This is a genomic window from Sphingomonas sp. Leaf343 (genome assembly GCF_001423765.1).
Lineage (GTDB): Bacteria > Pseudomonadota > Alphaproteobacteria > Sphingomonadales > Sphingomonadaceae > Sphingomonas.
On the sequence record NZ_LMPG01000011.1, the window covers coordinates 1 to 108687 of the forward strand.

Consider the following 108687-nt stretch of genomic DNA (forward strand, 5'->3'; position numbering starts at 1 on the left):
GGCGACCACCTCAACAACCCGTCCGGGCCGCCGCTGCGGTGAAACCCATCTAGGACAACACCCCATGCCCGTCAAACCCTTTCTGTCAGAAATGTGCAATTTTTGTCCGGAAAGCTGGAAAACGGCGGGGTTCACCGCTTGTGAGGGGCTTAACGCTAGGGTTTCGGGATGACCCTATCCCCCGTTCCCGGCCCGGAATCACCCGAATCGCTGCGGACACAGGTCCGGCGTGCCGTGATCTGGCGCTCCGGAAGCCAGATCGTCGCGCAGATGATCCAATGGGCGTCGACCTTTCTCGTCATCCGGCTGCTCGACCCGCGCGATTACGGCCTGTTCGCGATGGCGCAGGTGGTGCTGGTCCTCCTGAACATGCTCAACGGCTTCGGCCTCGCCAGTGGACTGATCCAGGCGGCGGACGTCACCGAGCGGCAGATACGACAGCTGTTCGGGATGTTGATCGCGCTGAATGTTGGACTTGCGGCACTCCAGCTACTCCTGGCCCCCGTCGCGGCGGCCTATTACCGGCAGCCGATCATCGCCGACATGCTGCGCGTGCAGGCTCTGCTTTACCTGACGACACCCTTCGTCGCGCTGCCCTTCGCATTGCTGAGCCGCCGGATGGATTTCCGGCATCAGGCACGGGCCAACATCTGCGCCTCGATCGCCGCGGCCGCCGCCGCGCTCGCTGGAGCACTTGCCGGATGGGGCGTTTGGACGCTCGTGATCGCGCCGCTGATCCTGTTCGGCGTGCGCGGCGCGATGATGACGTGGAGCGCGCGGTCGCTGGTGTGGCCGAGTTTCGACTTTCGTGGTGCGGGGCATCTCGCCCGCTACGGAGGTATCGTCGCGGCCGGGCAATTGTTCTGGTTCGGACAGAGTCAGGCCGACGTGTTCATCGCCGGGCGGCTGTTCTCGCCTCACACGCTGGGGATCTACACGACCGGCCTGTTCCTCGCGCAGATCTTCGTATCCAAGGTAGTGCCGCCGCTCAACGAAGTCGCCTTCTCCGCTTACGCGCGAATCCAGCACGATCCCGAAGCGGTCGCGGCCGCGTTCGTGCGCTCGGTCAAAGTCGTGATGGCCGCCGCCTTTCCCTTCTATCTCGGGCTGGCCGTGACGGCCGAGCCGCTGGTGCTGACGGCGCTGGGACCGAAGTGGGCGGAAACCGCGCCGGTCGTCCGACTGCTCGCGCTCGCCATGCCGTTCATGACATTGCAGGTACTCTACACCCCGGCATGCGACGCATTGGGACGGCCGGGGATCGGCGTCAGCAATGGCGCGATCGGTGCGGTCGTGCTAGCGATCGGTTTCCTGATCGGCGCGCATTGGGGGCCGGGCGGGCTCGCGACGGCATGGATCTGCGCCTATCCAGTCTACCTCGGGATCAGCTCGTGGCGCGCGCTGCCGGTGATCGGCGCGAGCGGGCACGCGATCCTGTCGGCCGTCGCGCCCGTGCTGATCGCGGCACTGGCCATGGCGGCAGCGGTGCTGCTGCTCGATCAAGCGCTGCTACTCCTGTCGCCGCTGCCGCGACTCGCGATCCTCGTGGTCGCGGGCGCGGGGATCTATGGCGGCTGGCTGGCGCTGTTCGCGCGCGCGACCATGTCGGAACTGATCGCGACGGTGCGGCGGACCGGTTAGGCCGTCTGGATATAGTCGCGCATCGCAGCGGCATCCGCCTCGATCCGGTCGATCCGGTATTTGACGAGATCGCCGATCGACACGAAGCCGACCAGCGTATCGCCATCGAGCACCGGCAGATGCCGGATACGCCGATGGGTCATCAATGACAGCGCGGCGATCACCGCATCGTCCTTCGCGACCGTCACCGGCGGCGCGGTCATAGCCGCCGACACCGGTCCGTCGAGCGCCGCCGCCCCGCCGTCCTTCAGCATGCGGATCACGTCGCGCTCGGAAAAGATGCCGACGACGCGCCCGCCCTGCATTACCGGCACCGCGCCGATCCGCCGCTCGCCGAGCAGCGCCACCGCGTCGGCGACGCTCGCATCGGGTGCGATCGTGACCACCTCATGGTGCACGGATTTCAGGATCGCCGCGATCGTCATCCTTGCCTCACCTCATGTCACCGGATCTCGTCGCCCGGATATTGAGGAAATCACGTTTCACGCCCAATGGAAAGCACATGGATCACGGATCGCACCGCCCGATGGCCAACCCGCCAAATCAGCCGCTCGCCGGCCAGCCGCCCAGCGGACTGACCGACCACGACTATGCACGATTCGCGTGGGCGCGGTTCCGGTCGCTGCTGGCGTGGATGACGCTGGCCGCGGCGACGATCGCAGCGGCGGCGATCGTGCTGCTGGCCTATCTGCAGGGGCCGCTCCACCTCGTCACGATGTTCGCGATTCTGGGCGGCGTCGGCGGATCGGTGATGCTGGCGGGCGCGCTGATGGGGCTGACCTTCCTCAGTTCCGGCAGCGGCCATGACGAGGATGTCGAACGGATCGACTGAGGATGGGCGCGCCGCAACGAAAAAGGCCGGCGTCCTTGGGGGACACCGGCCTCTTCAAACCACGGGATAGAACGATCAGTCGGTCGCGGCATCCGCCACGACGGCGCGCGCGCGACGACGGCGCGGCCGCGGCTCATCCCCGTCCGCCTCGTTGGCGGGCGCGGCCGAGATGCCGAGCGATGGCGGCAGGCGATCGGCGTCGACGCCATTGCCTTCCGTCCTGCTTTCCGGAGCCGCCTCGATCGACGCGTCGCGCCGGGGGCGACCACGGCGACGCGGAGCGACCAGGGGCGCATCCGCCTCCAGCACCGCTTCGGCACGCGCCTCCAGGTTTTCGCCGGGCGCAGGCGGGTCGGCACGTCGCTGACCTGCAACCTCGGTTTCGACCTCCGCCTGTTGCGGGGTATCGCGCTCCCAGCGGCGCGGCTGGCGCTCCTGCCGTTCGCCGTCGGAGCGGGTGTCCTGACGACGCGGCTGGCGCTCGGCGCGCGGAGCCTCCTCGCCAGCGTCGTCGCCCTGATTGTCCCAACGGCGCGGCTGACGATCACCGTCTTCGCGGTAATCCTGCTGCTGGCGATCCTGCTGCTGGCGATCTTGTTGTGGACGCCCCTCTTGCTGACGGCCCTCCTGCTGACGACCGTCACGACGCGGCGGCCGCTCGCTGCGCTCGCCACGAGGTTCGGCGTAGCGCTGCTCGTTGCCACGCTGGTCGTTGCGGTCCCCATTGTTGCGGTCGCCGCCATTGCGGTCGTTGCCGCGATCGCCGCCATTGCGGCCGCCGTCCTGCTGCTCGCCGGCACGGATCGGCTCACCCTCGTCGCCATAATCGTCGTCGTTGCCGTCGATGTCGAAATCGGGCTGCTGGCGGCGCGGCTGCTGATCCTCGAATCGGCCACGCTGGTCGCTGAGGACGCGGAAATAATGGTCGGCGAACTGCAGATAATATTCGGTGTTCACGCGGTCGCCCTGCCGCTGCGAATCCGCAGCCAGGTTCTTGTACTTCTCGTACAGCTGGTTCGCGTTGCCGCGTGCGCGATTGTCGATACGGTTGCCGTTGTCGGGACGACCCTGGCCGCCGGAACGCTGGCCACCACCGCTATTGCCACCACCGCTGGCATTGCCACCACGGCCGCGACGGCGACCGGCCTGCCGATTATTGATCAAGCTGTTCGTCCCTAATCCAGAAGAGATACGTATCCGCTGTGCCTTCGCGTCCGATCCGGAGCGCGACGGGACCGTAACCGGCCCGTAACGTCGCCCAGCGTAGCGGCGACCTGTGCCTTCAGGGTGCGGGCGTTGCCGCGATCTCGAACCGCCTGTCGTCCGGCGACCGTGTCGCCCAGCGATAACAGTTGGAGAACGTGTGCCCGACCCGCTCATAGCGGGCGACGCCCCTGCCCTACAAGCGAAATATGGGTGATGCAGGATAGCGGTCAAGTCGTCGGCAGCACGCCCGACAACACGCGGGGCCGCCCGCCCAGATCGCAGTGCTCCGTCACGACGAATCCCCGATCGCGCAGCAGGTCGCCGACCGCCTGCGCCTGCGTCCATCCGATCTCCAGCAGCACCGCGCCGCCGGGCGCAAGCAACCGCCGCAGCTCGGGCGCGAGGCGGCGGTAATCGTCCAGCCCGTCCGGCCCGGCGAACAACGCCTCCGCCGGCTCGAAGGCGGCAACCTCCGGCGGCAGATCTTCACCGGTCGCGATATAGGGGGGGTTGGCGACGATGCAGTCGAACGGACCGGTGATCGCGGTCGTCCAGTCGCCCTGAACGAAGGCCGCGCGCCGGCCGAACGCCGTCGCGTTGATCCGCGCCCACGCCAGCGCCTCCGCCGACCGGTCCACGCCCAGCCCCCGCGCATCCCGCCATTCGTCGAGCAAAGCCAGCAACAGCGTCCCCGGCCCCGCGCCGAGATCGAGCAAGGTCGCCGGTGGCCGCCCCGCGAAATGCGCCACCGCCGCGGCGATCAGCGTCTCGCTGTCCGCGCGCGGCACCAGCGCCCCCGGCCCGACCGTCAGATCGAGTGTCCAGAAGCCGCGCGTGCCGGTGATATAGGCGACCGGCTCCTGCCGCTCGCGACGGGCGGCGAGATCCGCGAAAGCGGGTGGTACCGGGCGATCAAGGTCGAGCAGCAGCGTCGACCGCTCTATCCCCAGTGCGTGCGCAAGCAGCAGTTCGGCGTCGAGGCGAGGTGTCGCGGAGAAACCGAAGCGCGCGGCGGCGGCGTTGAGGGCAGCGGCGCAACGCGCTCCCGACGCAAGGGGGTCAGCCGACACCGACCGTCACCCCGTCCTTGCGGGCGCAGCGAAGCCATCCAGGTCCACGCTTGCGGCTCTGGACCGCCGCGTCGCTTTGCTCCTCGCGATGACGGGGGGATGGAAGCACGTCGCCCGCCCCCCAAAGTCGTCATCCACGCCGCGCGCCATCAGCCGTCCAGCGAGGCCAGCCGCTCCGCCTCGTCCTCGGCGATCAGCGCGCCGATCAGCTCGCCCATCTCGCCCTCCAGTATCTCGGGCAGGCGGTGGAGCGTCAGGTTGATGCGGTGATCGGTCACACGCCCCTGCGGGAAATTATAGGTGCGGATCCGCTCCGACCGGTCGCCCGACCCGACCATCGCGCGCCGTGTACCCGATCGCTCGTTCGCCAGCCGCTCGCGCTCCGCCTCGTACAGGCGGGTCCGCAAAACCTTGAGCGCCTTGGCCTTGTTCTTGTGTTGCGACTTCTCGTCCTGCTGGATGACGACGAGCCCGGTCGGAAGGTGGGTGATGCGGACCGCCGAGTCGGTCGTGTTGACCGACTGGCCGCCGGGGCCGGACGAGCGGTAGACGTCGATGCGCAGGTCCTTCGCCTCGTCGATCTGTACGTCGACCTCCTCCGCCTCCGGCAGCACCGCGACGGTGGCGGCGGAGGTGTGGATGCGGCCGCCGCTCTCGGTCGCGGGCACGCGCTGCACGCGGTGGACGCCGGATTCGAACTTCAACCTGGCGAACACGCCCTGCCCGCTGACGGAGGCGACGACTTCCTTGAAGCCCCCCGCATCGGACGACGAGCCGGAGATCATCTCCACGCGCCAGCCCTGCCCCTCGGCATAGCGTTGATACATGCGGAACAGGTCGCCCGCGAACAGCGCCGCCTCGTCGCCGCCGGTACCGGCGCGCACTTCGAGCATCGCCGAGCGTTCGTCGGCGGCATCGCGCGGCAGCAGGGCGAGCGCGAGGCGGTGATGCGCCGCCTCCAGCGCGATCTTGTTGTCGCGCAGTTCCTCCGCCGCCATCTGGCGCAGTTCCTCGTCGGCGGTATCCTCGGCCATATAGGCGAGGCTTTCCGCCTCCTGCCGCAGCCGCCGCACCTCGCCCGCCGCCTGCGCGACCGGCTCCAGCTCGGCATATTCCTTCGACACCGCCACGAAGCGATCTCCGGGCAGGTCGCCGGTCGCCATCTGCGCCGCGAGTTCGTCGCGCCGCGCCTCGATCTGGCGGATGCGGTCGGGGGAGATGGGGGTCATTCAGATGCGTCCTGTGACGTCCAGATGCCGTCTCGCCATTCGGAGATCATCTCTTCGAGAACGGTTTCGGACTCGACATCGTCGTCAGTCACGCCCCGCGTGTAGAGCGTCGCAGCATGGATGAATGCATCTACATCCGTCCCTGACAGTTCGAATTGCTGTCCGGTTCCCAGGATTTTCGCTGCAATCGTCGCGTGACCGTCCGGGTCACGCGCAACCAGCGCCGCCAGCGCCGATCCCTGAGAGTTGGCTTTTGCCAGGCGTTTCTTGACGTTGCCGCGATACGCCATGTCCGCAGACGCATGCGCACGACGCAGGTCGCATAAGAGCGATAACGCGTCCGGCTCAGCCTCTATGCTCACCGGGATGACAACGACCGCCGTACGCTGCTCGGCGCGCTCTTCGATCAGCATCGCCAGCCGCTCGACCCCCGCCGCCCAGCCGACACCCGGCGTCTCCGGCCCACCGAGCGAGCCGATCAGCCCGTCATAGCGCCCGCCGGCCAGCACCGTGCCCTGCGCGCCCAAGCGATCGGTCACGAACTCGAACGCGGTGTGGCGGTAATAATCGAGGCCGCGCACCAGTCGGGGGTTGCGCGTCCACGCGACGCCGGCGGCGTCCAGCCCCGCCGTCACCGCATCGAAGAACGCGCGCGCGTCCGGTGTCAGGAACGCGTCGATGTCGGGCGAGCTGTCCGCCGCGGGCCGGTCCTTCGGGTCCTTCGAATCGAGGATGCGCAGCGGGTTCTTCGCCAGCCGCATGAGGCTGTCCTCCGACAGGTCCCCGCGATGCGCCTCGAAATGCGCGATCAGCGCCGCCCGCCACGCGTCGCGCGTCTCCGCGTCGCCCAGCGTGTTGAGCTGGAGGGTCACGCCCTCGATTCCGAGTTCGCGCAGCAGCTGGTCGGCGAGCACCAGCAACTCCACATCCGCCGCCGGCTCGGCCGCGCCGATCACCTCCGCATCGATCTGGTGGAACTGGCGGTAGCGGCCCTTTTGCGGGCGCTCGTACCGGAAGACGGGCCCGGACGTGGCGAGCTTCAGCGGCGCATATTGCTGCCACCCCTCGGTCAGGAACGCCCGCGCCAAACCGGCGGTGAACTCCGGCCGCAGCGTCAGCAGGTCGCCGCCGCGGTCGGGAAAGGTATACATCTCCTTCGACACGACATCGGTCGTCTCGCCGATCGAGCGCGAGAAGACCTCCGTCGCCTCGAAGATCGGGATGTCGACGCGCTGGAAGCAATAGAGTGCGCGCACCTTCTCGAAGGTCGACAGCACGTGCGCGAACCGCCGCTGCTCCTCGCCGAAGATGTCCTGCGTGCCGCGCACGCGCCTGGGGGTTTCGATACGGGCCATAGAAGCGCGGCTATCTAGGCGAGGCCGCGGCCAAGCGCTAGCGTTGCCGGCATGAGCGACACACCGTGGTGGGGCCTTGGCCAAAGAGTGGCGCCGCCACGCTTCGTGCTGTTCGCCGTCGTATTCGCGGCGGCGCTGGCGGTCGGCATCCCCGAATGGGGGCGCGGACGCGGGATCATGGCCGCGTTCGACATCGCCGCGACCGTGTTCCTGGTCGCCATTGCGACGCTGTTCCGCCGCGGCGAGGCGGAGCGGATGCGCGCCGCCGCACGCGCCAACGACGCCAATCGCGCGGTGCTGCTGGGCTTTACCGGCGTGACGATGGCCGTCATCCTCGTGGCCGTTGCGGGCGAACTGAAGGGCCGCAACGACAGCGGCTCGATCGTGCTGGTGATCGCGACGCTGGTGTTGGCGTGGCTGTTCTCCAACACCGTCTACGCGCTCCATTACGCACATCTGTTCTACATCGACGATCCCCTCGGCCGCGATGCCGGCGGGCTGGACTTTCCCGGCACGGATACGCCCGATTACTGGGACTTCCTGTATTTCAGCTTCACACTGGGCATGACGTTCCAAACCAGCGACGTGGAGATCGGCTCGGGTCGCATCCGCCGCGTCGTGCTGGGGCAGAGTCTGGCGGCGTTCGTGTTCAATCTCGGCGTGGTGGCGTTCACGATCAACGTGCTGGGGGGCGGGTAGCCCCTGTTCCTCCCCTGCAAGGCGAGCAATGAGGCCCCTTAAGCGACTGGACTTCTGTCCTTTCCGATCATTACACTGGTGCCTTCCAATCTTTCGCCCATCGTTCGAAAAGGCTGTCCATGCTCCGATACGCCGCCGCCGCGCTCCTGCTCTCCTCCGCCGCCGCTGTCGCGCAGGTGCCCGCCGGCAATTCCGCGCCGCAGCCGGTGCCGTTCGTCGACACCGTCCCCGTCGCGCAGGACGTCGCCTATCCGGGCACGATCCGCCTCGACGTGGACGCAACCGACAACGAGCGCGGCATCTTCCGCGTCAGGGAGACGATTCCCGTCGCGAAGTCGGGCCACATGGTCCTGCTGTTCCCGAAATGGCTGCCGGGCGCGCATTCGCCGCGTGGCGAGATCGAGAAGCTGGCCGGCCTCGTGATCCGCAGCGGCGGGCGCATCCTGCCGTGGCGGCGTGACCCCGTCGACGTGTTCGCCTTCCACATCGACGTGCCGGCGGGTGCGAAGACGCTGGATGCGGAGTTCCAGTTCCTGTCCGCGACCAAGGCCGATCAGGGTCGCGTCGTCGCCACGCCGACCATGATCTCGCTCCAGCCCAACTCCGTCAGCCTCTATCCGGCCGGCTATTTCACCCGCCGCATCCCCGTCCAGATGACGGTGAAGTTCCCTGCCGGCTGGACCGCCGCCGGTGCGATTCCGGCCAAGGCCGCGCAATCCGCCGCCGCCGCGACCTACACCTACGACACCGCGAATTACGAGGTGCTGGTCGATTCGCCGATCCTCGCGGGCAAGTACGGGAAGACGTGGCCCCTGTCCGACCGGGTCGACCTGAATGTCTTCGCCGACACCCCCGACCAGCTCGCCGCCAAGCCCGAGCAGATCGACGCGCACAAGCGCCTCGTCGAACAGGCGGTGAAGACCTTCGGCGCGCAGCATTACGACAAATACGAATTCCTGCTGTCGATCACCGACCAGCTCGGCGGCATCGGGCTGGAGCATCACCGCAGTTCCGAAAACGGCGTCGGCCCCGGCTATTTCATCGACTGGGAGAACAGCGTCACCCGCCGCAACCTCCTCCCGCATGAATTCACGCATAGCTGGGACGGCAAGTTCCGCCGCGGCGCGGACCTGTGGACGCCCGATTACCGCACGCCGATGCAGGGATCGCTGCTGTGGGTGTACGAAGGCCAGACGCAGTTCTGGGGCTATGTCCTGCAGGCGCGTTCCGGCATCGTGTCGAAGCAGGACACGCTGGATGCCTATGCGACGATCCTCGCGGCCTACGACAACACGCCGGGTCGCCAGTGGCGGCCGCTGGTGGATACGACCAACGATCCCGTCATCTCCGCGCGCCGGCCCAAGGGCTGGACGAGCTGGCAGCGGTCGGAGGATTATTACAACGAGGGGCTGCTGGTGTGGATGGAGGTCGATTCGATGCTCCGCAAGCAATCGGGCGGCACGAAGTCGATCGACGATTTCGCGAAGGCGTTCTTCGGCATCCGCGACGGCGACTGGGGCGAGGTGACCTATACGTTCGACGATGTCGCGCAGACGCTGAACACGATCCAGCCCTATGACTGGGCGGGATTCCTGCGCACCCGCCTGACCGAGACGGGCAAGCCCGCGCCGCTCGGCGGCTTCGTCGCGAACGGCTATACCCTGGTCTATACCGACACGCCGACGTCGTATTTCACGAAAGCGGAAAAGGCGCGCGGCACCGACGTGTCCGCCTCGCTCGGCCTCGTCGTGAACAAGGACGGCGTCGTCACCTCGTCGATCTGGGGCAAGCCCGCCTATACCGCCGACATCGACGTCGGCACGGAGATCGAGGGGATTGGCGGCATGGCCTATAGCGGCGACCGGCTGAAGGCCGCGATCCTGGCCGCGAAGGGCACGAAGGAGCCGATCCGCCTGCTCGTCAAGAATGGCGATCGTCTTCGCGACCTGGTTATCGACTATCACGACGGCCCCCGCTATCCGCGCCTGCAGAAAACGGGCACGGGAGAGACGGGACTGGACCGTCTGCTGACGGCGCGTTGAACCGCATCACGTAAACGGGGGACTGCTATGCGTATCGACCTGATCCCGGTGGGCAAAAGCCCGCCGGACGACCTGAACGTCATCATCGAGGTGCCGACCGGCGGCGAGCCGGTGAAGTACGAGTTCGACAAGGCGTCGGGCGCGCTGTTCGTCGACCGCATCCTGCACACGCCGATGCGCTATCCGGCGAATTACGGCTTCGTGCCGCACACGCTTTCGCCGGATGGCGATCCGCTCGACGCGCTGGTCATCGCCCGCTCGCCGTTCATTCCCGGCTGCGTCGTCCGCGCGCGTCCGATCGCGGTGCTGAACCTGGAAGACGAGGCCGGCGGCGACGAGAAGCTCGTCTGCGTCCCCGTCGACGAGGTGTTCCCCTATTACTCCAACGTCGGCGGCCGCGCCGACGTGCCGGAGATCGTGTTCGAGCAGATCGAGCACTTCTTCACCCACTATAAGGATCTCGAAAAGAAGAAGTGGGTCCGCATCGGCGTCTGGGGCGATGCGGACGAAGCCAAGCGCATCACGATCGAGGCGATCGCCCGCTACGACGAGGCCAAGGCCAAGGGCGAGGAACCGCACGACCACGACGTCCCCGGCCGCGATTGACCTTCGGCCTGCGGTCCGGCGATGGGCGAGTATGACGGCATCCGCGTGCGCGCCGACCTGCTCGGCCTGTACGAGACGCCCATCCTGCACGGGCACCTCGCCGACTCGCAGGCGCTGACTGCCGCGCTGGCGGCGGCGATCCGGGCGAAGCGCGCGGCCGATTCCGGCATCGCGCGGTCCAATGTCGGTGGCTGGCACTCGGCCACCGACATGCTCGGCACCGGTGGAACGGGGTGGGGCGGCCCCGCTGCCGCGACGCTCGCGGACACGGCGGTGAAGATGTGCAAGCGCCTGTCGTGGTTCGACGGGCGCGATGCCGCGTCGTACGAATGGACGGTGCGGATGTGGGCGAACGTGTCGCCCGCCGGCGCGCTGAACATGAGCCACGCGCATCCCGGCGTGCTTTGGGCCGCAGTGTTCTACGTCGATATGGGTACGCCCCCCGCGGAGGGAGAGGCCGGCGGCGAACTGTTCTTCGAAGACCCCCGCGCCCCCGTCCCCTATATGCGCCTGCCCGGCTTCCGCCTCGTCGGCACGGACGGCCAGCCGCAACCGATCGAACGCCGCGTCGTCACCCGGGCCGGCGACCTCGTCGTCTTCCCCGCCTGGACCCGCCACGGTGTCCGCCCGCATCTCGGGACCGGCGACCGGATCTCGGTGGCAATGAACATCGACGTGAAATCCTAGGACTATCCGGAGGGGCTTGGCTTCTCCCGGAATGCGGCCGGTGCCGCCATGCGTGCAGGCATAGCGGGCGAAGCGTGGCTCACCCGGGCTCCGCCAGCCTGCGCAACGCTTCGCCGTCGACGCGCTGCACGGTCCACTCGTCCTGCCCCACCGCGCCCATCGCGCGGTAAAAGGCGATCGCGTCCGCGTTCCAGTCCAGCACCGACCATTCGAAGCGGGCGCAATCGCGCTCCACCGCCAGCGCCGCCAGATGCCGCAACAGCGCCTTGCCGAAGCCGCGCCCGCGTGCGGCGGGGGTCACGTACAGATCCTCCAGATACAGGCCGCGCTTGCCCTGCCACGTGGAGAAATTGTGGAAGAACAGCGCAAAGCCGAGCGGCTCGCCATCTTCGGCGATCACCGCCTCCGCGGCGGGTCGATCACCGAAGAGGGCGTCGTGCAGCATCGGCCCGGTCGCCAGCACGGCATCCGGCTCGCGCTCGAACACCGCCAGTTCGCGCACGAAGCGCAGGATGGTGGCGACGTCGGCGGGTTGGGCGGGCCGGATCACGGCACCACCTGCATCTGCGCGGCGATGTCCCTCGACCGGGCGGCGTACAGGCACGCGGCGACGATCACGCCCGCCCCCGCGATCGTCCACAGCGACAGGCGTTCCCCGAACACTGCATAGCCGAGCAGCGCGGCATACAGGAACGATGTGTACTCGGTGGTCGCAAGATAGCCCGTCTCCCCATGGGCATAGGCCCAGCCCAGCAGGAACAGCGACGCCGTCGCCAGCGCCGCGCCGATCGCCAGCTTGGGCCATTCGCCCGCATCCGGCCATATCGCCAGCCACGGCGCGGCGCAGAGCAGGATCAGGCCAATGATCCCCGACTGGAAGAACGCGATCTCCCCCGGCCCCGCGGCCTGCGACTGCAATCGTGCGACGATCAGGTTCACCGCGTACAGCACCGCCGATGCGATCACCGCCACCGATCCGGCCAGCGCCTCCTCGCCCAGCCGCATCTGCGACTGCCCGGCCAGCACGACCAGTACGCCGCCGAGCGCCGCGGCGGAGCCGATCGCGACCTGCAGGCCGACGCGTTCCTTGAGCACGACCGCGCCCAGCAGCAGCGCAAGGATCGGCGCGACGTAGGTCAGCGTGATCGCCTGCGCCATCGGCACGCGCGCCAGTCCCCAGAAGAACAGCACCGCCATCACCGCCGTGACGCAGGCGCGCAGCACGTGTAGCCGGAACCCCCGTGCGCTGGGCCGCGGCGCACCGCCGACGCGCCAGACCGCCGCGCCCAGCCCGGCCGAGATCAGCGTGCGCCACAGCAGCGCGTTGTAGACGCCGATCGCCAGCACCAGCGACTTCATGAACGCGTCCATGATCGAGAACAGCCCGATCCCCGCCGCCGCCACGGCAAAGGCGAGCGCGGGGGTAACGGTGCGGGATGCGGTCACCGGATTTGCCGTATCTCAATTGCAAGACCCAACGTCGACCACTTTGTATCGGCGGTCAGCAGCGAAAGATTTTTCTGAAGCGCCAGGGCAAGGCAAATCCGATCAGCCAACGACACGTCGTCGTAGCGTGTCCGTAGCCGCAAGGACGCGGCCAGGATCGCCTGCTGCTCGTCGAACGGTGTAACGACGAGGCCCAAGTCATCCAGCAACGCTTTGCAAGCCGCAACGTCGATGCCCTGGTCACTCATCTTCGCAAGCGTCTCAGAGAAGTTGACCGCGCTGAACAACGCGCCATGCAAATACGGGATGGCGACCTCTGCGCCTTTTTCCTGCTGAAGCACCGCCATCACGGCGGATGCGTCGACAACATGCGTCACGCGCCCGGGCGATCCCTGGACCACCTGCCATGATCGACGTTCTCGCGCGCCGCCTCCGCACGACGGTCGGCTATCAACTCGTCTGCGATGCTATTCTGGTCGCCGGGCGGCAGCATTGCCCGAAAACGCGCCTGCACATCACGGACGACCTGCTCGTAGTTCTTCAATACAAGCTTGCCATCCTCCCGGGCGATCGTCAGCACCGTGCCCGGACGCAGCCCGAGTTCCTCCGCCAGTTCTTCCGGCAGGACCAACTGTCCTTCAGCAGTGACACGGGCTTGATAGGTCACGGACGACGCTCCGCTGATAAGGCTAACACAGGACCTATGCCGCCGCCAGCGCCCGCGCCTCGTCCGCGGCGTCGATCTCCGCCGCCTTGGCCTCCACCAGCCGCACGATATGCTCGATCATGTCGGCGTCCTGGACGTGGTGATCGGTGACGCCCGACAGATACACCATGTGCTTGCCGTTGCCGCCGCCGGTGATGCCGATATCGGTCTCGCGCGCCTCGCCCGGTCCGTTGACGACGCAGCCGAGCACCGACAGCGACATCGGCGTGCGGATATGCGTCAACCGCTCCTCCAGCGCCTGTACGGTGCGGATCACGTCGAACCCCTGCCGCGCGCAGCTGGGGCAGGACACGACGCGGACGCCGCGGTTGCGGATGCCCAGCGCCTTCAGGATCTCGAAGCCGACGCGGACCTCCTCCTCGGGTTCCGCCGACAGCGACACGCGGATCGTGTCGCCGATGCCGTACCAGAGCAAGGATCCCATCCCGATCGACGATTTGACGGTGCCGCCGATCAGGCCGCCCGCCTCGGTGATGCCGAGATGCAGCGGGCAATCCACGACCTCCGCCAGCTGCTGGTACGCCGCGACCGCCAGGAACAGGTCGGACGCCTTCACCGCGACCTTGAACTCGTGGAAATCGTGGTCCTGCAACAGCTTGATGTGGTCCATCGCCGATTCGACCAGCGCATCGGGGCACGGCTCGCCATATTTCTCCAGCAGGTGCCGCTCCAGCGACCCGCCATTGACGCCGATCCGGATCGCGCAGCCATTCGCCTTCGCCGCGTTGACGACCTCCTTCACCCGCGCGGCCGAGCCGATATTGCCGGGATTGATCCGCAGGCACGCGACGCCCGCGTCCGCCGCCTCCAGCGCGCGCTTGTAGTGGAAGTGGATGTCGGCGACGATCGGCACCCGCGATGCGCGGACGATCTGCTTCAGCGCCGCGGTGCTTTCCACATCGGGGGCGGAGACGCGGATGATGTCGACGCCCGCATCCTCGCACCGGCGGATCTGGTCGATCGTCGCGACGGGATCGCTGGTCGGCGTATTGGTCATCGTCTGCACGGTGACGGGCGCGCCGCCGCCGACAGGGACGGTGCCGACCATGATCTGGCGGCTCTGACGGCGGACGATGTCACGCCAGGGTCTGATGGACATGGGGCTCTTATACAGCGCGCGGGTTGCGGTTCAAAGACCAGGGTGTACGGCAGCGCCAATGACCGAAACGCCAGCGATCAGGCGGCATTATGAGCCAACCGCCATCCGGCGGCATTATGGGATGGACTGGCTGAGGATCGGCGCGTTCGCAATCCTGATCCTCTACCATATCGGCATGGTCTTCGTGCCGTGGAACTTCCACGCCAAGTCGCACCATGTCGAACGCTGGGCGACGGTGCCGATGCTTGCGGTCAACGCGTGGCGGCTGACCTTGCTGTTCGTCGTATCGGGTTACGCCAGCCGCGCGCTGCTGGCGCGGTCGCACGGGCTGGGCCGATTCGTGCGCGACCGGAGCTGGCGGCTGCTGGTGCCGCTGGCGCTAGGCGTCGCCGTGGTGGTGCCGCCGCAGGCTTGGGTGGAGCTGGTGCTGCGCTATGGCTATCCGGCCGGCTATCTGCATTTCTGGGGGCATGATTATTTCACCTTCCGGCGACTCGGTCAGGTGACGGTGCCGACGTGGAACCATCTGTGGTTCGTCGGCTACCTGTGGCTCTACACCGCCCTGCTGGCGATCGGCGTCGCCGCGATCCGCATCCGGAGGGCGCAGCACGGCTTCGACTGGCTGTTCGGCAGCGCGCTGGGCGGTGTAGGGGTGATCGTCGTCCCGCTGGCGTGGTCGACCGCGATCCACGCGCGCTGGTTCCAGATGGTGGGGGAGACTCACGCACTGGTCGGCGACTGGATCGCGCACCTTTCGTATTTCCCTGCCTTCCTGTTCGGCTTCGCGCTCGCCCGATCGCCCGCGACGATGCGCGCGATCGGGCGGTGGTGGCCGGCGGGTGCGGTGCTGGCGATCGCCGGATACGCCTATGTCGTGGGGATCGAGCGGGGCTGGATCGGCCCATGGGGGCCGGCATTGTTCGCGCGCTACGGCGTTGCGCATGCGGCGCAGCAATGGGGCGCGATCGTCGCCCTGATCGGCATCGCCGAGCGCTGGTTCAACCGCGATGCGCCGATCCGCGCGACCCTGACGGAGGCGGTCTTTCCCTTCTACCTTGTCCATCAGACGATCATCGTCGTCGTCGCCTACGTGCTGTGGAACGCGGCTTTGACCGCGGGACAGGAGTTCGCGGTGCTGGTCGCCGCGACCGTCGCGGGTTGCACCGCCTTCTACTATGGGGGCCGCGCGGTGCCGTGGCTCAGGCCGCTGATCGGACTTCGGAGACAATCATGACGTGGACGCTGATGGTGCATGGCGGCGCGGGCCGGATCGACCGCGACGCGCTGACGTCCGCCATGGACGCAGGCGCGCGCGCCGGTCTGGCGCAGGCGCTCGACGCCGGGGCCGCGCTGCTGGCCGCCGGCGGCGAGGCGCTGGACGCGGTGCAGGCGGCGGTCGAGGTGCTGGAGGACGACCCGCATTTCAATGCCGGGCGCGGCGCGGTCCTGACCTTCGACGGCCAGATCGAGCACGACGCCGCGATCATGGACGGACGCAACCGCAATGCCGGCGCGATCGCCGGGATCGCCGGCACCCGCCACCCCGTCGCGCTCGCCCGCGCGGTGATGGAGCATAGTCCGCACGTCTTCCTCGCCGGCAGGGGGGCGAACGTCTTCTCCCGCGAACAGGGTTTGGAGCAGATCGACCCCGACTGGTTCGTGCTGCCCGAACGCCGCGCGCAATTGGCGAAGATGAAGGCGGACAGCGACTGGTTCGACGTCGACATGAAATACGGCACCGTCGGCGCGGTCGCCCGCGATGCGGCGGGCCATGTCGCGGCGGCGACCTCCACCGGCGGCGTCACCGGCAAGCGCTGGGGCCGGATCGGCGACACGCCGGTGATCGGTGCGGGCACCTTCGCCGACGACCGGGCGTGCGCGGTATCGTGCACCGGTTCCGGCGAGTTCTTCCTGCGCGAGTCCGTCGCGCGCGAGATCGCGGCGCGGATGCGGCTGGCCGGCGAAACCCCGGCACAGGCAGCCGCGACCGTGCTGGCGGGCGTACGCGCGATGGGCGGCACCGGCGGCGTCATCGTCTGCCCCACGAGCGGCGATCCGATCTGGCATTTCAATACCTTGGGCATGTATCGGGGCACTGTCAGCGCGACGACGAGGGAGGTCGCGATCTACGGAGACGAGGGATGAAGCGTATCGTCGCGGCGCTGTTGCTGCCGTTCCTGCTGCTCGCGCAGCCCGCCGCGGCGTTCTGGGAATATGGCCATCAGACGGTCGCCTCGATAGCCTATGCCAACGTCACGCCGCGCACCCGCGCCGCGATCGGCCGCATCCTCCTGGCCCAGGCGCAGCTCGGCACCCCCGGATGCCCCGCCCGCACCATTCAGGAAGCGAGCGTCTGGCCCGATTGCGTCAAGCCGCTGAAGGACGCCGCCGGCCAATCGCGGTTCGGCTATGCCTATAGCTGGCACTATCAGAACGTGAACATCTGCCAGCCCTTCACGCTGAAGCCCGCGTGCACTGACGGCGACTGCGTCTCGACCCAGATCGACCGGCAGGCCGCGATGCTTGCCAACCGGCGCGCTCCTGCGAAGGACCGGGCGATGGCGCTCGCCTTCCTCGCCCATTTCGTCGGCGACCTGCACCAGCCGCTGCATGCGGGTGACAAGTCGGACAAGGGCGGTAACGATGCCAGGGCCGCGTACGGCATCTATGCGCCGACGCGGCTGAACCTGCATTCGGTCTGGGACGGCCTGCTGGCGGAGCGCGCGATCTCCTCGCCGCCGCCCCTCGTCCGCCGCTATTCCGCCGCCGACCGCGCACGGCTCGGCGCGGGCACCGTCACCGACTGGAGCCGCGAAAGCTGGCAGGTCGCCCACACCGCCTACGAAGTCGCCATGCACGGCGACCCGTGCCGGCCGACGCCGGCGCGCGTGACGCTGACCGACGCGAACGTGGAAAAGCTGGTGCCGGTGATGCGCAACGAGGTCGTGAAGGGCGGACTGCGGCTGGCGAAGATGCTGGACCGTGCGCTGGGCTAAGACGTCACGCCGGGACGGGCCCGGCATGACGGCAGGCCGCTACCGCCCCACCGCCTTCGCGACCGCGTCCACAACGCCCGGCGCGACCGGCAGGGACGGATCGGCATAGGCTGACAGGTTCGGGGCACGGCCCTCGCCGACCGTCTTCAACACGTGGTTCACTCCGGGCACGATCGCCAGCGTCGCCTGCGGGTCGGCCTTCGCCAGTGCCCGCGCGTCGTCCACCGACACCTGCAGATCGCGGTCGCCCTGCACGATCAGCACGGGCAGCATGATCCGCGCCGCCAGCGTCACCGGGTCCTGCGCGAAGGCATCGATCAGGAATCCCTGCACCGCCGCCGGGAACAGCCCGGCGAGCGGTGGCGGCAGCGTCGCCGGGTCGACGCGCCGGCCCGCCTCCAGCGAGTCGATCGCGCCGAGCGCTGCCGACAGGATCGGTGCGTTGGCCGGATTGGCCCGCAACTGCTCGCGCATCACCGCGCCGAGCGGCCGCCCGGGCGCGGCGATCAGGATCACGCCGCACAGTCCGCGCGGGTCCTGCGCTGCCCTCAGCGCGACCAGCCCGCCCTCGCTATGCCCCAGCAGCCACGCGCATAGTGCACCCGTCCGCCGCGCCGCCTCCGCGGCCCAGCCCTTCGCGTCCGCGGCATAGTCGGCGATCGTCACCGCATTCGCGTCCGTAACCGCGCGACCGCTCCCGAACATGCCGCGCTTGTCGATCCGCAGCGTGGAGACACCGCGCTCCGCCAGCGCCTCCGCCAGCAGGCGATAGGAGGCCGCGGTCACGCCCATCGGGTTGTTGCCGTCGCGATCGGTCGGCCCGGAGCCGGAGATCACCACCACGACCGGCGCGCCTTTTCCGGCGTCCAGCAACGTCCCCGCCAGCGGCCCCTGCGGCCCCGGGATCGTCACCGCACTCGCGACCGCCGCCGTCTTCACCGCAGCCGCCATCATCGTCATCCAGATCATCGCCCTGCTCCCCTCATGTTGTCGACCTCGGCCATGCAAACACCGCGAAGACGGCGCTGCTGCCCAGCAGAAACACCGTCCAGACCGCCACCATCCACGCCGGCGGCGCACCGTCGCGCGCGAACACCAGCCAGGTCGGGATTGTCACCACGATCAGGAAGACGATCGTCGCCAGCCATCCCGCCCCGGTCACCGGCCGGAACGACAATCCGCTTCGCACGAACCACGCCCGCTCATTCGCCATCGTCATCCCCCTTCGGCGGTCGCCCGCGTCGCGCCGGTTGCGGCGCGTCCAGCTTCACCCCCCGCCGCGCCAGCGCCTCGCGCAGCAGGCATTCCACTTCCGCATTGACGCTGCGCAAATCGCCCGTCGCCGCCCGCTCGATCGCCGCGTATAAGGCGGGATCGAGACGCAGCGGAAAGGCTTTGCGCGGCGGGACGGTCATCGTCGGACCAGCATTACTGGTAGAGCGATCCGGTATTGACGACCGGCTGCGTGTCGCGTTCGCCGCACAGCACGACCATCAGGTTTGACACCATCGCCGCACGGCGTTCGTCGTCCAGTTCGACGACGTTCTTCGCCGACAGCTGCGCCAGGGCCAGTTCGACCATGCCGACTGCGCCCTCGACCAGCGTCGTCCGCGCCGCGACCACCGCCTGCGCCTGTTGCCGGCGGAGCATCGCCCCCGCGATCTCCTGCGCATAGGCGAGGTGCGTGAAGCCGCATTCGTCGACGGAGATTCCCGCCACGACCAGCCGCGCGATCAGTTCGTGGCGCAGTTCAGCGCCGACCTGATCGTGGTTGCCGCGCAGCGTCACCTCCTGATGCTCGTAATCGTCATAGGGGTAGCGCGATCCGATCGTCCGCACCGCCGCCTCAATCTGCACGTTCACGAACGCCTTGTAATCGTCGACGTCGAACAGCGCCTGCGCCGTATCGACGACGCGCCACACCACCTGCGCGGCCATCTCGATCGGGTTGCCGCGCAGGTCGTTGACCTTGATCCGTTCGGAGATGACGTTGTTGGACCGTACGGAGATCTGCCGCCGGATCAGCCACGGCAACACCCAGCGCAGGCCAGCCTTGCGATCGGTACCGCGATAGTCGCCGAACAGGGTGATCGCGGCCGCCTGATTGGGTTGCAGCATGTAGAAGCCGCAGGCGATGAAGACGGCGGCGATCATGCACAGGATCGGCAGCCATGACATCGTCGGGCCCCAGCGCTCCGTCGCCAGTTCCACGATCGACGCAATCCCGCCGATCAGCGCCAGCACCCCTGCGGCGAGCATCGCCAGCCCGTTCGTGCTGGCGGCCGGCCGCTCCGCAGACCGCGTGAGTATCCCCTGTTCCATCCGTCCCTCCTTTATTATGATATCACTTTAATATCGAATCAGGAGGTGATGCAAGGGGGCGTCGGCGAATTTCGATCAGCAAGAGGAGAAAGCCATGCGGCGACCCGGAGCCGCGCGCGCTGGACGGGATTGCTCCGCTGCGCCCGCAATGGCGGGCGGACGGAGGATAATCCGCGCGCAAAAAAAGGCGCTGTTATATTTCGCGTACCCACGGAGAAGCCGCTATGGCTGAGCCAGCGGGTGATTCGGTTCGGGCGTTGGTGTCTGGCTTTCCCCGCAAGCGTAGGGAGCGCCAGCTCATTGCTATGTTACAGATGTTTGTTGATGACAGCGGCATAAATCAGCCACCGATCTACTGCTTAGCTGGTTGGATCGCTACCGCGAGTCAATGGGCCTTGTTTTCAGACGACTGGCAGGCAGTTTTAGACGAAGAACCTAAGCTTGATTACTTCCATGCGGTAGAATGGAAACGCTTAGGGGATGCTTTTCGCGGATGGCAACGCAGCGATGCGGACGCCAAACTAGAAAAGTTAATAGCTACTATCTCAAAGCATAAGCTGATTATGTCGTCATCTATCATGCTTCATGAACACTATATTGAAGTATTCGGTGACACCAAAGATGTGCGGAGGAGATTCCCTCCGTACCAGATGCTTTTGAACCATCTTGTCATTCAGACCGCCGACTGGCTTAGATCGAAAGGTAGAACTGATAAGCTAGACATAATCTTTGACTCTCAAATGAGTCACGACAAGATCGTTTTAGGGTTTTGGGATGACCTAGTAGCAAACACCTTTGATGATATCGGTGCAACTTTATCAAACTCTCCTATATTCAGGAACGACAAAGATGTGGTTGGCCTTCAAGCGGCTGACCTTTTGGCGTGGACCATTCGTCGCTCGAACGTGAATCATATGAAGGGATTACCGATTCCGCACGACTTATGGAAACACAGAAAGAAAGACGCTGGAACCGCGGGCGTGGTACATATCATTAATAAGCTAGTGATGGTGAATATGCATCTGACCAGTTTTTACCAAGCTATGGTTCAAGCTGGTATATATCCGCCACAAGTCATGAGGTATGATCGGAAGCTTTTGGCTCCTTCAAACTGGAGTCGACCAGAGCCTGGAAACGATCATCTGCCTCTGTGGCAATGAGTTCTCCAGCGTCGATTAGTCTTTGCACCTCGCGCCTGAACTTCTCGCTCTGCTCCTCGGGCGTCATCCCGGCTTTCTTCTTCGGCATGGCTATCACCCTCCGATACGAGTCGTTTCATAGGTGAGCCGCTTGCCAACGACACCGCGCAGCATTTCGTCGGTGCGGTCGGCGTCGTTGAAGCCGGTCGCGATGCGGTTGGTGTAGCGGAACTCGAACTCCGCAACGTAGCGGTGAAGGTGCTTCTTGGCGCAATGCTGATACGTGCCCTTCATGCCGCGCTTGAAGATCGAAAACGCGCCTTCGATGGTGTTGGTATGGATCAACGGGTTCGCATAATCGACATACTGTCCCGCGCTATGGCGGGTGAAGCTGTGCGAGGCGAAATGCTTGTCCAGATGGCGATAATAACCCGCTTCATCGGTCATCACGTGCGCTTCCTGCGCGATGTTGTCGGTCAGGATCGGGGTGAGGTCCGCAGCCTTGAGGCTGTCCACCACCATCGAACGCTGGCGACCAGTGGAGCGGTCAATGAGCGACAACACCTTGTGCTTGTGCGCGAAGCCCCGGCCCTTCTTCTCGCCTTCCGGCTTGATGCTGCGATCATGGCCGATGAAGGTTTCGTCCACCTCGACAATGCCGCCGTCCGAACCGAACGGGGTGAGGTCGCCAGAGCGCATAGCTTCGCGGATGCGATGCGACATGAACCAAGCAGTCTTGAGGGTAACGCCGAGGATGCGGTGAAGCTGGTTGCTCGACATGCCCTTCTTGCTGCCGGCGATCAGATACATCGCCTGAAGCCAGATATGCATGGCAACGTGGGAAGCCTCGAAGATGGTCCCGATCTTCACGGTGAAGGGCTTACGGCACTGGTAGCACTTGTAGGCGCCTATGCGGGTGCTCTTGCCCTGCATCTTGCTGATGCGCTCGACGCCGCCGCAATGCGGACAAGTCGGACCCTGCGGCCAAATTCGCTTCTCGACGAAGGCGTAAGCGGCTTCCTCGTTGTGGAAGTGCGGGGCGGAAAGGGCGGACGACATGGGCTTAACTCCTTGCCTCATTCCTGCGCTCGCCCATTGGGTACGTCAAGTATGATATCGCCCAAAAAAAGCCCTCCCCCGCCGCCGGCGAAGGAGGGTCCTTCAACTTGGCAAGCTCGTCCTAAAATCAGCTCAGAACGATCGTCACCGCGCGGCGATTGGCGGCGTAGGCGGCCTCGTCGGACCCGGTTTCGGCGGGGCGTTCGCTGCCATAGCTGATGACGCTCATCCGCGACGGCGACACGCCCTTGGCGGCCAGATAGTTCTTCGCCGAGTTCGCGCGGCGGTCGCCGAGCGCGAGGTTGTACTCGCGCGTGCCGCGCTCGTCGCAATGTCCTTCGATCGTGATGCGGACGTTGGGATAGCGGTTCAGCCATTCCGCCTGGCTGTCGAGGATCGCGCGCGCCTGCGGGTCGATGTCATACTGGTCGAGGCCGAAATTGACCGTGTTCGACGTGACGGAGCGGGTGAAGTCGGCGTTCGAACCCGGCACCACCTCGTTGCCGGTCTGGCCGGTCTGGCCGGTCGGCGCGGTGTCGACAGGACCGGTAACAGGCGCGGGTGGCAGCACTTCCGGCCGCTTCTTGGAACAGGCGGCCAGCGCCAGCGTGGCGGTGGCGAGAATCAGCGTGGTCTTCAGCTTCATGGTCATACTCCCGGTATGTCAGAACCAAATGTCGTCAGGGGCGCAAGGGCCCCCAGGCGGGGTCGGAGCCGCCGAGCGGCGTCGGAATGCGGCGTTCGTTGACGCCGGTCAGGTCGACCGACCACAATTGCCCCGATCCGCCCGAGCCGCGGCCCGAGCGATAGAAATTGATGACGCGGCCGTTCGGCGACCAGCTCGGCCCCTCGTCCGACCAGCTGTCGGTCAGCAGCTTCTCGCCGCCACCCGACGGCGACATGATGCCGATGCGGAAATTGCCCGCCAGCTTGGTGAAGGCGATCAGGTCGCCGCGCGGGCTCCAGACCGGCGTCGCATAGCGCCCACCGCCGAAGCTGATCCGCTGCTGGTTCGAACCGTCCGCGTTCATGACGTAGATCTGCTGCCCGCCCGAACGATCGCTCTCGAACACGATCCTCGACCCATCGGGCGAATAGCTGCCGCCGGTGTCGATCCCAGGCGACGTCGTCAACCGCTGCGGCGTGCCCCCTTGCGACGACACGCGGTAGATGTCGGTGTTGCCGCCCTGCGCCATCGAGAACAGGATGTAGCGGCCATCGGGCGAGAAGCGCGGCGCGAAGGTGGTCGCCACGTTCTGCACCACCAGCCGCTGCTTGCCCGACCCGATATCGTAGACATAGATCGCCGGGATCTTGCCGACATAGCTCATATACACGATCGACTGCTGGTTCGGTGCGAAGCGCGGGGTCAGCACGATCGACTGGCCGTTGGTCAGGAAGCGGTGGTTGGCCCCGTCCTGATCCATGATCGCCAGCCGCTTCACGCGCTTGTCCTTAGGCCCCGTCTCCGAGACATAGACGACGCGGCTGTCGAAATACGGCCCCTCGCCGGTCAGCCGCGCATAGATCGTGTCCGCGCATTTGTGCGCCGCGCGCCGCCAGTCGGCCGGCGGCACGACGAAGCCCTGCCGCGTCAGCTCCGTCTTCGCGGCGACGTCGTACAGGTAACAGCCGACCGTCAGATTGCCGTCGCCGTTGGCGCGGACGAAGCCCTGCACCAGCGACTGCGCGCCCGTCCCGCTCCAGTAATCGAACACCGGTGCGGTCACTTCCGGAAACGCCACCGCACGCAGGCGATTGGCGGGCAAGGGCGTGAACAGCCCGGAATTGCGCAGGTCGGTGGCGATGATGTCCGCCAGCTGCCGGCCCAGCACGTCGGTCGATCCGGCGGGCGTCGCGACGACCGACTGGGTCGGCATCACCGGGATCGCGATCGGCATCGGCGCGGAGATGCCGCCTTCGACATCCACGACCAGTCCGCCGCCGTCCTGCTGCTGCGCGGCCGGGGCAGCGGAGGGAGCCGGCGGAGCCTCCTGCGCCACGACGGGCGCAGCGGTGGAGAGGGCGAGCAGGGTCAGAAAACGGCGCATCATCATCCTCATCCGGGCAATTTGTAGCGGAGCGTGAAATTGCTCCAGCCATTCTGGACGTCATACAGGTCCGCAGGCAACCCGCGCAAAGGCGCGCAGCCGACGAAGCTGGCGATGGCGAGATCGTCGACGCGGTCGACATAGCGGCTGTTCTCGTCGTCGACGCCGCTATGGCCGACCACGCGGGGCCGCGCCGCAAGGCTGCCGTCGCGGTTCAGCTTCAGGTTGATCGTCACGCGGATGCGCGACGCGCCGGGACCGGGGTTGACCTGACGATTGGCGCAGGGCTGCACCTGCCGCTGGATCGCGGAGCCGATATCCGCCGCCGCCTGCGCGCCCATCTTGGCGGCCGGCGCCGCCTCGGCCTTGCTGGTGGAGGGACGGTCGGACAGCCCCTTCAGGAAATCGTCGCCCAGCCGGGACCCGCGCGGCTTCGATGCGGTCGCGGTCGGTGAATTGCCGCTCCCGCGCGCCACGGTCGTCGGCTTCGCCGCACTCGCCGCCGCCTTTGTCGCGGTCTTCGCGGGCGCAGGCTTGGCGGCTGGCGCGGACGGCTTCGCCGGCGTCGTCTTCGCTAGCGCAGCCTTTTCCGGCGCGGGCGTCGGCTTCTTCGGCTGCGGCCTGGGGGCGGGTGCCGGCTTCGGAGCGGGCGCGGGTTTCGGCTTCGCGACCGGCTCCGGCGCGGGCCTGGGCGGAGCCGGCTTCGGCGCAGGCGCGGGTGGCGCGGGATCGGGCTTCGGCGCGGGCGGAGCCTCCAACGGTTCCGGCGGCGCGGCGTCTTCCGGTGGACCTTCCTCGGGCGCGACCGACTGCGCCGGCTCGACGTTCGGGGTCGGCGACAGCGCCTCCTTGCCGACCTCCTCGACCAGCGACACGGTGATCGGCTGCTGCTTCAGCGTCTCGGGATTGGGGGTCGCGAGGAACCCGACCGAGAGCAGCCCGAAGAGCACGGCATGCCCCCCGAGCGCGACGCCCAGCCCGATCTTCTCGCTCCGCTCCATCAGCGCGCGCCACCCTCGACGGTAACAAGCGACACGCGGTTCAGCCCCGCGCGGTTCAATTCGCCCATCACCCGCATCACACGCCCGTAATCCAGCCCCTTGTCGGCGCGCAGATACACTTGCGGCGGCTCCTTGCCCCCGCCCGGACCCATCGGCGACGATGCGGCGATCGCCTCCAGCCGCGCGGGCAAGGCTGCCTCGATCAGTTCGGTCTCGCCGACATACAGCTTGCCCGCCTCGTCGAGCGAGATCTGCACCGGCTCCTGATCCTGATCGAGCGCCTTGGCGCGCGCATCGGGCAGGTTCACCGGCACGCCCGCCGTCAGCAGCGGCGCGGTGACCATGAAGATGATGAGCAGCACCAGCATCACGTCGACCAGCGGCGTGACGTTGATCTCCGCCATCGGCGCGCGCCGGCCCTTGCGACCGGACGGCAGGTTCATCGCCATCTCAGCGCCCCCCGCTCAACGGCTGGTATCGAGCTGCCGCGACAGCGTCGTGTGGAACCCGTCGGCGAAGCGGTTCAGCGCCGCCTCGATCCGGTTCACGCCGTGGCTGAAGCGATTGTACGCGATCACCGCCGGGATCGCCGCGAACAGGCCGATCGCGGTCGCGAACAGCGCCTCCGCGATCCCCGGCGCCACGACGGCGAGCGACGAATTCTGCGCCGACGCGATGCCGGTAAACGACCGCATGATGCCCCAGACGGTGCCGAACAGCCCGACGAACGGCGCGACCGAGCCGACCGTGGCGAGGATGTTCAGCCGGTCCGACAGCCGGTCGATCTCCGACGCCGCCGCCGCGCCCATCGCCGTCGCCAGCCGCTCGCGCGTGCCGCCCTTGTCGATCTGGCCGCCCGCGGTCGAATGCCGCCACTCGCGCACGCCCGCCGCGAACACGCGCGCGGACGGCAGGTCGCGCTCCGCCTCCGCCTTGTGGAACGCGTCGATGTCGTCCGCCTTCCAGAAATCGCGCTCGAACTTCGTCATCTCCTTGCGCGTCCGCTTCAGCCGCACCGAAAAGCCGATGATGATCGCCCAGGTCCAGACGCTGGCGGCGAGCAGGCCGCCCATCACGAACTTCACCACCCAGTCCGCCTGGAGGAACAGCGCGACGGGCGACATCGTCGCGGCGTCCATGTTGAAGACGGGATTCATTCTTGCCCCTCGATCAGTCGGCGAAATATATTGGTCCACGCGGCCGGCTGGCGTAGCGGGCGGCCGTTGCCGGCGACCAATGCCGCCGTCACCACCGCGTCCGCCAGCACTTCCTGCTCGCGCCTGACCGTTTGATGAATGACGACGCGCGCGGTGGTCGTCGCGGTCACCCGGCTGGCGACGATCAGCGCATCGTCCAGCCGTGCGGGCGCGCGGTAGCGGATGTGCAGGTCGGCGATCGCATAGGCCCCGCCGCCGCCCTCGAACGTCGCGCGCTGATCGATCCCGGCCAGCCGCAGCATGTCCGACCGCGCACGCTCCATATAGCGCAGATAATTGGCGTGGTAGACGACGCCCGACAGGTCGGTATCCTCGAAATACACGCGCAGGGGCAGGCGATGCTCCACGCCCGCGAAACGCCCCTCCGTCGGCTGGTCCACGCCGGTCATGCGCGACCCGTTAACCCAACGGTTCGTCGGACGGAACCCTGTTCGCCTTCGACAAGCGACGGTAGAACCGGCGGAAAGCACAGGAGAGCGATCATATGGCCGACCGACCCACCATTGGCGTCACCCCCTTCCTCACCATCCGCGGCCGCCGCGGTCAGGAGGCGCTGGACTTCTACGCCCGCGCGTTCGGCGGCGAGGTCGTGGAGCGCAACGTCGCGGAGGATGGCCAGCGGCTGATGCAGGCGGGGCTGAGGATCAACGGCGGCTTCGTCATGCTGTCGGACGAATTCCCCGAATGGCGCGGCGCGGCGGAGCCCGAGCCGCAGGGGGTGACGCTCCACCTCCAGGTCGACGACGCCAACCGCTGGACCGACCGCGCGGCGAAGGCCGGCGCGACCGTGACGATGCCGGTCGCCGACCAGTTCTGGGGCGACCGCTACGGCCAGGTCACCGACCCATTCGGCCACCGCTGGTCGATCGGTTCGCCGATCAAGTGAGCAAGCTCTCCCCTCCCCTTCAGGGGAGGGGCCGGGGGTGGGGCGCTTCCGCAAGCGGGCCGCTCGTTGAGAGGCCCCACCCCAACCCTCCCCTGAAGGGGAGGGAGTAGTTCGGCACTGCGTCGCGGGCTCCACCCGCCGACGTTCGTGCCGAGTTCGTCACCCAGCCCGCCGCTCCAGCGCCGCCGCCGCCTCGTCCATCAGTTCGGCGATGATCGCGGCGGTCGGCTCCTCGCGCTTGACCATGCCGACCGACTGGCCCGCCATGACCGAGCCATGCTCGACATCGCCGTCGATCACCGCGCGGCGCAGCGCGCCCGCCCAGTAATGCTCGATCTGCAACTGCGCCTCCGCCATCGCGACACCGCCTTCGTCCAGCGACAGCGCGACCTCCCGCTGCTTCGCGGTGAACAGCTCGCCGCCGGCATTCTTCAGCGCGCGTACCGGGATGACCGGCAGGCGCGGATCGATCTGCACCGATGCCACCGCATCGCGCGCCGACGCGCGCAGAAACGCCTTCTTGAAATTCGGATGCGCGATCGATTCGGTCGCGCAGACGAACTTGGTGCCTAGCTGCACGCCCGCCGCGCCCATCTCCAGATAGCCGGCGATCGCTTCGCCCCGACCGATCCCGCCCGCGACGAACACCGGCAGTTCGGCGGCGATCTCCGGCAGCATCTCCTGCGCCAGCACGCTGGTCGACACCGGCCCGATATGGCCGCCCGCCTCCATCCCCTCGATCACCAGCGCGTCGACGCCCGACCGGATCAGCTTCTTCGCAAGACTCAGCGCCGGCGCGAAGCAGATCACCTTCGCCCCCGTCGCCTTGATCGCCTCCAGCGAACCCTTGGGCGGCAATCCGCCCGCCAGCACGACATGGCCGACCCCATGCCGGCCACAGACCTCGATCAGCGCCATCAGGTCGGGATGCATCGTAATCAGGTTCACGCCGAACGGCCTGTCGGTCAGCGCCCTGGTCGCGGTGATCTCCCGGTCGAGCAGATCGACCGTCATCGCCCCGCACGCGATCACCCCGAACCCGCCCGCATTGGAGATCGCGGCGACGAGGTTACGCTCGCTGACCCACGACATCGCGCCACCCAGAATGGCGACCTCGCTGCCCAGAAAATCGGCCCCGCGCTGCATCAGGCGGGCGAGACGGGGCGAGGCAGCGGTCAGATCGTTCATCCCGCCTCCCTAGAACGCCCCGCCGCGGGAATGAAGGGGCGTTGGGTTGGGCGCTGGACTTGGCGAACTCCTCCCTTACGCAGCGTTGCTGGCGCAGGGGCGTACCAAACTAAGCAGGATTACTCCGGTAGCTTGGAGCAGACGTCGCGAACCGGATGGATTTGCCACGGTTCGGCTATCATCCGTCCGCGCCAGGTATCCTTTTATCTTCTTAAGTTTCTCTCTGGCAGGCCGCAGCATCGAAAAGGAAATTATGTCGGCCATCGAGCATCCGCGGCGTATGGTCCCGCCACCATGCTGCGGCGCTGGGGCTGCGATCGGCCAGCCGCTCCACCGCAGTCTTCGCGTTCACCGCATATCCCCGCACCTTGACGCTCTTCCCGGAGACCACCGCCCACATTTGAGCAAGCCAGCCGTCCGGCGCGGAGAGTACGCCCAGACCGCGCCACTCGCGCTCGCGCTGCGAGGCAAGCGGCAGCGACACACCAATCCACTCATCCCTGACCCAGTCAGGAGCCTCGCCCAGCGGGCGACGCACAATCTTGATGTCCATCAGAACATGCTGTCACGACTACGCTACGTCCGCAATCGGGAAGGTGTGATGGCCGTTGGACTGCCTGTCCTACACGCCAACGACCCTGTACAATCCCGCGCGACCGCTCTTTGACATCGCCGCGCCCACCAAAGATCGCCCGCCCGCGACATCCCGCGAAACGGCGCGTCGGACTAGCCCTGGCCTAATCTTCCGCGGCCGGGATCAGCCCGCGACCTCCGCGTCGAGGCCGTAGGCGGTGTGGAGCACGCGCACCGCGAGTTCGGTATAATCCTCTTCGATCAGCACGCTGACCTTGATCTCCGACGTCGTGATCGCCTGGATGTTGATCCCGCGCTCGCCCAGCGTGGTGAACATCGTCGACGCTACGCCCGCGTGGCTCTTCATGCCGACGCCGACGACACTGATCTTCGCGACACGGGTGTCGTGGACCAGCTTGTCGTACCCGATCGCGGGCTTCGCCTGTCCGAGCACGTCGAGGCTGCGGGCCAGATCGGCGGCCGGCACCGTGAACGTCACGTCGGTCGATCCGGTCGAATGCGCGACGTTCTGGACGATCATGTCGACGTTGATGCCCGCCTCCGCCAGCGGTGCGAAGATCGCCGCGACCGAGCCGGGGCGGTCGGGCACGCTGGCCAGCGTGATCTTCGCCTCGTTCTTGTCGTGCGCGATGCCGGTGATGAGCTGGCGTTCCACGTCGTCGATCTCCTCTTCCCCCACGATCATCGTGCCGGGCAGCGTGTCCGCCATCGGAGCATCGTCGCCGGTGAACGACGACAGCACCTGGACGCGGACGTTTTCCTTCATCGCCAGCCCGACGGATCGGGTCTGGAGTACCTTCGCGCCGACGCTGGCGAGTTCCAGCATCTCCTCATAGGTCACGCGCGCCAGCTTGCGCGCGCGCGGCACGATGCGCGGGTCGGTGGTGTAGACGCCATCGACATCGGTATAGATGTCGCACCGCTCCGCCTTCATCGCCGCCGCGACCGCGACCGCCGACGTGTCGGAGCCGCCCCGGCCCAGCGTCGTCACCCGCCCGCTGTCGGCGACACCCTGGAATCCGGGGATCACCGCGACCTCGCCGGCGGAGAGGCTGGCGTCGAGCGCGTCGGTATCGATTGTGCCGATCCGCGCGCGGGCGTGGGCGTCCGAGGTGTGAATCGGCAATTGCCAACCCAGCCACGACCGCGCCGGCACGCCGATCGCCTGCAACGCGATCGCCAGCAGGCCGCTGGTGATCTGCTCCCCCGCCGACACCACCACGTCGTATTCGCGCGGATCGTAGAGCGGCGACGCCTCCCGGCAGAAACCGACCAGCCGGTCCGTCTCGCCCGCCATCGCGGACACGACCACGGCGACCTGGTTGCCAGCGGCGACCTCCCGCTTCACGCGCGCGGCGACGCTGCGGATGCGCTCGCTTCCCGCCATCGACGTGCCGCCGAACTTCATCACGATGCGCGCCATCGGCGGGGGCAAACTCCTTTGTGGGAAAGCGGCGGCCCTGATAGGAACAGGGCATGAGTGAAGCAAGCAGCACGATCGTCGCGTCGGAAGCCGCGCATTTCGGCAAAATGGCGGCGGACTGGTGGGACCCGAAGGGCTCGTCGGCGATGCTCCACCGGCTGAACCCGGTGCGGCTGGGCTATATCCGCGGCGCGATCGATCGCCATTGGGACGGCGACGACACCAGCTTCTCGCCGCTGGCGGGCAGGACCGCGCTCGACGTCGGATGTGGGGCGGGGCTGCTGTCCGAACCGCTCGCCCGGCTGGGTGCGGCAGTGACGGGGCTGGACGCCGCGCCGGAGAATATCGCGGCAGCACAGGCGCATGCGGCGCTGACCGGACTAAAGATCGACTATCGCGCGGGCAGTGTCGAGCGGCTGGCCGGCGAGCGGTTCGACCTCGTCGTGTCGCTGGAAGTTATCGAGCATGTCGCCTCCCCCGCCGAGTTCGTACGTGGGCTTGCGGGCGCGCTGGCGCCCGGCGGGCTGATGATCCTGTCGACGCCGAACCGCACGCCGTTGTCGCGCCTGACGCTGGTGGGCCTCGCCGAACAGACCGGCATGATCCCGCGCGGGACGCACGACTGGGATAAATTCCTGACACCGGACGAGCTGACGACCCTGCTCGCCAGCGAGGGCCTGATCGTCAGCGACGTTCGCGGCGTCGCCCTGTCCCCGACGCGCGGGTTCGTGCTGAGCGATTCGGTGCAGCTGGACTATATCCTCACCGCGACCCGCGCCTGAAGCGGGACGGCGCCGGCGGTCAGGCGGCGGTGTCTCCGGCGGCATCATCGCCGTCCCCGTCGCGCTCCTCCTCACGCTCGGCGCTGCGTTCCAGCGCCGACTTCATCATCGCCGTGAACGGATCGGCCAGCGCCAGACCGAGGATGCCGAACAGCGCACTCGCCATGATCTGCATGCCCAGCGTCAGGGCCGGCGGCAGGTCCACCGTCTTTTTCGCGACGATCGGCAGCAGCACGTACCCGTCGAACGTCTGCACGATCAGATACGTCCCGATCGCCCAGAACCCGACATCGCTGCCCGCCGAAAAGCCCACCGCGATCATCAGCGCGCCGCTGATGAAGGCGCCGATATTGGGAATGAACGCCAGCAACCCGGTCAGGATGCCGAGGATCATCGCCATCGGCACCCCGCCCAGCATCAGCGCGAACCATGTCAGCACGCCCTCTGCGATCATCCCCAGAATGCGTCCGAACAGCAGCCGGCGCAGCGTCCGGCCCATGCGCTGCAACACGACCGAGAACTCGGCCCGATTGGCACGGGGCACCAGCCATTCCAGCCCACGCTGATAGACGCCGGGGTCCATCGCCACGAACAGGCCGATGACGAGGATCATGAACATCGTCGTCAGCGCACCGATCGCGGTGCCCACCCACGACGTGATCCGCCCGACCGATCCCAGCGCCTGCTTCGCGATGCCGTTGACGTCCGACGCACCCGGCATCAGCCCCTGCTCGCCGAGCCAGCCCGAAAAGCGGTTCGCCTGCACCTCCAGCGTAGAGCGCAACTGCGTGACCTGCGCCGTCACCTGCACGCCCGTCAGGTAGAAGGTGCCGAGCAGGAACGCGATGACCAGCACGACGACGATCAGCAGCCGCCATCCCCGCCCGATCGGCAATATCTTCCCCAGCAGCCGGACACCGCCGTCGAACAGGGCGGCCACGACCAGCCCGGCGAAGATGATGAGCAACGGCTGGATCAGCAGCACCGCGACCGCGATCGCGCAGATCAGGCCAATCCACACGCCGGCTCGCTTCAGTTCGATACGGATGAAGTCGTCGCGCAGCTCCAGCGGCGCGGCATTCCGGACCTTCGTCGGCTTGGGGTCCGGGTGGTCGGCCATTACCGGGCGGCGGGGCCGGTCGCGGGGTGGAGCGACGATCCCGCCCGGCCGCCGCGTAGCGATCCCGCCCAGGTCAACGGGTTGAGCGTCGCATCGCCGTCCAGACTGAACGTCACGAACTCCGCGCGGCCACCCAGATTCTCGTACGGCACCGGTCCGCCCAATCCCAGATCGGCGAGCGGGAACCGGCTGTCCGCCGAACGATCGCGATTGTCGCCCATCAGGAATACGCGGCCCTGCGGGATCTTGATCGGTCCGAAATTGTCGCCGGGGCTGAACCCCAGTTCGATCGTGTCGTAATGGCGGCCGTTCGGCAGCGTTTCGGTCACGGTCGGCAAGCGGCAGACCCCGCTGCCGTCAGGCAGCGTCTCGCGCGCGCCGGGGTAATCCGATTCGCGGCACGGGCTGTTGGTGTCGACGGGGATCAGCGTGTCGTGCACCGCCCCGCGCCTGACCGGAGTACCGTTCAGGATTACCACGCCGCCGCGCACCTCCAGCGTGTCGCCCGGCAGGCCGATGACCCGCTTGATATAGTCGTTGCGCGTTCCCGGCGGCGTCACGATCACCACGTCGCCCCGCGTCGGCAGCGATCCCAGCAGACGGCCCTTCGTGAACGGCAATTGCGCGCTCCAGCTATCGACCGGCTCGCGCAGGACCAGACCCTTGAAGATCGCGACCGGATTCGGGATCGTCGGCGACACGAACGACCAGCCATAGGCGAACTTCGTCACGACCAGCCGGTCGCCGACCCGCAATCCCGGCAGCATCGATTCGGATGGAATATAGAAGGGCTTGGCGACGAAGCTGTGGAATCCCAGCACGATCACGATCAGCCAGAAGATGCCCTTGACCTCGCTCCACCAGTCGGTGCCCGGCTTCCGGGCGAGCGGGGTCTTCGTACCTTCGTCGGTCTGGTTCAGCACCGTCGCCTCGTTCAACGTCGCTTCCTTCATTCGCTCGCGTCCCGCCGGGGAATGGCCTCGATCACGACGAAGGCCTGCGCCCAGGGGTGATCGTCGGTCAGGGTCAGATGCACCCGTGCGGCCATGCCATGCGGGACCAGCGCGTCAAGTGCCGCCTGAGCGCCACCGGACAGGGCCAGCGCCGGCGCGCCCGATGGTGCGTTGACGACGCCGATATCCCTCATGAAGACACCGCGCCTGAAGCCCGTCCCGACGGCCTTGGAAAACGCCTCCTTGGCCGCGAAGCGCTTGGCCAGCGTGCCGGCCTTGGTGAACGGCCGCCGCGCCGCCTTTGCTCGCTCGACATCGGTGAACACCCGCGCCTCGAACCGCTCGCCGAACCGCTCGATCGACTGGGCGATCCGCTCGATATTGCACAGGTCGGATCCTAGACCGACGATCATCGGACGATCCCGGCACGAACAGGCCGATCCCTACCCACGCGCCGCGTCCATCGCGTCGCGCATCCGCCGTACCGCCTCGTCCAGCCCGACGAACAGCGCCTCGCCGACGAGGAAATGGCCGATATTCAATTCCCGCACCTGCGGAATGGCCGCGATCGGTCCGACATTGTCGAACGTCAGTCCATGTCCGGCATGGACCTCGATCCCGTTCTTCGCCGCCAGCGCCGCCGCATCGGACAGCCGCCGCACCTCCTCCGTCCGCGCTTCCCCGTCCAGTTCGGCATAGCGGCCGGTGTGCAGCTCCACGACGGGGGCGCCCAGACGGATCGCCGCCTCGATCTGTCGCGCATCGGGTTCGATGAACAGCGACACGCGGATATTCGCGCCATTCAGTTCGCTGACGAGATGCTGGAGGTGGTTGTGCTGCCCCGCCGCGTCCAGCCCGCCTTCGGTCGTCCGCTCTTCGCGTTTTTCCGGTACGATGCAGGCCGCATGCGGCCGGTGACGCAGCGCGATGGCGAGCATCTCGTCGGTGGCCGCCATTTCGAGGTTGAGCGGGATCGTCAGTTCCGCAGCGAGCCGGGCGATATCGTCGTCGGTGATGTGCCGCCGATCCTCCCGCAGATGCGCGGTGATGCCATCGGCACCCGCGTCCGCCGCCAGCAGCGCCGCGCGCACCGGATCGGGATAGCCCGCTCCGCGCGCGTTCCGCACCGTCGCGACATGGTCGATATTGACGCCCAGACGCAGGATGCCGGTCATGCGCAGGCCGCCGCAGAGAGGATCGCATAGCTGGGGCCCCGGCCCTGCCAGATCTCCCCGAACTCATAATCCGCGCGATTGGTCACAAGCGCGATGACGATCCCCTTGTCCGGCATGATGACGTTGCGGACCTGAAACCGCCCGATGCCGCCACGGCGCTCGACGATCCGGACCGGCGCAGGGCAACCCTGCAACGGCGCACTGAACGTCCACTGGCCCAGCGCCATATATCCCAGTTTCGGATCGCCCGCCCACATCGCATCCCGCGCAGGCTCGCTGAGCAACTGACCCGACAGCAACGCGCGGTCGAACCCGGCCATGTCGGCAGCGGTCCCGACCAGCCCGCCCGCCGCGCCGTAGCGCATCAGCATCGCCCGCTCGGCGGCGTCCGGTCCACCCGGCCACGTCTCGTCCACCGTCGCCGACTGTGGCGTCACGAAATGCGCCGCCAGCCCCAGCGGCCCGGCGATCCGCTGCTGGAACAGGTCCGGCAACGTCAGCTTCGCCGTCCGCTCCAGCAGCGCACCGACGACGATGTAATCGCAATTGTTATACCGCCACTGGCCCCCCGCCGCCGCACGGCCTTTCAGGCACCAGCCCAGACCAGTCTCGCCACCGGTATAGAAGGCCGGGTCGCCATTCGCATCCTTGGGGCTGTCGTCCGGGTTGCGCAGACCCGCGCGATGCTGGAGCAATTGCCGCAGCGTCGGCGCATTCGCTCCCAGCACCGGCAAATACCGATTCGCCGGAACGTCGAGCGCCAGCCGCCCGGCATCGACTTCCTGCATCGCCAGCGTCGCCACGACCTGCTTGGTCACCGACGCCCATGGCCAGACCGACTCGTAGGTGAACGCTCCGGGCTGACCCTTCGCCGGCTGGCCAACGCCACCGCCCGCGATCCTGCGCGGACCCTGATATACGGAATATACGCCCGCGAAGCCGCTGGCATCCAGAGCCGCCTCGATCCGCAGGCGCGCCGCCGCATCGGCACGGGCCAGGGCCTGAGCCTGCTGCTCGCCCTGCGCCGTCACCGGGCTTGCCAGCATCAGCGCGACCAAGGTCAGCAATGCCCTCATGCCGCAGCCCGGCTCCCGGGCTTGATCGGCGGGATCGCCATCAGTTCGGGCGGCAACGCGTCGGGCGAATAGGTCGGGACCTCCAGCCGGATCAACGGATAGAACGGGATGCCGAGATCGGCGGTACCGTTCGATCGATCGACCAGCGCCGCGGCGGCGATCGCCTCGCCGCCTGCCGCCGCGATCGCGGCGATGGCCTCGCGCGAGCTGAGGCCGGTCGTCACGACATCCTCCATCATCAACACTTTCTGACCGGGTTCCAGGCGGAAGCCGCGGCGCAGGCCGAAGGTTCCGTCCGGCCGTTCGAGGAACATCGCCTCGACGCCCAGCGCCCGGCCCATCTCGTGCCCCGCGATCACGCCGCCCATCGCCGGCGACACGACCGCGGCGATCTGCGCCCGCACGCCCTCGGGGATACGCGCCGCCAGCGCCTCCGCCAGCCGCGCACCCCGCCGCGGGTCCATCAGCACCCGCGCACATTGCAGGTAACGCGAGCTGCGCAGCCCCGACGACAGGATGAAATGCCCCTCCAGCAGCGCGTCGGCCGCGCGGAATTCGGCGAGGACATCGTCGTCGGTCATGAAGGCTCTTTTCCAGGCTGGGGATGGTCCACCGGAGATAGGCGGCACCCCGGCGATAGGCAATGTAAAGCACTCCACCATGAATTCCGCCGGGAAATTACGCGCTGTGCCGCTTGAGGCGGATCACCCCCCGGCGTATAGGCCATGCCCAAACGGGCCGCTTGTGCCCGGATTCCGCCGCTTCCCGGGCATCCGGGACGGTCCAGAACGTGACACCCGCCGCGTGGCGGGTCATCGACCAACGGGGTAACGACAGACGATGGGCATCATGGGGTTCAAGCAGATCGCGATGGCGGCGGGGCTCGCGCTCACCGGCCTTGGGGCGGGCCTCGGCTCCGTCGCCGCGCACGCGGCCCCGACGCCGCAGGTGGCGAACGCGCCCGCGCCGGCACCGCAGGGTGCGGCCGCGCCGGCAGGCGTGTCGAACACCGCGCCGACCACCGCCGCCGCGACCCCGCCGGCCGCACCGGCAAGCCCGCTGCTCGCGGTCGACGGTGCTCCCGGCGCGCTGCCGGAGGCAGGGATCGGCCAGCCGACGAACGGTCTGTTCGGCCTTCAGCCGCAGGTCACGCGCAACGGCGAATTCGCGCACTGGATGCACAATGCCATCCTGTTCCCGGTCATCACGATCATCTCGCTGTTCGTGCTCGCGCTGCTGATCTGGGTGATGATCCGCTATCGCGCCAGTCGGAACCCGATTCCGTCCAAGACCTCGCACAACACCGCGATCGAGATCATCTGGACGCTGTTGCCGGTTGCGATCCTGGTCCTGATCGCGCTGCCGTCGATCGGCCTGCTCCAGGCGCAGTTCAAGCCGGCTCCGGCGGGTGCCGTGACGCTGAAGGCGATCGGCAACCAATGGTACTGGACGTATCAGTATCCGGACAATGGCGGCTTCGAAGTCACCGCCAACATGCTGAAGGAAAAGAGCGAAGTCACCGCCGGCCAGCGTTTCCGCACCGACGCCGACGGCCCCCGACTGCTCGCCGCCGACAACCGCATCGTCCTGCCGGTCGGCGTGCCGATCCGCCTCATCACGACCGCGAACGACGTGATCCACAGCTGGGCGGTGCCCGCCTTCTGGATCAAGCTCGACGCGATTCCGGGCCGCCTGAACGAGACGAGCTTCACGATCGATCGTCCGGGTCTCTATTTCGGCCAGTGTTCGGAGCTTTGCGGCGCGCGTCATGCGTATATGCCGATCGCGGTCGAGGCGGTTCCGCCGGCGCAGTTCGCCGCCTGGGTCCGCGCCAAGGGCGGCACGATGCCCGGAAGCAAGGCCCCTTCGTCGGCGGTAATCCCGCAGCCCGGCGCCCCCGGTTCCGCTGCCGAGAAGGCCGCGACCGACGCCACGGACGCGGCGACCGGCCCCACCGAAAACGCCACCGTCGCGGCCCCGACCGCGCCGCAGGGCGCGACCAACAACCCCGCCACCGGCAACGCTGGACAGTAAGATGACAGACACCGCCCTCCACCCGTCCGGCCCCCTCGGTTCGGGGTTCGTCGCTCACGACGCGCACGAGCATCATCACGATGCCGATCACAAGCCGGGCTTCTTCGCCCGGTGGTTCATGTCCACCAACCACAAGGATATCGGTACGCTGTACCTGATCTTCGCGATCGTCGCGGGGATCATCGGCGGCTCGATCTCGGGTCTGATGCGCGCCGAGCTGGCGCATCCCGGCATCCAGTATCTCGGAAGCTGGGCATCGCTGCTTCATGGCGGGCCGCAGAGCCTCGACCAGTCGCTCCACCTGTGGAACGTGCTCATCACCGCGCACGGCCTCATCATGGTGTTCTTCATGGTCATGCCGGCGATGGTCGGCGGGTTCGGCAACTGGTTCGTGCCGATCATGATCGGTGCGCCGGACATGGCGTTCCCGCGGATGAACAATATCAGCTTCTGGCTGCTGATCCCGTCGTTCACGCTGCTATTGGCGTCGCCCTTCTTCGGCGGCGCGGGCAATGGCTGGACGCTGTACGCACCGCTGTCGACCTATGGCGAGCCCGGACCGTCGACGGACATGGCGATCCTGTCGCTCCATCTCGCGGGTGCGTCGTCGATTCTCGGCGCGATCAACTTCATCACCACGATCTTCAACATGCGCGCGCCGGGCATGACCCTGCACAAGATGCCGCTGTTCGTGTGGTCGATGCTGGTCACCGCGTTCCTGCTGCTGTTGGCCCTCCCGGTCCTCGCCGCCGCGATCACGATGCTGCTGACCGACCGTAATTTCGGCACGACCTTCTTCGACCCCGCCGGTGGCGGCGATCCGGTGCTGTACCAGCATCTGTTCTGGTTCTTCGGCCACCCCGAAGTGTACATCATGATCCTGCCGGGCTTCGGCATCGTTAGCCAGATCATCGCCACGTTCAGCCGCAAGCCGGTCTTCGGCTATCTCGGCATGGCCTATGCCATGGTCGCGATCGGCGTCGTCGGCTTCGTCGTGTGGGCGCACCACATGTTCACCACCGGCCTGTCGGTGAACACCAAGATGTACTTCACCGCCGCGACGATGGTGATCGCAGTTCCGACCGGCATCAAGATCTTCTCGTGGATCGCGACGATGTGGGGCGGCTCGATGCGCTTCCCGACCCCGATGGTCTGGGCGATCGGCTTCATCTTCATGTTCACCGTCGGCGGCGTGACCGGCGTCGTGCTCGCCAATGGCGGCATCGACGATTACATGCAGGACACCTACTACGTCGTCGCCCACTTCCACTACGTGTTGTCGCTGGGTGCGGTGTTCTCGCTGTTCGCGGGCTTCTACTACTGGTTCCCGAAGATGTCGGGCCGTATGTACAGCGAGCTGCTCGGCCAGCTGCACTTCTGGGTGTTCTTCGTCGGCGTGAACGTGATGTTCTTCCCGATGCACTTCCTGGGTCTGCAGGGCATGCCGCGCCGCTATCCCGATTACCCGGACGCCTATGCGCACTGGAACACGGTCGCTTCGGTCGGCTACATGATCATGGCCGCGGGCATGGCGATCTTCTTCGTCAACCTGATCTGGTCGATGCTGGCGGGCAAGAAGGCTCCCGACAATCCCTGGGGCGAAGGCGCGACGACGCTGGAATGGACGCTGTCCAGCCCGCCGCCGTTCCACCAGTTCGAGACGCTGCCTGTGATCGACTCGGGCAAGGATCACTGATCCACCCGGCACGGACGGAGATACGAGAGGGCCTCGGAGGAAACTCCGGGGCCCTTTTCCATGCCGTTGGTTAACAGATCGGCCCGGAATCTTTATTGGCGTTTTACGCGGCTTTAACGCCGTTTCGCGTAGCTCGTACCTGTTAGCCGCGACCGGGACCTGAGTCCCTCCGGCATCACACGGGACGATCCGAATGTTGGACACGGCTACGCCGGCGCCGTTCGCGCCGGACCCTATCGGTGCGTCCGTCGATTGCGGCGTCGCATCCGCCATGACGGCTCCGGCGCGGCTCGCGACGATCGCGCCGGCGGCGCTCGGGCTCGCTGCCTGTGGTAGCGGCGGCAGCACCGACGGGGCTACCGGCAGCGGAACGACGAGCGGCGGAACTGCGGGCGGAAGCACCACCGGCGGCAGCACCGGCGGCGGTGGGACGACCAGCGGCGGCGGGAGCACTGCCGGCGGTTCGACTGGCGGTGGGACGACCAGCGGCGGCGGGAGCACTGCCGGCGGTTCGACTGGCGGTGGGTCGACCGGCGGTGGGTCGACTGACGGCGGCGCGGCGAGCGGCGGCGGAGCGGCGGGCGGCGCCGTCGCCGGCGGCGGCATCATCGGCGGTGGCATAATCACTGGTGGCGGCGGCACCGATGGCGGCGGCGGCACCGGTGGTACGCCTGCGCCCACGCCCGACGAACCGGTTCCCGTCGTCCCCGCCACGATCACGACGGTCCAGGCCAGCCGCTTTCTGGCGCAGGCGACCATGGGCACCACCCGGACGCAGATCGATGCGGTGGTCGCGCGCCGCTACGAGGGCTGGATCGACGACCAGTTCGCGATGCCCCGCGCCATCAGCCACTTCGACTGGCTCATCGCGAACGGGTACGGCGTCGAAGCCAACGTCTTCAACGAGGCCGGGTTCGACGCCACCGTCTGGCGTCAGCTGATCGTCGAACCCGACCAGTTGCGGCAGAGGGTCGGTATGGCGCTGCTCGATCTGCTCGTCGTCGCGATCGACAACCTGCATTTCCGGCAGTTCGCGACGGCGGCCTATATCGACGTCCTGCTCGACAACGCGTTCGGCAACTACCGCGACATACTGGGCGCGATCACGACGAACTCGGCGATGGGGTCGTACCTGACCTTCATGAACAATCGCAAGGCGAACCCCCGGACGGGGGCGCAACCGGACGAGAACTATGCACGGGAGCTGATGCAGCTGTTCGCGCTCGGGCCGTATCAGCTCAACATGGATGGATCGCCCAAGCTTGCCGGCGGGCAGCCGATCGAGACCTATGGTCAGCTCGACGTCACGCAGCTCGCCCGCGTGTTCACCGGTCTGGTGCCCGCCCTCAGCGACGTGAAGAACCCGGAATATCATCGCAAGCCGATGGTGATGAACAGTGCCTATCACGAAACGGGATCATCGACCGTGCTGGGTGTCACCATCGCCGGCAGCGACGGCATGGCGGCGATCAAGCAGGCGATCGACACGATCTTCGCGCATCCGAACGTGCCGCCCTTCATCGGCCGCCAGTTGATCCAGCGGCTGGTCACCTCGAACCCCAGCCCCGGCTATATCGGGCGGGTCGCATCGGTGTTCGCAGATAACGGGTCGGGCGTCCGCGGCGACATGAAGTCCGTCATCAAGGCCATCCTGCTCGATTCGGAAGCCCGGTCGGACGCAGCGCTGTCCAGCGCGACCGCGGGCAAACTGCGCGAACCGGTGATGCGGATGACCGCCTGGGCACGCGCGTGCAACGTCAATTCCCCGTCCAACGCATGGGCGATCGGCGATACCTCCAACCCTGCGATCCGGCTGGGTCAGGCGATGGGACGCAGCCCGACCGTCTTCAATTTCTTCCGGCCCGGCTACACGCCCGCGGGAACGCCGATCGCCGCCGCCGGACTGGTCGCGCCGGAGTTCCAGATCACCAACGAACAGTCGGTCGTCGGCTACGTCAACTATATGTACGGCCTCGTCTCCAACGGCGTGGGCGACGTGCGCGCCGACTATACCGCGCTGCGGTCGATCGCGAGCGACAGCGCCACTCTGGTCGCGGAAATCAACCTCGTGCTCGCCGCCGGACAGCTGACCGAGACGACGCTGACGGCGATTCGCAAGGCCGTCGACAGCATCCCGGCCACCGCGACCAACGCCGAAACCAACCGCGTCGGCATCGCCCTGATGCTGACCCTTGCCTCCCCCGAATTCATGGTGCTGAAATGAGCCGCTTCGATCACGATACGTCGCGTCGCGCCTTCCTGCGTCGCAGCGCAACCCTGGGCATGGCGGGCGTCGCCGCGCCCTTCGTCACCAGCCTCGCCGCGATCGGCGAGGCTGCAGCGGCGACCACCAGCGATTACAAGGCGCTGGTGTGTGTGTTCCTGCACGGCGGCATGGATTATGCCAACACGCTCGTCCCCTATGACGAGCCGAGCCATGCCGCCTACCTTGCGGCACGGTCGAACATCGCACTGACGCGCGATACGCTGGCGGCCAGCGTGCTGTCGCCCAGCGTGTCGCTGGATGGTGGCCGCCAGTATGCCCTTGGCAGGAACATGGGCGGGCTTGGCCAGCTGTTCGCATCGGGCAAGGCCGCGGCGGTGCTCAACGTCGGCACGCTGGTCCAGCCGACCACGCGCGCCCAGTATTTCGCGAACAGCGTCAAGCTGCCGCCGAAGCTGTTCAGCCACAACGACCAGCAAAGCTATTTCCAGGCGTCCAGTCCCGAAGGCGCGACCTCCGGCTGGGGTGGCCGGATGGGCGATCTGTTCCAGTCGGGCAATGGTGCAGCGACACTGACCTGCATCAATACCAGCGGCAACGCGGTCTACCTGACCGGCCAGTCGGCCTTGCAATATACCGTCGGTACCGGCGGACCGATCGCGCTGCTCAACAACGCGACGACGATGTACGGCTCCTCGACCGCGGCGGCGACGTTGCGCAGCCTGATGAGCGGCAACGCATCCGGCATGCTGGCCAGCGAACATGCCAAGATCTCGAAGCGCGCGCTCGACACCTATTCGCAGGTGGCCTCGGCGCTGGCCAGCGCACCGGCCGCCGGCTTCAACCTGTTCCCGACCGGCAACAGCCTCGCCGACCAGTTGAAGATGGTTGCGCGCCTGATCTCCGTGTCGCAGACTCTGGGCGCGCGGCGGCAGGTGTTCTTCGTCAGCCTGGGCGGGTTCGACATGCACGACAATCTGGTCACGCAGTTGCCGACGCAGATGGGCCGCGTATCGGATGCGCTGAAGGCGTTCTACGATACCACCGCCGCTCTCGGGGTGGCCGATCAGGTGACCAGCTTCACCGCCTCCGACTTCGGCCGGACCCTTCAGTCGAATGACGACGGATCGGATCATGGCTGGGGCAGCCATCATTATGTCGTCGGCGGCGCGGTCAAGGGTCAGCGCTTCTACGGCACCCCGCCCCAGGTCGGCCACAACACGCCGGACGATCTCGGGCAGGGCCGGCTGGTGCCGACGATCTCCGTCGATCAATATGCCGCCACGCTGGCAAGCTGGTTCGGCGTGGGAACGAGCGATCTGCGCACCGTGCTGCCGAACATCGGCAACTACAATCCGTCCACCTGGAACCTCGGCTTCGTCTGACCCCCCGCTCCGGCGGGAACAGGATCGTCAGTGGCGGAGGAACACCGCCAGCGACAGCACGTGGTTCATCCGCGTGCGTCCCCCGGTCTGGTTGATCGCCTGATTGAGGTAGCCCGCCTCGATCGTCGAACGCCCCTTCAACGGCACCTCGACACCGGCGAAGGTCCGGAGCTGGTCGAAACCCCCGCGCGCACCCCAGTCGGTGTCGTTCAGCGCCACGAAGGCCTCGATCGATCCGAGCGCGCGGACGCCCTTGCCCGATTCGGCGAAGGCGTATTCGCCGCGGATCATCTCGCGCAGGCGATGGCCGGTATCCCGCCCGTCCGATCGCCAGCGTTGTTCCAGCCGGGTCCGCGACTGGATCTCGCCGCGGCGTGACGGCGGCAGCGTCCATCCGATCTGCTGGAAGCTCCGTTCCTCGTTGCGGTCCTTTCCGCCCTCGATCGGCGACACGACATGGGCATAGCCCTGATAGACCGTGACCTGCGGACTGATCCGCCACCCGATCGCGGGCCGCAGCAGGAGCTGGTCGAGGCGCGACACCCCGTCCCCGCTGCGCGGCTGCACCTCCGCGAAATAGACCAATGGCCCGGATATCCGGCCCATGACGGTGGCGTTGGCCCACAGCTGCTGGTCGTTGGTGGTCTGCCCCGGCGCCGGGGTCGCGACGATCAGCAGCGTCGCGAGGAGAAGAATGGCTCGCATGATGACGCCAATGTCACTTTTGTAGCCGCCTGTCAGCGGCGCTTTCTTCCCGGCGTGGTGAAGCGTATAGGCTGGCCGTTCCCATGACCACCGCCACCCCCCTGCTGCCGCCCGCCGACTGGCGCGATTTCCTGGCATTGACGAAACCCCGGGTGATGACGCTCGTCGTGTTCACCGGCCTGTGCGGCATGCTGGCCGCACCGGTCGGCATCCATCCGGTGATCGGCTTCACCGCGATCCTGTGCATCGCGCTCGGTGCTGGCGCAGCGGGCGCGCTGAACCAGTGGTACGAGGCGGACATCGACGCGGTCATGCGCCGCACGCAGAAGCGGCCCCTGCCCGCCGGCCGCATGGATCGTCAGGCGGCGCTGCATTTCGGCGTCGGACTGTCGGCCTTTTCGGTGATCCTGATGGGACTGGCGGTGAATATCGCCGCCGCCGCGATCCTGACCGTGTCGATCCTGTTCTACGTCCTGATCTATACCGTGTGGCTGAAGCGGCGGACGCCGCAGAACATCGTCATCGGCGGTGCGGCCGGTGCGTTTCCGCCGCTGATCGGCTGGGCCGCGGCGACGGGTCAGGTCGCGCTGCTGCCCGTGCTGCTGTTCATGCTGGTCTTCCTGTGGACGCCGCCGCATTTCTGGGCGCTCGCGCTGTTCGTGAAGACCGATTACGCCAACGCCGGCGTGCCGATGCTGCCCGTCGTGGCGGGCGAGCGCGCGACGCGGGTGCAGATCGGCCTCTACACCATCCCGATGGCGGTTGCGGCGATCGCCCCGTGGCCACTGGGGCTGACCGGCCCCATCTACGGCGTGGCATCGATCGTGCTGACCGGCATCTTCGCGCTGCTGGCGGTGCTGGTCGCGACCCGTCGTCAGGTCGAGGGCGATGCGATGAAGCCGGAAAAGCGGCTGTTCAGCTATTCGATCCTCTATCTCTTTGTGATCTTCGGCGCGCTCGTCGCCGATCGGTGGGTGCTGGCATGACTCCGGAAGAACAAGACCTGATCCGCAAGCGGCAGAAGAGCCGCGCGCTCGTCATGGCGTTGCTGCTCGGCGCGCTGGTACTGCTGACCTTCGCGATCTCGATCGCCAAGATCCAGATGGGCATGGGAGCATCGCATTGAGCGACCTTGCCGCAAAAGGCCGTACCACGCGCACCGCGGTGCTAGCGGTACTGGGCATCTGTTTCATGACCGGCCTCGCCTGGGCCAGCATCCCGCTCTACCGCATGTTCTGCCAGGTCACCGGGCTGAACGGCACGACGCAACGCGGGCAACAAGCCCCCGGCGCGACCGAGCGGATGGTACGCGTCGACTTCGATGCCAATGTCAGCCCGAAGCTGCCGTGGAAGTTCCGTCCGGAGAACACGTCCGACACGGTCGCGGTCGGCGCGCGCGACATGGCGTTCTTCACCGCGACGAACACCTCGAACAAGCCGATTACCGGCACCGCGACGTTCAACGTCACGCCGGCACAGGCGGGCAAGTATTTCACCAAGATCCAGTGCTTCTGCTTCACGCAGCAGACGCTGAAACCGGGTGAGACGGCGCGCATGCCGGTCATCTTCTACGTCGATCCGAAGATGCTCAAGGACCCCGACGCGGCGGACATCGAAACGATCACGCTGTCGTACACGTTTTACCCGGTGGATTCGCAGGCTCCCACCAGCTAGAGCGGACCGGAAAAGCCAACAGGGAAGCGACGATGGCCGGCGCCAAGAACCACGACTACCACATCCTGCCACCCAGCATCATGCCCTTCTACACGTCGATGGCGGCGCTGGTGATGGCGGCGGGCGGCATCATGTACATGCATGACTATGCCGGCGGCGGCTGGATCTTCCTGATCGGCTTCGCGGCGGTGCTGTTCGGCATGTATAGCTGGTGGGCGCAGGTGATCCGCGAGGCGCATGCCGGCGATCATACGCCCGTCGTGCAGCTGCATTTCCGCTATGGCATGATCCTGTTCATCGCCTCCGAGGTAATGTTCTTCGTCGGCTGGTTCTGGGCGTTCTTCGACTTCTCGCTCTTTCCGACCGCGATGAGCATCGTCGACGGACAGGTCGAACGCGCCGCAGAGGGCGCCGCCGCGGTCGCCGCGACGTGGCCGCCCAAGGGCTTGGAAGTCATCAACGCGTTCGAGCTGCCGCTGCTCAATACGCTGATCCTGCTGGCATCGGGCACGACCGTGACCTGGGCGCATCACGCGCTGATCCACAACCAGCGCGGCGGCGAGAAGCGCGGCCTCTGGGGTGCGCTGGGCGTCGGCGACCGTGACGGCGTGCTGAAGGGCCTGTGGCTGACGGTGCTGCTGGGCGCGCTGTTCACGTCGATCCAGGCGTACGAGTACATGCACGCGCCGTTCCCGTTCAAGGGCATCAACTACGGCGCGGCCTTCTTCATGGCGACCGGGTTCCACGGGTTCCACGTGCTGGTCGGCACGATCTTCCTGCTCGTCTGCCTGATCCGCGCGTACAAGGGCGACTTCACGCCGAAGCAGCATTTCGGCTTCGAGGCAGCTGCCTGGTACTGGCACTTCGTCGACGTGGTGTGGCTGTTCCTGTTCGTCACCGTCTATGTCTGGGGTGGCTGGGGCGCACCGGTCCACGGCGGGTGATCCGGTTACGGGCGCAGGCAGCGCGATGAGCGATCCTGCGCCCGGTCTACCCGAATCTGGGTTACCCGGGTCGGGTGATCCTGCTCCGGCTCATCCCGCACCGACGCTGGTGCAGGCTGGCCTGAAGGGTCTCTGCCCCCGCTGTGGCTCCTCCGGCCTCTATGCCGGCCTCCTCCGTTTCGTCGAACGCTGCCCGCGCTGTGGGCTCGATATCGGGTCGTTCAACGTCGGCGACGGTCCGGCTGCCTTCCTGACGCTCATCCTCGGCGCGCTGGTCGTTGGGTTGGCGATCTGGCTGCAACTCGCCGTGAATCCGCCGTGGTGGGTCCACGTCCTGGTCTGGATTCCGTTCATGATCGCGACGACGATCGGATCGCTCCGCATCGCCAAGGCGATGCTGCTGGCGGCCGAGTACCGGAACGCCGCGCAGGAAGGACGGGTCAGGGAATGAGGCGGTTTCCCGTTGTCGCCACCACCGTCGTCGTCCTCGCCATCGCGGCGATGATCGCGCTGGGCCTGTGGCAATTGCTCGACCGCCGGCCACAGAAGCTCGCCTTCCTCCAGCAACTCGCGGGCAACCCGACGAAACCGCCGGTCCCCTTCCCGGCCGTGCCCGACGACTCGCTGCTGTTCCGCCGCACGTCCGCTACCTGCATGCCGCCGGTCACGGTGAAGCTGGCGGGGGCCGGCGCATCGGGCTTCCGCGCCCTCGCCACCTGTGGATCGGGGCTGATCGTGCAGCTCGGCACGATGCGCGATCCCAAGGCGAAGCCCGTCTGGGGCGGGGGGCAGGTCGCGGGCTATATCAGCCACGCGCCCGATGGCCGCTCGCTGATCGGGTCTTTGTTCGATCACCGGCCGCAGGCGATGATGCTGGTCGCGGGCACCCCGCCGGAGGGTCTGCAACCCAACGCAGCGCCCGATCTCGACTCGGTCCCGAACAACCATCTGGCTTACGGTGTGCAGTGGTTCTTCTTCGCCGCGGTCGCCGCGATCATCTATGTACTGGCGATGCGGCGACGGACCCGTTAGTCGGGGCCGCCATGCGTTACGTCAGCACGCGCGGTTCCGCGCCCGTCCTCGATTTCCGCGGCGCGACGCTCGCGGGCCTTGCCAGCGACGGCGGACTGTATGTCCCCGAAGCATGGCCGACCCTGACGGCGGCGGAGATCGCGGACCTCGCCGGCCTGTCCTATGCACAGACCGCCGCCCGCATCATGACGCCGTTCATCGGCGACTCGCTGACGCCGGAAGACCTGCTCGCGCTCTGCGAAACGGCTTACGGACGGTTCAGCCACGCCGCGGTGACGCCGCTGGTGCAGCTCGGCCATGACCAGTGGCTGCTGGAACTGTTCCACGGCCCCACGCTGGCGTTCAAGGACGTCGCGCTCCAGCTGCTCGGCCTGTTGTTCGAGCGGTTCCTGACCGGCACCGACCAACGGCTGACGATCATCGGCGCGACCAGTGGGGACACCGGATCGGCGGCGATCAACGCGGTGGCCGGGCGCGCCGGCATCGATATCTTCATGCTCCACCCGGTCGGCCGCGTGTCCGACGTGCAGCGTCGTCAGATGACGACCGTCCTGTCGCCCAACGTCCACAATATCGCGATTGAGGGTGATTTCGATCAGGCGCAGGCGCTGGTGAAGGCGATGTTCGCCGATCCGGCGCTGTCGGGTCGCTTCACCCTTTCGGCGGTGAATTCGATCAACTGGGCGCGGCTGATGGCGCAGGTCGTCTATTATTTTTACGCCGCCGTCCGGCTTGGCGCGCCGGAGCGGGCGGTCGCCTTCTCCGTCCCGACCGGCAATTTCGGCGACGTGTTCGCGGGCTATGTCGCTGCGCGCATGGGCTTGCCGGTCGCGAAGCTGGTCGTCGCGACCAATGTCAACGACATCCTCCACCGCGCGCTGTCGGCGGGCGATTACTCCAAGGGGACAGTAAAGCAGACCGCCACGCCCTCGATGGACATCCAGGTGTCGTCGAATTTCGAGCGGCTGTTGTTCGATCTGGGCGACCGCGAGGGCGCGGCCCTGACCGCGCAGATGCGCGGCTTCGATACCAGCGGCAGCCTGCGCCTGACCAACGCCCAGCGGGAGGGCGCATCCAAGCTGTTCACCAGCGCGCGCGTCGACGGCGACGACATGGCGCTCGCAATGCGGCGTATGCATGACCGCACGGGCCATGTCATCGATCCGCACACGGCGATCGCGATCGCCGCCGCACAGCGTCTGGACGTCGACGCACCCGTCGTAACGCTGGCCACCGCGCACCCCGCCAAGTTCGGCGACGCGGTCGAGCGGGCTACCGGCGTTCGGCCCGCGCTGCCCGGCCGCGTCGGCGACCTGTTCGAGCGCGAGGAGCGCTGCGTCACCCTGCCCGCGACCCTCGCCGCGATCGGTGGCTATGTCGCGGAGCATGCCACGCCGACGCCCGCATGAAGCTCGACACGCTGATCGGAGAGCCCTGGGCCGATTACGGCCTGATCGATTCGGGTCATGGCAAGAAGCTGGAACGCTATGGCCGCTTCCGCTTCGTCCGGCCGGAACCGCAGGCGATGTGGGCCCCCGCCGGAAACGACTGGCGCGCGGCGGCCGAATTCGTGCCCGGTTCCGACGAGGATGGCGGCGGCCGCTGGACCTTCGCCGAACCCGTCCCGCGCGATGGCTGGAAGCTGCGCTGGGACAATGTGTCCTTCACCGCGCAGACGACGCCGTTCCGGCATCTCGGTTTCTTCCCGGACATGGCCCCGGTGTGGAACTGGATGCGGGAGCGGACCGTCGGACTAAACGCGCCGGAGTGCATGAACCTGTTCGGCTATACCGGGGTCGGCACGCTGGCGATGGCCGCGAACGGCGCGAAGATGGTGCATGTGGATGCGTCGAAGAAGTCGGTCGAGGCGGCGCGCGGCAATGCCACGCTGTCCGGGCTGAACGATGCACCGGTCCGCTGGCTGATCGACGACGCCGCCAAGTTCGTCGCACGCGAGGTGCGCCGCGGGCGGCGTTATGACGGCATCCTGCTCGACCCCCCGAAATACGGCCGTGGGCCGGAGGGCGAGATCTGGCGGCTGGAGGAGGACCTGCCGCGCCTGATCGCCGACTGCCGGCGCCTGCTGGACGAGAATTCGCGGTTTCTGTTCCTCACCGTCTACGCGGTGCGGATGTCGGCTCTCGCGATCGGCGAAATGCTGGCACAAGTATTCAGGGACCTGCCAGGGACGGTGGAGGCGGGCGAACTCGGCGTCCGGGAGGAAGCGCGCGGCCTGATTCTGCCGACCGCGATCTGGGCGCGCTGGAGCCGGTAGTTCGGGATCGTCAGCGGGGTAAGGGCGGGACCATGGCTGGATGCCGCCACGGTGCCGGTGGCGGCGCTGGTCGTATCTGAACGACCTGTTGCGCGATCTGCGACTTGGGGTTCAACGCGGGATGCCCCTGCTTCCGGCGCATTCCTGAACGAGTCAGCATCATAGCCACAGCGACGTAGTCGCTAGCCGGACCGGCCTTCATGAAGAAGCTCCAGAGCCGCCTATCCGCATCGTTGGCGGCGTGCAGCCCTCCCGACCAGCTCAGGAAAGACTTTTGTGGGCTAAGCGCTGGACGCATTACGTTGTCGCAGTCCGTTGCGGTTGACGAAGGCGATGCCGCTCGACACTCGTCTTCCGTCGACCCGGGGCCTGCCGACGCGCCCTCTGCTCACCCGTCAGCCAGTACGGGTCACTCCTCTATGGTTTCCTTACGGAGACTGGATCAGATCGCGCATCAAACGTCGCTGGATTCTGAGTCCGGGTAAAACCGGATCGGAGAAGTGGCCCACCGACCTTTGATTTTGCTGCCGTCGTTCGGGCCGGCCGGGGTGAGGTGAACCTCCGGTCGAGAAGGGCAACCATAGCAGCTTCGGCCCAGACCCAAAAAAGAAAACCCGCCAATCAGTAGCTTAAGACCATGTTCGCGCTATCAACATAGTTTTACCAGTAAAAGCTCTCGACATTGTGCATGTCAGGTATATCAATACCCCGTATCGTATACCGTATTTACGTCACGTCGTCTTCGGTAATCGCTTTGGCAAATTCGCTTCTGCGAAGGTGCGGAGTGGTGATCCCGATAACTGGCAAAGGCGATGGATACTGATCGAACAGTGCAAGGGGGGAAGCTATGCAAACGTCAATAAAGCGGCGACATGGTCGAAACAGTTATCACAGGGCACTTTGGTCCGGATCCGCGTCGCTCATCGTGCTGCTCGGTAGCTTTATACCTGCCAATGCTATGGCACAATGCGTCCTCTCCGAATCTACGCTGACCTGTACGAAGAGCGGAAATCCTTATCCGGACGGGATAACCCTCGAACAGGATGGCGATGGGCAGGTCGTTCTGGAAGATGGCGTGTCTGTGGAGCCAAGCCCGGGGGTGACGGGCGTATCGATAGCTTCCGGCGGAGACACCACATTATCGAGAACAGGCCCCGCCCGCGTGGCAGCGAGCGGTGATGGCGCCGTGTCGGTCGACGTGCGTAGCGGCAGGGACGCCACGATCGGTATCGACGAACTGTTCACCGACGGGGCCGATGCCCCTGCGCTCAGCGTCGTCGCAGGGCGACGCGCCACGATCCAGGTCGGCTCGATCCTGACGGGTGGTGATCGCTCGGCAGGCATGATTGTCGACGCGGCGTCCAGCATCTCCCTGACGGCGGGGGCGATAACTACGTCCGGCAAAGACGCTGCGGGAATCGTGGCAACGAGCCGGGGAGGGGACATCACCATGTCCCTCGGATCGGTTTCCGTCGCCGCGGTCAGCACGGGAGTAAGCGCCACCAGCTATGGCGGCGGGGTCAGCGTTTCGGTGGCCGGAACGACACGGGACGGTGGCCTTGTCGATGGCGGGATCGTCGCGACCAGCGGCATCGCTCTGGACCTGTCGGCTTTATCGTCGACCATCGAAGTCACGGGTCCGGACGCGACGCAGTTGATTACGTTTCCGGTCACCGGCGCCCCCGAGAAAGCCGGGATCGTCATGGTGACCGTCGACCGGGCCGCGACCGTGTCGTCGATCGACGACACGGCCATAGCGATCGTCGCCGAGAAGGCATCGACGCTGACCAGCAACGGTGCCGTCACGCGGGAAGGCTGGTGGGGAAACCGGGTCATTGGGGTCCAGGGTGGGGCGACGACCATCGTCAACAACGGGACCATGACCGGCGTCATCCGCCTCACCGAGAACGGCGATACCTTCACCAACAACGGCACCTTCACGACAGCCGGCTTCAACGCTTTCGACGATAACGAGACATTTGTCGGCGCCACGCCGAACAGGGGCACCGACACCTTCGTCAATACCGGCACCATTCGCGTACAACCTGACGTGGATTTCACACAGTATCCGGTCTTCACGGGCGTGGAGGTGTTCCGGAATTCCGGCCTGATAGACCTGCGTTCAGGCACCGCAGGCGACATCGCGTTCTTCGGGCGGTCGATCGTCGAGGTCGGTCAGGGTCAGGCGCCGATCCTGGGTCGGTATATCGGCAGCGGCAACGCCAGCATCGCCCTCGACCTGCAATTCGAGGACAATGGCGCGTTTGTCGACACGGTCCGATTTGGCCAGCTTCCCGGTGACGTGGGCGCAAACCCGCTCGTGGTGTCCGGAACGACCAAGGTCATCTTGAACCCGCTCGGCAATCGGGCTCCGAAGCTGCTGATCGGTTTGCCAGTGATCTTCGTGCCCAGCGGCAGCACCGGCACGTTCGAACTGGCGCAGCCAATGTCGATGGGCGGCCTGCAATACGCCCTCCTGTACGATCCGCGGCAAACTGCATGGGCCCTGTATGCCGCGCCCGATGCAGCAGTGCTGCGTCAGATCAAGGTCCCTACGAACGTGCAGGCGCTTTCGACCCGCGCCAGCGACGCCGTGTCCGCGCATCTCCGCGAACAGCGTGACCAACGCTGGAGCGAAATGGAGCCACGATCCGGCATGTGGCTTCAGGTCGTTGGCGACAGCACCACGCGCAACGAGAGCTATTCGGCGACGGTCAACCGCATTGCGATGACCGGGGTCGACCTGTCGCAGCGTCAATCGATTATCGGAGTTCAGGCAGGCATCGGTACCGCCGGACCTGACGCCGGTGAAACCGGTATGATCTTCGGCGCCACGGCAGGTTATCTGCAATCCACCGCCCGGTTTCGTGCCACGCGGGATAAACTCAAGATCGATGCCGTCGGCTTGGGCGGGTACGCCAGCCTTCTGGCGGGACCGGTCTTTCTGACCGCGTCCGCCAGCTATGCGCGCCACTCGATCGACGACGCACTGGACGAGGTCGGTACCAACGGGATGGTTCGCGCGGACAGCTATGGAGTTCGCGCAGAGGGAGGCATTCGGTTCGGCAACGACACGTTCTTCGTCGAGCCGAGCGCATCGATTACCTACACTGTCACCTCCGTCGATCGCGTGAACCTGTCTTTCGGCCAGATCGCATTCGACGATCTGATCAGCAACAGGGGAACGGCGGGCGCACGCGCAGGCGGACGCCTGCCGCTGGGAGAACGCGAACTCGTCTTCTATGCGGGTGGTGAAGCCATCCATGAATTTGCGGGCGACGATCAAGCCCGACTGGCCAGCGGCGAACTCGAAGTGACGTTGCCCAGCTACCGACCGGGCAATTACGGCCGCGCAACGCTTGGCATCAACGTGACCTCCGAAACGCGAATGACCGCATTCGCCGAAGGGCACGGTGTTTTCGGCAAGGGATACAGCGGCGGCGGCGGTCGGGTGGGCATCCGCATCGCGCTGTAATCCGAAAGCGGCGCATCAGACCCGCATCCGGGCAGCGGCATCTCGATCAGTATCTGAACACATGGGGGGGCATATGAACCGGGTTCAACTCGCGGCTGGCGTCGCGACTATTGCATTCATGACGGGGATTCCGTCGACGGCGGCTATTGCACAGACTGCCGGCGCCACCAGCGCATCGATGAAGGCTGACAAGGCCACCGCGCGGAAACAGGCCGCGGCCGATCGGCGGAAGGCGCGTCGGCAGAGGCGCGAAGTGCGGGCGTCGCAATCGGCGGCGCGTGCCGCGGCCCGGAACTCGGGCGTTAACGAAACCGGCGAGCCTGCGAACGATATCGTCGTTACCGGTACGCGTATCGCGGGCAATTATGGCAGGACCGGCGCGCCGGTACAGACGGTCGGGCGTAGCGAGCTCCAACGTCGCGGCCTTGCGCATCTGGAAGAAGCATTGAACTCGCTTCCTGCGGTGCAACCCGGTCTGGGCAACCAGACGAGGAATACCAACAACGATCCTGCGTCGTTCGGTCGCAGCCCGATCAATCTCCGCAATCTCGGATCATCTCGCACGTTGGTGCTGGTGAATGGCCAGCGTGCCACGAATGACACCAACAACATTCCTGCCGCAATGCTGGAACGGGTGGAGGTACTGACCGGCGGCGCCTCGGCCGTCTACGGCTCGGATGCGGTCGGCGGCGTCGTCAACTATATCCTCAAACGGAATTACACAGGCATTACCCTGGATGGCGAAGGCTCGTTTTTCCAGCATCGAAACGACAGCACCGAAATGCAATCCCTGATCGCCGCCAACCGCCTGAACCTTCCACCGCGCAACTTTATTGGCGGTCCGCAAGGTTTCGTAAATGGATCGACCGGATTTAACTTCGACGGCAATCGCGGCAACATAACGGCGCATGCCGGATATCGGATCACAACCGACCTCGCCAGCAACAAATTCGATACCACCGCGTGCGCGCTGGCGAACGGGCCGTCGGACAGTGCACTGCCCGGGACATTCAACGATCGCTCGCAGCGCTTCTGCGTCAATCCAGGGACCTACAATCCGTATGGAGTATTTGGCATACTCGCCAAGGACCCGAAACAACCCGGCGGCCCGACCGACGGCGGCAATTTCAGTAATGCGATCGACGGATCCAAGCGCTTTCGCATCGCGACCAACACCGACGACATCCTGACCCAAAGTCAGGACTTCATTTACCGGTCGGACAAACGCTTCGATTGGGGCGTCAATGGCCGCTACATGATAGAGGAGGGTACGCAAACCGAGATCAATGCGACCTACTCGCACTCTCGTTTTGCAACGAGCAGCCGAACCCGCAATTTTGATGCTGCCTATGCGACCGAAGTCGACATCAATTGCGACAATCCTTATCTTAGCAATCAACAGGCGACTTCCCTCTGCGGGACGAAAGCCGGCGATCCCAATACTTCCGGAAAGTTCGGCTTCGTGGCGTATTGGCCAAGCGATGTTGACCGGGTTTATGATTTTACGCTGAAGGAGGGCCGTATGACGGTCCAACTCAAGGGTAAGCTGACGAACGATATTCGATACGAAACCAACATAATACGGACGGATCGGACCGATCACTCGGTATTCAACTCGTTTTTCTCGGCACGCCGTCTGGCCAACGGACTGCGCGCACGTACCATCAACGGTCAGGTCGTTTGCCTGACGCCCGTGCCCGCCGAGGTGACTGACGATGTCGGTTTGAACCAGCGCAATCTGGCCGACGATAAAGCGTGCCAGCCCCTCGATATCTTCAGCACCAACGGGCCGAACGAAGCAGGATTTGATTACCTTACCCAAAATCCCGGGTCGTTTGAGGGTCATACCGTCGAGGCGATCGTCAACGGGACGATCTCCGGGGCTCTCGGTGCTTATGGCATCCGCTCACCACTCGCCAAAAATCCGGTGGGCTTCTCCGTCAATGTCGAAGCTCGACATGCGCAATTTGCGCAGGTTTCAAGCGGGGCGGTGTACGGCTTGCCGATCGACACGGATTTCCGCGAAATCGACGTATCTGGAGAAATCGCCGTCCCGCTCATCCAGGATGTGCCCTTCATCCAATATTTGCAGGCCAGCGGCGCCTATCGCCGGATGGATTTCCGCGGCGCTACCGGCAGCAATTGGCGCGCTGGCGTAGATTATCGCGTATCGGATCAATTCGCGCTTCGCGGCAGTTACAGCACGTCCTATCGCGTCGATCCCTATCAGACGCTGTCCCCCAACATCATCGATACGGGACAAGGGTTTGCACGATTACTCGATCTTTGTTCGCCACCGGGCGGAACAAGACCGGTCGTCCGCCGCCTGACTGCCGCCCAATGCCTCGCGTTCGGCGTATCCGCGCCGCAATATGCGGCCTTGACCAATCGTACGGATTGCAACGAGGCGGGCTTCTGTCCGGGCAACATCCTTTTCGGCGGGAACAGAAATCTCAAGCCTGAGCAAGGCGCCTCTATAACCGTGGGAATGACGATCACCCCAAAGATAATCCCGAACTTTGTCTTCAATGTGGATTATTACCGCAACAAGATTACCCAGTTTATCAGCTATGTTGATCCGTACATCTCCTTTATACAGTGTCAGGCGGGCATCAGCTTTTACTGCACCCGGTATAAGCGGGATGCGACATCCGGCCGGATCGATGCTCCTGGATCGTATGCCGATGGCACGCCAGCCAACTTCGGTTCTCAAATCAATTCGGGGATCGACTTCAACTCCGATTACCGCTTGATAACGAGCGATCTCTTGAAGCATAATCTTGGTGAAATTGCCCTGAACTTCAGCGGCAACCTTCGACTCAAGAATGAGCAACAAAAGGTGCCGGGTACGCCATCGTTCGATTGCACGGGCTATTTCGGCTATGGTGGAAAAGAGAACTGCGGCTCCGCGGCGAACCCGCGGTGGCGTCATACGGTCCGGGTAGTCTGGGCGCTGCCATGGAGCAATTTGGCGCTGAACGCCTTATGGCGCTACACAGGTGCAGTCCGATATGCGGGTTTGCAGTCCAACCCGATCCTGAGCACGCCGCCAACCATAGACGACATCATCATTTCACCGAAAGAAGCTCACCTGCCGTCTTCGAGTTTCTTCGATGTAGGCGCGACATTGAAAGTCAGCAAGTCGGCTAGCATGCGCCTGACCATTAATAACATACTGGATACGTCGCCCTATTTGATGGTTAACAACCATGGCGGGTGGTATAATACGCAGCCTCTGATGTACGATGTATTCGGACGAAGAATCACCATCGGTATCAACGCCAATTTCTGATATAGAGATATTCAGACTATCACGTGGATATGATGGCATGTTTTGATCGCCGGCCAATTTAATGGTGGGCAGGACAGGTTCCCTGACCGATATTGTTGGATAGGGAACCTGTCAGAAGATCCTTTCAAGATTCGGTGCGCGGTGCCGAATATCTTTTCGGGAGGCTGCCCCTGAAACCGGGCTACGCCGGGCCGTCTGTCGCGCTCAACCTCCCGGCCGGCACTCAGTCACGGCTTGCCCGGACCTACTTTGACCATATTAGCGAAGTCAGTCGATCTACCTGATGGCAGAGGCTTGACCCGAAGGCTCTTCGCCGCTCAAATTCGGCCGACCGTGCTGCTGCCGATTCCGTGGGCGCCAGGATAGGGTGTCCTGGGACCGGAGGTTGTGAACGCAACGAATGTGTGCTCACAGCCGAGACGCCCAACCAAAGATGGACGCTGACGTCATCTACGTCTGGACCATTGAAGGATGGCTGCCGGGTTCATCATCGACCTGTTCTCATGCCGCGCCGCCAGCCGGTCAACGTCGTGTCCATCGGACCGGCAGTAGCGCAGGATCACCATCGCCAACGTCATGCCCTCTAGCTCCCGACCCGATGTCAGCGCTACGTTTCGCTATATCCCGGCTTGCTCCACGCCTTCGCATCCGGCTTCGTGACCAACATCCAGCTTTGTGCGGGATACCCCTGCCGACAAACCCGTGCGGATCGGCGGGTAGGTCGGTTCGATGTCGTCGCCACCTCGAACCCCTTGCTTCAAAGTTGCTGCAAGAGCGGCGGGAAAGGCTGGTACCGGGGCTCCGTCTCATGAGCACCAAATGCAAAAAGCCCCGGGATCCAAAAGGATACCGAGGCTTTTTTGAATGGTGGGCGTGGCAAGGATTGAACTTGCGACCCCTGCGATGTCAACGAAGGCGACAGCGCGGATTTCCGCGGTTTTCAAGCCTCCACCGCCTCCGTTGACCTCGCTGAAACCAGCGAAAAACCGTGCGTGATCTCGGCGAACGCCGAAGTCGCGCCGAAGCTCACCACCGACATCTAGGCGCTTCGCACGCCAACGCCATCACGCAAGCGCGCGGCTGAAAACACCGATTCAGCCGGCGCCTTCGTGCGCCCTTCGACTTCCCATCCGGGAGCCGACAAGATGTCGCAAAATTCCACGCCTTCCGCCGCGCAGACCGCGCGCGAGGCACGTCAGCTGACCAATGCCTTCACCGCCAAGCTCACTCAGAAGAGCCGTGGCCCTGACCCCCATGTTCGCCGCGACAGCTACGACGTCGACGACGATCGCGCGAAGGTCTGGCGCAAGATCGAGGACGGATCGAGGCATGCGGGGCTCGCATGGGCCGACGCGCTGATCCAGACGGCCGAAGAGTTCGACGTCGTGCACAAGAAGCATGGCGCGCGCGGGCCGCTCCAGGCGAACGGAATACGCGTGCTTCGGTCAATCGTCCGCAGGGCTCTCGACTTCGCGACCGGTCGATCCGAGCCAGAGCTGCTGACGATCATGAAATGGACTGGGCTATCCAAAAACGCGGTAGTCGGAGCGCTTGCGCGGCTACGCGAGCACGGCTTCCTCGACTGGGTGCGGCGGACCATCCGCGTCGGAGAGAAGGGGCAGCCCGGGCCACAACGCAAGCAGACGTCGAATGCTTATTGGTTCGGCTTCGGCCGCATGCAGAACAAGCACAGGGGCGTGTGGCAGCGCTTCCGGCAGCTGCTGGCGAAGAAGCTCGCGAATAAGCCTCCTAGCGGCGCCACCCCTCCCAAACTCCTGACAGCCGGCTCCACGCCCATCCGTGTGGCTTCTGGCGAGCTCGGCGCTGTGCTCGCGTCCCTCGGCGCCAAGATCGAGAGCGCGAGTTCATGAAGCGCTCTGTATCCCTCCTAAGGGGTTTAAGATGATGAGGAAGCGAGATCGCTAAGGCGATCTCGGACAGTTTGTTGCTCCCCCATGCCGAACACTCACGGCACATTCACCCGACAGCCAAGTCTCGGCTGTCGGAACGTGGCGGCTTGCGCCGCCCCGGGCTGCCTAGGGGGGAGGAGCACGAAGCGTGCCGTTTCAACAGCAGCGGCGTGCGCGCGCAAACGTCGTCAATCGGGCGCGCGGAACGCGTCATCTTCTGCTGACCAGCGCGGGTCGTAAGAGACGTAAAGGCTGCCAAGGCCGGACGTCATCAGGTCGCGCATTGCTTGGAAGCAGGATGTAATTTCCGGCGCCCACGCATCCGGCTTTTCTGACGCCGTCTTGAGCAGCGTGTCTAAGCCCGCCGCGACCTGCTCGAGCTGTCCGAGCCGCTCACCGTCGATAATGTACAGGATATCTGAGGGTGGAGGTTCGTTCGGCTTGTCCATCCTGATCACGCTCACGCAAAAAGTCCCGGCCGAATCCGGGATAACGCAAGTAGCATCACTCAGCCGATCTAGTCAGTTGCTCAGGTGCGCCGCCCATGCATCGAATAGGCGACGAAGCCGCACCTGGTGCTCGCTCCGATCGTATGCCGCTTTGACCTTGTCTTTTGCCGCGTGCGCCAGCGCTCGCTCAATTAGATCGCCGTCAAAGTCCCCGCGCTCGTTCATCACCGTCGAGAACGTCGCCCGCCAGCCGTGCGGAACATGCCGGCCGGCGAAGCCCGCGCGATCGTACAACGCGCCGATCGCCGCCTCGCCGATCGGCCGGCCGCCATCGCGGCCGGGGAAGATCAGCGGATCATGCAAGTTCGCATCCTCCCAATGCATATTTGCATCCCCAGAATGCATAATCGCGCGCGCTGCGCGCAGCAGCTCCACCGCGGCGGGCGCGAGCGGCACGACGTGGTCGTTCTTCTCGTCGGCCTTCTTCGCCACCTTCAGCTTCATGCGGCTGGCCGGCACGCGCCACACCGGCGCTGAGCCGTCCAGATCCTCGATCTCCGACCAGCGCGCGCCGCGAACCGCCGCCAGGCGCACGGCCGTCAGCGCGAGGAACCGCGACGCGAGCTTGATCGATGCCGACGCGTCGACGCGATCGGCCGCGGCGAGCAGCTCGCGCGCGCCGGCGACATCGAGGAGCGCCGGCTGATGCCGTGCCGGCGCCGGCGGCGTCAGCGCGCGGGCGACGATCGCTGCGGGATCATGGTCGGCAATGCCTTCGGCGATCGCGAAGGTGAATACGGCCGAGATCCGCTGCCGGACCCGCCGGGCTGTCTCCAGCCTGCCGCGCTCCTCCACTGAACGCAGGGCGTTCAGCACCACCGGCGTCGTGATGGCGCCGATCGGCATCGCGCCGATCGCCGGGAAGACATCTCGCTCAAGGCTGGCGAGCACGTCGGCCGCGTGAACGGCTGTCCAGCGCGGCAGCATATGCGCGTGCCAGCGGCGGGATACATACTCGAAAGCAAGAACTTTCGCGTCGATTTCGCCTCGCGCCTGGCGCGGATCTTCGCCGCGGCCGAGCTGCTCGCGCGCCTGAGCACACCGAGCCCGGGCGGCATCGAGCGATATCTCCGGCCAGCTGCCGACCGTCAGCAACTGCTCGCGGCCGTCGATGCGAAAACGCAAACGCCACGACTTCAGTGCCGTCGGCGCGACGTAGAGATGCAAGCCGCCTTGGTCGGCGAGCTTGTAAGCGGCCACGCGCGGCCGCGCGGCTTTCACCGCGGCGTTGGTCAGCATAAACGACGCTCCACTTTATTTATCTGGGGACGGGTATGCGAGTCGTGATTGATACCAACAGACTCGAAAGCTCGGAGCTGCGGCGGTTTTTGGCGGCCAGTGCTGTCAATAAAGCAGTCTTGCCTGAACACACTCTCACAGAGATGTTTAAACCGAAATCGCTAGACGCGATTTATGCGAATCACTCTGTTATTATCGATTTCCCGACTCAGATCATCGTGCTTCAAGGCAACAGAAAGTTGCGGAAAGTCGACGCACGCGCGCCGGGGGTTGCAAACAGGTTTATCGATCGGAAGATGACCAAAGGGTTTCCGATCTACTGCAAACTCCTACGGATCGCGATGGCCGGGGATGCCGAGATCCAAGGCCAAATCCAGGAGCGTCACGCCTGGGCGCTGGAACGCGCGTCGGTCATGAGTGAGGTTATCGACGATCAATCCGAAGCATTGCGTGGCATTCGTTCGGAGTTCGATCCGGATGACCTGCGCCAATTAGCCGCAGGATTGCCGACGTCCTACCGTTTCAAAGCTCTAATTTTGGGAGGCGCAACTGCGTTGGCGACCACCTTGGCGCAGCAGCTCTCGGATGGCGTTCGGTTGTCAAAGCCTCCGCATCGATACAATAGTTTTATATGGCGATATTCATTATGTCATCTGGTGCAGCTAATCAGCTTATTAGCCCGAGGCGGCACACGCAGGCGGCGTGACAAGGCGGTCAACGACCACTTCGACAATGTCTTCGCGACCTTTGGGACGTACTACAATGGTTTGATGACCATGGACCGTGACTCCCTGTCGACCTATGCAGTTGCACGCACGATCCTAGACGGTCTCGGAGCTCGGCTCGCGCCGGATTATCTTGAGACTGGCTATGACATAGCGCTTCTTGATCGCGAAACATGCGCGGCAAACGCAGACTAGTTCACCGCGGCTGAGATGGTAGCCGCGACTGCGCACCTTGGCGAAAACTTGACGGCCTTATACCGCCGTCGACCGCCCGCGTTATTCGGAGGCAAGCAGCTATCCAGCGGACGGCCGGCGCTAAACCATTCAGCTGCAACGCTAAGGGCGCATGACTTTATTCCAATCGACTGCGTAGCCGGCCGCTTCGAGCTCCTTCCCGAGGCTCTGTTTCCATCCGTTGCCGTCATCCATTTGCTCCCAAACAACACCGGCAAAATCGCTTGGTATTTCCAAGTCACCGCGCTTTAGAGCGCAAACGCGGTTCCGCCCAAGTCGGCCGATGAAATAGCCGAGCTCCAACATGACGTTCTGACGCGCACGCGGCTGTAGGTCGCCCCCCATGGCACGTCCTTCATCGTCAGGTGTCAACAGGACGATGGCGAAGCCGACACCGGCCTCTGCCTCAATTTTCTCGATGACGGTACGACCTTGGCTTGCACGCTCATGCAGGATGATCGCCTCAAAACCAAGGCGCTCCATAAAGCGGGCGACGGCTTGTTGAGCCTCGCCATCGTGGCCGTGGACTACGAACACCTTCCGGTCGAAATCAGCAGGAGCTGATTCTGCAGCAACGCCCGCGGTACCCGTTTCCTCTAGGCGCTCGTTCAAGGAAGTAAGAGCCTCCTCGAGCAGCGCGATCGACCGAGCTTTTGCGCCTTGAAGGGCTTGCTGCACCTCTTGGGTGCTCGCCCGCCGATTCATTAAGACCGGGCCGGTGTTGAACGAACAAGCAGCATGGTAGCGATTATAGTCGGGTGTGCCCAAGCCGAAGGTTCGCTGCAGTCCCTCTTCTACTGACACCCGGATTCGCTCTACTTCTGGGTCACCAAACTGCTCGCTTATGCGCTCGGGTGCAAATGCACGAACCTGCTCCAGCCTTTTCGCCAATCGTATGATGCCTGCTTTCAGGTCCGCAGCGGTCATATCTTTGGGCTCCGGCCGATTTACCGTGGTTGGTTTTCTCGCCACTTATAGCCCCTCTGCACTTGGTCTGAGAGCAGCAGGCTAGCTCGCGATTGGGTGAGACACCATTCCCCGCAGATGCACTCGTCACAATGAGCCAGCCAGCACCTCGCCCTTTGCATCTCGAAACTGACTAGCGCGGCGGATATGCCATCCGCCGCGCCGACGTATTTCTGCGGGTTTCGGATGGCGAGATACCCGCAGAACGTGCAGCCGATACCCGCTCAGGAACCGCCGGTGATGATGAGTTCGGTAACGCGCTGCGCGCCGGCCGTTGCCGACGCAAGCGTCCAGGTCGTCTCGATCTCCATGATCTCGAAGCGGGCGAAGGTCTCCCGCACGAATGGCGTGGCGTTGATCGAGATCATGAAGCGGCCGCGGATGCCGGCGAGCTGCTCGGCCATCGCTACGTAGTCGGCGCGGCTGAAGCTGACGCCGTATCCCTCCGTCTCGTCGTATGGCGGATCGAGGTAGAACAGCGCCCCCGGGCTATCGTAGCGGCGGATGCAGTCGGACCAGGGCAGCTGCTCGATCGTGACCGGCGCCAGCCGATCGCGCAGCGCCTTCAGCTCCGCGCGGAGGCGCGGCAGCTGGATCCGCGACGACTGGTCGCGCCGGACGCCGAAGGTGCGCCCCTCGACCCGTCCGCCGAACGCCAGGCGCTGGAGGTACAAAAAGCGGACGGCACGCTCGATGTCGGTCAGCGCCGACGGATCAAGAGCGCGCTGACGTTCGAACTCCGATCGGCTGGCAGGCAGCCAGCGGAATTCGTCGACGAACGGCTCATAGTGTCGGCGCACGACGCGGAAGAGATTGGCGACGTCGGCCGACAGGTCGTTGATGACCTCGACAGGAAGCGCCGGCGCTCCCTGCCGATCAGCTGGGCCCGCGCATCGATGACGGCCTGCGCATCGGCGACGCTGTCGAAAAAACCTTCCGCCGGCTGCACCGTCCCGTCGATCGCGCCCGGGTACCGCGCCGCGATCGCCGCGTCGGACCACGTCGCCACCACGGCATCGCGCGATGCGGCCGCGATATCGGCATAGGCGGCGGGCATCAGGCGGCGCTCCGCAGGCTGCCACCGATGAAGGTGTCGGCGGGAAGCGCGCGGCCGGCCTCCGCCATGCGCGCCAGCAGCGCGCGGACGTCGGCCAGCGTGTTCGACACGTCCGACATGATCTCGTTCCCGGTCTGGACGTTGGCCGCGGTCCGCGCGGCGCTGTCGGCCGTCGCCCTAGCGAACGGGCTTTCGACCGATCCGGCGATCGGCGCGGCATTGTCGATCGTCGCGATCGCCTTGGCGGTGGACGCCTGGACGGCGTCGAAGGCGTCGAAGAACCCTTGCGTCGATCCTTGACGAGCGCTGGCAGAGCGCCATGAAGGCCATCCGAGATTCCATGCGCGTCATCGGGACGCGCAGCTACATGCGCTACTACGATCGGCCGGCGCCGGACGCTGGCTGGCGCGGCATCTCGTTGGACATCGCTTCGGCGTGAGCCGCTGGTGCATCCTCCGGACGGACGGCAGCAAGACGTTGCCGCTTATGCGCTCGCTGAGCGCAGCGGGTTTCGTCGTCTGGACGCCCGCGCGTACCATCCGGAAGGTCACCCGGCCGGGCACACGCCATGAGCAGCGATCCGAGCTTGATGTGCCGATCCTGCCTACGTTCGTCTTCGCCCGCGAGCGCGACCTGCCGATGCTGGCGGACGTCACGCAGCTGTCGATCAGCCCACACCCGGGGTTCTCGATCTTCCGCTATGGGGGCCGCATTCCGCTCGTCGGGGATGCAGAGGTGGCCGGGCTCCGCGAGGAGGAAGCACGTGCCGCTGCCATCATGCAGGCCATGCGCGATGCCGAAAGCAGGGAGGAAGCCGAGCGGATCCGTATCGATGCGATCAAGTCGGAGACCGCTCGCCGGCGAGCCCTGATGGAGCTGGAGCAGGCACGTCGCGCAGAGCAGCGCGCCAAGCCCCTGATCATCGGCGTCGACGATGAGGTCGCCGTCGAGAAGATGCCGGCACTGGTCGGTATTCCTGGCATCGTGAAGTCGATCGTCGGGCCGCACGCCTTCGTGCAGTTCGGCAATCGTACATGGAAAATTGAGGGTTGGCGGCTATCGCCATACCTCGACGAACAACAAGCGGCCTGACGGCCACCGCCGCTCAAGCGGCTTCAGGGAAAGACGATCTGGGGCTTTGACCCTTGCGCGCCCTTCATAGCTTCCCCGCGGTGCGCCGCGGAGGAAGTCGTAAGCATGTCCAGATCCGGAGGTGGCAATGGCCGCACCCAAGGCCCGCCCGCTGGCGGTGGACACCTCCGGGTTTCATTTCGGTCGATCCGTACAAGGATGCCCAGGCTGATCTGGCGAACCTGCGAATGGGCAAGGTGACGCTGTCTCAGCTCGTCGAGGAGCGCGGGTACGACTATCTCGAGTTCCTCGCTCAATTTGCGGAGGACCTCGCGAACGCAGAGGCGGCGCTGGGCGCCGGAGTGATGTTCGACGGCGACCCCCGCAAGGCGCTGAACACGGCCACGCCCGCCAAGAGCGATCAGGCGAAGGCCGACAACGACACCGCCGGCGCTGACGCCGCGGCCTGACACCGGAGAGACCGATGGACCCCGAGAACACCGCCCCCGCGGCCGATGAGACGCGCGCGCTGCCGATCGTCACCCGCGAACTGACGATCCGCGCCGACACGTTCAACGAGGCAGATAACACCGTGGAAGTGGTCTGGACCACTGGCGCACGTGGCACCCGGATGGACTGGCGTCGCTGGGAACTGATCGAGGAAGAACTCTCGACCGACCCCAAGCATGTCCGGCTCGACCGGATCAACAGCGGCGGGCCGGTCCTGAATTCCCATCGCAGCTACGATCTCTCTTCGCAGCTCGGCGTGGTGGTGGATGGTTCGGCACGACTGGCGAACGGCGAGGGCACAGCCACGCTGCGGTTCTCGCGCCGCGAGGAAGTCGCACCGATCATCCAGGACATCCGCGACAAGGTCATCCGGAACGTGTCGGTCGGCTACCGCGTGCACGAATACGAGGTGACCGAGCGCGAGGGCGAACGGCCGATCTACCGTGCGATCGACTGGGAGCCCTACGAAATCAGCTTCGTGACGATGCCGTTCGACGCCGGCGCGCAGACCCGAAGCCTCGAATCCGCGCAGGGCGGCAACCCCTGCATCTTCCGCCGAGCATTGCCGGCATCCACCCAGGAGACCAGAATGGACCCCGAGGACCAGGCCGCCAATACGTCGGCCGACACGACGACCCGTACCGAAACCCCGGCCGGTCAGACCACGATTGACCAGGCACCGCAGCAGCAGCGCACGGGTTCGATCGCGATCGCCGACATTCGCCGCGCCGCCACCAACGCCGGCCTCGACACCGACGCCACCTTCGAGCTGATCGGCGAGCATGAGGCGACGCCCTTCACGCGCGATGCGTTGATGGCGAACATCGGCCGCCGGTTCGCCGAGCGCGACAGCAGCGCACCGACGATCAACCGCGTCTCGGCAACGGTCGGCACCGGCGTGACGCTCTCCCGAGCCATGTCCGATGCCGTCTTCCACCGCATGGCCGGTGGCGAGATCAGCCCGGACGCCCGCCAGTTCCGCGGCATGGGCATGCTCCGGATGGCCGAAGAGCTGCTCGGTTCGTCCGGCGTCTCGACGCGCGGCATGGTGCCGAATGAGATCGCCGAACGCGCGCTCCACACCACGTCGGACTTCCCGGCGCTGATGTCGAACGCGATGAACCGCCGCTTGCGCGCCGCGTATGCCGAACATCAGCCGACCTATCGCCTCTGGGCCCGCCGCGCGCCGAACGCGCCCAACTTCAAGGCGATCGACGTCGTGCAGATGTCGGCGATGCCCGACCTCCTCAAGGTCAACGAAGCGGGCGAGTTCCGTTACGGCACGGCATCGGATGGGAAGGTCAGCTACGCCCTGCTCACCTATGGCCGCATCATCGCGCTGTCGCGCCAGCTCTCGACGCGGAGCAGCATGAACAACCCGGTGGAACTGATCTGGCCTTCCTTGTCGACCGCGAACACCCGGTCGACCAGCGCGCGGATCTCGACGCGGCTGTCGGCCGACCACTCCCGCAGGCATAGGTCGATCAGGCTCTTCGCGACCTGCAGCTCGGGGCCGAAGTCCAGCTGGTCCGCCACGGCAAGCTGAACCTTCTCGCAGCCGTCATATGCCGGCAGTGTGATGTTGCCCTTCTTGCCGCCGATCGTCGCGTCATACTCCTGCGCCAGAAGCGCCTGCAGCTGAAAGACTTCGTCGAAGCTCTCCTGCTTGAACGCTGCAATCTGCGCCGAAAGCGCGCGCGCCTTGACCAGCCGGGTGCGCACCAGCTCGTCGATCAGCAGATCCATCGGCTTTACGGCCGCGATCGGGACGAGGCTGCCCTTGGCATCTCGCAGGTACCATGCGCCGGCGACGTCAATCGCGGCCGGATGCGGCTTGTCGCTCATGCCGCGATCGCCAGTGCAAGAACTTGGCGGCTCATCCCCGCCAGCTGGTCGGCTACCTGGCCGAGATCGACCGCGCCGAGCAGGGAGCGGAGCTGATCCTTCTCTACGGCGACGCGATCGCCGGGTGCTGCATCGATGAGGGCATGCAGGTGACGCTTGTCCATGGCCATACGATCGCCGGGAGCCGCGTCGATCAATTCCCGCATGCTCTTCGTGTCGACCGCCATTGGAACCCCGCTCATTGTAGATCGGGAGGTAGCTCGATCAGCGGCAGGATTGGCAGCTGCAGAAAGCTGCAGGGGTCGGGCGGCATAAGCGGGGCCAGGGGGGCGGCGTGCGCCCATCCACCCTGCCCCAACGCCTTGTCGATCAACGCCAGGCACGCGGCCAGGTCCAGAATGACAATACCGCGGTGCGAACCCACGTCGCGGCCAATCACGCGCAGCTTGACCAGCTGATCGACATACTGTCGCGCGCGACCACCACCCACGGGTGGGTTCATGTTGCGACCGATTTCGTCGTAGCTCGGGCTCGCGCCCCGCCGCAGCCGCTGAATGATGTAGGCCAAGGCTTCTACCCGGCGCGGCGGTGCGTTCGGCCTCAGCACTCCCTGCATGATGTTCATGGCGTTATCCCCCAAGGGGAGAACATAGCCTGAACCGTGGAGCGAATGCTATTCGTCAGCTATTCTGCCACGGTTCGTCGCCGCGCGGGCCGGATCTGGATCAGCATATTCGGCCGGGTTGTACTCTGGATACGCGCCGGACCGCCGCAGCTGGCGCAAGATGCCGTTGAAGGCCGCCGATACACCCTGCGTCCTGTTGAGCTCCGTCTCCTCGCCCGCCGCTTCCCAGAAGCTCGCCAGCGGCCATCGCTCCGGACAGTGCGCGAGGAGGCACCGCAGCGCGAGCCTGACCGCTACCGTGTCGACGCGGCCGAGCCTGGCTTCGCCTTTCGCGCTGAGGAGAATTTCAACTGCCAGATCGACAATGATTCGAGCGTGCGGACGCATGCCGGCATTGGAACGAAGTGCGAACAAACATCAAGCGCGCGGTGCGATCGGCGCGACCGCGGCGGATACTCCATCCGCCATGGTGGGGCGCAGGCGCAATTTTCAGCCAGGGAGAGGGCCGCTATCTACTCGCAATACCCACGGGGTACCCGCAGGTCATACGTCTGCAATCGCCCAGATCCGGACGCTCAGGTCGGCAATCCGTGTCCCCGACGCAGCCGATCCTTCAGTGCGATCCTTCCCATTTCTCCATCTCCAAAGGGCGATTTCGGGAAAGCGGATGCCCCGAACGCCTGTAGGCTCCATCGGCAAGGGGCTTTCCCACGGTTCTACCCCGCAGATACCCGCTGACCGTCGCGGCGGTCGGCCACTTGCCGATGTTCGGCAACTTTCGCATGGAAGAGCGATGAGCCAGGCGAGAAAGGGAGAAGGCACCCAGTTGCCCTCGCGGCGTGACCGTGTCGCTCTCGCCACCGCGGCTTATCTCCCGATCTTTCTCTTTCTAGCCGCAGTGATTGCCGCTGTACTGTTGATCCCAGGCGAGATGGTGCAGGTTGGGCGCCGCCGCGGCCCATACATCCTTGTGCCAGCCTTACCCGTGCAGATCGGAGTTCTGGCCGGTGCGGTGCCGCTGGCCAGCGTGGTGTTGGCGAGGATGGTCCGCGGCGCCTACTCGCTATGGACGACGAGGCATGCAGAGCCAGGCGGCTTTGTTTTGGCGCCTGGCGAACTCATCGCTTGGCGCGGCAAGCAGGGATTGCGCGGCATCGACCGAACCCGCCTGGTCATGGCACTCCTGACTTGCATCGGGCCGGCCCTGTATGTCTGGTGGCTGGTACACGTTTGGACAGGAGCCGAACCGCTTGTTCTGAAGCTCTTCTGGAGCTTCTTCGCCACAGTGGCACTCAGCGCCACTGTGGCGCCGCTCATGTCGAAGCCCGGTCGCACCTTCGTCAACGATGTACTCGGCGAAATGGTCGTAACGGATCGACGCATCGCGTGGTGCAGCGGGCGTGGCAATCAGTACAGGGAGATCCTCGGGGCCGAGATTAGAGACGCCGCTCTCGTTGAAGGCGATGGACAACGCGGCTGGATTGTCCTCACCCACGTTCGCCGCGCCCAGGTCTCGGAGGTCGACCTGTTCGGTGTACCCGACCCGGCAGAGGCTTTGGTGGCAATCAGGCGCTTCGTGTCGTCGACGTAAGCCATCGGCTAGAAAGGCGAATTGTGGTCGAGATACGCTCCGCCTCGCTCGCCTTTGCTCCTCGGCTGTAGCTCCCGGCAAGGTACGATGTACCCGGCGGATACCCGCGGATTGTCCGCTTACGCCCATATCCGGACGCTCGGGTAACAAATTGGGGCTTTCGAAAGCAGCCATTTGTTCAGGGCGATCTTTCCCGTTTTCCCGTCTCCGGAGGGCAATTTCGGGAAAGAGCAATTGGGAACAGATTTTGGGAAAGCGGGTGCACCTTCCGGCTGTCCACGCGGTCGGCGCAGCGACTGTCCCGCTACAGGTTCGTTTTCGGGGAAGGTCATGCCTGTAGGGAAACACCTGTTTTCCGTCAGCCTATGGCGCCGAACTGATCGAGCATCCACACGCGGAACATGCGCATCGCGTGGCTAGGTGGCCGGGACTTCAGCCGCGTTAGCCAATAGCGATCGGCGTCCACCTCGATGACGAACGGTCGTACAAGCTGTCCACCTTCGATCTCACGCCAGAAGAGGTCGTACGGAACCAGCGCAATGCCCGCGCCACGCATAGCGGCCTGCGCCATGATGAGCGAGGAGTCGAACAGCGGCCCGCGGATTGTGCTATTTTCCACTCCGGCGGCTTCGAACCAGGCCGGCCAGTCCTGTGGACGGTAGGACCGCAGCAGTGGTGTCCGCAGAAGATCAGCCGGCTCGCGCAGGGTTCTTGCCATGACCGGGTCGCACAACGGCGAAAGGGGAGCAGAGCAGATCAGATCCGCAGCCATCCCGTGCCACGCGCCGTCACCAAAGCGGATGGCATAGTCCAGCCCCTCGGCGACCAGATCGACCTTGTTGTTGTTGGTCAGCAGGCGAAGGTCGATGCCCGGATGCGCCGCCCGGAACGACGGTAGGCGTTCAAGAAGTGCACCGACGACAAACGTTCCGACCGCGCTGACGGTCAATACCTCCTGTACCCCACTGCCCTCAAACCTCTCGAACAGGCGGTCGATCGCGCCAAAGGCTTCGAACAACGTCGGAGCCAGCGCCAGCCCCTCATCGGTCAGTTTCAGACCTCGATTGGAACGACGGAAGAGGATGACTCCCAATCGCTCCTCCAGCGCCTTGATCTGGTGGCTGATCGCCGCCTGCGTGACGTTCAAACTGTCAGCGGCTCGCGTGAAGGAAAGGTGGCGAGCTGACGCCTCGAATGCGCGCAACGCATTGAGCGGTATGGGGACCCGAGCCATTCATCCCTCAAAATACTAATGACGAAGCTGAGATATCGTCCTTTGCTTGTAAGCGACACGCGCATCAAACTCCAAATAATACTGATGATCAGGCGAACCACGATGAATCCCACGCGACGGGCTTTGGCCTTTGGCATTCCTGCCCTGATGTGTTGGCCCGTTCTCGCACGAGCCGCAGTTGCCGATCCCATCGCAGACTACGAACGGGCAACCGGCGGACGGATCGGAGTCCATGCGCTGAACGTCAGGACTGGCAAAACGCTCTCATGGCGAGCCGACGAGCGCTTCATCATGTGTAGCTCTTACAAGGCATCGCTTGCCGCGTTCGTGCTGTCGCGGGTTGACCGCGGAGAGGAGAAGCTGGACGCGCTCGTGCCTTACACGGCGAAGGACACGCTGGAACTGTGGGGGCCGATTGCAAAGGCCAACTTGGCGAGAGGCACCATGACGGTCGAGGCGATGTGCAAGGCCGCAGTCGAGATCAGCGACGGGGCGTGCGCGAACCTGCTGATGGCACGATCCGGCGGCCCGGCCGCGTTGACCGCCTTCCTAAGGTCGATCGGTGACACGGTAACCCGCGTCGATCACTACGAACCCGCGCTCGACCGCGTTCCCTCGGGTGGTCCGGATGACTCGACGACACCGGCTGCGATGGCAACGACGTTGCGCAAGGTCATTGTGGGCAATGTACTGTCCGACCGGTCGAAGGCGCTGCTCACGAGCTGGCTTGTCGGCAACCAGACAAATCCGCGTCTTCGCGGTGGCCTCCCAAGGAGCTGGCGTATCGGCAACAAGACCGGCCACAGCGGTCGCGACATGGCCGGCGACATTGCGGTCGCCTGGCCCCGACCGGACACGCCGATCGTCATCGCGGTCTATACACGGGGTGGCAGGCCCTCCGAAAAACAGTTCGACAAGGCTTTCGCCGGCATCGGTCGGCTCGTGGCCAAAAGCCTGACATAGGGCAGCAGGATTACTGTCGGAAATCACACGTTTGCCGTCAGTGGCAAACCCGCCGATCAGGCCCCGGCTCGCGCCAAATCGGATATACGACAAACACCAACAGCTTGATGGGCTGTGCGACAACCCTGCTCCGAGCGTTTTGCGTTACCCCTGCCATCTACGGCGAACCGCACTGATTTTCCCGAAACTCGATCCTTTTCGGGAAAGACGGCAGCGACCCGCCATGTCGGCTAACGCCATTTGCCCCCCAAAAGCGGCCATTCCGCTTCCCACCAAACCCGGACATAGCGGCGGATGGCGGATAACCCATCCGCCGTGCTGCCCTTCATATGACGGAGGAAAGGCGCGGAAAGGGCCATTGTACCCGCTCGATACCCTCAGCAACCCCAATCGAAGGAGTCGCCGCCTTCCTCCGATCGGTCCCAGATCACGTCGTCCCGCTCCGGCGGCAGCCAGAGCGACCCGCCGCCGAAACGTGCTCGGATGATCGCCGCGCTGTGGCCCGCGTCCTGGAACACGGCATCGTACGCTTCGCCGGCATCGAGCCAGCGCGCGATCAGTGCCGCGCGCAGCGAGGTGATGTAGCCGAGCTGGATGCCGCGGGCACTGACCACCGCGATGGCGTTCTCATCGGCCTTGTTCTTCGGTTCGCGCACCAGGCGGATCGGTTCGCCATGCGTGCACAGCGCCATCTCGAAACGACGGTTGCTGCGATCACGATTCGCGTGATCGAGCCCGACGACGGCTAGGCTCATCTCGCGCGGAGAGGTCAGGCGACCAAAAGGAGAGAAGAACATATGCGGAACGTAGAACGAATTGGATCGAGTCGGCAATGCCGCGACTCGGCCAAACTTGCAGCAATTATAAGCGGTTGAGGATGCTCACCACCCAGAGCACGACGACCAAGCGGTTTTCCCACTTGAATACGTTCTGCACGTCACGCGGTACGAACGTCTATAGGACGCCTGCGGTGGATTGTATGTCGCTTGGTAAAGCGTGTTCGCATATCGCCAGTCGGGATAGCGTTCATCGCTTGCCTGCTTAATGAGCCTCAATGCCCCCTTCACACGCTTCTGCAGCGCAGCGCTGCGCGTAAGCTCGTCGCGCGCATCGAGAAACGAGCTGGAACATGCCGGTAGCGTGCCGCAGTAATGTCTTGCTGCCGTCGTGACCGCCTCGTCGCTCATATCGTATCCGGGAAATTCAACGGCCTCTACGAGCTCAGCGTTCTTAGCGTCGCGTTCAGCCATTCGCAGCCGAACATCCATCTGCCCCAGCAAGAGCGCGATCAGCAGCATCATGTCCGCTTGCCGATGAAGATGACGCGCGCGACAATGTTGATCTCTTCGGCCGGTAATTCGTCGACGGGAACGGAGGGATTGTCAGACAGGATGATCACGCGATCTCCCCGCATCCGCAGCCTTTTAATCGCCCCGAATTCTCCCGTCGTATAGGCCCAGATCGCATCCTGCTCGATCACGCGCCGCTGTGATCTGTCGAGCAGAACGATGTCTCCGTCATGGATTGTAGGCGTCATCGAGTCCCCGCGTCCACTCGCCCAGGTGAGCTGCGCCGGTGGCGAGGATGTGATCGTCTGCACCCAACCACGTGGAAAACGCAGAACTTCGGCTTCGACATGTCCGTCGGCGAACGTAGCACCCATGCCATAAGCAAGGTCAATTTGCTGGATCTCGACGAGGTCGAGCTGGCCCGCCGCCAGTTTATCGGAGCTGCTTCCCCCGTTCAGCATATCGACGATGCGCAGAAGCTGGTCGGGGTTGGCCTTCTCCATCAGCTTGCGAGCGAGCATCTGCTGTTGGCTGACCGCAGCACTTGCCGCAGGCACGTCTACACCGATCCTAGCCAAGATTTCTGACTTAGGCACTTCAAGGACGCGAGCAAAGCCATCGACAAATGCGAGATCGAACCGGATGTCGCCGTTGATGACCCGGTTCACGGTGGACCGCTCGCGGCCGATCGCCTCGGCTAATGCCTCATCAGAGGCACCCACCGCCCGCTTTCGTTCTTTGAACCATGCTTTATCCACGCCGGCATTGTGCGCAATATGCACACGAACATCCTGTGCGTAATCCGCACTAATGTGAGTTGACATGTGTGCGTCGTCCGCACACAAGGCGCACATGGGCTCGCAGCTTGATTCCTTCATGAAGCAAAACGGCATGACCGATGCGCAGTTTGCTGCGTTGATCGGCCGCGATCGTTCGCTTGTGAACCGGCTCCGCAACGGCTCCGCCCTTCCTACGCTTGAAGTTGCCGCAATCATCGAACGCGAGACCGACGGCTCCGTACCGATGAATGGCTGGCTCGCCCTCGAAGACGCCTCCGATCACGCTAGCGTGTCGGTCGGATCGATCGAGCAGGCCCAATGATCGTTGCACGCCTTTCCCCCTTCGGCCGCTGGCAGACCGGCCGATGCCCGACCAGCGAGGACATCAAGCCCCGCGCTGGCCGAGTCCCCAGTTTGCTCATCCGCTCCCTGGATGTCCGCGACGCCGGTCAGCGTATCCGGCCGGCGTCGCACCCGCATTTCGGTCTTGCCGCATGATGGCACCGCACATCCACAGCCGGTACCGGACCATTCCCATGTCTTTGCTGCTTGACGTGCTGGGGCGCAGCCTCACCACGATCAGGGATCAGGATCGCGCGACGAACGCCGATCTCGGCGCGGTCCTCGGCAAAAGCGAAGATCGGGTTGCCGCTTATCGCAATGGCGATGCGGACATGGGCGTCGTCTCGTTCCTGCGCGGCTGCCGTGAATGGGACGGCCGTTTCGCCAACGACGTGCTGGCGATCGTCGGCATGAAGCTCGTGCCAATCGAGACTCACGGTCCCTGCGACCAGGCGGCGGTCACCACCTTTCTTCGGCTCACCGCCGAGCTGTCTGCCGATCTCGAGGAAGACGGGGACATCAGCGACGCGGACCTCGCCGATAACGCAGCGTTGATCGAGCGCGTCGGGCGGCTGGTCGACGGGTATCGCGAGCGCCTTCGCTCCAGACACTTCGCGCTGCTGAACCCTCCGGACACCAGCTGACGCCAGACTGACCTAGCCCACCCCCATCATCGACTGGCGTTCCGGAAGCACCCGTTTCCGGCGACGCCACCGGCTTGCCCGGAAGGATCGCCGCCATGTTCCATGCCTCCGCCGCCAGTTTCGCCGACGCCACCCCCACCGATCCGCCCGCCATGCCTCCGCTGAAGCCGTGGGAATACCTGCGCCTGCGCCGGCTGCGTTCGGGCAAGTCGGTCGAACAGGTCGCGAGGGAGCTGTACCGCAGCCTCTCGATGCGGGCGGGTGGTATGGAGCTCGTCCGCCTGCTGGAGACGCCGGGTTGGCGCGCCAAGGACGGACGCACGATCGCCAAGCTCGCGGCGATCTTCCCGTTCGATCCCGGCGTCTACCGCCAGCTCGCCGATCGCGACCTGCCGGTCGAGCAGCACCCCCCGGTCTGTCGCGGCTGCGGCTGCAGCTATTGGGACCGCCAGCGCGGCGCGGAGACGGCCCGGCTGGAGTGGGCGGCGTCGAACCTCTGCTCTGGCTGCGATGCGGAGGCGCATGCGGAATGATCCGGCCCCGCGCCTGCATCGCTGCGGATATCCATCCGCTCGGCTGTACCTGCACCCGCTGCGCGGCGCGGGCTTCGCGCATCGGCGTGGCCGATCGCGCCGCCATGCTGAGCGTGGCCGTTATCACGGCCGCTGCCGCGTGCTGGGTCATCGGCAGCGTCGCCGTGCGCGCCGCACGCGTCGTCTTCGGAGGCTGAGCGGCCGATGACGAACCTCCGCCTCGTCGTGCCGATCGCCACGCTGATGCTCGGCCTGGCCGCTGGCCTGTTCGTCGTCGGCTTTGTCCGCATCCCGCTCGCCCTGACCATCCTCGTCGGCTTCGCTCTTTTGTGGGCCGTCGAGGTCCTGCGCTTCCGCGCCGCTACCGCCCAACGGGAGAACCGTTCGTGACCTACGCCGACCCACGGCTTCACCGCCCGCGCACCGTTCGCGCCCTCGATCTGGCCGCACGGTTCGATGCGGGTGCGTTCGACGTCGAGTTCCACGTCGACGGTTGCGACTGCCACGTCTGCGTCGACGCGGATCTCGTTGACACGCGCCTCGACGCGAACATCATCGGCGGGATCGGCGCGGCCGGCCTGGTCATGGGCGCAGGCTTCGGCCTGCTGCTCGCCTTCTGCGGCCACCCGACCGAGACGACGTCCGCCGTCCTCGCAATCGTCGGGATCTACCGGTGAGCGCCGCGCTGATCCCGCCCGCGCGGCCGACCATGTCCGCGCCGCTGATCGCGAAGCTCTGCCGCGAGCGGGCCGCGCAATACGGCGCGCTGCGCGCGTCGTCGCCGACCGCCGTGGCGCTCGATCAGGCCGCGGCGCTGATCGAAACCACCATCATGCCCGCCGAAGCGCGGCAGGGAGCGTCACGATGAGCGAGGGCGATAACCGCAACGAGGGTATGGGCGGCGGACATGTCGCGGCCGACGAACTGCGTCTGCTGATCGAGCGCGCCGAGCGCCTTGAGGAAGAGAAGAAGGGCATCGCCGACGACATCAAGGACGTCATGGCGGAGGCGAAGGGCAGGGGATACGACCCCAAGGCCATCCGCAAGATCCTGTCGATCCGCAAAAAGAAGAAGGAAGAGTTCCAGGAAGAGGAAGCGATCCTCGAGGTCTACATGCAAGCGCTGGGCATGATCTGATGACCAGCTTCGCCGCGAACAAGACCCCACGCTGGGCCGATCAGACACCGCGCTATGCCGAAGCGCTCGCGCATGTTCGCCATGACCAGAGCGGCTCGACGTCGCGGCTGCAGCGCAGGATGCGCATCGGCTACAACGAAGCCTGCCGCTACATCGAGCGGCTGGAAGACGAGGGTGAGCGATCACGTCAAACCGGGTACGCTGATCCAGCGCGACCCAGACGCTGATCCGTACCTGGTGCAATCCGTAGCGGCACGCGGACATGCTTGGAATCTGACCGGCTGGGACGCTCCGGACGGACAAGCCGACAGAAACGAAGCGCGCCGCTGGTGGCTGAATGGATGGGTTGCGCAACGATACGCAGCAGCCCCGCTCGGCTTCATTCTCAGGCCGATCGAGATCTTCGACTATGACTGCCCCGGGCGCGACTGCCTCTTTGTCGTGCTGCCCGGGCAGGCATTCGTCGCGCGGCGCTCAGGTCAGATCGAGATGTTCGCATGATCGCGACCGCCACGCTCTACCTGGGCGACGCGTACGCGATCCGGCCGACGCTCGGCTTCTACGACGCCGACGTCATGGATCCGCCGTACCTGATCCGAGCAACCGGCGCCGGCAAGTACCGCGCGCGCCGGCCAATGATGGACCGCATCCTCGCGGAGGGGCTGCACCAGGGGTTCGACATGTCGATCGTCAACCCGCTGCTCTGCGGCGCCGCGATCGTGTTCGCCCACAACGATCAGCTGGCCGAGTTGCTCGCGGTCGCGAAGGGCAACTTCCACCGCCATGCGGTATGCGTCTGGCAGAAGACGAACCCGCAGCCGGTCGCCAACAAGCATTATCGACCGGACGCCGAATTCTACGTCCACGCATGGCAGCCCGGGTACCATCCCGCCGGCGCCATGGCCGATCTGCTTCGGGTGAGCCGCATCACGTCGCCGCGGGGCCCTGCGCGCTTCGATCACCCGACGACGAAGCCTGACGCGCTGATGACGAAGATCCTCGTGAATATGCGCGGGGACAGCGTCTGCGATCCCTTCATGGGTACTGGCTCCACCGGCGTCGCCGCGATCGCGGCCGGCAAGCGCTTCACCGGCATCGAGCACAACCCGACGTACTTCGAAACGGCCGTGCGCCGGATCACCGCGGCCGTCGAAGCCGCATCCTTCTCGAACGCTGAAATGGAGCAGGTGGCATGAACGTCTCGTCGATCCGTCGCGTCGGCAACTCGGCCGCGCCCAGCGCAGCCCGGACCTACCACCAGCTTCGCGAGCGCCGCATCTGCGAGTTGCTGGGCCAATGGATCTCCGGTCTCGATCCGATGATCTTCGAGCGCATCGACGTGTCGCCGCAGATCCTCGTCGAAGTCGGCGTCGGTGCGCCCGGGTTCGACGAGCCGATGCTGACGGCGCAGGTCACCGTCGACGACTTGGTCGCGGCCGGAGGGCTCTACTGATGTGCCAGACCGTGACCGCACCAGGTGGCGGTACCATGATCGTCTGCGGCGGCCATAGCCGCAAGCGGTGCCCCTGCGGCCGCCGCGCCGATCGGCTCTGCGACTGGAAGGTCGAGGGCAAGCGCAGCGGTACCTGCGACTCCCCGATCTGCAGCGGCTGCAGCACGTCGCCGGCACCCGGCAAGGATCTCTGCGCCAAGCATGCGGTCGCTCTCGAGGAGTGGCGCACTGGCAAGCGCGCGCAGGACCAGCAGAAGGAGCAGGTAGCATGACTGCGCCGACAATCACGCCCGGATATCCGCTCCGGTGGCCGGAGGGGCGGCCACGAATAAAGCAGCGCGCGCAGGCTCTGTTCCGGCATGAAGGCCGGAGCATGACCTTCACCGCCGCACGGACGCGGCTGGCGCGCCAGGTCGCGGCGATGACGCGAACGGGGCAGCACTATCGCGTGGTCTCGATGATCCTGTCGACGAACATCCGCTTCACCGCGAGCGGCGCCCGGGATCAGAACGTCAGCCGCCGCGAGCCCGACGATCCCGGCGTTGCCTTCTACTTCGACCTGGACGGCAAGCCACACGTGCTGGCCTGCGACCGGTGGGACAGCGTCGCCGACAATATCGCCGCGATCGCCGCGCACATCGAGGCGCTGCGCGGTCAGGAGCGCTGGGGCGTCGCGGATCTGCGCCAGGCGTTCGCCGGCCACGTTGCGCTGGCGGCGCCGGCGGCCGCGCACGGCTGGCGTTCGACGCTCGGCTTCAGCGCCACAGCGCGAGTCACCGCGGCCGATGTCGACGCCCGGTACCGCGACCTCGCGGCAGCCCGCCATCCTGACCGGGGCGGCTCCGTCGAGGCGATGACCACCCTCAACATCGCCCGCGACGCGGCGAAGAAGGAATTGAGCCGTGGCTGAGAACAGCGCGATCGAGTGGACCGACCACACCTTCAACCCTTGGGAAGGCTGCCAGAAGGTCGGCCCGGGCTGCGACAATTGCTACGCCGAGACGCGCAACGCGCGCTTCGGTGGCGGTACCGCGCCAAATTGGGGCCCCGGCGCTCCTCGGCGGCTCACCAGCAAGTCGAACTGGCAGAAGCCTCTGCAGTGGCAGGCGGCAGCGGAGGCGTTCGCGGCCGAGCACGGGCGGCGCCAGCGGGTGTTCTGCGCCAGCCTGGCCGACGTGTTCGACAACGCCGTTCCCGAGATATGGCGCAGCACCCTGTTCGGCCTGATCGATCGGACGCCACACCTCGACTGGCTGCTGCTCACCAAGCGCATCGGCAACGTAGCCGGCATGACCGACGTCGAGTGGGGCACCGAGGATTGGCCGACGAACGTCTGGCTGGGTGCGACTATCGTCAACCAGGAGGAAGCCGATCGAGACCTCCCCAAGCTGCTTGCAATCGAAGGGCCAAAGGTCCGCTTCCTGTCGATGGAGCCACTGTTGGGGCCGGTCTCGTTTGATCCCTGCGAGCTGGCGTCGATCGACTGGATTATCGTTGGCGGTGAGAGCGGGCCCGGCGCCCGGCCGATGCATCCAGACTGGGCACGAGACCTTCGCGATCAGTGCTCAATTGCGTTCGTGCCTATGCTCTTCAAGCAGTGGGGCGAGTGGCTGCCGTGGCAGCCGGATCAGCTACCTTATTTCAAGTCCCAGCACGGCGAACTGATCGATCGGCATGCCCTGCCCGATTTCGACAGCGCTGATCTGAAGGGCTGGACCGATAGCTGTCTCTACGACGGCCACGACCTCTGCGTGCACCAGCGTGTCGGCAAAAAAGTTGCCGGCCGCGAGCTCGACGGAATCACCCATGACGGAGCACCGACATGAACGCCCCCTCGATCGTCCACTTGGACAAGCGGGTCAGCCGCGCAGCCGAGATCGGCCGCGGCGTCGACCTCACTGCGGCTGACCTCGATCTTCTCGTCAGCCTTGGCCTGATCGACCTCCTACACGAGGCGAAGGTCGAACATCTCAAGGAACAGACACGATGCAGAGTCGCCCGGCGCCAGTCTATCGACGGGGGAAATACTGGCTCGACAAGCTCCGGCGAGAGGACGGGTCCCCCCGTTCGTCTCGTTGGTACGTCTTCTGGTACGACCCCGACGCGCGACGCGAGGCAAGCGTATCAACGGGCGAGGAGGACGTCGACCAAGCCATCCTCGCGCTCGACCGGCGGTACCTGAGCGATGCCAGCGAGGCGCCCGCCTATTGCTATGCGTGCGGACAGCCGCTCGCCTCCGCGGAGGCTTACCTGTTGACCGACGCAATCGCTGACTACCGTCTGGAGCATGGCGACCTGAAGAGCTCGTCGGACAGCATCCAGGCGCGTCTGAAACACGTCACCGACTTCCTCGACGCTGAGGAGGATCGCGGCGGTTCGTTCGGGATCGAGACGAGCTGCGCCGTCGCATCCGGCATGCCCTTCATCACCGCATTTCGCACCTGGTCGAAAGACCAGCCGGTGACGTGGAAAAACAAGGCCGGCGAGATCACGGCATCGCGGCCGCGCGCCTCCGCAACGACCGAGGAGTCGGTGCTGCAGGTTGCCGCCGCCTTGAACCACGCCGCCGACGCGGATCCGCCGCGATCGGAGCGTCGGCCGATCTACAAGCCCCTCCCCCGCAAGCAGGTGTCGCGCCCGCGGCGGACGCGCGTCGAGGTCGACGTGCTGGCCGATATGCTTGCGTACGCGGCCGAGCCGGACAAGAAGCGTGCCTCGCTGCACGCCTTCATCGTCGGGTCGCTCTGCACCCTCGCCCGCCCCGACAGCGTGGTGGACATCTGCATCGCTCCGGAGCGCGAGCAGTGGTACCCGGGTTCGCCGACGCTGGACCTCAATCCCTTCGGCCGCGCCCAGACGAACAAGTATCGTCCGCTGATCCCTGTCGTACCGGTGCTGTCGGAGTGGCTGACGGCCGAGTTCGCTGCCTACCAGCGCCTCGACAAGAACGCGCGCAAGGGCGCGGGCTACCTCGTCAACTATTACGGCCGGTCCGTGCTCGACGTTGATCGCTCCTGGTCGACGATGCTGACGGGGCTGAAGCTCCCCTCCGGCCGCGAGTGGAAGGCGTACCTGTTACGTCACAGCCTTGCGACGCTGCTGCGCAACCGCGGCGTGGCGAAGTGGGACCTCGAAGGCTTCATGGGCCACGACGTCACTGGTTCGACAGAGGTCTACGCGATCGGGCGATTCGCCACGGTCACGACCGCTCTCAATGACATTCTCGGGGAGATCGACGCTCGAGCGCCGGGCGCTTTGCGCCGAATTAGCGCCGAAGTCGGTGTCTCCGGTTCCTCTGCTGGGAGGCAAAAAATGACCGGATAACACCGACTTCGGTGGTGGGCGTGGCAAGGATTGAACTTGCGACCCCTGCGATGTCAACACAGTGCTCTACCACTGAGCTACACGCCCACAAAGGGGAAGCGCGCCTCTAGCGGCGGGTGCCGCGGAGCGCAAGCGCCTAATTCAGGCCCGCGAGGTTCGTCTCGAACAGCCGGTCCACCTCCGCGACCAGATCGCGCAAATGGAAGGGCTTGGACAGGACACGCGCGTTCGGCATGGCCTTGCCCGCCTTCAGCGTCACTGCCGCGAAGCCGGTGATGAACATGACGCGCAGATTGGGAGACAACTCGCCCGCGCGCTGGGCCAGTTCGATGCCGTCCATCTCGGGCATGACGATGTCGGTCAGCAACAGGTCGAACGACTCCGTTCGGATCAGCGGCAGCGCCGCCGTCCCGCGATCCACCGCGGTCACGGCATAGCCGGACTTCTGGAGCGCGCGCGTCAGATATTCGCGCATCACCTGGTCGTCTTCGGCCAGCAGAATTCGGATCATCGCCTGGTATCCCTCGTCGTCGGACGAATGTAGCCACGAGACGGTTAAGATTTCCAGTCGAAAGCCCCATTCCAGCCACCGGTCCGCCACGGCCCTTTCGTTCCGTCCGCCGGAACGATAGCGTGAGCGCGATGGAACCGTCATTCGACCGGTATGGCAGCTCGCCGCCCGCCTCTCCGGTGGTCGTGTCGGTGCCGCACGCGGGTCGCGACTATCCGGCGGCGCTGATCGACGCGCTGAGGGTGCCTGTCGCCGCGCTGCGCAGTCTGGAGGATCGGCGCATCGATGCCGTCGCACTGGCGGCGGGCGGGGCCGAGACGATGCTGATCCAGCGCCGGGCACGCGCATGGATCGACCTGAACCGGAGCGAGGACGAGCGCGATCCGCGCGTCGATGCCGGCGCGCCGCCACTGCCCGCCATTCCATCCGCGAAACTGCGCAGCGGTCTGGGTCTGGTGCCGAGACGCGCGGGCGGCGTCGGCGATATCTGGCGGCAACGCTTTTCGGCGGCGGCGATGGCAAAGCGCATCGCGGAGGATCACCGCCCCTATCATACCGCGCTGGCGGAGGCGCTGCAGGCGGCGCGGTCGCGATTTGGTGCGGCGGTGCTGCTTGACCTGCATTCGATGCCGTCGCTGGGACGTCTTCAGCCGCGGATCGTGATCGGCGACCGGTTCGGCACGGCCGCGGATGCCCGTTTCACCGGGCGGGTCGAGGCGACCGTCGTTGCGGCCCGATTGCCCTGCGGCCTCAACGCGCCCTATCCCGGCGGCCATGTGACGCAGGCGCACGGCAATCCTGCGGCCGGCATCCACGCCATCCAGATCGAGATCGACCGCAGCCTGTATCTCGATACGCGAATGGACGATGTCGGCCCCGGCCTGCCGCGGATCGCCGCCCTGATCCGTGCGGTGATCGACGATCTGTCCGACGAAGCCCTCGCGCGACCAATACCGGTCGCCGCCGAATAAAAAACCACCCCGCAGCGCGAAGCGTGCGAGGTGGCCAAGGTTCAGGGAGGAGACACGCTAAAAGCGTGTCGTACGGCCTCGCGAAAGGGGGGACACGAAACCGTACATGGCATAAATAGGCGAGCGGCCATTTGGTTCAAGCCCCGCCTGGAAAAATGCGTTTTTACAGGTCGTGTGCGTAACGATCGCTACAAACATGCGCTGGCTATGCCTGATCCGGCGGCGACGATCGGGGGATCGCCGCCGCCCGACCAGCTCACGCCTGCGGCAGGATCTGCGGCTGAGGCGTCTTGCCCTGCTGCACCTGACGGCCGAACACTTCACGCATCAGCGCCAGCGAGAACAGATGCGCGTAGAGCAGCGGCAACATGCCCGACTGCTGCATCTTGCGAAGCTGGTCGCCGCGCAGGCCGTTCAGCTTCTCCTCGTTGATCATCTGGAAGCCGCGATAGACGAAGGGCTGGCCACCGGCATCGGGCTGGATGCTGACCTCGCCTTCCATCAACAGGCCGAGTTCGCGCAGCTCGCGCATGAAGTTCTGCGTGCGCTGTCCGGCCTGTTCGAACTGCTCGTTGAATGCCAGGATCTGCTTCGTGACCTCGGACGGCTGGCCATCGTCGAACAGCCGGTCGCCCTCGTCATACGCCCCCAGCACCGGGCTGGTCGGATCGAAGCAGAGCGACAGCTCCTCCGAATCCGGGCGCAGCCGCGCGAGCATGTACGGATAACGGCGGACATAGGCGGGCACGTAGAAATTGTCGTCGACCAGCTTGCCGTCGTCGCCGATGAAGACGTTGACGCCCTCGTTCAGACCCATCAGCCCGAGCGGGATCGCATCGTCGCCGACGGAGAACACGATCGGCATGAATCGCTGCACCAGCGCGAATTCGTCGGTGGTGATCGGAACCGCGTGCTGCCCGATCAGGTGCGGCGCGCTGTCCTGCGGGCGAATGCGGTAATCGGCGTGGGTCTCGCTCGAAAGCGGCTCCAGCCCATTGTAGAAAAGCGGCAGTTGCGGCGCGCTGGCCATATATCTCTCCATCGTCTTGTCGCAGGCCCGCCCCCCGATGGGCCGCCCGCCGATCGGCAGAGGCTCTATTGGCCGGGCGCTGGCGGCGCAAGGAGCTTGCCGGGGTTGAGAATCCCGAGCGGGTCCATCGCGGTCTTGATCGCGACGAGCGCCCGCATTCGGGCGGGCGAGGCGATCCGCGCCAGTTCGTCGCGCTTCATCTGGCCGATGCCGTGTTCAGCGGCGATGGTGCCGCCCGCCGCGTCGACCAGATCGTGGACGAAGCCGGTGATGACCGGCGCATCCTCCGCATACCAGCGGTCGCGATCGACGCCGCCGGGCGCGCGGACGTGGAAATGGATGTTGCCATCCCCCAGATGCCCGAACCCCGACGCGTCGGTGCCGGGAAAGCGTGCCTCCGCCGCCTTGGCCGCGTCCTGCATGAAGGCGGGCATCGCCGCCACCGGTACGGCGATGTCGAACTGCACCGCCGGCCCGCGCGCCCGCTCCGCATCCGATAGCGAGTCGCGCAGCCGCCAGAACGCCTCCGCCTGCACCTCGCTGGCCGCGATCGTCGCATCCTCGACCAACCCATCCGTCAACGCTGCGCCGAGCACGCGCTCCAGTGTCGCCGCCGGGGCCTCTGCGTCCGTCGTCGCGGCCGTCGCCTCGATCAGCAGATGCCACCGATGCCGCCCCGCCAACGGTGCGCGCGATCCGGCGACGTGGTCCAGCGCCGCAATCAGCGTGGCGGCCGGCATGATCTCGAAGCTCTCGACGCTGTCACCATCCGCCTGGAACCGCCGCAACAGCGCCAGTGCGGCCGCCGGATCGGTCACGCCCGCCCATGCGACCGCCCGCGCCGCCACGGCCGGCACCAGCCGCAGCGTCGCGGCCGTGACGATCCCCAGCGTTCCCTCCGCCCCGATCAGCAATTGATCGAGATTGTAACCCCGATTGTCCTTCTTCAGCGCCGCCAGTCCGTCGTAGATCGAGCCGTCCGCCAGCACCGCCTCTACCCCGGCGACCAGACCGCGCATCGTGCCGAAGCGCAGCACCTGCGTTCCTCCGGCGTTGGTCGACACCAGCCCGCCGATCGTCGCATTGCCTCGCGCGCCCAGCGTCAGCGGAAAGCGTCGTCCCACCGCAAGCGCCGCATCGTTGAAGGTCTGGAGCACGACGCCCGCCTCCACCACCGCCAGCCCGGCGTCGGCGTCGATCATGCGGATCCGGTCCATCCGGCGCATCGACAGGATCAGCGCGCTGCCGTCGACCGGCGGCGTCGCCCCACCGACCATCGAACTGTTGCCACCCTGCGCCACCAGCGGCACGCGGTGCCGCGTGGCCGCGGCGAGGATAGCGGCGACCTGCGCCGTCGTCGCCGGCGACAGGATCGCGGGCGCGGCCCCGCGCCACCGCTTGCGCCAGTCCTCCAGCCACGGCGCGATAGTCGCAGGATCGGTGACGATCCCCTTCGGCCCCAGCACGGGTGCCAACTCCGCCAACATCGCCGCCTGCGCGGCGGTCGCGCCATCCATTACGGTCCGTTCGCCTGTCATCTCGGACGATCGGCTAGGCGCAATTCATGGGGTGTTCAACGATCGCGCTTACGATCGCGATCTGAAACGATGATCGCCCAGGCCCTGCCCCTCCTTGCCGCGCTGACCGCGCCGATCCTGCTCGCCGCGGAAAAGCCGGGTCGGCCGGAGTCGCGGGTCGTATTCGCGCAATTGACCATTCGCGAGCGGATCACGATCCGGGTGCCGCGGATGAGCATGCCGGGCCGCGTGCCGCTGACCGCGCCGACGGTGTGGAAGGAAAGCAAGGGACCGAAATGTATCGCCGCCGCCAGTCTGGCTGGCGCGATGGTGTCCGCCCCCGCCACGATCGATCTGGTCGTGCAGGGCGGCCAGCGCATCCGGGCCAAGCTCAGCCGGCAATGCCGCTCGGTCGACTTCTATTCCAATTTCTACATCCGGCCGGGGCCGGACGGTCAGGTCTGCGCCGACCGCGATACGATCCGGGTCCGATCGGGGGCGTCGTGCGAGATCGACTCGTTCAAAACGCTGAAACCGGTGCGATAGGGTCACGCAACGGTTCCAAATCGGCACCACCGCCGCGGTTTTCTTGACTTTGGCCGTCGAATACGCAAGCGCAACGGGGCCAGCGTGCGGAACATCGCACGCCCATTTTCCGGACCGCTACATGAGCTTTGCCGATCTCGGCCTGTCCCCCGAACTTCTCAAGGCCGTCAACGACGCCGGCTATGATACGCCGACGCCGATCCAGGCGCAGGCGATCCCGCCCGTGCTGATGATGCGCGACATCATCGGCATCGCCCAGACGGGCACCGGCAAGACCGCGTCGTTCGTGCTGCCGATGATCGACATCCTGGCCCAGGGGCGCAGCCGCGCCCGCATGCCGCGCAGCCTGATCCTGGAGCCGACGCGCGAACTCGCCGCGCAGGTGGCGGAGAACTTCGAGAAATACGGTGCCAACCACAAGCTGTCGATGGCGCTGCTGATCGGCGGCGTGTCGATGGGCGACCAGATCAAGGCACTGGAGAAGGGCGTCGACGTCCTGATCGCGACGCCGGGCCGGCTGATGGACCTGTTCGGACGCGGCAATATCCTGCTGACCGGCTGCTCGCTGCTCGTCATCGACGAAGCGGACCGGATGCTCGACATGGGATTCATCCCGGATATCGAGGAAATCTGCACCAAGCTGCCCAAGCAGCGGCAGACGCTGCTGTTTTCGGCGACGATGCCCGCACCGATCAAGAAGCTGGCGGACAGGTTCCTCGACAATCCCAAGCGGATCGAGGTCGCGCGGCCCGCATCGACCAACATCAACATCACCCAGTGGCTTGTGCCGGTGAAGTCGGCCGACAAGCGCGAGCGCCTGCGCCGCCTGCTCGCCCAGCCGGAAGTGACGAACGCGATCGTGTTCTGCAACCGCAAGACGACCGTGCGTGAACTCAACAAGGTGCTGAAGCAGGGCGGCTTCAAGTCGGGCGAGATCCACGGCGACATGGAACAGCCGCAACGGCTGGCCGAACTGGAGCTGTTCAAGCGCGGCGACGTGACTATCCTCGTCGCCTCGGATGTCGCGGCGCGCGGGCTGGACATCAAGGGCGTCAGCACCGTCTTCAACTATGATGCGCCGTGGCACCCCGACGACTATGTGCATCGCATTGGCCGCACCGGCCGGGCGGGCGCGACGGGCACTGCCTACACCTTCGCTGCGCCGGACGATGCCGAGAATATCGAGAACATCGAAAAGCTGACCGGCCAGAAGATTCCCCGGCTGGCGGAGGACACGAAGCCCGCTGCCGAACCGCAGGCGGACGTGCCGGCAGAACGCCCGCGCCGCGGGCGTCGGCCGGAGCGGGTCGAGAGCCCCGCGCCGGTGCAGGACGCCGTGGCCGAGCGCCCGGCTGCCCCGCCGCAACGCGATGCCCGGCAGGAGCCGGCCCGTGCGCCGGAACACGCGCCTCGCCGCGAACGTCAGGACGATCGCTACGCCGAGCGGAACGACCAGCGTCGTGACCGATATCGGCGCGACGAGCGCGACGATGGCCCGGATGACGGCTGGAACGGCCCGATCCCGGAGTTTTTGAAGGTCGCGCTCGTCATCCAACCGTGATCGTCGCACGTAACTAAACTATGTTCGAGCTGACCGCACCGGAACCGGAGGATGTCGCGTCGCCGTGCGTCAGCACCTGCGCGCTCGATCCGGTGACGGGCTGGTGCCTGGGGTGCGGGCGCTCGATCAGCGAGATTACGGGATGGGGCACGCGCGCGGCGTCCGAACGCCGCGCGATCCGGGCGGAACTGCCGGCGCGCATGGCGGCGCTGGAACGGTCGGGACGGCGCTGATCGTCAGGCGGCGGCCGCCTGTTCGTCCAGTTGCTGCGCACGTTGATAGGCGGGGCGTGCGGTAAGACCCGACAGATAGGTTTCGAACGCATCCCGCTTCGGCAACGTCCCGAACGCCAGCCCCCATGCGATATGACTGCCGACATAGACATCCGCCGCGGAGAAACGATCGCCGGCGATGAAGTGCCTGCCCTGCACGGCCTCATCCAGCGCATCGACGGTGGCGTCGTAGCTGCCATAGCCTACCATCCGGCCCTGTTCGGCCGTGACCTCGATCTTGCGGACATGATCGATCACTGCCTGTTCGACCGGACCTGCGGCAAAGAACAGCCAGCGATAATAGTCGGCACGGTCGCTGGGCGGCGGTGCCAGCCCGGCGTCCGGAAACGCATCCGCCAGATACGCGCAGATTGCCGCACATTCCGTGACGACACGGCCGTCGTGGACGATCGCCGGCACCTTCGCCATCAGGTTGATCGCGCGATATTCCGCCGCCTTCATGCTGTCCGCATAACCCAGCACCACCGTCTCGTACGGTGCGCCGACCTCCTCCAGCATCCACCGGGCGATGCGGCCACGCGATTGCGGGTTGGTGTAGAAGACAAGGCTCACCGCGGGTTCCTCAAAGCTGCTTCTTGAACAGGGCGAGCTGGCGCGACCATGCCCGTTCCGCCTGCGGCTGATTGTAGGCGCGGCTGTCTGGCGGACACCAGCCGTGGTTCGCGCCTTCGTAAACCTCGATCTCGGCCGGGATTTTCGCGGCGGCGAACGCCTGCCGAAGTCTGGTCTTGTCGTCGGGTGACCGCGCGTCGTCATTGGCGGCGATGGCGATCAGATAACCGCCCTTCAGCGTCGGGACGAGCTTGTCCGGGCTGTCCGCCGCATCGCCGACCAGTGCCGCGCCGTGGAAGGACGCCCCCGCCTTCACGCGATCGGGACGCGCGGCGGCGGTCCGCATCATCATCGGGCCGCCCATGCAGTAGCCGGTGACAGCGAGACCGCGGCGTGTGTCGACCTGCTTCTGCGTATCCAGCCACGCAACGAACGCCTTGCCGTCGTCCGTGACGGCTTCCGGCGTCAGCGCCGTCCGCCACGGCATGATCCGGTCGCGGACGGCGGGCTGATCGAAACTCTCGCCCGGCTTCAGGAACGGCGCTTTGACCGAGCGGTAGAACTGGTTGACGACCAGCACCGCATAGCCGGATTCGGCCAGCCGTCGCGCCATCTGCTCGAATGCCGGCCGCAGCCCCATGATGTCGGGCCAGATCAGCACGGCGGGATGGCGGCCGGTGGCGGGCGCGACGAAATAGGCGTCGGCGGTGCCGTCCGGCGTCCTGATCGTCACCGCGCGGCCTGCGACGGGCACGGCGCCGGCAGGGCTGGGCAGCAGCGCGATCAGACTCGCCGCGCCCATGCCGATGCCGAAGTCCCGGCGGGTGGGGCCACGGTCGTTGTCGTCCGCGGTATGGTTGTCGCACATGGTCAGCGTCCCCTCGTCGACCCGCAGCTTAGGCGGAAAACGGGGGGACGCAACCAGTTGAGATCAAGGGCGGCTGGAATCAGCGGCGGAACGGATCGTCGAACAGCGCACGTGCCTGCGACGCGGGATCGTCGCCGTGCAGCACCGCATCGGCGTCGCGCGCCTGCTGCTCGCGCTCTGCATGCAACTGCGCGATCAGCGCCTCGCGATCGCCCTCCAGACGGCTGTCGGTCGGCTGCGCATCCTCCGGGCTGCCCTTGGCGGCCTTCGCCACCGCGGCATCGAGTTCGCGCTGCGTCGTCAGGCCCAGCGTCACCGGGTCCTTCGGCGTGATGTTGGCGATGTTCCAGTGGCTGCGGTCGCGGATCGCGGCGATCGTGGTACGCGTCGTGCCGATCAGGTTGCCGATCGCACCGTCGCTGATTTCCGGATGATTCCGGATGATCCACGAAATGCCGTCCGGCTTGTCCTGACGCTTCGACACAGGCGTATAGCGCGGGCCCTTGGTCCGGCGGACCTGCTCCGGTCCCTTGGTCATCTTCAGGCGATAATCGGGATCGGCCTGACCCTTGTCGATCTCGTCCTGGCTCAGTTCGTGCGCGCGCACCGGATCGCGGCCGGTCAGCTTGGTCGCGGCGGTGTCGTCGGCGATCGCCTGCACCTCCAGGATGTGGAGACCGCAGAAATCCGCGATCTGCTCGAACGAGAGCGCGGTGTTGTCGACCAGCCATGAAGCGGTCGCGTGGGGCATGAGCGGCTGGGCCACGGGCGGAAACTCCGTCTAAAACAGAAAGGGCCGCCCCTTCCCGGAGCGGCCGCACATTGCCTCCGATGTAGAACGCCAGCGCCCCGAGGGCAACCCGGCGCGGGGATTCAGGCCGCGAGGGGCACAAGTGCCGGAGCGGCGGCCCGAACAGGAGCGAGCGCACCGACGAACTGGCGCGCGCTGGCGGCCCAGCTGAACCGCCCGGCATAGGCCGCGCACATGATCCGGTCCCGAGTCAGCGCCGCCGCGATCGCCGCGTCCAGATCCTCGTCCATCGCGCCGACGCGGTCGTCCAGCACGTCCATGGGTCCCGCCACCGGATAGGCGGCGACCGGCGTGCCGCACGCCAGCGCCTCGACCATCACCAGCCCGAACGTGTCCGTCCGGCTGGGGAACACCAGCACGTCGGCGCTGCGATACGACGCCGCCAGTTCGGCACCCGTGCGGGAGCCGAGGAACAGTACGCCGGGAAACTCGCGCTCCAGCTTCGCGCGCGCCGGACCGTCTCCGACGACGACCTTGGTGCCGGGATGGTCACAGGCAAGGAAGGCGGGCAGGTTCTTCTCGACGGCCACGCGACCGACATAGAGCAGCACGGGGCCAGCCAGCCCGGTCATCGCCGGATCGCGCGCGCCGTCGCTGCCGAAGGTCGCGAAATCGACGCCCCGGCCCCACGCCCGCACACGGTCGATCCCGCGATCGACCAACGTCGCCTCGACCGTCGGCGTCGACGCCAGCACGGCGTGCGACGCGCCGTGGAACCAGCGGATGTAGCGCCACATCCAGGATGGATCGACGCCGGTCCGCGCGGCGACGTAATCCGGGAACTGCGTGTGAAAGGCGGTGGTGAAGGACAGGTCGCTGGCCACGCACCACGCGCGGGCGGCGATGCCGAGCGGGCCTTCGGTCGCGATGTGGATAGCGTCAGGTGCGAACTCGTCCAGCAGGCGGCCGACCGACTTCTTCCCGGCCAGCGCCAGACGGATGTCGGGATAGGTCGGGCAGGGAAAATTGCGGAAGCGGTCGGGGGAGACGACCATCACCTCATGCCCGGTCGCGGCCAGTTCGCGCGTCAGCGCCTCCAGCGTGCGGACGACGCCGTTGACCTGCGGACTCCAGGCGTCGGTGACGATGGCGATGCGCATACCGGTGTTCCTCATGCTGCTGCGGCCAGCGCGACGATCGTCGCGGTGCGGGCGCGCTGGGCCATCTCGTCGGCCCAGCGCAGGATCTCCATCGTGCCGTCGAAATGCTCGACGAGCGCGGTGCAGCTTTCGACCCAGTCGCCGTCGTTGTAATAGGCGACACCCTCGATCTCGCGCTGCTCGGCGGTGTGGATGTGGCCGCACACGACCCCGTCGACGCCGCGCGTTCCCGCCGCATGCGCCACGACCTCCTCGAAGTCCGAGATGAAGGCGACGGCGTTCTTCACCTTCGCCTTGGCATGCTGCGACAGCGACCAATAGGGCATGCCCAGCCCGCGCCGGGCGAGATTGAACCAGCGGTTCACGCCCATCAGCACGGTGTAGGCGGCATCGCCGACATGCGCGAGCCAGCGGTGCGCCAGCGTGATCGCGTCGAACTCGTCGCCGTGGAGCACCAGCAGGCGGCGACCGTCGGCGGTGACGTGGATCGCCTGTCGCCGGATCGCGATGCCGCCGAAATCGAGGCCGGTGAACTGGCGGAACACCTCGTCGTGGTTGCCGGGGATGTAGGTGACCTTGGTCCCGCGCTTCGCCCGTTTGAGCAGCCGCCAGACGACGTCGTTGTGCGCGGCGGGCCAGAAGAACCTCTTCTTCAGCCGCCAGCCGTCGATCATGTCGCCGACGAGGAACAGATGCTCGCTGTCGACATGATCGAGGAAGTCGATCAGCATCCCCGCGTTGCAGCCGCGCGTGCCGAGATGCACGTCGCTGATCCAGATCGTGCGGTAACGGCGTCGCTCCACGACGCGTTCGGGCACGCTGGGCCGCGAATTGGCAAAGTCGGTCAGGTCGGTGATGTCTGACAAGGTCGCGGCAGTCATGGCGTGGCCCCCGGTTGTCGCTCCATCGGCCATAGCGCCGCGATGTGACGCGGGTGTTCCCGTCCGGTGACGCCGGCGCGACGATGGCGTGACGGAACCGCGTCAACGCCGGGTCGACGGGAGCGGTACTAGATGGCCCCGGTCACTCCATCCCGGCCCGGATCGCCGCCGCCGCCACGAACGGCGCGCCCGCCACCAGCAACAGGCTGACCGCGCCGAGCAGCTTGAACGCGCCGCCGATGTCCGCCGCCGGATCGAGCGCGCCCGCCCCGAAGATCAGCAGCGGCACCGCCAGCGGCAGCATCACCAGCCCCGCCAGCGCCCCCGCGCCGCGAAACGACGCGGTCAGCGCGGCGGTGGCGACGGCCAGCGCGGCGAGCCCCGGCGTACCGATCGCAAGGCCGATCTCCACCCGCCTCAGCATGTCGGTCGACAGGTCGAGCAAGCCTGCCGCGACCACCGCCGCCAGCATCAGCGGCGGCGCGAAGGCGATCCAGTGCGCGACGATCTTCGCCGCCGCCATCGCCGCCATCGGCCGGCCGCGTACCGCGATCTGGTCGAGCACCCCCGATTCCAGGTCGGGCGCGACCAGCCGCTCGACCGGTAGCAGCGCCGCGAGCAACGCCGCCGCCCACACGACACCGCCGCCGACCCGCGCCAGCAACGCCGCGTCCGGCCCGATCGCGAACGGGAACAGCGTCGCCACCAGCAGGAAGAATATGACGACCAACGTCGCGCCGCCGCCTGTATAGCCGCGCCGGACATCGCGCAGGATCAGCGCGATCATGCGCCACCCTCCAGCAACAGCCGCTGCGTCGCGGGCAGATGCAGCGGCAGGTGCGTCGCCACCACGGCGGAACCGCCGCGCTCGACATGCCGCTCCACCAGCACCTCCAGCCGCGCGACCGCCGCCGCATCGAGGCCGTTGGCGGGTTCGTCGAGCAGCCACAGCGCCGCGCCGCCGGCGACGACACGCGCGATCGCCGCGCGGCGACGCTGGCCCGTCGACAGCATCCGCACCGGCACCTCCGTCAGTGCGGCGAGATCGACATCGGCCAGCGCCTCCACCACGCGGCCGGCGGGATCGTCCGCCCCGTCGATCCGCGCCCAGAACATCAGCGCCTGCGCCAGCGTGCGGTCCGCGTCGAGCGCGCTCGCCTCCGCCATCAGGGCGATCCGGTCCGGCCGGACGACCCGTCCCCCGGCGGGCGGCAACAGTCCGGCACAGATCCGCAGCAGCGTCGATTTTCCGACGCCGTTGGGGCCGGTGACGAGCAGCGCGTCGCCCGCAGCGACCGCGAACGACAGATCGTCGAAGATCAATCTTCCGCCGCGGCGTGCCGCCAGTTCCTCCACGACCAGTCCCGTCGCGGCCAATCCGGTCGTGGCCAATCCCGTACCAGCCGGCCCCGTGCCCGCCGGCCCTGCGGCAGGCGGCATCAGTCGTGGTCGCCGCCGGCATCGTCGCCGACGGCATCCTCCAGCGCATGCATATCGTCGTCGGACAGGCCGAAATGATGGCCGATCTCGTGGATCGTCACATGCGCGACGAGATCGTCCAGCCGCACGCCCGTCTCGACCCACTCGTCGAGGATTGCGCGCCGGTAGAGGTGGATGCGGTCGGGCAGCGCGCCCGATGCCAACGAGGATTTCTCCCCCACCGGCCGTCCGTGGTACAGGCCGGTCAGGTCCAGCGGATGCTCGATGCCAAGCGCCGCGAGCGTCTCCTCGTCGGCGAACTCCTCGACCAGCAGCACGACATCGCCCAGATGCGCGACGAACGCGGCGGGCAGGCGTGCGACCGTGGCGCGCGCGATCGCCTCGATCGCGGCGGCATCGGGCGCTTCTCCGATCGCGGCTTGCCGTTCCATGCCGACCGCCATAGTCCCGGCCGCGGGATAGGAGCAAGGACAGGGTCATGGTGGAAGCGCTGAGCGAGGCGGAACGGGCGGACGCGCTGGACGGCCTGCCCGAATGGGATTTCGACGAGGCGCGCGACGCGATCACGCGGTCGATCGTGTTCGCCGACTTCATCGAGGCGTTCGGCTTCATGACCCAGGTGGCGCTGATCGCCGAGCGGATGAACCATCATCCGGAATGGAGCAACGTGTACAACCGCGTCGACATCCTGCTGACGACGCACGACGCTGGCGGCATCAGCCCGCGCGACATCGACATGGCGACCGCCATCGACGCGATCGTGGAGGAGTAAGCGGGCTCGTGATCGGGACCGCGATCATGGGAAAGCGACGCGCGTAAGTTCCTCCCCGGAACGGGGAGGTGGCGCGCCGCAGGCGTGACGGAGGGGCAGCCACAAGCGACGCCACCTGTGGCTGCCCCTCAACCGCTTTGCGGTCTCCCTCCCCGCTCCGGGGAGGATTTCAGCGGCGCATCCGTTTCCGCAGCGCGCCCGGCATCCAGCGTGCGGCGAAGGCCATGCGTCGCGCCGTCTTGCCGACGAACGTGTGCACCGCGTCGCCGTGCACCGCCGCCCAGGCCGCCTCCGCCACCGTCTCGACGGGGGTCAGTTCCATGCCGGCCGCCGTCACCGTCTCGCGGATCGTCCGGTTGCTGCCGCTGGTCACGCCGTCGAGCAGCGGCGTTTCGATGAAGCTCGGCACGATGCTGCGCACGCGGATACCGTCCCTCGCCCATTCGCCGTCCAGTGCCTCGGTCAGCGCGCGCACGGCGAACTTGGTCGCGGAATAGGTGGCGAGCCCGGCCGATCCGTAGATCGCTGACGCTGACGCCGTATTCAGCAGGCACGAACCCGGCGTCCGCGCCAGATAGGCGTGGCCGATCTTCGCGCCGTTCAGCACGCCCGTCAGGTTGATCGCCACCACCCGGTCCAGCTCCTCGAAGCTGGTCGTTGCGATCGGGCCGCCGGTGCCGATGCCGGCATTGTTGTGCAGCACGTCGAGCCCGCCGCCCGCGGTGAACGCATCCAGCGTCGCGACCCACGCATCGCGATCGCGAACGTCCATGACATAGCTGGCGCTGCCCGCCGGCAGGGTCGCCGCCGCCGCCGCCAGCGCGGCTTCGTTCACGTCGGCGATGCCGACCCGCCAGCCCCGGTCCGCGAACAGGCGTGCCGTCGCCAGACCGATGCCGGACGCACCGCCGGTGATGAAGATCGCGGGCATGGCCCCTCCTGAAACACGCCCGATCCAAGCCGGGCGTTTGACGCTGGCCCTATCCTCCCCCATCGTCCGTCGCGATGCCAGCCCCCGCAGTGACTTTCGACGGCGTATCCAAGCGTTACGGGTCCACCGCAGCGGTCGACGCCGTGTCGCTGACGATCGGGCCGGGCAGCTTCGTGGCGCTGGTCGGGCGATCCGGGTCGGGCAAGTCGACCTTGCTCAAGACGATCAACCGGCTGGTCGAGCCGAGCGCCGGCCGCGTCCTGATCGACGGTAACGATGTCGCGATCGGTCCCGCACCGGCGCTGCGCCGGCGGATCGGCTATGTCTTCCAGCATATCGGCCTGTTCCCGCACATGAGCGTCGCGGAGAACATCGCGATCGGCCCGCGCATCGCCGGTGAGGCGCCACCCGATGTCGCGCGGCTGCTCGATCTGGTCGAACTGCCGCGCGAGGTCGCGTCGCGCGATCCGGCGGCGCTGTCGGGCGGCCAGCGCCAGCGGGTGGGCATCGCCCGCGCGCTCGCGCCCGGCGCGAAGCTGTTGCTGATGGACGAGGCGTTCGGCGCGCTCGATCCGCTGACCCGCGACGCCCTGGGCCGGCGGCTGCGCGACCTTCACGACGAGCTGGGCCTGACGACGATCCTCGTCACGCACGACATGGCGGAGGCGCTGCTGCTCGCGACGCGCGTGGTGGTGATGGACGCGGGTCGCGTCGTCGCCGATCAGGGACCGGCGGCGCTGCTGAAGGGGGCCGGGGGCGAGCAGGCGCAGGCGCTGGTCGCGGTGCCGCGCGAACAGGCGCAGCGGATCGCCGCCCTGTGACTGCGTTCCTCGCCGCGCTCGGCCGGGTGCCGCCGCTGCTCGCCAGCCACGTCCTGCTCTCCGCCGCCGCGCTGGTGCTGGCGCTGGTCGTCGCCGCGCCTCTGGCGATCATCGCGAACCGCCGGCCGAACGTCGCGCGCGTCGCGCTGGGGTTCGCCAGCCTGATCCAGACGATCCCGTCGCTGGCGCTGCTGGCGCTGTTCTTTCCGCTGTTGCTCAGCCTGTCGGCGCTGGTGGGGGGCGGGATACCGGCGCTGGGCTTCCTGCCGTCGCTGCTGGCGCTGACGCTCTACGCGCTGCTGCCGCTGTTGCGGAACGGGGTCGCCGGGCTGGCCGGGATCGATCCGGCGGTGATCGAGGCGGCGGATGCGGTGGGGATGACGCCCGCACAGAAATTGCGGCTGGTGGAGGCTCCGCTCGCCGCGCCGGTGGCGATCGCGGGCGTGAGGACCGCGGCGGTGTGGACGATCGGCGCGGCGACGCTGTCGACCACGGTCGGCCAGCCGAGTCTCGGCGACCTGATCTTCGCCGGATTGCAGACGCAGAGCTGGGCGCTGGTGCTGGCGGGGTGCTTCGCCTCCGCCGCGCTGGCGCTGGGGGTGGATGCCGCGATCGGGCTGGTCGAACGCGGCATCGCACGGCGGCGGCGCGGGCTGTGGATCGGCGGGCTGGCGGTGCTGGCGATCGGTACGGCGGCGGCGACCGCGCCGCTCTGGCCGCGTGGCGAAGGCAAGGTCGTGACCGTCGGCGCGAAGAACTTCGCCGAGCAATATATCCTCGCCCGATTGATCGGATCGCGGCTGGAAAACGCCGGCTACACCGTCCGCTATCGCGACGGGCTGGGGTCGGCGGTGATCTTCGGCGCGGTCGCGAGCGGGGATGTCGACGTCTATGTCGATTACGCCGGCACGATCTGGAGCAACGAGATGAAGCGGAGCGACGTGCCCGCCCGCGGACCGATGCTGGCGGCCATGACGCAGTGGACGAAGGGGCGCGACGTGACGCTGCTGGGTGCGCTGGGGTTCGAGAACGCCTATGCTTTCGCGATGAAGGCGCCGGGGGCGATCCGCACGCTGGACGATCTCGCCGCCGCATCGGCGCGGCTGCGGCTGGGCAGTGACCTCGAATTCCTCGAACGGCCGGAATGGGCGGCGGTGAAGCGCGCCTATCCGATGCGCTTCGCGTCGGCGACGCCGTACAGCCCGACCTTCATGTATCAGGCGCTGGCGAGCGGGCGGGTCGACGTGATTTCCGCCTTCTCGTCGGACGGGCGGATCGCGGCGGGCGGGCTGACGGTATTGACCGATCCGCGCCGCGCGATCCCCGGCTACGACGCGATCCTGCTGGTGTCACCCGCCCGCGCGAAGGACGAACGCTTCGCCGCCGCGCTGAAACCGCTGATCGGCCGGATCGACGTGGCGGCGATGCGCGCCGCGAACTATCAGGTCGATCGCGAGACGGACAAGCGCACGCCGGAACAGGCGGCGGCGTGGCTGGCCGCGAAGGTCGGGCTATAGCCCCTCAGAAGAACAGCTTCCGGATCGATACGCGTACCGATCGGCCCAGCGGATCGAGATAATCCGGCTGGTAGCTGACCGGAGTCGCGCCGGTCGCATCGCTAACCCGCTGGCGGCTGTTGAACAGGTTGCTGATCCCCGCCGTCACCCGCACGCCGCGCAGCCACGGATGCGCCCTGACCCAGTCGATCCGCCCGCCGAAGTCCGCGAACAGCCGCAGGTCGACCGTCGCCAGTCCACCGAAGTTCAGGTCCTGCGCCGATGTCAAGCCGTTGACGGTCGTGCCCGTCCGGTAATTCACCGACAGGCGCGAGCCGAGCCCGTTGTTGGAATAGCCCGCCTGCCCCTCCAGCTGATGCCGGGACTGGCCGCCGCTGGAGCCGATCGCGTCGCCATTCAGCAGGTCGAGCGCCGGTCCACCCTCCGCCACCAGCACGCGGTCGGTGAAGCGCCAGGTGTGGTAGACCGCGAAGTTCAGCCGGCCACCGCCCTGACCACGTCCACCGAAACGCCCGCCCCCCGGCCCGCCGCCGAAGCCGCCCGGCCCGCCGGGTCCGCGCTGTCCCCCCGCTCCCGGTCCTCCCGCTCCCGGCCCTCCCGCGCCCTGACCACCCGGCGCACCGCCGCCGGGGGGCCGCAGCCCCTCGAACGGGTTGGGGCCCGTACCAGCACGAAATGCCTCCAGCTGCTTCTGGATCTTCGACTTGAGCGGCATCGAGAAATTGACGCCCCAGCGGAGCTGCGACTGCTCGGTCCGCGCGAAGTTCACCGGGCGCGTGTCGATGCCGGTCAGCTGACCGTCCGCATCGCGCACGAAGCGGTCGGGGAACGCCGCCTCGATCGCCGCCGTCGCCGCCGGGAAGCTGGCGACCGGGTTGTCGACGCGCGTGTCGACGTAATTGGCGGTCAGCGACAGGTCGCGCGCGCTCCACGGCTTCAGCGTCAGACCGACCTTCTTCACGTGCCGCTCGAACCCGTCGAGCAGGGGATTGCCGCCGCTGATCGTCGTCACCGTCGCCGTCGTGCCCCGCACATAGTCGAACACGCGCACGTTGGGCGTCGTGATCGTCGGGTTGCCGAGCTGTTGCGCGGACGGGGCCGATTCCTCGTCGGTGGCGGAGGCGATCAGGCGGATGCCGTCGATCGGCGACCAGTTCGCGCCGTATCCGGTCGTCACCAGCGTACCGAAATCCGACAGCCGGTCGACGCCGAGATTCAAGTTCGCCGACAGATTGCCCAGCGGCGACAGGATCTCCCGCGAGCGGCTGGCGATCGGCAGGTCGACGTTCATCTGCCCGTTGACGATATCGCGGGACACGTCGCCGGCCGAGTTGGTGGCGTTCCGGAACGAGCGTGACGAGAAGTCGCTGGTGCTGGCACCCACGCGGACGCTGGTCGTCACTTCGCCCGCCGGCAGGTCGAACAGGCTGCCCGTCAACAGCATGTCGCCACCGCCGACGGAACTGGTCGACCGTGCGCGGGTGCCGGGCAGGATGCCGAACTGGTCGGCGACCAGCGTGCCGTTCGGATCGCCGGTGAAGCCACTGGCGTCGACCCCGGTATCCGTCCGCGTATCGCTTTCGACGCGGTCGTAATTGCCCGTGAACGACCATTGCCACTGGCCGACGCCACCGTTCAGCGTGGTGCCGAGATGCCCGGTCAGCGTGCTGCCGCGCTGTTCCAGCGGCGAAAAGCCATCCTCCAGCCGGCGCACGACATCGCCGGGCAGCGTCACCACCGGCAGGCCGAACTGCCCCGTCGTATCCGCCAGTTCCAGCGTTCCGTTGAACGTCGCCGACGTGCCGAGCAGCGGCGTCGCATACACGGCGTTCGCCTCGAAATTGCGCGTCTGCGGCAACAGCGTGCGATAGGCGCGCTGGTCGAAATTCGCGGTGCCCTCGTCGTTGCTGGCGGCGGAGATGTTGCGCTGCGACTCGAGCAGCGCGCTCGCCTCGCTATATTCCAGATGCAGGTTGGCGCGGCCGTCGCGCTGGATCGACAGCAGGTCCAGCTCGCCTTCCGGCGCGGTCCGCCCGCCATCGGTGGACAGGCGCGCATCCGCCTCGACGGTTGCGGCGCGGAAGCGGCGGCGCAGGACGATGTTCACGACGCGGCTGTCGGCGCGGTAACCGTATTTCAGCGCGACTTCCTCGGGCAGGATCTCGACGCGCTCGATCGCCTCGGTCGGGATGTCGCGGATCTCCTGAAAACCGGAAATGCGCTTGCCGTTCAGCAACGTGATCGGCGCACCGCCGCGTCCGCTGGTCGTCTGCGGCGCGAGTTCCGTCAGCAGGTCGGAGATCGAGCTGACGCCGTAGGAGCGGACGTCGGCCGCGCCCAGCGTCTGGTCGGGCGGGATGTCGCCGACGACGGAGCCGCGCGGGCGGGACCCGGTAACGACGATATCCTCGCCCGCACCTTCATCCTCCGCCGCGCCGCCAGCCCCGCCGGCCGCCTCCCGATCGCGGTCGGTCTGGGCGCCGGGCTGTTGGGTGCCAGGCTGGGCGGCCGTCGCCGGGGTCTGCGCCTGCGGCGTGGTCACCTGCGCCGCGACGGGCACGGCGGCGGTTTGCGGAACGGGCAGCGCGGCCGCCATCATCAGGATCATGGTCATCGCGATCAGCGCCTAGAGGCCAATTGTCGCACAAATGTGCCGGTCAGCGCGATGTTCGTCGCAACCATGCGATCGCGCCCGCCGCCGCCAGCAATCCCGCGCCCCAGCCGCGCCCCCGTTTCAGCGCCGCCAGCCCGCCGCTCGCCATCACCGTCGTCAGCATCCCTGCGCCGATCGGCGGCAGCGTTGCGGCGGTGGCCGGCGCGGGATCGCCCTTCGGCATCGTCGTCGCCAGCCCGACCGCCGGCTGATCCGCCACCGATGCGCCGCGATGCCCCATCGGCCGTGACGGGCCGTCGGTGGTGTCGCGATCGGTCTGCCGCTCCAGTTCCGAATTCAGTTCCGCGCCGAGCAGGAAGACATAGGCCGACAGCGACAGCCATGTCAGCATCACCACGATCGCGCCCAGCGAGCCGTAGGTCGCGTCGTAGCTGCCGAAATTGGCGACATAGAAACCGAACCCGGTCGTCATCGCCAGCCAGATCACCGTCGCGCCGACCGATCCGGGGGTCAGCCACGTCCACTTCGCATGCCGCCGGTCCGGTCCGTACCGGTACAGCGTCGCCGCGCCCGCCGCCGCCAGTCCGGCGAGCAGGACATAGGACGACAGTCGTATCCCCGCGCGTATCCAGGTCGGCGCCCACGGCATCAGGTCGCCGAGCAGCGCGACCGCCGCGACGGTGCCCATCGCGCCCAGCACTAGCACGACGGCGCCCGCGGTGACGCCCAGCGCCAACAGCTTCTGCGTCACGAAGCCGCGATCCTCATGCTCCTCATACGCCACGTTCAGTGCGGTCACGATCGCGCCCGCGCCGCTCATCGCGCCGTACAGCGCCAGCGCCAGTGCGAGCAGCAGGCCGAAGCCCTTCTTGCCCTCCGACGTGGTCACCACCTGCAACAGCTGGTCGCCGATCAGTTTCGCGACATCGCGCGGCATCACCGACGTCAGCGACGCGACATGCTGGCCGACGGTGTGCGGATCGGCGGCGATGCCATAGATCAGCACGGTCGCCCCCAGCAGCGGCACGATCGACAGGAACGCGTAAAACGCCACCCCCGCCGCGATCAGGCCGATATTGTCCTCGCCGGCCTCGTTCCACGCGCGCAGCAGCACCGCCTTCCAGCCCCGCGCCGGGATCGCCCACGGGCTGGCCGCATGCGCGCCGATCATCCTGTCCTGCTGTGTCATCGATCCGTCCGTCACCATTCGGACACAAACGCCGCGGCCGCTCGTTGGCCGCATCTGACAGGGGGAAAAGCCGCGTGGCCATCGATCGCAAGCTCGTCGACAGCGGCCGCCGCCCGCTGCCGGCCCAGACCGTGGGCGCGGGTGGTGGCGTCACCACGGGCCATCCCGCGCAGGTGATCGCCGCCAACGTGCCGGGGATCAGCGGCCTGCTCGGCCTGGCGGTAGGCGTCGTCGTGATCGCGGGCCTGTTCTTCGCGAAGGACGTGCTGATCCCGATCACACTGGCGATCCTGCTGTCGTTCGTGCTGTCGCCGATCGTCGGGTTCCTGCGCCGGCTGAGACTGCCGCGCGGGCTGGCGGTGATGATCGCGGTGCTGGCGGCGCTCGGTCTGGTCGGGGGGATCGGCACGCTGGTCGGGATGCAGGCGGCGTCGCTGGCCGACGACGCGCCCGGCTATGTCCGCCAGATCGAAAGCAAGCTGGACGGCGCGAAGCGCTTCGCCGCCGACCGCGTCGCCTTTTTCGCGCAGGACAAGGCGCGTCCCGCCCCGACCGTCTCCGGCCCGCCGCGCAGCAACACCGAACGCGTGCTCGCCGGCCGCGACCGCCAGCCGGTTCCGGTACGCGTGGCCGAGACCGAACCCGACGCGCTCTCGGTGGCGGGACAGGTGCTCGGCCCGGTCGTCGGGCCGTTCGAGACGTTCGTGATCGTGCTGGTCGTCGCGATCTTCATCCTGATGCAGAAAGAGGATTTGCGCGACCGCCTGATCCGCGTGTTCGGATCGTCGGACCTGCACCGCACCACGCTGGCGATGGACGACGCCGGCGGGCGGCTGTCGCGCTATTTCCTGTCGCAGCTGGCGGTGAACGCCAGTTTTGGCACCGTCATCGGCGTCGGCCTGTGGGCGATCGGGCTGCCGGTGCCGGCGCTCTGGGGAATCCTCGCGGGTATCCTGCGCTTCGTGCCCTATATCGGCGCGCTGCTGGGTGCGGCCCTGCCGCTGGTGCTGGCGGCGGGCGTCGATCCCGGCTGGGGCATGGTGATCGGCGTCGCGATCCTGTTCGCGGTGGTGGAGCCGCTGGTCGGCTATGTCGTGGAGCCGCTGCTCTATGGCCACTCGACCGGCCTGTCGCCGCTGTCGGTGGTGGTCGCGGCGGTGTTCTGGACGTGGATCTGGGGGCCGGTCGGCCTCGTCCTGTCGATGCCGCTGACGCTGTGCCTCGTGGTGCTGGGGCGGCACGTGCCCAGTCTGGAGTTCGTCGACATCCTGCTTGGCGACCAGCCCGCGCTGACCCCGGTCGAGAGCTTCTACCAGCGGATGCTCGCCGCCGATCCGGAGGAAGCCTTGGAACAGGCGGAGGCGCTGCTGACCGAACGCTCGCTTACCGCCTATTATGACGAGGTCGCGCTGGGTGGCCTGAAGCTGGCGGCGGAGGATACGCGGCGCGGCGCGATCGACCGCGAGGGCGCGGGGCGGATCGTCGCGTCGATGCTGACCGTGATCGGCGAACTCGACGAGCATGACGATACCGCCACGCCGTCTCCGTCCACGCCCGACAAGCGGCTCAACCCGATGCCCGCCAGCGGCGATAGCGTGATCGACGAAACCGCGCCGCGCGACCTGCCGCGCGCGCCGGACGCATGGGCGGCGGCGGATACCGTGACCTGCGTCGCCGGGCGCGGCGTCTTGGACGATGCGGTGACGGCGATGCTGGAGCAATTGCTGGCGAAGCGCGGCTTCGGCGTCCGCCGGGTCACGCACGCTGCGGTCGGCCGCGATGCGCTGGAGCGGATCGACTATACGGCCACGCGGTTGATTTGCCTGTCGTATCTGGAGATCGGCGGCACCCCCAGCCACTTGCGCTATCTCGTCCGCCGCTTGCACCGCGAGGCACCGCATGCGCGGATCATGGTCGGGTTGTGGCCGGAGGGCGAGGCGGCGCTGAGCGACGAGCAGATCCAGCGGACGCTGGGCGCGGACCTGTATGTCGGCAGCCTAAGCGCCGCGGTCGAGGACGCGCTGGCGCTGGCCGGGGAGCCGGTGGCCGCGGCCGGCTAGGCCGGTCGCCCCAGCATCAGCGCCGCCCGCGTCGCCCTGCAAACGACCTCGTCGCGCTGGTTCAGGCCGGAGTGCACGAAGGTGACGATCCCCTGCCCCGGCCGCGACTTGGAGGCGCGGATTGCCGTCACCTCCGTCTCGGCGCGGATCGTGTCGCCGGCGAACACCGGCTTGGGGAACAGCGTCTCCTGAAATCCCAGGTTGCCGACGGTCGTGCCCATCGTCGTGTCCTGCACCGTCAGCCCGACGACCAGCCCCAGCGTGAACAGCGAATTGACGAGCGGCCGGCCGAACTCGGTCCGCGAACAGTAATCGTGATCGATGTGGATCGGCGCGGGATTATAGGTCAGCGAGCTGAACAGCATGTTGTCCATCTCCGTCACCGTGCGCCGGATCTCATGGACGAAACGCCGGCCCACCACGAAATCGTCGAACCACAGACCCGCCATATCATCCACTCCGCACTGGCGCTTGAGCCGCCGTTTCCGTCCCCCTATCCTGCCACGAAGAAGGGAGCCAGATGCGCCACGGACCATTGAAGCTGAAGGCGCAGATCCTGTGCGGCGACGCCATCGCGTTCGGCCCGGGCAAGGCCGACCTGCTGGAGGCGATCGGCGCACACGGCTCGATCTCCGCCGCCGGCCGCGCGCTGGGGATGAGCTATCGCCGGACGTGGTTGCTGGTCGATGAGATGAACCGCTGCTGGGCGGAGCGGCTGGTGGCGACCGACGGGCGACGCGGGGCGGGCCTGACCGACTATGGCCGCACGATCCTGTCGGCCTATCGCGCGCTGGAGGCGACGATCGACGCGGCGACCGCGTCGTCGGAGGCGTTTGCGGTGCTGGAACGATCGTTGCGGGTCGAGCCGCTGGCGCGGGCACCCTGACGCTACGACCCGCAGTCAGACGAAGGCCGGGGCCTGTCGCAACTGCTGGTACGCCGCGATCACCCGTTGCAACTCGCCTTCGTGACTGCGGTCGCCGCCGTTGCGGTCGGGATGGAACTTGCGGACCAGTTCCGAATAGCGCCGTCGCAGCCCGGCGCGGTCGGCATCGGGGGCCAGCCCCAACACTTTCAGGCTGGCGCGATCCTGCCCCGACAGCGGCTTGCCGTCGTTGCGTTCGGGGGCGGTTTCGCGGCGATAGCGTGCGGCGATGGCGTCTAGCGGGTCATGGAAATCGGCCCAGCGCGGCCCCTGATCGCCGCTGCCCGCCCGTGCGAAGGCACGCGTCTCGCGCTCCCAGCCGGCGGTCGGGCGCTGGGCGTTGTGGATCTCGTCCGCGGTCATGCCGTCGAAGAAGTTGTAGCCGGCATTGAACGCCCGGACATGATCCAGGCACATCCAGCGAAAGCGCGGCGGCCCGCCGTCGCTCGCACCCTCCAGCGGCGGCGCGCGGAACTCGCCCGGCTCCTCGCAGCCCGGCTGCGCGCAGGGTCGTCCATTCGCTTCGACCCGCCCGTGAAACCGGGCGGCGGGTCGTTCCTTCCGTTCCATGACCTTGTTTATTCGATCCCTGCCGTCAAACCGGCTATGTAGGAGCCGATGGACATCACCGCTACCGACCCGCTCGACCGGATCATCGCCGATCGCCTGACGCAGGCGCTCGCCCCGTCGCATCTGACCGTCAGCAACGACAGCGCGCAGCATCGCGGCCATATGGGCGACGACGGCACGGGCGAGTCGCATTTCAGCGTCGACATCGTCGCCGACGCCTTCGCCGGCCAGTCCCGCGTTGCGCGCCAGCGGCTCGTCAACCATGCGCTCGCCGACCTGCTCGCGACCCGCATCCACGCGCTCGCGATCCGGGCCCGCGCACCGGGAGACGCCTGATGTCCTGCGACCTGTGGTACTGGCCGGGCATCCAGGGCCGTGGCGAATTCGTGCGGCTGGCGCTGGAGGGTGGCGGCATCGCGTATCGCGATCGCGCGCGGGAGGAGGGCGCGGAGGCGCTGCTCGACGATATGGAGACGCGACAGGACCGCACGCCGTTCGCGCCGCCCTATCTCGACTGCGACGGGCTCGTCATCGCGCAAGTCGCCAACATCCTGATGTATCTGGGCGAACGCCACGGCCTCGCGCCGTCGTCGATCGCGGACCGGCTGTGGCTGAACCAGATCCAGCTGACGATCACCGACCTCGTCGCGGAGGTTCACGACGTCCATCACCCGGTCGCCACGGGAGACTATTACGAAGACCAGAAACCGGAAGCCGAACGCACCGCCGCGCAGTTCCGCAACGAGCGCCTGCCGAAGTTCCTGACCTATTTCGAGGATGCGCTGAACGGCGCCGATTGGCTGGTCGATCATCGCTGGACCTATGCCGACACGTCGCTGTTCCAGCTGTTCGAGGGGCTGCGCTACATGTTCCCGCAGCGCATGGTGACGCTGGAGCCGAATTATCCCGGTCTGGTGGCGCTCCACGGCCGGGTCGCGGCATTGCCCGGCATCCGCGCCTATCTCAAGAGCGACCGCCGACTGGCGTTCAACGAGGATGGCATCTTCCGCCACTATCCCGAACTGGACGCCGCCTGACATGCGCCGACAGCGCCCCGCCGCGCGCATCCTGCTGGTCGACGGCTGTGGCCGGACGTTGCTGTTCCGCTTCGTGCCGGAGGACGGCCGGCCGCCCTTCTGGGTGACGCCGGGCGGGGCGGTCGATCCGGGTGAGAGCTACCCCGAAGCCGCCCGCCGCGAATTGCGCGAGGAGGTTGGCCTCGACCGGGATTGTGGACCGGAGGTCGCACGCCGGCTGGTCGAGTTCCTGACGCTGGAGGGTGTCGAGGTGCAGGCCGACGAGCGATATTTCCGTGTCGATATCGACACCTGCGACGTCGATCCTGCGGGCCATACGCCATTGGAACGCCGCGTGATAACCGAGTGGCGCTGGTTCGAACGCGACGACATCGCCGGCCACGCCGAACCGATCTTTCCCGTCGACCTGACCGCCATGCTGGCCGCGACGGACCACCCGGTGGAGGTTGCATGACCCTGACGCGTTATCCGCTCTCGACCGGCGTAGACCTCGACGTCCAGACCGCGGGCGACCGCAATGCGCCGCCGGTGATCCTGCTCCACGGTTTCCCCGAATCGCACCGGACGTGGCGGCATATCGTCCCCGATCTGGCGCGCGACCACTTCATCGTCGTGCCCGACCAGCGCGGCTATGCCCGCTCGTCCAAGCCCGCCGCGGTCGAGGATTACAGCCCCGACCGGATCGTCGGCGACCTGATCGCGCTGGCCGACGAGCTCGGCATCGGCCGCTTCACGCTGGTCGGCCATGACTGGGGCGGCGCGGTGGCGTGGATGGCGGCGCTGACCCGGCCCGACCGGGTCGAGCGGCTGGTGATCGTCAACGCGCCGCACCCCTATGTCTTCCAGCGGTCGTTGTTCGAGGACGCGGAGCAGCGCGCCGCCAGCCAGTACATCACCCGCTTCCGAGACACGAACCTCGACCGCAGCATCCTCGCAAAGGGGCTGGAGCATTTCCTCTCGACCAGCTTCGCGGGCCACGTCGCCACCGCGATCGCGGGGGCGGACAAGGCGGCGTATCTGGACGAATGGTCGCAACCGGGCGCGCTGACGGCGATGCTCAACTGGTATCGCGCGTCGAACATCGTCGTGCCGGCGCCCGGCGAGGATGCACCCCGGCCCGCGTTCCTCGACCGTCCCTTCCCGCCCGTGACGCAACGGACGCTCGTCGTCTGGGGCACGCAGGACAAGGCGCTGCTGCCGGTGCAACTGGAGGGTCTCGACGCGCTGGTGCCCGACCTGACCGTCGCGACGGTCGATGCCGGCCATTTCGTACCGTGGCAGCATCCGGAGGCGGTGATCCGCGCGATGCGGGACTGGGGTATCTGACGCGCGGGTGCGGTTCAGAAGTACCGCGCCAGCGTCACCTCGAACCGGCTGCGTTCGATCCCGTACAGCTTCAGCGACGAATCGATGTCGTTGTAGGTCCAGTTCACCTGCGGCGAGAATCCGAACAGCCGGATCTTGCGGTTGCCCAACGTCGTCCGCACCACCAGCCGCGTATCGCGCCGCGCGTCGAGGTCGAAGATCGGCAACGGCGCATCGAACATCGCCCGCGACAGGCCGACACTGCCGCCGACGTTGAAGCCGTGGGGCAGTTCGCCGCCGACGCCGACATTGCCGCCGATCTCGGTGTTGGAAAACGGCTTCTGCCGCAGCCAGTCGCGCCGTACGAACGGCCCCGCCGACATCACGATCGTCCGCGTCAGCGCATGTTCCAGCGTGCCGTACACGCCGCCCTGCCACCCGTCATAGCCACGATCGAAGAATGCGCGGACGTGCCGCACGTCGATCTGGTAGCCGAACCGGTCGCGCTTCCCGAGCATCATCTGCCCGCCGGTGCGGACGCCGACCTGCTCCGTCGTCGCGTCGCCGCCATACCAGCGCCGCGCGTACACCCCCTCCAGCGAGACGCTGCTGGTCGGGGTCAGCCGGTACTCCGCACCGCCGGCGAGCTGGACCGCATAGTCGTCGAAGCGGCGACCACCGTAATTGGTCCCGTTCGCATCGAACTCCGCCAGCGCCGACACGTCCGGTGCGACCGGCAGACGCAATCCGGCGGATAGCTGCGCGGTCTGGCCCAGACCGGAGCGCGCCTTCGCATCCTCGTTCAGTTCGGCGAGGAACGCCTGATCGCCGAGCAGCACGGTGATCGACTGCGCCGTGGTGGCGTTGTTGATGTTGGTATCGGGCGCGAGGCCGATGTTGAAATCCAGCCGCCACGCCCGTCCGCTGCGGATCGTGTCGCGCACGGTGCGGATGGTGCGGGCGATCTGTTGCGGCAGATCGGCATCCTGTTGCGCGATCCTGAGCTGGCGATCGGCGCTGGCGGTCTTCTTCAGGGCCATCAGCGCCTGCGCCAGCTCCAGCCGGACGCGCGTCTGGCGTGGATCGTCCGCCAGGATCGCCATGAACTGATCCGCCGCACGGGCATGGTCACCGGTGCGCGCCGCGATCAGCCCGCCCAGAAAGCGTGTCTGCAGGCTATAGCCGGGGGCGAGGCGCAGCGCCTCCACCAGCGGCTTCGCCTCCGCGAAATGCTGCTCCCCGATCAACCGCTCCGCCGCCGCCAGCAATTGCGGCGGCGTCAGCGTGATCCGGCAGGTGCCGCCCGAGCAGCTTTGCCCGGGGGCGGCGAATGCGGGGGCCGCCGCGACGCACAGCGCCGCCACGCTCATCCCCACGATCCGCATCGCTCGTCGCTCCGTCTGAACCGCTTACTTCTTGCCGCCGACGAAGCCGCCCATGATGTCGACCCGCTGGTTGGGAATGCCGCCGACGATGCGGAAATTGCCGCCGATGTTCTTCGCGTCCGGGCCATAGAAGGTGCCGTCGATCGAACTCGCCCCGGCGCTGCTGGTGCCCGCGCTGACCGACGTGAAGTCGATCGGCACCGCGATACCGCCGCTGGTGAAGCCGGCCGATGCGAAGGTACCGGCGAAGGCCGTCGATGCCGCCGTCCAACTGGCCGACCCGGTCGCCGCGAATGTTGCGCCGGAAGGGATGGTGAGCGCCGCATCGGTGATCGGCGCATCCTTGAAGAACCCCGGCCCGACGGTACCCGACAGGGCGAGCGTCAGGCTGCGCTTGCCGAAATCGACATCGACGGCGCTGGTGCCGTTCAGCCATTGCTGGACCGACGGGCTGCCGCCCTGCTGCATCACCATCGTCGCCAGGAACTGGCCATCGAAGCGGGCGCTGCCCTTGGTCGGTGTCTGCAACGCCGTGCTGCGGGAGCCGAAGACGAGCACGCCCTGTTCGGAAATGGTCGTCCCGTCGTCGGTCCTCTCGTTCCGCTCGAACCCGGCCAGCGACACGAACGCGCCGGAACTGTTGGGACGCTGGTAGAAGAACGTCAGCGGCACCTTGCCGTCGAGAACGTGCAGATAGTTGAAGCCCGCCAGTAGCGGCACCTGACGTTCGACATCCTGAGGATCGGAGGTGGTCCGGTGGCGGGGGTCCTGGAACGTGACATCGCGCGTCACGCCCGACTTGGCATCGCCCAGCGACAGCACGAACACACCGTCCCGTGGATCGTAGCTGATCGTACCGGACGGCGCCGCAACGGTGCTGGCGTTCCCGGTATACATCTCGCGCCCGTCCTTATCGACCGTCATCGCGTGCATCGCACCGACCGCATCGAACGTCGTCGCCGTCTTCACGTCGAACAGGTTCGCCTGCGTGGCGACCGGTGCCGTCGGCGTCGGTGTCGCAGTCGGCGTGGGGGTAGCGGCCGGCGTCGGCGTGGCCGTGCCACCGGTCGCCCCGGCGGATGAGCCGATCGACGCGACACCACCGCCACCGGATCCGCCACAGGCGACCAGCGGGAGTGCAGC

Annotated in this window: 125 protein-coding genes, 1 tRNA gene and 1 pseudogene (1 of these 127 only partly in view); 65 read left to right on the plus strand and 62 right to left on the minus strand. The window is 66.6% G+C overall.

Annotated features, from left to right (window positions below; genetic code table 11):
* The first annotated feature begins 168 nt into the window (after nucleotides 1-168).
* Complete coding sequence (locus tag ASG07_RS07505; protein WP_055844046.1) at nucleotides 169-1641, plus strand: lipopolysaccharide biosynthesis protein; 1473 nt, start codon at nucleotides 169-171, stop codon at nucleotides 1639-1641.
* On the opposite strand, the gene ASG07_RS07510 is transcribed toward ASG07_RS07505, so the two are convergent.
* The gene (locus ASG07_RS07510; RefSeq protein ID WP_055844049.1) at nucleotides 1638-2066 is read right to left on the minus strand and encodes a CBS domain-containing protein; all 429 of its coding nucleotides are present in this window, start codon (nucleotides 2064-2066) and stop codon (nucleotides 1638-1640) included. The two genes, ASG07_RS07505 and ASG07_RS07510, sit on opposite strands and share 4 nt — an antisense overlap.
* Before the next feature lie 101 nt (nucleotides 2067-2167).
* Between ASG07_RS07510 and ASG07_RS07515 the strand changes: the two genes are divergently transcribed.
* Nucleotides 2168-2473 carry a hypothetical protein gene (locus ASG07_RS07515; RefSeq protein ID WP_055844929.1) on the plus strand — a complete coding sequence of 102 codons (306 nt, stop codon included), beginning with the start codon at nucleotides 2168-2170 and terminating at the stop codon, nucleotides 2471-2473.
* 75 nt (nucleotides 2474-2548) lie between these two features.
* Here the strand turns inward: ASG07_RS07515 and ASG07_RS07520 are convergent, their stop codons facing one another.
* The 4 genes from ASG07_RS07520 to hisS form a co-directional block, all read right to left on the minus strand.
* Complete coding sequence (locus ASG07_RS07520; RefSeq protein ID WP_055844051.1) at nucleotides 2549-3637, minus strand: DUF4167 domain-containing protein; 1089 nt, start codon at nucleotides 3635-3637, stop codon at nucleotides 2549-2551.
* A gap of 269 nt (nucleotides 3638-3906) precedes the next feature.
* Nucleotides 3907-4749: a peptide chain release factor N(5)-glutamine methyltransferase gene (gene prmC / locus ASG07_RS07525; RefSeq protein ID WP_082474625.1), complete on the minus strand. Its 843-nt coding sequence runs from the start codon at nucleotides 4747-4749 to the stop codon at nucleotides 3907-3909.
* A 149-nt stretch (nucleotides 4750-4898) separates the two neighbouring features.
* Nucleotides 4899-5978, minus strand: coding sequence for a peptide chain release factor 1 (prfA, locus tag ASG07_RS07530; protein ID WP_055844053.1), 1080 nt, complete (start codon nucleotides 5976-5978; stop codon nucleotides 4899-4901).
* Nucleotides 5975-7333, minus strand: a complete 1359-nt coding sequence (gene hisS / locus ASG07_RS07535) for a histidine--tRNA ligase (protein ID WP_082474626.1) — start codon at nucleotides 7331-7333, stop codon at nucleotides 5975-5977. Before hisS ends, prfA begins: the two co-directional genes overlap by 4 nt.
* A 51-nt stretch (nucleotides 7334-7384) precedes the next feature.
* On the opposite strand from hisS, the gene ASG07_RS07540 reads away from it, so the two are divergent.
* The 4 genes from ASG07_RS07540 (at nucleotide 7385) to ASG07_RS07555 (ending at nucleotide 11367) form a co-directional block, all read left to right on the plus strand.
* On the plus strand, nucleotides 7385-8032 hold the full coding sequence (locus ASG07_RS07540; RefSeq protein ID WP_055844056.1) for a DUF1345 domain-containing protein: 648 nt from the start codon (nucleotides 7385-7387) through the stop codon (nucleotides 8030-8032).
* A gap of 119 nt (nucleotides 8033-8151) precedes the next feature.
* Nucleotides 8152-10074, plus strand: a complete 1923-nt coding sequence (locus tag ASG07_RS07545; protein WP_055844058.1) for a M61 family metallopeptidase — start codon at nucleotides 8152-8154, stop codon at nucleotides 10072-10074.
* Nucleotides 10075-10101: 27 nt separating this feature from the next.
* Complete coding sequence (gene ppa, locus ASG07_RS07550; RefSeq protein ID WP_055844060.1) at nucleotides 10102-10680, plus strand: inorganic diphosphatase; 579 nt, start codon at nucleotides 10102-10104, stop codon at nucleotides 10678-10680.
* Nucleotides 10681-10701: 21 nt separating this feature from the next.
* Nucleotides 10702-11367 carry a TIGR02466 family protein gene (locus ASG07_RS07555; RefSeq protein ID WP_055844062.1) on the plus strand — a complete coding sequence of 222 codons (666 nt, stop codon included), beginning with the start codon at nucleotides 10702-10704 and terminating at the stop codon, nucleotides 11365-11367.
* A 79-nt stretch (nucleotides 11368-11446) separates the two neighbouring features.
* Here ASG07_RS07555 and ASG07_RS17645 read toward each other — a convergent pair whose 3' ends face one another.
* The 5 genes from ASG07_RS17645 to ispG are packed head-to-tail and all read right to left on the minus strand — an operon-like array spanning nucleotide 11447 to nucleotide 14639.
* A complete protein-coding gene (locus ASG07_RS17645; RefSeq protein WP_055844064.1) occupies nucleotides 11447-11917 on the minus strand; it encodes a GNAT family N-acetyltransferase in 471 nt (156 codons plus the stop codon).
* On the minus strand, nucleotides 11914-12813 hold the full coding sequence (locus tag ASG07_RS17650; protein WP_055844065.1) for a DMT family transporter: 900 nt from the start codon (nucleotides 12811-12813) through the stop codon (nucleotides 11914-11916). The genes ASG07_RS17645 and ASG07_RS17650 overlap by 4 nt, the downstream gene beginning before the upstream one ends.
* Nucleotides 12810-13190 (minus strand): type II toxin-antitoxin system VapC family toxin, encoded by a 381-nt coding sequence (locus ASG07_RS07570; RefSeq protein ID WP_055844066.1) that lies wholly within the window; start codon nucleotides 13188-13190, stop codon nucleotides 12810-12812. The genes ASG07_RS17650 and ASG07_RS07570 overlap by 4 nt, the downstream gene beginning before the upstream one ends.
* Nucleotides 13187-13480, minus strand: a complete 294-nt coding sequence (locus tag ASG07_RS07575) for an AbrB/MazE/SpoVT family DNA-binding domain-containing protein (RefSeq protein ID WP_055844067.1) — start codon at nucleotides 13478-13480, stop codon at nucleotides 13187-13189. The genes ASG07_RS07570 and ASG07_RS07575 overlap by 4 nt, the downstream gene beginning before the upstream one ends.
* A 34-nt stretch (nucleotides 13481-13514) precedes the next feature.
* Nucleotides 13515-14639, minus strand: coding sequence for a flavodoxin-dependent (E)-4-hydroxy-3-methylbut-2-enyl-diphosphate synthase (gene ispG / locus ASG07_RS07580; RefSeq protein WP_055844068.1), 1125 nt, complete (start codon nucleotides 14637-14639; stop codon nucleotides 13515-13517).
* Between the two features lie 121 nt (nucleotides 14640-14760).
* Here ispG and ASG07_RS07585 point away from each other — a divergent pair, with 121 nt between their 5' ends.
* The 3 genes from ASG07_RS07585 to ASG07_RS07595 are packed head-to-tail and all read left to right on the plus strand — an operon-like array spanning nucleotide 14761 to nucleotide 17635.
* Nucleotides 14761-15873, plus strand: a complete 1113-nt coding sequence (locus ASG07_RS07585) for an acyltransferase family protein (RefSeq protein WP_236694591.1) — start codon at nucleotides 14761-14763, stop codon at nucleotides 15871-15873.
* Nucleotides 15870-16784: an isoaspartyl peptidase/L-asparaginase family protein gene (locus ASG07_RS07590; RefSeq protein ID WP_055844070.1), complete on the plus strand. Its 915-nt coding sequence runs from the start codon at nucleotides 15870-15872 to the stop codon at nucleotides 16782-16784. Before ASG07_RS07585 ends, ASG07_RS07590 begins: the two co-directional genes overlap by 4 nt.
* On the plus strand, nucleotides 16781-17635 hold the full coding sequence (locus ASG07_RS07595; protein WP_055844071.1) for a S1/P1 nuclease: 855 nt from the start codon (nucleotides 16781-16783) through the stop codon (nucleotides 17633-17635). Before ASG07_RS07590 ends, ASG07_RS07595 begins: the two co-directional genes overlap by 4 nt.
* A gap of 39 nt (nucleotides 17636-17674) precedes the next feature.
* Here the strand turns inward: ASG07_RS07595 and ASG07_RS07600 are convergent, their stop codons facing one another.
* Genes ASG07_RS07600 through ASG07_RS07615 form a run of 4 tightly spaced genes read right to left on the minus strand, consistent with a single transcriptional unit; the run spans nucleotide 17675 to nucleotide 19957 of the window.
* The gene (locus ASG07_RS07600; RefSeq protein ID WP_082474629.1) at nucleotides 17675-18604 is read right to left on the minus strand and encodes an alpha/beta hydrolase; all 930 of its coding nucleotides are present in this window, start codon (nucleotides 18602-18604) and stop codon (nucleotides 17675-17677) included.
* A gap of 13 nt (nucleotides 18605-18617) precedes the next feature.
* Nucleotides 18618-18854 carry a hypothetical protein gene (locus tag ASG07_RS07605; protein ID WP_168377320.1) on the minus strand — a complete coding sequence of 79 codons (237 nt, stop codon included), beginning with the start codon at nucleotides 18852-18854 and terminating at the stop codon, nucleotides 18618-18620.
* On the minus strand, nucleotides 18838-19050 hold the full coding sequence (locus ASG07_RS07610) for a hypothetical protein (protein WP_055844074.1): 213 nt from the start codon (nucleotides 19048-19050) through the stop codon (nucleotides 18838-18840). The genes ASG07_RS07605 and ASG07_RS07610 overlap by 17 nt, the downstream gene beginning before the upstream one ends.
* A 13-nt stretch (nucleotides 19051-19063) precedes the next feature.
* Nucleotides 19064-19957 carry an SPFH domain-containing protein gene (locus tag ASG07_RS07615; RefSeq protein WP_055844076.1) on the minus strand — a complete coding sequence of 298 codons (894 nt, stop codon included), beginning with the start codon at nucleotides 19955-19957 and terminating at the stop codon, nucleotides 19064-19066.
* 224 nt (nucleotides 19958-20181) lie between these two features.
* On the opposite strand from ASG07_RS07615, the gene ASG07_RS16890 reads away from it, so the two are divergent.
* On the plus strand, nucleotides 20182-21117 hold the full coding sequence (locus tag ASG07_RS16890; protein ID WP_082474630.1) for a DUF3800 domain-containing protein: 936 nt from the start codon (nucleotides 20182-20184) through the stop codon (nucleotides 21115-21117).
* Between the two features lie 93 nt (nucleotides 21118-21210).
* Here ASG07_RS16890 and ASG07_RS07620 read toward each other — a convergent pair whose 3' ends face one another.
* The 7 genes from ASG07_RS07620 to ASG07_RS07650 all read right to left on the minus strand — a co-directional run bounded on the left by ASG07_RS07620 (nucleotide 21211) and on the right by ASG07_RS07650 (nucleotide 26813).
* On the minus strand, nucleotides 21211-22155 hold the full coding sequence (locus ASG07_RS07620) for an IS1595 family transposase (protein WP_055844078.1): 945 nt from the start codon (nucleotides 22153-22155) through the stop codon (nucleotides 21211-21213).
* Nucleotides 22156-22282: 127 nt separating this feature from the next.
* Nucleotides 22283-22801, minus strand: a complete 519-nt coding sequence (pal, locus tag ASG07_RS07625; RefSeq protein WP_055844940.1) for a peptidoglycan-associated lipoprotein Pal — start codon at nucleotides 22799-22801, stop codon at nucleotides 22283-22285.
* 34 nt (nucleotides 22802-22835) lie between these two features.
* Nucleotides 22836-24212 (minus strand): Tol-Pal system beta propeller repeat protein TolB, encoded by a 1377-nt coding sequence (tolB, locus tag ASG07_RS07630; RefSeq protein ID WP_168377330.1) that lies wholly within the window; start codon nucleotides 24210-24212, stop codon nucleotides 22836-22838.
* Nucleotides 24213-24214: 2 nt separating this feature from the next.
* Nucleotides 24215-25207, minus strand: coding sequence for a hypothetical protein (locus ASG07_RS07635; protein ID WP_055844080.1), 993 nt, complete (start codon nucleotides 25205-25207; stop codon nucleotides 24215-24217).
* On the minus strand, nucleotides 25207-25656 hold the full coding sequence (locus tag ASG07_RS07640) for an ExbD/TolR family protein (RefSeq protein ID WP_055844081.1): 450 nt from the start codon (nucleotides 25654-25656) through the stop codon (nucleotides 25207-25209). Before ASG07_RS07640 ends, ASG07_RS07635 begins: the two co-directional genes overlap by 1 nt.
* A 15-nt stretch (nucleotides 25657-25671) precedes the next feature.
* Nucleotides 25672-26364 carry a protein TolQ gene (gene tolQ / locus ASG07_RS07645; protein WP_055844082.1) on the minus strand — a complete coding sequence of 231 codons (693 nt, stop codon included), beginning with the start codon at nucleotides 26362-26364 and terminating at the stop codon, nucleotides 25672-25674.
* A complete protein-coding gene (locus ASG07_RS07650) occupies nucleotides 26361-26813 on the minus strand; it encodes a YbgC/FadM family acyl-CoA thioesterase (RefSeq protein WP_055844083.1) in 453 nt (150 codons plus the stop codon). The genes tolQ and ASG07_RS07650 overlap by 4 nt, the downstream gene beginning before the upstream one ends.
* Before the next feature lie 95 nt (nucleotides 26814-26908).
* On the opposite strand from ASG07_RS07650, the gene ASG07_RS07655 reads away from it, so the two are divergent.
* Nucleotides 26909-27310 (plus strand): VOC family protein, encoded by a 402-nt coding sequence (locus ASG07_RS07655; RefSeq protein ID WP_055844086.1) that lies wholly within the window; start codon nucleotides 26909-26911, stop codon nucleotides 27308-27310.
* 159 nt (nucleotides 27311-27469) lie between these two features.
* Here ASG07_RS07655 and ASG07_RS07660 read toward each other — a convergent pair whose 3' ends face one another.
* The 3 genes from ASG07_RS07660 to ASG07_RS07670 form a co-directional block, all read right to left on the minus strand.
* Nucleotides 27470-28456, minus strand: a complete 987-nt coding sequence (locus ASG07_RS07660) for an NAD(P)H-dependent flavin oxidoreductase (RefSeq protein ID WP_055844943.1) — start codon at nucleotides 28454-28456, stop codon at nucleotides 27470-27472.
* 253 nt (nucleotides 28457-28709) lie between these two features.
* Nucleotides 28710-29051 carry a hypothetical protein gene (locus tag ASG07_RS07665; protein ID WP_055844088.1) on the minus strand — a complete coding sequence of 114 codons (342 nt, stop codon included), beginning with the start codon at nucleotides 29049-29051 and terminating at the stop codon, nucleotides 28710-28712.
* A 204-nt stretch (nucleotides 29052-29255) separates the two neighbouring features.
* Nucleotides 29256-30515, minus strand: coding sequence for an aspartate kinase (locus tag ASG07_RS07670; RefSeq protein ID WP_055844090.1), 1260 nt, complete (start codon nucleotides 30513-30515; stop codon nucleotides 29256-29258).
* 53 nt (nucleotides 30516-30568) lie between these two features.
* Between ASG07_RS07670 and ubiG the strand changes: the two genes are divergently transcribed.
* Nucleotides 30569-31297, plus strand: a complete 729-nt coding sequence (gene ubiG / locus ASG07_RS07675; protein WP_082474634.1) for a bifunctional 2-polyprenyl-6-hydroxyphenol methylase/3-demethylubiquinol 3-O-methyltransferase UbiG — start codon at nucleotides 30569-30571, stop codon at nucleotides 31295-31297.
* A gap of 19 nt (nucleotides 31298-31316) precedes the next feature.
* On the opposite strand, the gene ASG07_RS07680 is transcribed toward ubiG, so the two are convergent.
* Genes ASG07_RS07680 through pyrE form a run of 6 tightly spaced genes read right to left on the minus strand, consistent with a single transcriptional unit; the run spans nucleotide 31317 to nucleotide 36202 of the window.
* Nucleotides 31317-32417 (minus strand): AI-2E family transporter, encoded by a 1101-nt coding sequence (locus tag ASG07_RS07680; RefSeq protein WP_055844092.1) that lies wholly within the window; start codon nucleotides 32415-32417, stop codon nucleotides 31317-31319.
* Complete coding sequence (gene lepB / locus ASG07_RS07685; protein ID WP_082474636.1) at nucleotides 32417-33370, minus strand: signal peptidase I; 954 nt, start codon at nucleotides 33368-33370, stop codon at nucleotides 32417-32419. Before lepB ends, ASG07_RS07680 begins: the two co-directional genes overlap by 1 nt.
* A complete protein-coding gene (gene acpS, locus ASG07_RS07690) occupies nucleotides 33367-33783 on the minus strand; it encodes a holo-ACP synthase (RefSeq protein ID WP_055844095.1) in 417 nt (138 codons plus the stop codon). The genes lepB and acpS overlap by 4 nt, the downstream gene beginning before the upstream one ends.
* 30 nt (nucleotides 33784-33813) lie before the next feature.
* On the minus strand, nucleotides 33814-34545 hold the full coding sequence (locus ASG07_RS07695; protein WP_055844097.1) for a pyridoxine 5'-phosphate synthase: 732 nt from the start codon (nucleotides 34543-34545) through the stop codon (nucleotides 33814-33816).
* A complete protein-coding gene (locus ASG07_RS07700; RefSeq protein ID WP_082474638.1) occupies nucleotides 34542-35621 on the minus strand; it encodes a serine hydrolase domain-containing protein in 1080 nt (359 codons plus the stop codon). Before ASG07_RS07700 ends, ASG07_RS07695 begins: the two co-directional genes overlap by 4 nt.
* The gene (gene pyrE / locus ASG07_RS07705) at nucleotides 35618-36202 is read right to left on the minus strand and encodes an orotate phosphoribosyltransferase (protein WP_055844101.1); all 585 of its coding nucleotides are present in this window, start codon (nucleotides 36200-36202) and stop codon (nucleotides 35618-35620) included. The genes ASG07_RS07700 and pyrE overlap by 4 nt, the downstream gene beginning before the upstream one ends.
* A 259-nt stretch (nucleotides 36203-36461) precedes the next feature.
* Here pyrE and coxB point away from each other — a divergent pair, with 259 nt between their 5' ends.
* The 4 genes from coxB (at nucleotide 36462) to ASG07_RS07725 (ending at nucleotide 42960) form a co-directional block, all read left to right on the plus strand.
* Complete coding sequence (coxB, locus tag ASG07_RS07710) at nucleotides 36462-37655, plus strand: cytochrome c oxidase subunit II (RefSeq protein WP_236694593.1); 1194 nt, start codon at nucleotides 36462-36464, stop codon at nucleotides 37653-37655.
* Nucleotide 37656: 1 nt separating this feature from the next.
* The gene (gene ctaD, locus ASG07_RS07715) at nucleotides 37657-39351 is read left to right on the plus strand and encodes a cytochrome c oxidase subunit I (protein WP_055844103.1); all 1695 of its coding nucleotides are present in this window, start codon (nucleotides 37657-37659) and stop codon (nucleotides 39349-39351) included.
* A gap of 193 nt (nucleotides 39352-39544) precedes the next feature.
* Nucleotides 39545-41575: a DUF1800 domain-containing protein gene (locus ASG07_RS07720; RefSeq protein WP_236694594.1), complete on the plus strand. Its 2031-nt coding sequence runs from the start codon at nucleotides 39545-39547 to the stop codon at nucleotides 41573-41575.
* A complete protein-coding gene (locus tag ASG07_RS07725) occupies nucleotides 41572-42960 on the plus strand; it encodes a DUF1501 domain-containing protein (protein WP_055844106.1) in 1389 nt (462 codons plus the stop codon). Before ASG07_RS07720 ends, ASG07_RS07725 begins: the two co-directional genes overlap by 4 nt.
* A 27-nt stretch (nucleotides 42961-42987) precedes the next feature.
* Here the strand turns inward: ASG07_RS07725 and ASG07_RS07730 are convergent, their stop codons facing one another.
* On the minus strand, nucleotides 42988-43665 hold the full coding sequence (locus ASG07_RS07730; RefSeq protein WP_055844108.1) for a DUF2490 domain-containing protein: 678 nt from the start codon (nucleotides 43663-43665) through the stop codon (nucleotides 42988-42990).
* Nucleotides 43666-43748: 83 nt separating this feature from the next.
* Here ASG07_RS07730 and ASG07_RS07735 point away from each other — a divergent pair, with 83 nt between their 5' ends.
* The 11 genes from ASG07_RS07735 to ASG07_RS07780 all read left to right on the plus strand — a co-directional run bounded on the left by ASG07_RS07735 (nucleotide 43749) and on the right by ASG07_RS07780 (nucleotide 58228).
* Nucleotides 43749-44651 carry a heme o synthase gene (locus tag ASG07_RS07735; protein WP_055844110.1) on the plus strand — a complete coding sequence of 301 codons (903 nt, stop codon included), beginning with the start codon at nucleotides 43749-43751 and terminating at the stop codon, nucleotides 44649-44651.
* Nucleotides 44648-44791, plus strand: a complete 144-nt coding sequence (locus ASG07_RS17475; protein WP_168377321.1) for a hypothetical protein — start codon at nucleotides 44648-44650, stop codon at nucleotides 44789-44791. The genes ASG07_RS07735 and ASG07_RS17475 overlap by 4 nt, the downstream gene beginning before the upstream one ends.
* Nucleotides 44788-45339, plus strand: coding sequence for a cytochrome c oxidase assembly protein (locus ASG07_RS07740; protein ID WP_201780979.1), 552 nt, complete (start codon nucleotides 44788-44790; stop codon nucleotides 45337-45339). Before ASG07_RS17475 ends, ASG07_RS07740 begins: the two co-directional genes overlap by 4 nt.
* 32 nt (nucleotides 45340-45371) lie before the next feature.
* Nucleotides 45372-46283 (plus strand): cytochrome c oxidase subunit 3, encoded by a 912-nt coding sequence (locus ASG07_RS07745; RefSeq protein ID WP_055844114.1) that lies wholly within the window; start codon nucleotides 45372-45374, stop codon nucleotides 46281-46283.
* Nucleotides 46284-46392: 109 nt separating this feature from the next.
* Nucleotides 46393-46734 carry a DUF983 domain-containing protein gene (locus tag ASG07_RS07750; protein WP_236694595.1) on the plus strand — a complete coding sequence of 114 codons (342 nt, stop codon included), beginning with the start codon at nucleotides 46393-46395 and terminating at the stop codon, nucleotides 46732-46734.
* Nucleotides 46731-47315: an SURF1 family protein gene (locus ASG07_RS07755; protein ID WP_055844116.1), complete on the plus strand. Its 585-nt coding sequence runs from the start codon at nucleotides 46731-46733 to the stop codon at nucleotides 47313-47315. The genes ASG07_RS07750 and ASG07_RS07755 overlap by 4 nt, the downstream gene beginning before the upstream one ends.
* An 11-nt stretch (nucleotides 47316-47326) precedes the next feature.
* Nucleotides 47327-48724, plus strand: a complete 1398-nt coding sequence (gene thrC / locus ASG07_RS07760) for a threonine synthase (protein WP_055844118.1) — start codon at nucleotides 47327-47329, stop codon at nucleotides 48722-48724.
* Nucleotides 48721-49590 carry a class I SAM-dependent methyltransferase gene (locus ASG07_RS07765; protein WP_055844121.1) on the plus strand — a complete coding sequence of 290 codons (870 nt, stop codon included), beginning with the start codon at nucleotides 48721-48723 and terminating at the stop codon, nucleotides 49588-49590. The genes thrC and ASG07_RS07765 overlap by 4 nt, the downstream gene beginning before the upstream one ends.
* Before the next feature lie 1186 nt (nucleotides 49591-50776).
* Nucleotides 50777-53065: an autotransporter outer membrane beta-barrel domain-containing protein gene (locus ASG07_RS07770; protein WP_168377322.1), complete on the plus strand. Its 2289-nt coding sequence runs from the start codon at nucleotides 50777-50779 to the stop codon at nucleotides 53063-53065.
* Nucleotides 53066-53138: 73 nt separating this feature from the next.
* Nucleotides 53139-56357 (plus strand): TonB-dependent receptor domain-containing protein, encoded by a 3219-nt coding sequence (locus ASG07_RS07775; RefSeq protein WP_055844126.1) that lies wholly within the window; start codon nucleotides 53139-53141, stop codon nucleotides 56355-56357.
* Nucleotides 56358-57502: 1145 nt separating this feature from the next.
* A complete protein-coding gene (locus tag ASG07_RS07780; protein WP_055844128.1) occupies nucleotides 57503-58228 on the plus strand; it encodes a hypothetical protein in 726 nt (241 codons plus the stop codon).
* A gap of 227 nt (nucleotides 58229-58455) precedes the next feature.
* On the opposite strand, the gene ASG07_RS07785 is transcribed toward ASG07_RS07780, so the two are convergent.
* Nucleotides 58456-58731, minus strand: a complete 276-nt coding sequence (locus tag ASG07_RS07785; RefSeq protein WP_055844131.1) for a hypothetical protein — start codon at nucleotides 58729-58731, stop codon at nucleotides 58456-58458.
* A gap of 57 nt (nucleotides 58732-58788) precedes the next feature.
* On the minus strand, nucleotides 58789-60015 hold the full coding sequence (locus tag ASG07_RS07790) for a tyrosine-type recombinase/integrase (RefSeq protein ID WP_055844133.1): 1227 nt from the start codon (nucleotides 60013-60015) through the stop codon (nucleotides 58789-58791).
* 44 nt (nucleotides 60016-60059) lie between these two features.
* Between ASG07_RS07790 and ASG07_RS07795 the strand changes: the two genes are divergently transcribed.
* Nucleotides 60060-60935 carry a hypothetical protein gene (locus ASG07_RS07795; protein WP_156361791.1) on the plus strand — a complete coding sequence of 292 codons (876 nt, stop codon included), beginning with the start codon at nucleotides 60060-60062 and terminating at the stop codon, nucleotides 60933-60935.
* A gap of 141 nt (nucleotides 60936-61076) precedes the next feature.
* Here ASG07_RS07795 and ASG07_RS07800 read toward each other — a convergent pair whose 3' ends face one another.
* Both ASG07_RS07800 and ASG07_RS17825 read right to left on the minus strand, forming a co-directional pair.
* On the minus strand, nucleotides 61077-61901 hold the full coding sequence (locus ASG07_RS07800; RefSeq protein WP_082474646.1) for a TIR domain-containing protein: 825 nt from the start codon (nucleotides 61899-61901) through the stop codon (nucleotides 61077-61079).
* A 263-nt stretch (nucleotides 61902-62164) separates the two neighbouring features.
* Nucleotides 62165-62740, minus strand: a complete 576-nt coding sequence (locus ASG07_RS17825) for a DNA adenine methylase (RefSeq protein WP_055844139.1) — start codon at nucleotides 62738-62740, stop codon at nucleotides 62165-62167.
* On the opposite strand from ASG07_RS17825, the gene ASG07_RS17830 reads away from it, so the two are divergent.
* The 6 genes and pseudogenes from ASG07_RS17830 to ASG07_RS18125 all read left to right on the plus strand — a co-directional run.
* Nucleotides 62729-62986 carry a hypothetical protein gene (locus ASG07_RS17830; RefSeq protein ID WP_055844141.1) on the plus strand — a complete coding sequence of 86 codons (258 nt, stop codon included), beginning with the start codon at nucleotides 62729-62731 and terminating at the stop codon, nucleotides 62984-62986. The genes ASG07_RS17825 and ASG07_RS17830 overlap by 12 nt on opposite strands.
* A 128-nt stretch (nucleotides 62987-63114) precedes the next feature.
* On the plus strand, nucleotides 63115-63297 hold the full coding sequence (locus tag ASG07_RS17835; protein WP_236694596.1) for a hypothetical protein: 183 nt from the start codon (nucleotides 63115-63117) through the stop codon (nucleotides 63295-63297).
* Between the two features lie 40 nt (nucleotides 63298-63337).
* On the plus strand, nucleotides 63338-63436 hold the full coding sequence (locus tag ASG07_RS18120; RefSeq protein ID WP_443024597.1) for a hypothetical protein: 99 nt from the start codon (nucleotides 63338-63340) through the stop codon (nucleotides 63434-63436).
* Nucleotides 63433-64089 carry a hypothetical protein gene (locus ASG07_RS07820; protein ID WP_055844145.1) on the plus strand — a complete coding sequence of 219 codons (657 nt, stop codon included), beginning with the start codon at nucleotides 63433-63435 and terminating at the stop codon, nucleotides 64087-64089. The genes ASG07_RS18120 and ASG07_RS07820 overlap by 4 nt, the downstream gene beginning before the upstream one ends.
* Before the next feature lie 227 nt (nucleotides 64090-64316).
* Nucleotides 64317-64538 carry a hypothetical protein gene (locus ASG07_RS07825; protein ID WP_055844147.1) on the plus strand — a complete coding sequence of 74 codons (222 nt, stop codon included), beginning with the start codon at nucleotides 64317-64319 and terminating at the stop codon, nucleotides 64536-64538.
* A 161-nt stretch (nucleotides 64539-64699) separates the two neighbouring features.
* A pseudogene (locus ASG07_RS18125) lies at nucleotides 64700-65881 on the plus strand (phage major capsid protein); the annotation flags it as partial.
* A 17-nt stretch (nucleotides 65882-65898) separates the two neighbouring features.
* Here ASG07_RS18125 and ASG07_RS16905 read toward each other — a convergent pair.
* Genes ASG07_RS16905 through ASG07_RS07845 form a run of 4 tightly spaced genes read right to left on the minus strand, consistent with a single transcriptional unit; the run spans nucleotide 65899 to nucleotide 67462 of the window.
* Nucleotides 65899-66423: a DUF3164 family protein gene (locus ASG07_RS16905; RefSeq protein ID WP_082474652.1), complete on the minus strand. Its 525-nt coding sequence runs from the start codon at nucleotides 66421-66423 to the stop codon at nucleotides 65899-65901.
* Nucleotides 66420-66650 carry a hypothetical protein gene (locus ASG07_RS07835; protein WP_055844151.1) on the minus strand — a complete coding sequence of 77 codons (231 nt, stop codon included), beginning with the start codon at nucleotides 66648-66650 and terminating at the stop codon, nucleotides 66420-66422. The genes ASG07_RS16905 and ASG07_RS07835 overlap by 4 nt, the downstream gene beginning before the upstream one ends.
* Before the next feature lie 11 nt (nucleotides 66651-66661).
* A complete protein-coding gene (locus ASG07_RS07840) occupies nucleotides 66662-67048 on the minus strand; it encodes a hypothetical protein (protein WP_055844153.1) in 387 nt (128 codons plus the stop codon).
* A 48-nt stretch (nucleotides 67049-67096) separates the two neighbouring features.
* The gene (locus ASG07_RS07845) at nucleotides 67097-67462 is read right to left on the minus strand and encodes a hypothetical protein (RefSeq protein WP_236694597.1); all 366 of its coding nucleotides are present in this window, start codon (nucleotides 67460-67462) and stop codon (nucleotides 67097-67099) included.
* Between the two features lie 379 nt (nucleotides 67463-67841).
* Between ASG07_RS07845 and ASG07_RS07850 the strand changes: the two genes are divergently transcribed.
* A complete protein-coding gene (locus ASG07_RS07850) occupies nucleotides 67842-68639 on the plus strand; it encodes a hypothetical protein (RefSeq protein ID WP_055844157.1) in 798 nt (265 codons plus the stop codon).
* Nucleotides 68640-68997: 358 nt separating this feature from the next.
* Here the strand turns inward: ASG07_RS07850 and ASG07_RS07855 are convergent, their stop codons facing one another.
* The gene (locus tag ASG07_RS07855; RefSeq protein ID WP_055844160.1) at nucleotides 68998-69873 is read right to left on the minus strand and encodes a LysR family transcriptional regulator; all 876 of its coding nucleotides are present in this window, start codon (nucleotides 69871-69873) and stop codon (nucleotides 68998-69000) included.
* Nucleotides 69874-69975: 102 nt separating this feature from the next.
* On the opposite strand from ASG07_RS07855, the gene bla reads away from it, so the two are divergent.
* Nucleotides 69976-70836: a class A beta-lactamase gene (gene bla, locus ASG07_RS07860; protein WP_055844959.1), complete on the plus strand. Its 861-nt coding sequence runs from the start codon at nucleotides 69976-69978 to the stop codon at nucleotides 70834-70836.
* Between the two features lie 377 nt (nucleotides 70837-71213).
* Here bla and ASG07_RS07865 read toward each other — a convergent pair whose 3' ends face one another.
* The 3 genes from ASG07_RS07865 to ASG07_RS17200 form a co-directional block, all read right to left on the minus strand.
* Nucleotides 71214-71633 carry an HIRAN domain-containing protein gene (locus tag ASG07_RS07865; RefSeq protein ID WP_055844161.1) on the minus strand — a complete coding sequence of 140 codons (420 nt, stop codon included), beginning with the start codon at nucleotides 71631-71633 and terminating at the stop codon, nucleotides 71214-71216.
* Between the two features lie 84 nt (nucleotides 71634-71717).
* Nucleotides 71718-72137: a hypothetical protein gene (locus ASG07_RS17195; protein ID WP_156361792.1), complete on the minus strand. Its 420-nt coding sequence runs from the start codon at nucleotides 72135-72137 to the stop codon at nucleotides 71718-71720.
* A complete protein-coding gene (locus tag ASG07_RS17200; protein WP_168377323.1) occupies nucleotides 72134-72949 on the minus strand; it encodes a LexA family transcriptional regulator in 816 nt (271 codons plus the stop codon). The genes ASG07_RS17195 and ASG07_RS17200 overlap by 4 nt, the downstream gene beginning before the upstream one ends.
* 28 nt (nucleotides 72950-72977) lie before the next feature.
* On the opposite strand from ASG07_RS17200, the gene ASG07_RS07875 reads away from it, so the two are divergent.
* From ASG07_RS07875 to ASG07_RS07950, 16 genes are all read left to right on the plus strand, one after another.
* A complete protein-coding gene (locus ASG07_RS07875; protein ID WP_168377324.1) occupies nucleotides 72978-73226 on the plus strand; it encodes a helix-turn-helix domain-containing protein in 249 nt (82 codons plus the stop codon).
* A 214-nt stretch (nucleotides 73227-73440) separates the two neighbouring features.
* Nucleotides 73441-73890 (plus strand): hypothetical protein, encoded by a 450-nt coding sequence (locus ASG07_RS07880; RefSeq protein WP_236694598.1) that lies wholly within the window; start codon nucleotides 73441-73443, stop codon nucleotides 73888-73890.
* A gap of 95 nt (nucleotides 73891-73985) precedes the next feature.
* A complete protein-coding gene (locus ASG07_RS07885) occupies nucleotides 73986-74423 on the plus strand; it encodes a hypothetical protein (RefSeq protein ID WP_055844167.1) in 438 nt (145 codons plus the stop codon).
* Entirely contained in the window at nucleotides 74420-74620 is a 201-nt protein-coding gene (locus ASG07_RS07890; protein WP_055844169.1) for a hypothetical protein, read from the plus strand. Before ASG07_RS07885 ends, ASG07_RS07890 begins: the two co-directional genes overlap by 4 nt.
* Nucleotides 74621-74627: 7 nt before the next feature.
* Entirely contained in the window at nucleotides 74628-74813 is a 186-nt protein-coding gene (locus tag ASG07_RS07895) for a hypothetical protein (protein WP_055844171.1), read from the plus strand.
* Nucleotides 74810-75100: a hypothetical protein gene (locus ASG07_RS07900; RefSeq protein ID WP_055844173.1), complete on the plus strand. Its 291-nt coding sequence runs from the start codon at nucleotides 74810-74812 to the stop codon at nucleotides 75098-75100. The genes ASG07_RS07895 and ASG07_RS07900 overlap by 4 nt, the downstream gene beginning before the upstream one ends.
* A complete protein-coding gene (locus ASG07_RS07905; RefSeq protein WP_055844175.1) occupies nucleotides 75097-75291 on the plus strand; it encodes a hypothetical protein in 195 nt (64 codons plus the stop codon). The genes ASG07_RS07900 and ASG07_RS07905 overlap by 4 nt, the downstream gene beginning before the upstream one ends.
* Before the next feature lie 26 nt (nucleotides 75292-75317).
* A complete protein-coding gene (locus ASG07_RS07910; protein WP_201780988.1) occupies nucleotides 75318-75560 on the plus strand; it encodes a DUF2312 domain-containing protein in 243 nt (80 codons plus the stop codon).
* Nucleotides 75560-75787: a DNA translocase FtsK gene (locus tag ASG07_RS07915; RefSeq protein WP_055844178.1), complete on the plus strand. Its 228-nt coding sequence runs from the start codon at nucleotides 75560-75562 to the stop codon at nucleotides 75785-75787. Before ASG07_RS07910 ends, ASG07_RS07915 begins: the two co-directional genes overlap by 1 nt.
* Nucleotides 75735-76061, plus strand: a complete 327-nt coding sequence (locus tag ASG07_RS07920; RefSeq protein WP_156361795.1) for a hypothetical protein — start codon at nucleotides 75735-75737, stop codon at nucleotides 76059-76061. The genes ASG07_RS07915 and ASG07_RS07920 overlap by 53 nt, the downstream gene beginning before the upstream one ends.
* Complete coding sequence (locus ASG07_RS07925; RefSeq protein ID WP_055844182.1) at nucleotides 76058-76756, plus strand: DNA-methyltransferase; 699 nt, start codon at nucleotides 76058-76060, stop codon at nucleotides 76754-76756. Before ASG07_RS07920 ends, ASG07_RS07925 begins: the two co-directional genes overlap by 4 nt.
* Nucleotides 76753-77013, plus strand: a complete 261-nt coding sequence (locus ASG07_RS07930) for a hypothetical protein (RefSeq protein ID WP_055844185.1) — start codon at nucleotides 76753-76755, stop codon at nucleotides 77011-77013. Before ASG07_RS07925 ends, ASG07_RS07930 begins: the two co-directional genes overlap by 4 nt.
* Before the next feature lie 35 nt (nucleotides 77014-77048).
* Nucleotides 77049-77285, plus strand: coding sequence for a hypothetical protein (locus ASG07_RS07935; protein WP_055844187.1), 237 nt, complete (start codon nucleotides 77049-77051; stop codon nucleotides 77283-77285).
* Nucleotides 77286-77386: 101 nt separating this feature from the next.
* Nucleotides 77387-77923 carry a hypothetical protein gene (locus tag ASG07_RS07940; protein WP_055844190.1) on the plus strand — a complete coding sequence of 179 codons (537 nt, stop codon included), beginning with the start codon at nucleotides 77387-77389 and terminating at the stop codon, nucleotides 77921-77923.
* Nucleotides 77916-78839: a phage Gp37/Gp68 family protein gene (locus ASG07_RS07945; RefSeq protein WP_055844193.1), complete on the plus strand. Its 924-nt coding sequence runs from the start codon at nucleotides 77916-77918 to the stop codon at nucleotides 78837-78839. Before ASG07_RS07940 ends, ASG07_RS07945 begins: the two co-directional genes overlap by 8 nt.
* Before the next feature lie 160 nt (nucleotides 78840-78999).
* Entirely contained in the window at nucleotides 79000-80337 is a 1338-nt protein-coding gene (locus tag ASG07_RS07950; protein ID WP_055844196.1) for a hypothetical protein, read from the plus strand.
* Between the two features lie 12 nt (nucleotides 80338-80349).
* On the opposite strand, the gene ASG07_RS07955 is transcribed toward ASG07_RS07950, so the two are convergent.
* Together ASG07_RS07955 and cpdR are read right to left on the minus strand one after the other, a co-directional pair.
* Nucleotides 80350-80424: transfer RNA gene (locus ASG07_RS07955), tRNA-Val, on the minus strand.
* A 49-nt stretch (nucleotides 80425-80473) separates the two neighbouring features.
* A complete protein-coding gene (cpdR, locus tag ASG07_RS07960; protein ID WP_055844965.1) occupies nucleotides 80474-80848 on the minus strand; it encodes a cell cycle two-component system response regulator CpdR in 375 nt (124 codons plus the stop codon).
* Between the two features lie 122 nt (nucleotides 80849-80970).
* On the opposite strand from cpdR, the gene ASG07_RS07965 reads away from it, so the two are divergent.
* Nucleotides 80971-81819, plus strand: coding sequence for an N-formylglutamate amidohydrolase (locus ASG07_RS07965; RefSeq protein WP_055844199.1), 849 nt, complete (start codon nucleotides 80971-80973; stop codon nucleotides 81817-81819).
* Between the two features lie 256 nt (nucleotides 81820-82075).
* Here ASG07_RS07965 and ASG07_RS07970 read toward each other — a convergent pair whose 3' ends face one another.
* The gene (locus ASG07_RS07970) at nucleotides 82076-82849 is read right to left on the minus strand and encodes a SapC family protein (RefSeq protein WP_055844201.1); all 774 of its coding nucleotides are present in this window, start codon (nucleotides 82847-82849) and stop codon (nucleotides 82076-82078) included.
* Between the two features lie 65 nt (nucleotides 82850-82914).
* Complete coding sequence (locus ASG07_RS07975; protein ID WP_055844204.1) at nucleotides 82915-84366, minus strand: FAD-binding oxidoreductase; 1452 nt, start codon at nucleotides 84364-84366, stop codon at nucleotides 82915-82917.
* A 90-nt stretch (nucleotides 84367-84456) separates the two neighbouring features.
* Between ASG07_RS07975 and ASG07_RS07980 the strand changes: the two genes are divergently transcribed.
* From ASG07_RS07980 to ASG07_RS07990, 3 genes are all read left to right on the plus strand, one after another.
* On the plus strand, nucleotides 84457-84912 hold the full coding sequence (locus ASG07_RS07980) for a hypothetical protein (protein ID WP_055844206.1): 456 nt from the start codon (nucleotides 84457-84459) through the stop codon (nucleotides 84910-84912).
* A gap of 121 nt (nucleotides 84913-85033) precedes the next feature.
* Complete coding sequence (locus tag ASG07_RS07985; RefSeq protein ID WP_055844209.1) at nucleotides 85034-86473, plus strand: DEAD/DEAH box helicase; 1440 nt, start codon at nucleotides 85034-85036, stop codon at nucleotides 86471-86473.
* Nucleotides 86474-86493: 20 nt separating this feature from the next.
* Entirely contained in the window at nucleotides 86494-86706 is a 213-nt protein-coding gene (locus ASG07_RS07990) for a DUF1289 domain-containing protein (protein ID WP_055844211.1), read from the plus strand.
* Nucleotides 86707-86709: 3 nt separating this feature from the next.
* Here ASG07_RS07990 and ASG07_RS07995 read toward each other — a convergent pair whose 3' ends face one another.
* The 8 genes from ASG07_RS07995 to ASG07_RS08030 all read right to left on the minus strand — a co-directional run bounded on the left by ASG07_RS07995 (nucleotide 86710) and on the right by ASG07_RS08030 (nucleotide 92861).
* The gene (locus tag ASG07_RS07995) at nucleotides 86710-87318 is read right to left on the minus strand and encodes a glutathione S-transferase family protein (RefSeq protein WP_269082630.1); all 609 of its coding nucleotides are present in this window, start codon (nucleotides 87316-87318) and stop codon (nucleotides 86710-86712) included.
* A 10-nt stretch (nucleotides 87319-87328) separates the two neighbouring features.
* On the minus strand, nucleotides 87329-88186 hold the full coding sequence (locus ASG07_RS08000) for a dienelactone hydrolase family protein (RefSeq protein WP_055844217.1): 858 nt from the start codon (nucleotides 88184-88186) through the stop codon (nucleotides 87329-87331).
* Nucleotides 88187-88265: 79 nt separating this feature from the next.
* A complete protein-coding gene (locus ASG07_RS08005) occupies nucleotides 88266-88952 on the minus strand; it encodes a DUF1013 domain-containing protein (protein WP_055844220.1) in 687 nt (228 codons plus the stop codon).
* A gap of 107 nt (nucleotides 88953-89059) precedes the next feature.
* Nucleotides 89060-90097: a glycosyltransferase family 4 protein gene (locus ASG07_RS08010; RefSeq protein ID WP_055844222.1), complete on the minus strand. Its 1038-nt coding sequence runs from the start codon at nucleotides 90095-90097 to the stop codon at nucleotides 89060-89062.
* An 11-nt stretch (nucleotides 90098-90108) separates the two neighbouring features.
* Entirely contained in the window at nucleotides 90109-90978 is an 870-nt protein-coding gene (locus ASG07_RS08015) for a UDP-2,3-diacylglucosamine diphosphatase (RefSeq protein ID WP_055844225.1), read from the minus strand.
* Between the two features lie 142 nt (nucleotides 90979-91120).
* The gene (locus ASG07_RS08020; RefSeq protein WP_055844228.1) at nucleotides 91121-91765 is read right to left on the minus strand and encodes a heme exporter protein CcmB; all 645 of its coding nucleotides are present in this window, start codon (nucleotides 91763-91765) and stop codon (nucleotides 91121-91123) included.
* A complete protein-coding gene (gene ccmA, locus ASG07_RS08025; RefSeq protein ID WP_082474655.1) occupies nucleotides 91762-92418 on the minus strand; it encodes a heme ABC exporter ATP-binding protein CcmA in 657 nt (218 codons plus the stop codon). The genes ASG07_RS08020 and ccmA overlap by 4 nt, the downstream gene beginning before the upstream one ends.
* Complete coding sequence (locus ASG07_RS08030) at nucleotides 92418-92861, minus strand: metallopeptidase family protein (RefSeq protein WP_055844234.1); 444 nt, start codon at nucleotides 92859-92861, stop codon at nucleotides 92418-92420. The genes ccmA and ASG07_RS08030 overlap by 1 nt, the downstream gene beginning before the upstream one ends.
* Before the next feature lie 35 nt (nucleotides 92862-92896).
* Between ASG07_RS08030 and ASG07_RS08035 the strand changes: the two genes are divergently transcribed.
* Nucleotides 92897-93190 (plus strand): 4a-hydroxytetrahydrobiopterin dehydratase, encoded by a 294-nt coding sequence (locus ASG07_RS08035; RefSeq protein WP_055844235.1) that lies wholly within the window; start codon nucleotides 92897-92899, stop codon nucleotides 93188-93190.
* 169 nt (nucleotides 93191-93359) lie between these two features.
* Here ASG07_RS08035 and ASG07_RS08040 read toward each other — a convergent pair whose 3' ends face one another.
* Nucleotides 93360-94121: an SDR family oxidoreductase gene (locus ASG07_RS08040; RefSeq protein WP_055844236.1), complete on the minus strand. Its 762-nt coding sequence runs from the start codon at nucleotides 94119-94121 to the stop codon at nucleotides 93360-93362.
* Between the two features lie 74 nt (nucleotides 94122-94195).
* Here ASG07_RS08040 and ASG07_RS08045 point away from each other — a divergent pair, with 74 nt between their 5' ends.
* Both ASG07_RS08045 and ASG07_RS08050 read left to right on the plus strand, forming a co-directional pair.
* Nucleotides 94196-94942, plus strand: a complete 747-nt coding sequence (locus tag ASG07_RS08045) for an ATP-binding cassette domain-containing protein (protein WP_055844237.1) — start codon at nucleotides 94196-94198, stop codon at nucleotides 94940-94942.
* Nucleotides 94939-96459: an ABC transporter permease/substrate-binding protein gene (locus tag ASG07_RS08050; RefSeq protein WP_055844238.1), complete on the plus strand. Its 1521-nt coding sequence runs from the start codon at nucleotides 94939-94941 to the stop codon at nucleotides 96457-96459. Before ASG07_RS08045 ends, ASG07_RS08050 begins: the two co-directional genes overlap by 4 nt.
* A 4-nt stretch (nucleotides 96460-96463) precedes the next feature.
* Here the strand turns inward: ASG07_RS08050 and ASG07_RS08055 are convergent, their stop codons facing one another.
* Entirely contained in the window at nucleotides 96464-99073 is a 2610-nt protein-coding gene (locus ASG07_RS08055) for a hypothetical protein (protein WP_055844241.1), read from the minus strand.
* 43 nt (nucleotides 99074-99116) lie between these two features.
* The gene (locus ASG07_RS08060) at nucleotides 99117-100262 is read right to left on the minus strand and encodes a YihY/virulence factor BrkB family protein (RefSeq protein ID WP_236694599.1); all 1146 of its coding nucleotides are present in this window, start codon (nucleotides 100260-100262) and stop codon (nucleotides 99117-99119) included.
* A gap of 74 nt (nucleotides 100263-100336) precedes the next feature.
* Here ASG07_RS08060 and ASG07_RS08065 point away from each other — a divergent pair, with 74 nt between their 5' ends.
* Nucleotides 100337-102322 carry an AI-2E family transporter gene (locus ASG07_RS08065; protein WP_201780980.1) on the plus strand — a complete coding sequence of 662 codons (1986 nt, stop codon included), beginning with the start codon at nucleotides 100337-100339 and terminating at the stop codon, nucleotides 102320-102322.
* On the opposite strand, the gene ASG07_RS08070 is transcribed toward ASG07_RS08065, so the two are convergent.
* Nucleotides 102319-102771 (minus strand): MaoC family dehydratase, encoded by a 453-nt coding sequence (locus ASG07_RS08070; RefSeq protein WP_055844243.1) that lies wholly within the window; start codon nucleotides 102769-102771, stop codon nucleotides 102319-102321. The genes ASG07_RS08065 and ASG07_RS08070 overlap by 4 nt on opposite strands.
* A 71-nt stretch (nucleotides 102772-102842) precedes the next feature.
* Between ASG07_RS08070 and ASG07_RS08075 the strand changes: the two genes are divergently transcribed.
* Nucleotides 102843-103208: a winged helix-turn-helix domain-containing protein gene (locus ASG07_RS08075; protein ID WP_055844245.1), complete on the plus strand. Its 366-nt coding sequence runs from the start codon at nucleotides 102843-102845 to the stop codon at nucleotides 103206-103208.
* A gap of 15 nt (nucleotides 103209-103223) precedes the next feature.
* On the opposite strand, the gene ASG07_RS08080 is transcribed toward ASG07_RS08075, so the two are convergent.
* Nucleotides 103224-103817 carry a J domain-containing protein gene (locus tag ASG07_RS08080; RefSeq protein WP_201780981.1) on the minus strand — a complete coding sequence of 198 codons (594 nt, stop codon included), beginning with the start codon at nucleotides 103815-103817 and terminating at the stop codon, nucleotides 103224-103226.
* Nucleotides 103818-103865: 48 nt separating this feature from the next.
* On the opposite strand from ASG07_RS08080, the gene ASG07_RS08085 reads away from it, so the two are divergent.
* From ASG07_RS08085 to ASG07_RS08100, 4 genes are read left to right on the plus strand one after another with little or no spacing between them, the layout of a single operon-like run.
* Entirely contained in the window at nucleotides 103866-104153 is a 288-nt protein-coding gene (locus tag ASG07_RS08085) for a BolA family protein (protein ID WP_055844974.1), read from the plus strand.
* Nucleotides 104153-104854 carry a glutathione S-transferase gene (locus tag ASG07_RS08090; RefSeq protein ID WP_055844248.1) on the plus strand — a complete coding sequence of 234 codons (702 nt, stop codon included), beginning with the start codon at nucleotides 104153-104155 and terminating at the stop codon, nucleotides 104852-104854. The genes ASG07_RS08085 and ASG07_RS08090 overlap by 1 nt, the downstream gene beginning before the upstream one ends.
* A 1-nt stretch (nucleotide 104855) precedes the next feature.
* On the plus strand, nucleotides 104856-105308 hold the full coding sequence (locus tag ASG07_RS08095) for an NUDIX hydrolase (RefSeq protein WP_055844251.1): 453 nt from the start codon (nucleotides 104856-104858) through the stop codon (nucleotides 105306-105308).
* Nucleotides 105305-106180 (plus strand): alpha/beta fold hydrolase, encoded by an 876-nt coding sequence (locus ASG07_RS08100; protein ID WP_055844253.1) that lies wholly within the window; start codon nucleotides 105305-105307, stop codon nucleotides 106178-106180. Before ASG07_RS08095 ends, ASG07_RS08100 begins: the two co-directional genes overlap by 4 nt.
* A 14-nt stretch (nucleotides 106181-106194) precedes the next feature.
* Here the strand turns inward: ASG07_RS08100 and ASG07_RS08105 are convergent, their stop codons facing one another.
* Both ASG07_RS08105 and ASG07_RS08110 read right to left on the minus strand, forming a co-directional pair.
* Entirely contained in the window at nucleotides 106195-107544 is a 1350-nt protein-coding gene (locus ASG07_RS08105; RefSeq protein WP_055844256.1) for a surface lipoprotein assembly modifier, read from the minus strand.
* A gap of 24 nt (nucleotides 107545-107568) precedes the next feature.
* On the minus strand, nucleotides 107569-108687 hold the 3' portion of the coding sequence (locus tag ASG07_RS08110; RefSeq protein ID WP_055844259.1) for a transferrin-binding protein-like solute binding protein. Its footprint extends 24 nt past the window's final position; the window shows 1119 of its 1143 coding nt (coding positions 25-1143); its start codon lies off the right edge, out of view; the stop codon is at nucleotides 107569-107571.

Bases quoted from the DNA above. Each gene is read 5' to 3' on its own strand.
- ASG07_RS07700 (WP_082474638.1), bottom strand. From the start codon at position 35,621: ATGAGGGCATTGCTGACCTTGGTCGCGCTGATGCTGGCAAGCCCGGTG.
- bla (WP_055844959.1), top strand. From the start codon at position 69,976: ATGAATCCCACGCGACGGGCTTTGGCCTTTGGCATTCCTGCCCTGATG.
- ASG07_RS17195 (WP_156361792.1), bottom strand. From the start codon at position 72,137: ATGATGCTGCTGATCGCGCTCTTGCTGGGGCAGATGGATGTTCGGCTG.
- acpS (WP_055844095.1), bottom strand. From the start codon at position 33,783: ATGATCGTCGGTCTAGGATCCGACCTGTGCAATATCGAGCGGATCGCC.
- ASG07_RS08070 (WP_055844243.1), bottom strand. From the start codon at position 102,771: ATGGCGGGTCTGTGGTTCGACGATTTCGTGGTGGGCCGGCGTTTCGTC.
- ASG07_RS07650 (WP_055844083.1), bottom strand. From the start codon at position 26,813: ATGACCGGCGTGGACCAGCCGACGGAGGGGCGTTTCGCGGGCGTGGAG.
- ASG07_RS07505 (WP_055844046.1), top strand. From the start codon at position 169: ATGACCCTATCCCCCGTTCCCGGCCCGGAATCACCCGAATCGCTGCGG.
- tolQ (WP_055844082.1), bottom strand. From the start codon at position 26,364: ATGAATCCCGTCTTCAACATGGACGCCGCGACGATGTCGCCCGTCGCG.
- ASG07_RS07670 (WP_055844090.1), bottom strand. From the start codon at position 30,515: ATGGCGCGCATCGTGATGAAGTTCGGCGGCACGTCGATGGCGGGAAGC.
- ASG07_RS07765 (WP_055844121.1), top strand. From the start codon at position 48,721: ATGAAGCTCGACACGCTGATCGGAGAGCCCTGGGCCGATTACGGCCTG.
- tolB (WP_168377330.1), bottom strand. From the start codon at position 24,212: ATGATGATGCGCCGTTTTCTGACCCTGCTCGCCCTCTCCACCGCTGCG.
- ASG07_RS07970 (WP_055844201.1), bottom strand. From the start codon at position 82,849: ATGGCCAGCGCGCCGCAACTGCCGCTTTTCTACAATGGGCTGGAGCCG.
- ASG07_RS07890 (WP_055844169.1), top strand. From the start codon at position 74,420: ATGATCCGGCCCCGCGCCTGCATCGCTGCGGATATCCATCCGCTCGGC.
- ASG07_RS07730 (WP_055844108.1), bottom strand. From the start codon at position 43,665: ATGCGAGCCATTCTTCTCCTCGCGACGCTGCTGATCGTCGCGACCCCG.
- prfA (WP_055844053.1), bottom strand. From the start codon at position 5,978: ATGACCCCCATCTCCCCCGACCGCATCCGCCAGATCGAGGCGCGGCGC.
- lepB (WP_082474636.1), bottom strand. From the start codon at position 33,370: ATGAAGGAAGCGACGTTGAACGAGGCGACGGTGCTGAACCAGACCGAC.
- ASG07_RS07985 (WP_055844209.1), top strand. From the start codon at position 85,034: ATGAGCTTTGCCGATCTCGGCCTGTCCCCCGAACTTCTCAAGGCCGTC.
- ASG07_RS07865 (WP_055844161.1), bottom strand. From the start codon at position 71,633: ATGTTCTTCTCTCCTTTTGGTCGCCTGACCTCTCCGCGCGAGATGAGC.
- ASG07_RS07895 (WP_055844171.1), top strand. From the start codon at position 74,628: ATGACGAACCTCCGCCTCGTCGTGCCGATCGCCACGCTGATGCTCGGC.
- cpdR (WP_055844965.1), bottom strand. From the start codon at position 80,848: ATGATCCGAATTCTGCTGGCCGAAGACGACCAGGTGATGCGCGAATAT.
- ASG07_RS08000 (WP_055844217.1), bottom strand. From the start codon at position 88,186: ATGTGCGACAACCATACCGCGGACGACAACGACCGTGGCCCCACCCGC.
- ASG07_RS07950 (WP_055844196.1), top strand. From the start codon at position 79,000: ATGCAGAGTCGCCCGGCGCCAGTCTATCGACGGGGGAAATACTGGCTC.
- ccmA (WP_082474655.1), bottom strand. From the start codon at position 92,418: ATGCCGCCTGCCGCAGGGCCGGCGGGCACGGGGCCGGCTGGTACGGGA.
- ASG07_RS08055 (WP_055844241.1), bottom strand. From the start codon at position 99,073: ATGACCATGATCCTGATGATGGCGGCCGCGCTGCCCGTTCCGCAAACC.
- ASG07_RS07640 (WP_055844081.1), bottom strand. From the start codon at position 25,656: ATGGCGATGAACCTGCCGTCCGGTCGCAAGGGCCGGCGCGCGCCGATG.
- ASG07_RS08100 (WP_055844253.1), top strand. From the start codon at position 105,305: ATGACCCTGACGCGTTATCCGCTCTCGACCGGCGTAGACCTCGACGTC.
- ASG07_RS07725 (WP_055844106.1), top strand. From the start codon at position 41,572: ATGAGCCGCTTCGATCACGATACGTCGCGTCGCGCCTTCCTGCGTCGC.
- ubiG (WP_082474634.1), top strand. From the start codon at position 30,569: ATGAGTGAAGCAAGCAGCACGATCGTCGCGTCGGAAGCCGCGCATTTC.
- ASG07_RS07620 (WP_055844078.1), bottom strand. From the start codon at position 22,155: ATGTCGTCCGCCCTTTCCGCCCCGCACTTCCACAACGAGGAAGCCGCT.
- pal (WP_055844940.1), bottom strand. From the start codon at position 22,801: ATGAAGCTGAAGACCACGCTGATTCTCGCCACCGCCACGCTGGCGCTG.
- ASG07_RS07635 (WP_055844080.1), bottom strand. From the start codon at position 25,207: ATGGAGCGGAGCGAGAAGATCGGGCTGGGCGTCGCGCTCGGGGGGCAT.
- ppa (WP_055844060.1), top strand. From the start codon at position 10,102: ATGCGTATCGACCTGATCCCGGTGGGCAAAAGCCCGCCGGACGACCTG.
- ASG07_RS07780 (WP_055844128.1), top strand. From the start codon at position 57,503: ATGTCGCAAAATTCCACGCCTTCCGCCGCGCAGACCGCGCGCGAGGCA.
- ASG07_RS07735 (WP_055844110.1), top strand. From the start codon at position 43,749: ATGACCACCGCCACCCCCCTGCTGCCGCCCGCCGACTGGCGCGATTTC.
- ASG07_RS08015 (WP_055844225.1), bottom strand. From the start codon at position 90,978: ATGACTGCCGCGACCTTGTCAGACATCACCGACCTGACCGACTTTGCC.
- ispG (WP_055844068.1), bottom strand. From the start codon at position 14,639: ATGTCCATCAGACCCTGGCGTGACATCGTCCGCCGTCAGAGCCGCCAG.
- ASG07_RS07660 (WP_055844943.1), bottom strand. From the start codon at position 28,456: ATGCAGCGCGGGGCCGATTTTCTGGGCAGCGAGGTCGCCATTCTGGGT.
- ASG07_RS07745 (WP_055844114.1), top strand. From the start codon at position 45,372: ATGGCCGGCGCCAAGAACCACGACTACCACATCCTGCCACCCAGCATC.
- ASG07_RS07605 (WP_168377320.1), bottom strand. From the start codon at position 18,854: ATGACGATGGCGAATGAGCGGGCGTGGTTCGTGCGAAGCGGATTGTCG.
- ASG07_RS07835 (WP_055844151.1), bottom strand. From the start codon at position 66,650: ATGGCGGTCGACACGAAGAGCATGCGGGAATTGATCGACGCGGCTCCC.
- ASG07_RS07850 (WP_055844157.1), top strand. From the start codon at position 67,842: ATGAGCCAGGCGAGAAAGGGAGAAGGCACCCAGTTGCCCTCGCGGCGT.
- ASG07_RS07755 (WP_055844116.1), top strand. From the start codon at position 46,731: ATGAGGCGGTTTCCCGTTGTCGCCACCACCGTCGTCGTCCTCGCCATC.
- ASG07_RS07885 (WP_055844167.1), top strand. From the start codon at position 73,986: ATGTTCCATGCCTCCGCCGCCAGTTTCGCCGACGCCACCCCCACCGAT.
- ASG07_RS07875 (WP_168377324.1), top strand. From the start codon at position 72,978: ATGGGCTCGCAGCTTGATTCCTTCATGAAGCAAAACGGCATGACCGAT.
- ASG07_RS07720 (WP_236694594.1), top strand. From the start codon at position 39,545: ATGTTGGACACGGCTACGCCGGCGCCGTTCGCGCCGGACCCTATCGGT.
- ASG07_RS07665 (WP_055844088.1), bottom strand. From the start codon at position 29,051: ATGGACATCAAGATTGTGCGTCGCCCGCTGGGCGAGGCTCCTGACTGG.
- ASG07_RS08030 (WP_055844234.1), bottom strand. From the start codon at position 92,861: ATGGCGGTCGGCATGGAACGGCAAGCCGCGATCGGAGAAGCGCCCGAT.
- ASG07_RS08060 (WP_236694599.1), bottom strand. From the start codon at position 100,262: ATGACACAGCAGGACAGGATGATCGGCGCGCATGCGGCCAGCCCGTGG.
- ASG07_RS17835 (WP_236694596.1), top strand. From the start codon at position 63,115: ATGATCTCGTTCCCGGTCTGGACGTTGGCCGCGGTCCGCGCGGCGCTG.
- ASG07_RS08040 (WP_055844236.1), bottom strand. From the start codon at position 94,121: ATGCCCGCGATCTTCATCACCGGCGGTGCGTCCGGCATCGGTCTGGCG.
- ASG07_RS07615 (WP_055844076.1), bottom strand. From the start codon at position 19,957: ATGGAACAGGGGATACTCACGCGGTCTGCGGAGCGGCCGGCCGCCAGC.
- ASG07_RS07555 (WP_055844062.1), top strand. From the start codon at position 10,702: ATGGGCGAGTATGACGGCATCCGCGTGCGCGCCGACCTGCTCGGCCTG.
- coxB (WP_236694593.1), top strand. From the start codon at position 36,462: ATGGGCATCATGGGGTTCAAGCAGATCGCGATGGCGGCGGGGCTCGCG.
- ASG07_RS08085 (WP_055844974.1), top strand. From the start codon at position 103,866: ATGGACATCACCGCTACCGACCCGCTCGACCGGATCATCGCCGATCGC.
- ASG07_RS07655 (WP_055844086.1), top strand. From the start codon at position 26,909: ATGGCCGACCGACCCACCATTGGCGTCACCCCCTTCCTCACCATCCGC.
- ASG07_RS07915 (WP_055844178.1), top strand. From the start codon at position 75,560: ATGACCAGCTTCGCCGCGAACAAGACCCCACGCTGGGCCGATCAGACA.
- ASG07_RS07610 (WP_055844074.1), bottom strand. From the start codon at position 19,050: ATGACCGTCCCGCCGCGCAAAGCCTTTCCGCTGCGTCTCGATCCCGCC.
- ASG07_RS07940 (WP_055844190.1), top strand. From the start codon at position 77,387: ATGACCTTCACCGCCGCACGGACGCGGCTGGCGCGCCAGGTCGCGGCG.
- ASG07_RS07930 (WP_055844185.1), top strand. From the start codon at position 76,753: ATGAACGTCTCGTCGATCCGTCGCGTCGGCAACTCGGCCGCGCCCAGC.
- ASG07_RS07990 (WP_055844211.1), top strand. From the start codon at position 86,494: ATGTTCGAGCTGACCGCACCGGAACCGGAGGATGTCGCGTCGCCGTGC.
- ASG07_RS17475 (WP_168377321.1), top strand. From the start codon at position 44,648: ATGACTCCGGAAGAACAAGACCTGATCCGCAAGCGGCAGAAGAGCCGC.
- ASG07_RS17200 (WP_168377323.1), bottom strand. From the start codon at position 72,949: ATGTCAACTCACATTAGTGCGGATTACGCACAGGATGTTCGTGTGCAT.
- ASG07_RS08045 (WP_055844237.1), top strand. From the start codon at position 94,196: ATGCCAGCCCCCGCAGTGACTTTCGACGGCGTATCCAAGCGTTACGGG.
- ASG07_RS07825 (WP_055844147.1), top strand. From the start codon at position 64,317: ATGGGCAAGGTGACGCTGTCTCAGCTCGTCGAGGAGCGCGGGTACGAC.
- ASG07_RS07775 (WP_055844126.1), top strand. From the start codon at position 53,139: ATGAACCGGGTTCAACTCGCGGCTGGCGTCGCGACTATTGCATTCATG.
- ASG07_RS08080 (WP_201780981.1), bottom strand. From the start codon at position 103,817: ATGGAACGGAAGGAACGACCCGCCGCCCGGTTTCACGGGCGGGTCGAA.
- pyrE (WP_055844101.1), bottom strand. From the start codon at position 36,202: ATGACCGACGACGATGTCCTCGCCGAATTCCGCGCGGCCGACGCGCTG.
- ASG07_RS08075 (WP_055844245.1), top strand. From the start codon at position 102,843: ATGCGCCACGGACCATTGAAGCTGAAGGCGCAGATCCTGTGCGGCGAC.
- ASG07_RS07910 (WP_201780988.1), top strand. From the start codon at position 75,318: ATGGGCGGCGGACATGTCGCGGCCGACGAACTGCGTCTGCTGATCGAG.
- ASG07_RS07510 (WP_055844049.1), bottom strand. From the start codon at position 2,066: ATGACGATCGCGGCGATCCTGAAATCCGTGCACCATGAGGTGGTCACG.
- ASG07_RS07790 (WP_055844133.1), bottom strand. From the start codon at position 60,015: ATGCTGACCAACGCCGCGGTGAAAGCCGCGCGGCCGCGCGTGGCCGCT.
- ASG07_RS07590 (WP_055844070.1), top strand. From the start codon at position 15,870: ATGACGTGGACGCTGATGGTGCATGGCGGCGCGGGCCGGATCGACCGC.
- ASG07_RS07585 (WP_236694591.1), top strand. From the start codon at position 14,761: ATGGACTGGCTGAGGATCGGCGCGTTCGCAATCCTGATCCTCTACCAT.
- ctaD (WP_055844103.1), top strand. From the start codon at position 37,657: ATGACAGACACCGCCCTCCACCCGTCCGGCCCCCTCGGTTCGGGGTTC.
- ASG07_RS07840 (WP_055844153.1), bottom strand. From the start codon at position 67,048: ATGAACATCATGCAGGGAGTGCTGAGGCCGAACGCACCGCCGCGCCGG.
- ASG07_RS07855 (WP_055844160.1), bottom strand. From the start codon at position 69,873: ATGGCTCGGGTCCCCATACCGCTCAATGCGTTGCGCGCATTCGAGGCG.
- ASG07_RS08035 (WP_055844235.1), top strand. From the start codon at position 92,897: ATGGTGGAAGCGCTGAGCGAGGCGGAACGGGCGGACGCGCTGGACGGC.
- ASG07_RS07975 (WP_055844204.1), bottom strand. From the start codon at position 84,366: ATGGATGGCGCGACCGCCGCGCAGGCGGCGATGTTGGCGGAGTTGGCA.
- ASG07_RS16890 (WP_082474630.1), top strand. From the start codon at position 20,182: ATGGCTGAGCCAGCGGGTGATTCGGTTCGGGCGTTGGTGTCTGGCTTT.
- ASG07_RS07800 (WP_082474646.1), bottom strand. From the start codon at position 61,901: ATGACCGCTGCGGACCTGAAAGCAGGCATCATACGATTGGCGAAAAGG.
- ASG07_RS08090 (WP_055844248.1), top strand. From the start codon at position 104,153: ATGTCCTGCGACCTGTGGTACTGGCCGGGCATCCAGGGCCGTGGCGAA.
- ASG07_RS07515 (WP_055844929.1), top strand. From the start codon at position 2,168: ATGGCCAACCCGCCAAATCAGCCGCTCGCCGGCCAGCCGCCCAGCGGA.
- ASG07_RS07545 (WP_055844058.1), top strand. From the start codon at position 8,152: ATGCTCCGATACGCCGCCGCCGCGCTCCTGCTCTCCTCCGCCGCCGCT.
- ASG07_RS07595 (WP_055844071.1), top strand. From the start codon at position 16,781: ATGAAGCGTATCGTCGCGGCGCTGTTGCTGCCGTTCCTGCTGCTCGCG.
- ASG07_RS07925 (WP_055844182.1), top strand. From the start codon at position 76,058: ATGATCGCGACCGCCACGCTCTACCTGGGCGACGCGTACGCGATCCGG.
- ASG07_RS08010 (WP_055844222.1), bottom strand. From the start codon at position 90,097: ATGCGCATCGCCATCGTCACCGACGCCTGGAGTCCGCAGGTCAACGGC.
- ASG07_RS07880 (WP_236694598.1), top strand. From the start codon at position 73,441: ATGTCTTTGCTGCTTGACGTGCTGGGGCGCAGCCTCACCACGATCAGG.
- thrC (WP_055844118.1), top strand. From the start codon at position 47,327: ATGCGTTACGTCAGCACGCGCGGTTCCGCGCCCGTCCTCGATTTCCGC.
- ASG07_RS07540 (WP_055844056.1), top strand. From the start codon at position 7,385: ATGAGCGACACACCGTGGTGGGGCCTTGGCCAAAGAGTGGCGCCGCCA.
- ASG07_RS07935 (WP_055844187.1), top strand. From the start codon at position 77,049: ATGATCGTCTGCGGCGGCCATAGCCGCAAGCGGTGCCCCTGCGGCCGC.
- ASG07_RS07600 (WP_082474629.1), bottom strand. From the start codon at position 18,604: ATGATCTGGATGACGATGATGGCGGCTGCGGTGAAGACGGCGGCGGTC.
- ASG07_RS08095 (WP_055844251.1), top strand. From the start codon at position 104,856: ATGCGCCGACAGCGCCCCGCCGCGCGCATCCTGCTGGTCGACGGCTGT.
- ASG07_RS07980 (WP_055844206.1), top strand. From the start codon at position 84,457: ATGATCGCCCAGGCCCTGCCCCTCCTTGCCGCGCTGACCGCGCCGATC.
- ASG07_RS07695 (WP_055844097.1), bottom strand. From the start codon at position 34,545: ATGACCGGCATCCTGCGTCTGGGCGTCAATATCGACCATGTCGCGACG.
- ASG07_RS08105 (WP_055844256.1), bottom strand. From the start codon at position 107,544: ATGCGGATCGTGGGGATGAGCGTGGCGGCGCTGTGCGTCGCGGCGGCC.
- ASG07_RS18120 (WP_443024597.1), top strand. From the start codon at position 63,338: ATGCGCGTCATCGGGACGCGCAGCTACATGCGCTACTACGATCGGCCG.
- hisS (WP_082474626.1), bottom strand. From the start codon at position 7,333: ATGGCCCGTATCGAAACCCCCAGGCGCGTGCGCGGCACGCAGGACATC.
- ASG07_RS08020 (WP_055844228.1), bottom strand. From the start codon at position 91,765: ATGATCGCGCTGATCCTGCGCGATGTCCGGCGCGGCTATACAGGCGGC.
- ASG07_RS16905 (WP_082474652.1), bottom strand. From the start codon at position 66,423: ATGAGCGACAAGCCGCATCCGGCCGCGATTGACGTCGCCGGCGCATGG.
- ASG07_RS07680 (WP_055844092.1), bottom strand. From the start codon at position 32,417: ATGGCCGACCACCCGGACCCCAAGCCGACGAAGGTCCGGAATGCCGCG.